The following is a 115,343-nucleotide window of genomic DNA, read 5'->3' on the forward strand; positions in this document are numbered from 1 at the left end:
AATTTTGACATTGAAATTAGTTCAAAGTGTTTTTAATGGGATATTTTACATTTTTTCATATTTTAATCATTGTTATTATGTTAGTTTCTACAGGTTTAACTTGGGTTTTACTTTACTTAAAAGTTCAAAATAAAAAATATATGATTATTTTTTGCATAGTGAGTTTTATACTAGCATCGATTTTGACCATTTCATTACTATTAACTATAGATCAATATACCAAAAAAGCAAGTTTGAGCAATTTTTCAACCTACAGACGCTTAGCAACAGAAAGTATTATTGTAAAAGGTAGAGTAACTAATGATACTAATTTTAAAATTTCTGAATGCTTTTTAGAGCTTAGGATAATTGATGATAACAAAAAACACGAGGTAAGCGGTGAAATCTTTAATCAACAAAATTTTGATAGTATAAAAAGAGCAAATCAAGAACAAAGAGATGCTTCATATAATATCAATATTGCAAAAAACTTACCAGGACATACTTATAAAGATTTTTCATTTGAAGTGGGATTGCCACCTCATTTTCAAAGCTATAAAGTATTTAAACAATTAAAATGCAGATAAGGATTATTTAATAAAATAATCCCCATCAAAACTAATTAAAGAGTATTTTCTTTCATCGCCTATACTTGAAACTAGTTCATTGATATTCAAAAAAGTCAAGCTATCTGCACCTGTATATTCTCTAACCTCTTCAACACTTTTATTAGCTGAAATTAATTCTTCAAAAGTAGGCGTATCTATACCATAAATATCAGGAAATTTGATTTCTGGACATGCTATAGCCAAATGGATTTTTCTTGCGCCTGCTTGTTTTAAAAGTGCAATGATTTTTTTAGAAGTTGTTCCTCTTACCACACTATCATCAATCACCACTATATCTTTGTCTTCTAAGACTTTTTTCATAGGATTGAGTTTTAATTTTACCTTCAAATTTCTCATTTCTTGAGTTGGTTCTATAAAGGTTCTGCCTACATAGTGATTTCTCACTATTGCCATTTCAAGTGGGATTTTTAAATATTGTGCAAAACCTATAGCAGCACTTACGCCACTATCTGGAACTGGCACTACAAAATCCACTTTTTCTTTAAATTTTTTAGCCAAGGCTTCACCCATTTTTTTACGCACTTCATATACGCTTTTACCTTCTATAATACTATCAGGTCTAGCAAAATAAATATACTCAAATGCACAAATTCTTGGATCTGTCTTATCAAATACTTGAATGCTTTCAAACTCATCACTACCCTGAGTAAAAATTAACATCTCGCCTGGTTTTACATCGCGGATAAATTCAGCCTCTATCAAATCAAAAGCGCAAGTTTCACTCGCTACAATATACCCACCATCTTTTAATCTACCTAAAGATAAAGGTCTGACCCCATAAGGGTCTCTTACTACAAAAAGTTGATTTTTACTAGCAAGCATAAAACAATACGCTCCCTTGCTTTGAGTCAAGCTTTCTATAAATCTATCTTTTAAAGTTTCTTTTTTACTTTTTGCTATTAAATGTACTACATTTTCTGTGTCCATATTAGAATGAAAAATAGCCCCATTGTTAATCAGTTCTTTTCTAACTTCTTCTTTATTAATCAAATTTCCATTATGCACTAAAGAAATATCACCCAAAGAACAAGTAGCTGCAACAGGCTGGGCATCATGCAAAGAAGAATTTCCTGCAGTGGAATAACGATTATGTCCTATAGCTATCTCGCCTTTTAATCCTGCTAGAATTTGCGTATTAAAAATTTGTCCTACTTCGCCTTTAGCTTTGTGTGTTTTGATATTCAAACCATCACTTACACTAATCCCGCTTGCTTCTTGTCCGCGATGCTGCATAGCAAATAAAGCATAATAAGCCACCGTACTTGCATTTTTTGAATTAATTACTCCAACTACTGCACACATTTAAATTCCTAAACAATCATCTATATCATATAAGCCATTTTCTTGAGATACCAACCATTTTGCACATTTTATCGCACCTTTTGCAAAAGTAGCTCTTGAAGTAGCTGTATGATTTAATTCTATAAATTCACCTTCATTGTAAAAACCAACCCTATGTGAACCTACTATATCACCACCTCTTAAACTCATCACTGCAATTTCATCTTTACCTCTTTGCCCAATAATCCCATCTCTACCGCTTACTCTGACCTTTTCTAAGTCTAAATTTCTAGCCTTAGCAACATTTTGCGCTAAAGTCATTGCGGTACCACTTGGAGCATCTTTTTTCTTATTATGGTGCATTTCAAGTATTTCTATATCAAAATCTCTCAAAACCTCACTAGCTAAATGAGAAAGCTTTTTTAAAATCGCCACACCTAAAGACATATTGGTTGCATAAAGAATAGGCATAGTAATACTTGCGCTTTGCATTAACTCATTTTGCTTAGCATCTAAACCTGTAGTACCTATCACCAAAGGCTTGGGATTACTTCTAGCATATAAAAGCAAATCCTCACAACCCTTTGGAGTAGAAAAATCAATAATTACATCGCATTTATTAAAAAAATCTTCATAATTTGATCCTTGATCAAAAAACACACTAGCCTTTGCCTGCTCATCATCTTCTAGGCAAAGTCTTATTTGGGTACCCATACGCCCATTACTTCCATGGATTCCAATATTAATCATTTTAAATCTGCCTTTTTAGAATTTGGAAAATTGTAGCGTTTATTTATTTAAAAGCAAATAACGCTTTTAATTAATCATCCCATTTTTGCCCTAAAAAATTTCCATTTCTATCAAAAAACATTTCCATATTATTACTTAGTTTAATTTCATATCCAAATTCCTCCCAATCCACATCTACAATAAAAGCTCCAGGAAAAGAACTTTGAATTTTATCTATAATAGGTTTAGAAAGCCCATAATAATTTTGCGCATAAGGATTATGCTGAGGCATATGAGGCATATTTTGTTGATATAAATTAGTATTTTGTTGTATAATATTTGCACTAGCCATTAGTACTAAAGTTGTACTTAGAATTAGTATTTTTTTCATTTTAGATTCTCCTTAATTTTTTATAGGAGAATCTTAATTAATTTTTGTGAAATTTATGTGAAGATTAATGCAAGTTTTCAATATATGCTAAAGCACTAAGTGCTGCAACTGCCCCATCGCCTGCTGCACATATTACTTGTTTTGGAGCATCTTTTCTTAAATCACCTGCTGCAAATAATCCTGCTATGTTAGTTTGCATTTTAAGATCAACACTCACTTGACCACCTTCTTCCATGGCACATAAAAATTCACCATTTTCTTGTTTTAAGATTTCATTTCTCACATTCAATCCAACAAAGGTAAAAATTCCAGGCACATCAAGATCTCTTTTAGATCCATCATTAAATGCTATTTTTACCTTATTAACACCCATATTATCACCACAAACCTCATCAACTACTGCATTTGTGATTAATTCTATTTTATCGTTATTTCTTACTTTTTCTACTGTTGAAGGCGCTGCTCTAAACTCATCTCTTCTATGAATTAAATATACTTTTGAGCAAATATTAGCTAGATACAATGCCTCTTCTAAGGCTGTATCTCCCCCACCTAAAACAGCTACTTCTTTATTTTTATAAAAGAATCCATCGCAAGTTGCACAAGTGCTTACACCTTTGCCAAAAAATTCATCCTCGCCTTTAAAACCTGCACGACGTGGAGTAGAACCTGTGCAAACAATAACAGCCTTTGCTTGCTCGACTTTACCATTTTCTAATTTGATATTAAAACTACCATCAGTATTTTTACTAATTTGTTCTACACCTATCATTTCATGTTTTAAACCAAAACGCATACATTGTTCATTCCATGGAGCCATAAAAGAAATTCCATCTAAAACTTGTGCAACTCCAGGATAATTTTCAATTTCTGAGCTTGAAGTTATTTGCCCACCTGGCGTACCTTTTTCAAACATTACAACATTTTTTAATCCGCCTCTAGTAGCATACAATCCCGCACTTAAACCAGCAGGACCACCGCCTATAATAGCTAAATCTAACATCATTATTTTCCTTGTGATTTATTTCAGAGATATTATACAAATTTTTCTTTAATTATAAATAATAAAAATTATTAAATAGTAAAAAATATGAAGAAAAGCCACTAAAAGTGGCTTGAGATTATAAAAGTGAGTTTAGTTTATCTGCTAAAACTTGTTTTGATTGAGCACCAACTAATTGATCAACCACTTCACCATCTTTAAAGAAAAAGATAGTTGGAATAGATCTTACGCCAAATTGCGCAGCTAAATCACCTTGCTCTTCTGTATTTACTTTGCAAATTTTAGCCTTACCGTCAAAATCATTTGCAAGCTCATCAATTACCGGCGCAAGCATTCTACAAGGTCCGCACCATGGAGCCCAAAAATCTACTAGAGCTACACCTTCTTTTGCTTGTGCAAAATTTTCTGTAGTTAAATCAATATATTTTCCCATGTTATCTCCTTTAATTTTTTAAGATTTTATTAGATTAAAATAAACATTCTCTTAATAACTAATGTTTTCTAAAAGTTTTATATCATCTTTATACACACAAAGTAAATCTAATTGAAAATTTTCATTGCTTTTGTGTTTCATAAAGTAATACTCTATGGTTTTAATAATTTTGTTATATTTTTTACCATCTAGTCTATAGGCTACTTCATAATTTCCTTGTGTACTTTTAACTTCAATAAAATGTAAAATTTTATCTTTTTTAGCAATAATATCAATTTCACCAAATTTAGAATGAAAATTTCTTTCTAAAATTTCAAAATCTTTATTTTTAAGATATTCGCATGCTATGTCTTCACCTTTTATACCAAAAAGATACTGTGATAAAGCCATTTAATCTTCTATTCTGATCATAAAAACATCATCTTTAACAAATTCTTGTTCTTTAAGTTTTTGAGTTAAAATTTGTATATTTTTTTCATAAGTTTGATGAGTGATAAAAAATAAAGTACTACAATCTTGTTTTTCTTTTTTTGGCTTTTGTAAAAAAGTATCAATTGAAATTTGATGTTCGCTCATTAATTGTGTAATTTTTGATAAAACCCCTATTTTATCCAATACTTTTAATCTTAGATAATATCTTGTATAAATTTCATCCTTATTTAAAAGCTTATAAGAAGTATCATTTAAATATCCAAAAATAGCACTATTTTTTTCTTTTCTTGCTATATCAATTAAATCTGCTACAACAGCACTTGCAGTTGCCTTGCCACCTGCTCCTGGACCATAGTATAAACTTTCACCCAAAATATCCCCATCTATACTGATAGCATTCATCACTCCATCAACTTTTGCTAACATTTTATCTTTATTTAACATAACAGAATGAACTCTTAGTTCTATTTTTTCATCTTTTATTTTAGCAATACCTAAATGTTTTATGGTGTACTCAAATTCCTTTGCAAAATAAATATCCTCATCACTTACCTTACTAATACCCTCAATCAAAATATCCTCAGGTTTTACTCTTAGTCCATAAGCAATATTTGCTAAAATTAAAAGCTTATGCGCGGCATCAAATCCTTCTATATCAAAAGTAGGATCAGCTTCAGCATACCCTAAATCTTGGGCTTTTTTTAATACTTCTTGAAATTTAGCATTATCTTCTGCCATCTTGCTTAAAATATAATTACTTGTGCCATTTAAAATACCTTTAATGGAAACAATATTGTTAGCACTCAAACCCTCTTTTAAAATTTTAATTATAGGAATTCCACCCGCCACGCTTGCCTCATAACCAAAAGCTGTATCTTGTGCTAATTTTTCAAGCTCATAACGATGATAAGCAAGCAAAGCTTTATTAGCAGTTACTACTGATTTTTTTCTTTTTAAAATTTTTGAAATTATCTCAAAAGGCAAATCAATACCACCCATTAACTCCACAAATACATCAATATCTTCACGCTCTAAAACATCATCAATATCATTAACCACAGAAATCAATGCATTTGGTTTTGGATTTCTTGCTAAAGCAATTACTGGAATAATTTCTTCATCACATCTTGCTTTAATTAAATCTTGATTTTTTAACAAAGTTTCTACAACAGCACTTCCTACCGTGCCATAGCCTAAAATTGCTATTTTCATTTTATTCTCTTAAGTATTTTTTGATATTTCTTGCTGCTTGACGAATGCGATTTTCATTTTCTATTAAAGCTATTCTAACATACTCATTGCCCGCTTCACCAAAGCCCACTCCAGGACTTACTGCTACATTTGCTTTTTGTAAAAGCTGCTTAGAAAATTCCATACTACCAAGATGAGCCTTACTTTGAGGGAGTTTTGCCCAAACAAACATACTTGCATTAGGCTTTTTTAACTCCCATCCTGCTTGGCAAAATGATTCTAGCAAGACTTCTAATCTTTTTGCATAAGTTGCCTTAATCTCTTCAACACAAGTTTGATCTCCATCTAAAGCTACAGTAGCAGCAACTTGTATAGGCGTATACATACCATAATCAAACCAAGATTTGATCTTTTTCAAAGCCGCAATTAAGCGTTTATTACCCACCACAAAACCCACGCGCCAACCTGCCATGTTGTAAGATTTTGAAAGTGTATAAGTTTCTACTGCTACATCTTTAGCACCTTCAATTTCAAAAATCGAAGGAGTTTTGTAAGAACCAAAAGTTAAGTCCGCATAAGCGATATCAGAAATAATATAAAATCTTTCTTTTTTTGCCATAGCAACCAATCTCTCATAAAAACTTTTTTCCACTGTAACTGTTGTAGGATTATGCGGAAAATTTACTACTACATATTTTGGACGAGGGATGCTTTCATGTAGTGTTTTTTGTAAATTTTCAAAAAAAGTATTTTCGTTTAATTCATAATTTTCATTAAAATCAAAATTCATAGTTGCTACACTACCACCTGCTATGATAAAAGCTTGAGTATGTATAGGATAAGCAGGTGTAGGCACAATAGCTACATCCCCTGGGTTAATAACAGCTCTTGCTAAATTTACAAAGCCTTCTTTAGAGCCCATTGTTGCAACTACTTCACTTTCAGGATCTAAATCAACATCATATTTTCTTTTATACCAATTACAAATTGCAAGTCTTAGTTTATAAATTCCACTCGAAGCAGAATAACCAGAAGTTTTGTCTTTATTTGCACTTTCACAAAGCTTGTCTATAATATGCTGAGGAGTTTTACCATCAGGATTTCCCATAGAAAAATCTATTATATCCTCTCCTGCTCTTCTTGCTGCCATTTTAATCGCATTAACTTCAGCAAAAACATAATTTGGAAGTCTTTCTATGGTATTAAAATGAATTTCTTCAAACATTATCCATCCTTTTTAGCGTCTTAAGTAAATTTTTAAACCCCTTTTTATATTATCAAGGCTAAACATATCCCCTATAATAGCATATTTTGCGCCCAATGGTATATTTACATTTACTTCATTTTGCTTATGTGTATTTTCTACACCTTGTATAAAATTCAAGTTTTTATCTAAAAATTGGATTTTGCAAAACCAAGAATCAAGATTGTGCGCACTAAGTTCCATACTTTTTGCACCTTGCAAATCAATAATATATTCTCTTAAAGGTTTGTTTAATTGAGTAATAATATTTAATGGAATTTGAGTATTGACTTTAGGTTTTGCTTTTGAAAAATCTAGCTCATATTCATAATTTAACTCTGAAATTTTGTAAATATCTTTAATAAAAACAGAACTACCCAGCAAAGCCTTATAAAAAACTCCTGGATCAAGCATGTACTGAGAATCTACAGCTAATTTATAAGTGATATAGTTTTCCCTTAAAGTTAATTCAGTTGGTATAAAATAAATATAACCTAGTTCATTTAAAGTATCATTAATTGTTTTAAAAAATAAAACAGAATCGGCTTGAGCTTTAAAACTAAAAATTAAAGTTTTTGGCTCATTTAATATAAAATTTGCCAAAGAATTGGTTTTTAAAATTTGAGAAATAGTATAAATATCTACATTTCCACGCTCATCTTTATAATCATTTCTTGCAAACAAAAGTTCCAATTGTGCGTCTTTAGAATTATCATTAACAATATGCTTAGCAACTTCTAAAGCACTTAGCGCAAAAGCATTAAGAGTAAAAAAAATGGAAAATATTAAAATTCTTACCATAATTTTCCTCTATTTTCTTTTATAAACTCAGCTTTTGTAATTTGCTTGATTTTACCATCTTTAATCATTAAAAACTTAGACACACCATTTTTAAACTCTAAAGTATTATTATTCTCATCATTCAAACTAAAAGCAGCATGACCTGTAGTAATAAGCATATCTTTATCTAAAGATAAAGTATAATCATTTTTAATAGTCAAAGAACTTTTTCTAAAAGTTTTTAAATCCACCATACCAAGCCAAAGCTCTGCACTTGGTTTTATAACACTTTCTTTAAGCAAAACCATATTTTCTTCAGGCATATTTAAACTAGTATTACCCTCTAATGTTTCTTCTGTAGTATTATTACTTTCATCTATTGATTCTAAAATAGCACTTGTGTTTGTTTCATTGTTTTCTGTGGTTTCATCAGCAAAAAAATTAAGAACTGGAACTTCATTCTCATCAACTTTTTCTTCTAAGATAATTTGTTCTTGATTTAGCACATTAGTAGTATTTTCATCTAGTGTAGAACTTTGGAAAAATCTTGAAACACCCCAGGCTAAAGCCACTATCAAAAGCACTACTACTATAATCACAATATACCATACACTTGAGCTTTCTTTGGTATATGAGTTCATTCTAGGAGCAATATGCACATGATTTTTTTTCTCAATACCATTTTCCTCTAAATAAGCATTATATTCTTCTAAAAAGCTAGAAAAATCAAGCTCATATTCTCTTTGTAAAATTTTAATAAAGCCATTTATATTAAAACGAGATAAAGACTTAAAATCTTTTTTAATGATATATTCAAGACAAGCTATTTCTATTTGTGTTCTTTTTTGAACTTCTAATAAATTTAAATCTTCTAATTTTTTCCAACTATCCATTTTTCATCCTATCGCAAAGTATTGCAAATGCCGCACTAACATTTAAACTATCAAAATCATTGTACATTTTTATACCTACACACTCATCGCATTTTTTAAGCACCTTTGGTGCTATACCAAAACCCTCACTTCCCATAATCAAAACTTTTTTATCTTTGGCCTTGATAGTATGTATATCACTACCTCCGCTTGCACCAGCATAGATATAAAAACCTTTTTGTTTTAATTCATTTATCATGCTTAAAATATCATCATTTAAAACTATTTTCATATCTAAAGCTGCGCCACTACTTGCGCGAATAACTCCATCCATAGCCACGCTTTTAGCTACCAAAATAATCCCATCAGCGCCCAAAGCATAAGCACTACGCACGATAGCGCCTATATTTCCAACATCGCTAATATTATATAAAATAACTATAAAATCTTTTTCTTTTAAACCCTCAAAAGAGCTAAATTCAAACTCATCAATTTCCATTAAAAAACCTTGATGATTTCCACCTCTTGCCAAACTTTGCGCGGCCTTAAAATCAAGTTTTTTAATTTTTTTTGATGCCTTTACTATTTTTGAAAAATCAGCTTTTTCACATTCTTTTGCTAAATAAATTTCCTTAATTTTTTCTTTGTGTTTTTCTAAGATATAAAAAAACACTTGCTTACCATAAACTATCATTTTTAAATAATAACCAAATTCAACTTAAAAGCAGTTTTTGATAATTTTCTTTTGGAGATTTTGCATTGATTTTTGAAAGAAGCTTTGCCTTTGTTTTTAAAGGTAAATCAAGTTCATAAATATCTTGTTCACGCAAGGTATTTTGGTGAAATTGCTTTTCTTTAGCACTTACGACTACACACCATTCACCACGCAAGTCCATTGTTTTTAATTTTTCTAAAGTTTCTAAGGCATTTGCTCTAAATTTGGCTTCAAATTTCTTTGTTGCTTCTTTTATGATAAAAATTTCTCTTAAAGGATCAATTTTACTAATTTCTTCTACTAAATTAAGTATTCTAGTGGGTGCTTCATAGACTATACTAGGATAAGGATTAAACATTAATTTTTCAATATCTTTTTGTCTTTGAGGATTTTTATTAGCCAAAAAACCCATAAAAATAAATTCTTTTTTACAAAACGCACTTGAAACTAATGCAAGCAAAGCGGCATTTGACCCTGCCAAGACTTCATAATCAATATTATTTTTAATGGCATATTCAATTAAAAATTGCCCCGGATCGCTAACACCCGGCATACCTGCATCACTCAAATATGCAATATCTTGTTCAAAAAAATCACCATCTATTTTTGCTAAAAAATCTTTTTCATTATGAGTGTGCAAGGCTAGATATTTATCAGGTTTTATTTTTAAATTAAATTTTTCATTAAGGAGATGAATTAAGGATTTGCAAACTCTAGTATCTTCGCATAAAAAGAGTTTGCATTTTTTTAAAATTTCTAAAGAATGAAAAGAAATATCGTTTAAATTTCCTATGGGCGTAGGAATAAAATATAACATTATTGCATTGCGTATTTTTTCTTAAATTTCTCTACACGACCCGCAGCATCTACGATTTTTTCACTACCTGTAAAAAATGGATGGCAGTTTGAACAAATATCAACTTTAATTTCTGGTTTATTTGACTTAGTAGTAAAAGAATTTCCACAAGCGCAACTAACTTTGCATTCTACATATTCTGGGTGAATTTCTTTTTTCATTGTTTATCCTTTTTCAAAACATTAAGGCATAATTATATAAATTTTTATATAAAAAATAGCTAAATTTAAGCGTGTTTTTAAATTATGAATTTTGAAGCAACCCCTATTAAAGCTGTTTGTGCTTTAAGTATAAAATCAGCCTGTAATTTTGCTTTTTTTACACTCTCCTCTCTTTCTTTTTGCGAAAATCCACCTTCAGCTCCAATTAAAAATACATGCTTATTAGGTTCAAAACTCATCAAATCTTCACCTTCAAAGTCTATTAAAACAATATTTTCATAAACTTGCTGAAATTTTTTAAAATCATCAAAGCTTTCAAGCTCCATTAAAGAAGCACGACCGCATTGTTGGGATGATTCAATAAGAATCTTTTCCATTCTTTTAAAATCTAATTTAAAATTCTTTTGTGAATAATCCATATACACAAAAGAAAGCTTAGCTACTCCAAGTTCATTTAAAAAAGGTAAGGTTTTTTCTATAATCTTTGGATCAATCACCGCTAAAGCCAAATGTAAATGCATTTTTAATTCTTGTTTTTCGTCTTTTTTATCCAGTAAATTTAATACACATGAGCGTCTAGAAAACTCTATGCATTCATAAGTGTAAGCAAAAAAATCCTTTAAATTTTTTAATATAATTTTATCGCCTACTTTAACTCTTCTAGCTTTTAAATGTAAAAAAGCTTCATTTTCTAACTCTAAATTTAAAGCACCGCTTTGTGGGTGATACAAAAATCGCATTAAAAATAAAACCTTTGAAGCAAATAAGGCACAAAAAGTAAAAATATACCCGAACACAAAATAAAAAAGCTTAAAAATCTAAATTTAGCATAACGTTTAAACAATCTTGCTTTTTTAAATAAAACAAATTGATAAATAGCCAAAGCAAAAATAAAAATCCAACAAAACCACATGGAAAGCATGTATAAATTTAACTCAAAATGCTTTAAAGCCCAAAGCAAACTTCCTGTAAAAAGTGTAATTGCTAAAAATAAATAATAAATTGGCAAAAATAGGCGAATTCTTTTTATAAAAATAAACTCTTGCGAAAAACTACTTTGAGTTAAATACAAATAAAATAACATTAAAAAGCCATTTGCGTATAAACTATATACATGCAATGCTAAAAAAAACTCATAACTTTGATCCATCACTGTCCTTGTGTGTTATTTTCATCTTTGATATCATCATCTACAGGTATAGGAAGCGTGTCATCATCTATAATAACATTAGAATCGCTTTGCTCAATTTGAACTTGTTCAGTCTGCACCTCTTTTTTTACGCTTGTATCTTCTTGGCTTGAGCAAGCAATAAAAAACAATAATGGCACGATCAATAAAATCTTTTTCATTACACCTCCTTTTGATTAATAAAAACAAAATTTGTATCTTGAAGTTTTTTAAAAAAATCTTTATCTTTCCATTCATCACTTATAGCTTGTGAAAATTCAATATCTGCCAAATTTATCTTTGGTAAAAACTCACTATAAGCATCTTCTCTAAAACCTTGTGCATAGCCTGTTCTTGTTTCATGCACAATAATACTTTTCAAACTAACACCTTGCTCGCCATTGACCATCTTAGTCTTTAAAAGCAAGGTATCTATCAACACAAAAAATATGCGTACAAAATTTTCCGCACTTACATTCACAGGTAAACTTACCCATCTTTGTGAGTGCTTTTTCATATCTTCTAAATAAACTTTATCATCATCTTTAAAAAGTGTAATAGCATGATCGAAACTATCAATAATTTGTTTTATTTCATCTTTTAACAAACCAAAATCATACACCATTCCCGCATTGTCAAGGTATTTACTCTCAAGTAAAATTTCTACCTTATAAGAGTGGCCATGTATGCTTGTTTTGCATCGTTTGGAGCTACAAAATCTAACAATATGAGCATTTTCAAATTCAAACATTTTTCTAATAATCATACGCCTTCTTTATCTCCCCAAATTCTAATATGCAATCTATCGGAGTAATTATATCCATTTTTTATACAAAATTCAGCAACACTTAAGGCATTTTTAGAAATTTCTTCTTCACTTGACCCCATAGGCATGCAAAACACCTCATTTTCACAAATTTGTAAAATTTCATTGATTTCGTTTAAGGCTTTACTTTCTTGTAAAAAATCCTTATCTAAAACAAATTTATAAAAACTATCTTTAGCATAATGTTTAAAAGCTTTCAAGGCTTTTTCATTAATCCTTTTTTCTTTTTTTACACCACTATTGCTAAGCTTTACACCCAAAGCAAAATAACATTTTTTATACAAAGGATATTTTTCAAAATCAATTTCAATGCTTGCATTTGTTTCAAAATGCACTTTAAAGTCATTTTCTAAAAGCAAATTAACAAAACACAAAAAATCTTTATTTTGATAATTTAACAAAGGCTCTCCACCCGTAATGACAACTATAGCTTTGTGTGAATCTGCTAGTTTTAAAACCTCATCAAAAAGCTTTGCTGAAGTATAGGTTTTATAACAAGCTTTAAATTCTTTGGTAAAAACGGCTCTTATAGTATCACAGCCCAAAAGTATTTTAGAATCTTTTTCTTTTTTTACTCCAAAGCCTACGCAATTAAAATTACATCCAACAAACCTTACAAATATAGCTAAATTTCCACTATATTTTCCCTCACCCTGCAAGCTTAAAAAAGTTTCAACAACTTCCATTATCCACCTGTTTGATAAAAGGCTCTTGTGGAGCTTTGGTTGGCTTCATTTCCTGCCCATCTATTTTTTTCTGATTTGTTTTTTATCACGGTTTTTAAAACTTCACAAGCACCTGCTATGTCTTTATTGCGTATGGCCTTTTTAATGCTTAAAGCCTCATCATAATATAAACAAGGTATTAAAAACCCTTCGGCTGAAAGTCTTATACGGTTACAACTATCGCAAAAATCATGGCTATGTGGATCAATAATACCAAACTTATACCCATCTTCAAGTTCATAAATAGTTGCAGGTGCATTTGGACTTTTTTGTCCTTGTTTAAAAGAATACTTTTGAGCAATAATATTTAAAATTTCTGCTGATTTTAAGCCTTTCAAATCCCCGTAAGCATGGTAATTTTCCATAAATTCTATAAAGCGAATTTGGCTTTTGCGCGCTTTGGCAAATTCTAAAAGATCGATAAATTCACTATCATTAATCCCTTTAAGAGCTACGGTGTTAAATTTAATATTAAAGCCTAATTCTAAAGCCTCATTAATACCATTTAACACATCCTTAAGTATGTTTTTTTGGGCTAATTTAAAAGCTACTTCTTCTTTTAAGGTATCTAAAGAGATATTAATTCTTTTTAAACCTGCTTGTCTTAAATCTTTTGCTTGTTGTTTTAATAAAGAAGCATTAGTAGTAAGTGCTAAGTCTATATCCTGTTTATACTCACTAATCATAGCAATAAATTTATGTAAATCTTTTCTTACTAAAGGCTCGCCACCTGTAATACGAATTTTTTTAACCCCTTCATCAATACAAACTTTAACAAACATAAAAAGTTCTTCAAATGATAAAAGATTTTCCTTAGCACTCCATTCAAATGGAGTTTTTGGCATACAATAAAGGCAACGAAAATTACATCTTTGTGTTACTGAAATTCTTAAATAATCTATTACTCTTCCATAGCTATCTACTAACATCAAAGGCCTTTACAATAATTTATTAAATTTCAAAATAAGCTCAACTCTACCCATACCTATACGCAAATCTTTAGCAATTTGCTCAATGGATTTTTTTTGATTAAAAAGCTCTATTACCTTTTGTTCTTCATTATCATAGCTTGGGCTTAATTTTGTAATACTTTGGGTTTTTTGTTCTAAATTTAATAAACGATTTTTTTGCTCACTTTGAAATTCTTCAATCACCTCTTCTACTTCTTTTAAAGCGCTTAAAATAGGAATAATATTTTGATTAATTTTTTGTTCTAATACTTGCAAAAGCTCTTCTTTTAATTCTTCTTTAATGGCTTCAGTATCTATTTCTTTTTTTTCTTGCTCTTGCTCATCTAAACTTTCTTTTTTTAAATAATGATATTGCTTATTTAAATCTTCTATCATCTTACCAAGCTCATTAATCTTAGCAATACTTTCTTTTTCTTTTATCATCATATAAGCAAACATAGCAAAAATTAATAAAGCTACCACAAGCCACAATAATATATCACTACCCATTTTCTTGCTCCTTTAAAATCTTAATCATCGCTCTTTGCATATTTGCTACAAAATTATCATACGCAAGCTCATCTTCTGCTTTTATTTGTGTGATTTTTGCCTCATTTTCATTTAAGGCTTTAAAAAAAATACTAATTTTTTGACCATTTAATTCAAATCTTGCATAATATTCCTCATCTTGAGTCAAACACTTATCTTTAAACCGAATGTGTGCAAAATTTACACCCACCGCAAAGGCTTTATATTTTAAATCTGTAAATAATTTTGTTTTATTGATATCATTTTTTATCAAATACAATTCTTGCTTTATATCCATAAGCAAATCAAAAATAATTTGCTCACCTTCGCTAAATTCCACTCTTGAAGCAAGCTTTTTCCATTTGCTTAAATTAACATAATTATTACTTGAAAGATATTCTTGCAAAAACTCTTCATATCTTTCTTTACTCTCTTCAAACTCAAGCTCTAACGAACTTTTAAAAAAATTTATCTCCATAAAAGATCAACCCAAATAAATATAAAAAACACTATACTTAAATACCCATTTAAAGTAAAAAATGCTTTATCGATTTTTGCAAAATTCTTTCTAACAATGCGGTGCTCAAAAAATAAAATAATCGCACTAATTATCACGCCCAAAAAGGCAATATTTCCCGTTGGAGCCACCCAAACAAATAAAAGCCAAAAAAGTACTGCTAAAACATGACAAAACGCTGAGATAAATAAGGTTGCATCAAGCCCAAATTTAGCAGGTATAGAGTGCAAGCCTGTTTTTTTATCATATTCCATATCTTGCAAAGCATAAAGCAAATCAAACCCAGCCGTCCAAAAAGTAACACCCAAACACAAAATCACACTATAAATTTCAATACTTCCCAAAACTACAATGCTACCTGCAATAGGAGCAAGTCCTAAGCAAAATCCTAATACTAAATGCGCTAAGGATGAAAATCTTTTAAAAGCTGAATAAATAGCTAAAATAAACAATACCGGTAAAGAAAGAGCAAAGGCTAGCTTATTAATAAAATAACTTGCCAAAACAAAAATAATAGCATTTAAAATAATAAAAAGTAAAATACTAGTTTTGCCTATACGCCCATCGATATTAGGTCTATTTGCGCATCTTGGATTATTTTTATCAATATCCTCATCCATCAAACGATTAATCGCCATTGCAAAATTTCTTGCACTCACTGCACAAATAACACCCAAAAACAAAGCCTTAAAACCAAACCAAGTACTATCATTTAAAATAACAGAAGCCACAATCATTGAAGTGAATAAAAAGGGTAAAGCAAAAATAGAATGCTTAAAAACTATCAAGTCTAAAATATCTTTCAATTTTTCTTTTAATATAGGCATTTTTTCTCTTTATAATATATTTTTGTTATGATTTTACTAAAATAATTTTAAATTTAGGATATTTTTACGATGTTTTTTGAATTTGCACTCATTGGAACCACTGCAAGTGGCAAAACAGAACTTGCTAATAAACTAGCTTATGAATTTAACGCAAGTATTTTAAGCCTTGATAGTCTTTGTGTGTATAAACAAATCAACATCGCTTCGGCAAAAACAGAGCAAAAAACCCTAGATGAGCTTGATTATTTTGGTATAAATTTGTTAAATGTCAATGAGCATTTTAACATTGCTTTGTTTTTTGAAGAATACAAAAAAGCAAAAGCCTTTGCTCAAAAAAACAATCAAATGCTTATCATCACAGGCGGAACTAGTTTTTATCTAAAAGCCTTAATGGATGGTTTGAGTGAAAATTTTAAAGAGAGCCAAAGCACGCTAAGTAATGATGAAATTTATCATTTAATGATAAAAATTGATCCACAAGCAAAAATAGAAAAAAACGATACTTATCGTTTGAAAAAATGGCTTGGAATTTATGAGCAAACTAATAAAGTTCCAAGTGAAGTTTTAAAAGAAACCAAACAAGAGGCTTTGATTAAAAAACTTGATATTTTTGAAATTTCTTGGCAGAAAGATCTTTTAGAAAAACGCATTATCAAGCGCACTAAAAATATGCTAAATGAGGGCTTAATAGAGGAAGCTAAAATGTTATTTGATAATTATGATCATCATTTAAAAGCACTAAATTCTATAGGCTTAAAAGAATGTAAAGAGTTTTTAGATAAAAAAATAAATTTAAATGAGCTTGAAGAGCTCATCATCATCCACACAAGACAACTTGCCAAAAGACAAAGAACTTTTAATAAAAAATTCAATAAAGAAATTTTAGATTTTCAAAGTGCTTATGAGAATTTAAAAGCTTATATTTTAAAAAAATATCAAGGCTGAGTATTTAAAATATTTAATTTATCTTTACATAAATTTTGCCAATTGCTCGTTGCGTTAATATCTATACAATTTTGTAAACTTTGTTTTTGATTTTGCACATCTTTTAAATCTTCATAAATATTACTTTGCACATAAAAAACTCTTGCGCGCTCATCATCTTTTAAAGGATTAGCAAGTAAATCTTTAAACAAAGTTAAGGCTTTTTGAGCTTGATTGCTTTGTTTTAAAGCTTTGATATAGATGAATTCTAAATCAGGACTAAAAAGATTTACCCCCTTTAAGTTTTGATAATCAATAGCCTTTGGAGCATAGTTTAAAATACTTGTTAGAAAATTATTTTTTTCACAATAACGCAAAAATTCATAATATAATTCCACCATACGATAATTCATAGGAAATTGCTCCAGTTTTTGTAAAGTTCTTATCATGGCATTATAATCTTGCAATCTAAGCTCAGCAAAAAACTTAATATAATTTGCTTCAAATTTTTCATTATCACTAATAATCGTTCTTGTGTCTAAAATATCGTTAATTGTTTTTATAACAAAATTATAACGTTTATCTTTAAGAGCTAAATCAGCACTTTGAAGCTTATAAAAAATAATATCATCGTTTTCATTTTCCACTATGTATTTTTTAGCTTCTTCTATGCGCGTTGTGCGTTTAAAACACTCAAGCATTTGCTTTTTATTTTGTATTTTACCTCCTATATTATAGGCTTTAAAATCACCATATATTTTAATAGCAGCCAAACACTCATCATTTTTTAATCTTTGCTCTAAAACCAAAATAGCAGCTTGCTCTAAAAGATTTTTTACTTCTTTATTGGAGTATTTTTCAATATCTTTTTGATAACTTATAACCTTTTCATAATTCTTTTCTTGAAAATATAATTTGACATTATCAAACAGCGCCTTACTAGAAATTTCTCCAGCGTATTTTTTCATAATTTCTTCATATTTTTGATGCAAAAAGCTTGCATTAGCATCTTTTAAATATAAAAAGTTTTTATCTTGTGCTTCTTTAATTAAACTCACATATTCACCCAAAGGAAAATCTTCTGTATAAAGATCTAAATATTTTTGAGCTTTAATATGTTCATTTGCATTTAATAAAGACAAAGCAAGATCTTTTAACACTCTTTCATATTCTTTATCTACCTTGGTTAAATGCGTAAAAATATACCCATAAATTTTAGAACTCAAATCATAAACCCTATTATTAGAAAAAGCTTTAGCTAATAATAAAGAATTTTCCAAATCGCTCATGAAAAATTCAGGGTTTGATTCTAAAATTTTATTTGCTAATTCTTTGGCTTCTTTTATATTTTGTGTCTCTAGATGATTTTTTGATAAAAATAAAGCAGCTCTACTAGCCAAATCTGCATTGGGAGTAGAATAATACACATCTTGATAAATATTATTTGCGGTATTTTTTTTACCCAAGTGATATAAATAATCTGCATAATCAAGTAAAGCCATTATAGTATATTTATCACCTTTGTGTTCAGTATTTAAAGTATCTATAATATATTCAACATTAGATCTTTGCGATAAACCCATATAAACTCTCATCATAATATACATCACTTCTGTATAATCTTTATCGTTAATATAAGTTCTCACCCATCTTTTAGCATCATCTAACATTTGTTCTAAAATTAGTTGGTCTTTATCAAATTCATAAGTATATAGTTTATTTTGAGCTCTTAGTTTATAAAGTTCAAATTCATTCATAAATACACTACCCTGGTAACGCTTAATAGCGCTAGTTGCATCCCTTAAAACCTGATCATATTTTTTTGCTTCATATTCTTGTTTTATACTAAAATAAGCATTAAAATCTGCACTTTTTGAAGTTTCCATAGGATTAGAATTTAAATCTAATGCTCCAATATAAGGCATTAATACATCATCAAAATAAATATCAAAATCAAGCCCATCGCTAGGTTTATAATACCTTAAATCTTTAGTAAAAATAAATACAAAATGCTTAGAAGCATCTTCACTCTGACTTTGAATTTCTTTAGCATTAAAAATATCTTGAGAATAATTAAACATCTTAGCTAAAATTTTAGGATAAATTTTGATTGTCAAAAAAGTTTGGTGCTTTTCAAAATAAATCGTAAAATCATCAAATTCTTTATTTTGAAACTGCATATTGCTAACACCTAAAACATTGCACTCAAAATGGGTTTTTTCAAATTCAAAAACACTTTTGCAAGTAAAATCCTTATCATCTTTTAAATGCAAAAGCGTAAAAGGACGTTTATGTTCCTCCCCTTTGTTAACAATAATTTCAAAAGAAAATGTATAAGTTATACTTAATAAAAATAAAAATAAAACCCTTATCATAAGCGTGATTATAGCAATATTATTTTACAAAAGCAAAAACACGCAAGAAATACTTCCAATCAAACACAAGCATAAAATAATCTTTTGTTTTACATCTAAGTTTGCACTTTCTATAATTTGAGCCTTTTTAAAAAAAACATAAATTAAAATTTTTAAATAAGCATAAAGCATAATCATAGAACTTAAAGCTATAGCAAATACAAGTACATAATAGCCTGAGTTTAAAATAGAAGCTAAAATTAAAATTTTACCCCAAAAAATACCAAAAGGCGGAATACCTGCTATACACAAAATAAATATAGCTAGCATTATAGACAATACTGGTCTTTGATCAAACAAACCTGAAAAACTCTCAAATGAGCTTTTTTGAAATAAACTCAATATTAAAAAAATTCCATAATTTGCAAAAGCAAAAGATATCCAATACACAAACAAAGCAAAAATTGAAAGCAAATAAGAAGTCCCATCTCCTTGAGAACTCACACTCATACTAGAAACAATAACTGCTAATATAAAAGAAGAATGGGTAATAGAACTATATGCTAGCATTTTTTTCACATCTTTTTGGATTAAAGCTACTATACTTACAGCAAGCATAGAAAAAATTGCTAGCAATGCTACTATGTATTCAAATTTTACTCCACCACCCAAAGCAGAAAAAATTCTTAAAACTACTATTATCATAGCTATTTTTGGTACTATAGATATAAATGCAATAAAATTTGTATGTACACCACAATACACATCTTTTAACCAAAAATGAAAAGGTGCAATAGAAAGTTTTACTCCAACAATGACTAAAAACATTACTCCAGCACAAAGCAGGATAGGGTCTGAAATATATTCAGAATGCAATAGATTATCTAAATCCAAAGACTTTGTTTTTAAATATACAAAAGCACAAGCAAAGACAAAAAACCCAGCGCCCACCGCAGCTAAAGTAAAGTACTTTATACTAGAGCTAATAGCATTATGAGTTCCTCTTAGTGCTATTAATGTATAAAGAGCCAAAGAAGAACCTTCTAAGGCTAGGAAAATTACAATTAAATTAGTACTTGATATCATTAATATCAAAGAAGCAATCATAAATAAAAACAAGGAAAAAAACTCTGCCTTTTGCTCATCTTTATCCATTAATAAATAAAGCATTGAAAAAACTAAAATAACTATTTGAGCAAAAATTGCATAATTATCACTTACAAATAAACCAAAAAAAGCATGAGAATTATCTAAAACAAAACCATTATAAATCAATAAAAAACACAAAGCACTAAATAAGGCTATAACACTTGCTCCTATATAAAAATTTCTAGAAAGCTTTTTAAATGCATCCAATAAAAGCAAAACAATGGCCCAAAAAAGCAATGATAACACAGGAAATAATAATACAAAATTGAATTTTTCTAAACTAAAGCCACTCATTAAAAACCTCTTATATCATCTATGATTTTTTGATTTTCTATTGCAATATTTCTTGTTTGCATAACTTCAAGAATGCTATTTACATTCAAAGCAATTTCATCAAGCATAGCACTTGGAGCTACCCCTAAATAAATTACCAAGGCACTTAAAATACTCAAAACAAAAATTTCACCTTTTTTTAATACTAATCTCTCCATTTTTTCTTCACTAGTGGCAAAAAACATATTTCTATAAATATTTAACATATAAATAGCCCCTAAAATAATCACACCACCTGCAAATAACGCATACCACAAATTCACACTTGCTATGCCTTGTAAAATTAAAAACTCACCTACAAAAGAAATAGTCAAAGGTAGTGAAATAGATGAAAATAATAACACCGCAAAGAAAAAGCTAAATAACGGAGCTGTTTTAGCTAAATTTTTATAAAAGTCTAAATCAAAAGTATGATATCTTTTATAAAGTATATAAGCAGCCAAAAACAAACCTCCCGTTACTATACCATGTGCAAACATGTAAAATACAGAGCCGCTTAGCCCATTATAAGTAAAAGTCACAATACCCAAAATCACCACACCTAAATGCGAAATTGAGCTATAAGCGATTAATTCTTTTAAATCTTTGGCTTTAAAAGCAATTAAAGCTGCATATAAAATTCCAACTATACATAAAATTGCAAGTAAAGAATAATAATGATTTAAAGTATCAGGTGTTAAAGGCAATATAAATCTTAAAAATCCAAAAGGAGCCATTTTAAAACTAACAAGCATTACAGATACTAAAGTTGGACTTTTTGCATAAACTTTTGGCGCCCAAGTGTGGAAAGGAAACAAAGGACTTTTAATCGCAAAAGCGATAAAAAATCCTATAAAGATTAAATTTTGTACACTTTCAGGTATGAAAAAATCACTCTTATACCAAGCAAGTAAATCAAAACTCCAATACCCAAAACTTTGATAATACAAAAATCCTACATAAATAATCGCTAAAAGCATGAGCATAGAACCACAAAATGCATAAATGAAAAATTTAATCCCTGCTTTATAATTATCTGAATATCTGCCTATTAAATAAATAAGTGGTATAAGAGAAAACTCCCAAAATACATAAAACAATAAAGCATCTAATGAAGCAAAAAGTCCTATAATACAAAATTGCAATAAAAATATACTTACAACAACACTTTTATCTTGAATATCCAAACATATAAAAGATAAAAAAATCATAATAGAACAAAGCAACATCAAGTATAGCGCTATAGCATCTACACCGATATGAAAATTAACTATTAAAGAATTTAAACTAAACTCATAAGCTATACCACCATGATAATTAAACAATAAAAAAACATTAAAAACTAAAATCAAGAAGCTAACTAAAATAGCAAAAGACTTACTATCTTCTTTTTGCAAAAATAAAGCTATAAAAGCTGCAAAAAATGGAAATAACATTAACAAACTAAGCATTCTACACCGCCAACGCTAAACAAAATAAACATACAAAAGCCAACACTGTAATTCTTAAAACCAAAGAATAATCCTTACCTATGCTAAGAGTCCTAGCAAAAGTTTTAAGGAAAAATGCAACACTATCTACCAAAGTATCTAAAATTTCTTTATCGCTTTTTCTTAAAAATTCACAAAATAAAGCATATTTGCTAACAATAAATTGATGATAAAACCTTGGTATATAGTATTCATTAAACAAAAGCTTATAAATACTTGTTTTAGAAAGTGATGGTTTAAACCAATTTTTCCAATAAGCCATGATAGCTAAAAGTACTCCAAGCACTGCAGCAGTACTTGCAAGCATCATAACTAAAGAATTTTGCCCATCAATAAAAGCTAAATTTTTACTTACAAACTCCATAAAGCTATGCTCAAAAAACCCTGCAACAATAGCAAGTAAAGCCAAAGGACTCATCGCAAGTAAAGCTATTTTACTAGCTTCATGAGGATGTTCTTCATGTCTTTTCGGAGTAAAAAATACAAGCATTAAAAGTCTAAAACTATAAAAAGCTGTCATAAAAGCTGCTATTAAAAGTACCAAGAAAATTCCATGATGATGACTTATAAAAGAAAATCCTAAAATTAAATCTTTAGAGAAAAATCCTGCAAAAGGATAAATTCCTGCCAAAGCCAAAGAGCCTATAAGCATTAAAATAGCACTAAAACGCATACTTTTATAAAGTCCACCCATCTTGCTAATATCAAGCTTATCATTCATCGCATGCATAACATTACCTGCACCTAAGAATAGTAAAGATTTAAAAAATGCATGAGTTGCTAGATGAAATAAAGCTATAGCATAAGCCCCAAGACCTGCTGCTACAAACATATATCCAAGTTGAGAAAGCGTTGAATAAGCAATAATTCTTTTTAAATCTTTAGCCACCATAGCCATAGAAGCAGCAAAAAGTGCTACAAAAGATCCAAGTATAGCGATAAAATACCCTACTTCAGGGACTTGCAAATAAAGTTCTCCAGCACGAATCACCAAATAAACTCCCGCAGTAACCATAGTCGCAGCATGGATTAGCGCTGAAACTGGTGTAGGTCCTGCCATAGCATCAGCAAGCCAAGTATGGAAAGGAAATTGTGCTGATTTACCCATAGCGCCCACAAAAAGTAAAAGTGCTATTAAAATCAAAATCATATCATTTTCATGCCCTAAAGATAAAAGGGTAAAAAACTCATCATATTTTAAAGAATTGAACTCTATATAAATTAAGAAAATTCCTAAAAGCAAAGCCAAATCTGCAATTCTATTCATGATAAATGCTTCATTAGCAGCAAAGGTATATTTTTCATTATGATACCAAAAACCTATCAAAAGCCATGAGCAAAGTCCAACGCCCTCCCAACCTATGAAAAGTCCTAAGAAATTATCACTCATAATCAAAAACATCATAGAAAAAACAAAAAGTCCTAAATAGCTAAAATAGCGATTAAACCCTTCATCATGCTCCATATAAAATATACTATATAAATGTACAAAAGTAGCAACTATACTTACTACATTCATCATAATTAAAGTAATAGAGTCTATTTTAAAACCAAAACTAACATCTACCAAAGATATCCAAGTGCCAAGTTCAAAATTAAAATGCACTCCATTGCTTAATAAAATAATTGAAGCAAGTGCTGAAAAAGCTATAAGCAAAGAAGCTATATAGCCTAAAATAATTTTCTTAGCACTAAAAGCAAAAATACCTAAAACAATAGCTGAAACTAAAGGAGAAAAAAGTACAATTAAAGCTAAATTTTGCATTTTAACTCTCCTTTTTCAGCTAAAGAGCTAAGCTCTAGTGTTCCTGTTTTTCTATACCATAAAACACAAAGTGCTATCCCAACAGCTACTTCACAAGCTGCAACCCCCATTACAAATAAAGCAAAAATTTGCCCTTCTATGTCTTTGTGAGAAGCTCCTGCTGTAACTAAAGCTAAATTAGCAGCGTTTAATAAAATTTCACTTGAAATAAAAAGCATAATTAAATTTTGGCGTTTTATAATACCTATTAGACCAATGATAAACATCAAAATAGCCACAATGTAGTATTTTTCTAACATCATTGCTCATCCTTTTTTATATTTTTTTGAGTAAGTGCTATAGCACAAATTAAAGCTATTAAGAGTAAAATTGCCATAAATTCAAAAGCAAGCATGTATTTTGTAAATAAAGTAAAACCTATTTGCTGAGTTGAATCAAGATCATAAACTTCACTAGTTTCATTTAAACCAAAGTTATAGCCCATAATAATACTAATTAACAAAATAGCACTAAAAATCACAGCAAAAATAAATACTCTTTTACCTTTTAGATTTTCCTTTACTTTTATTGAAGCATCAAAAAACATCATAGCAAAACTATAAAGACCTAAAATAGCCCCACTATAAACGATAATTTGAATTGCTCCAATAAATTCAGCATTAAGTAAAAAATAAAATCCGCTTAAAAAAATCATAGCCGCAGCCAAAGAACTAATAGCATAAAGTACACTAGTACTTAAAACGCTAATTAGAAAAAATCCCAATACCAAAACACTTAACAAACAAAAAGCTATCGTTTCAAACATTTTCTTCCTTTGAGGTATCTTGCTGTCTTTGCAAATCTATCTCATAATAATTTGGAGTTTTCTTTACTAAATCATCAGCATCTTTTCTTAAACTACCACTTCCTTCAAATACTACTTGATTTTTAAGCTCATCAATAGGAGTTAAAAAATCTTCCTTTTGACCAAAATACGATCTTTGCTCTGCTGCATTTTCATACTCTTTACCATGTACAATGGCAAGCTCAGGACAAACATCGGCACAAAAGCCACAATAAATACAACGCCCTAAATTGATACTATAATTTTCAACCTTTTTACGTCCGTCTTCGCTTAAACTTGTTTCCATTCTTATGCAATTACTAATACAAATTTTTTCGCACAAACCACAGCCAATACAACATTCATTTTCACTTTCAATAAAACGCATCAAACGATGTACCGCACGGTAGCGATTATCTAAAGCAACTTTTTCCATAGGATATTTAATCGTTGCACTATTATTTTTTTTAAACATTTCTCTTAATACGACAAACAAACCTACAAAAAGTTCTGTATTTAAAGAACGCTTGATTACTTGTATGAATTTTTCATAAGCATTTTGAGGATTTTTACGCTCAAAATCTACTTTAAAATAACCTTTTTTCATTGTTTTTCCTATACCACAAGCACTAAAGCACTAATTAATAAATTTAAAACCGCTAAAGGAATTAAAATCAAATAACACATTCTCATTACTTGATCAGGACGCAGTTGCGGAAAAGCCCCTCTAGCCCAAAAATACCAAAAGAACACAAAAGAAACTTTCAAAAGCATCATAATAGCTCCTGGTATAATCCAAAAATCATTAAATCCACCCAAAAATAAAAGCGATATCATAATCGCTCCGGTAATCATGGCTGTATATTCACCAATAAAAAACATACCCCATCTAAGCCCACTATATTCAGTGCCATAACCTGAAACAAGTTCAGTTTCGTTTTCACTTAAACAAAGCGGAGTTCTATTAGTTTCTATAAAAATGGCTATTACAAATAAAATAAAAGCCAAAGGTTGTTTAAAAATAAGCCAAGAAAGTATGCCTTCACTTTGATAATTATTAATATCTACCAAAGACAAAGAACCAACAAGCATTACAACACATACCAAAGAAAGACCTGCAACACTCTCATAAGAAATGATAGAAACAAGCCCTCTTGCCCCACCCAACAATGACCATTTATTATTACTAGCCAAGCCTCCTAAAAAAATCGCATAAAAACTAACTCCACCCATACCTATGACAAATAGTAAGGCCACATTGATATCAGCAATAATAGGGCGAATCACTCTACCAAATAAAGTAAATTCAGGAAAAATGGGAATAGCTGCAATTGCCACAAAAGCACAAATTGCTGCAATCAATGGAGCGATTAAAAACACCACTTTTTGAGCATAAGTTGGCACTATATCTTCTTTAGTAAAAAGCTTAATCATATCAGCAACTACTTGAAGTAATCCAAAAGGACCTACCATATCAGGCCCCAAACGACGATGAAATAAAGCCAAAGCCTTTCTTTCAAGATAAGTTGCCAAACCTGCTAAAGTAGCAAAAATAGCTATAACAAGCACACATTTAATAATTGTTTCTATAATAAAAAAAGTAATATCACTCATATTTTAGCTCCTGCTTTTTCAAGCCAAACTTTTGCATATCGAGCATTATTAAATAAAGATTTATAATCAATCTTACTATCATAATCCCCTAAATACGCACCATTTTCTAAAGATTCATCACATTTTACACTTATAGCAATTTGAGTTTTTTCATTTTTTAAAATAACACTATCATCTTGGTTTAAATCAAATTTTTGCATTATATCAACTGATAAAAATAAAGCTCCAACCTCATTAAAAGCTCTATTGCTAAGCTTTGAAAACTGATGAATACTATTTGCATAATATAGGGTTAAATTTCCTTCATTTTGCTTTTTGACTTCTTGGGTATTTAATGTTTTTTCAAACTCAAAATGAGAAAAATCAAGCTCATAGCCTCTATGATTTACCCCACCATTATCATAATGATTTTCTAACTCATCAAAATCAATTGCCCTAAAGCCTTTATTTTGTGGTAAAAATTTAGTATAGTTGATTGTAAATTCTTCATCAAAACCTAAAGCATTTGCTAAATCATTTAAAAAATAACCTTTAAATTCTAAAGCTGCATTTGTAGGAACTAATCTTTTATCATAATTTACAAAGCTACCTTCTTGCTGATTTAAGCTAGAACTTGCAAGATCAAAATGCCCATCATAAGAAAAAGTAAAATCGCCTTTTTCGTTATAACCTAGTATTTTTCCCACTTGAAAATCTTGACTTAAATCACAAATTAAACTCACACCCAAAGTATTAGTGCAAGTTGGATTTAAAAAGATTTTAAAATCGGTATATTTTTGTACCAAAGCACAAAGTTTTGCTAGTTTTACACTTTGCTCATCATAGTAAAAATCACTTCCTACAATAAGTGTAAATTTTTGCTTTTTTGCGAGCAAAGTTTCTAAAATATCCTCATCTATGCCAAGATTTTTCGCATAATTTGATCTTTGTACCTCTATGCTTTTTTTAATTTTTTTAGGCACAAGTTTTTTAACTTCTTCTATAATAGTTTCGCCATTTTCATTTTGTTTTTCTATCTTTTCAATAATTTCTTCATTAATAGTTTCTTCGATTTCTTTAGTGCCTTGATAATACGCATTTTCTAATATATTTTTAAAATCTTGTGGAAACTCTTTAGCAAATTTTTGCAAGATAAATAATAAAATATTTTCATTATCTTTAATATCATGATTAATCTGCAAGAAATTTTTAGAATATTTATCCACACCTTTATCTTTTATAGGGTGAAAATATAGCCCCGCACCTTTATTCATTACCAAAGCGTTATTAACTTTATATCCTAGCGTTGGCGCATCATAGCGTAAAAATGAACCTACGATGATTAAAAAATCACTTTGAGTAATATCATCTGTATTTGCATTATATATTGCATTTGCATTTTGATAAAAACAAGCTAGAAAATCTTGGAATTTTTTAGCTTCATGATTTATAAGGTTAAGGTTAAATTTTTTACTTAAATTTTGCAAGATTAAAGCTTCTTCGTTAGTAATAAAACTATTAAATAAAATATTTTTTATTTCATCGTTTTTCATCATATTTACTAGTTTTTCAAAAGCTTTTTCGTCTTTACCTTGAACTTCATTTTGGGTATTAAAACCATATCTTGCAGCTTTATTTAGCGTAGCAAAAGCAAAATCATTACTCACTCTATAAATTTTTTCTTTTTGATTATTAATACTAGTTTGTTTAATATCATAATACATCAACTCACAATCACTAGAATGTGGATTACTAGCTGGAATTTTCTTTAGCTCCCAAGCATTAGATGTATATTGAAAAGTCGAACCTACCAAGGCTCCTGTAGGACATACACTTGTACATTCTCCACAAAAAGAACAATCAAGCATATCACCACTACTTGGCGCAATTAAACTCTTTTGAAATTTAGTCCAAATCGCTAGCGCGTCTTTGCTCATACTTTCTTTAAAGCTGGCATCTGGTGCATTTGCTCCTCTTGGAGTAGTTTTTAAAGCACTTTCACCTATTTTATCTTTGCAAACTGTGATACATCTTTCACACACTATACATAAAGCTGGATCATAATTAATCTCGCCCCATTTTTTATGCTCTTTATGGGTATCTTTAATCCAATAATTTTGCACATTTACTCTTGCTTTGTGTGTAAAGTTTTGAAGCTCACACTCACCAGATTTATCACATACCCCACATTGTAAAGGGTGGTTGATACAATATGCTTGCATGATAGCATTGCGCTCATCCCACAAATTTGGCAAATCACTCTCTACCACCATACCTTCTTTAACTTTAGTATTGCAAGAATAAACCTTTTTACCATCAGCTTCTACCATACACATACGACAAGCAAGTGTTGGAGAACAACCATTTAAATAACAAATCGCCGGAATGAAAATATCATTTTTTCTTGCGACATTTAAGATATACTCACCCTCATTTGCCTCACATTCTATACCATTAATGATAACTTTCATTTTATAACCTTAACTTGAGCTTTTGAAAAAGCAAAACCAGCGCTTTCATAATCAAACAAAGCCACCGTGCCTTTTAAGTCATGATTGATTTTTACTATAGTTGTAAATTCTTGAGTGTTTATTTTTAAATTAATTTTATCCTCATCCTTAACCTTAGCAATCAAAGCAAAAGATGAAGAACAATGCAATTTTTTGTCTTCTAAAGGTGTTTGCATGATGATAGTTCCATCAAAATTATCAAGTTCTAAAAGTTCATTAAAAGAATTTTGTATTGACAAATTTTCTTCATTTTCATTAGAGCAAATCAGCAAAAGATTAAATTTATGACAAAGTTTTTCTAAAAAATACTTAATATTTTCAAAATCTTTATGTTGGTATAAATTTTCATCAAAAATAATACACTTTGCTTCTTTTAAAAAATCCAAAATCTCTAAAGCTTCTTCTTCGCCAAAGCAAGATTCAGCACTTAAATAACCCTCATCAAACTCGTTAAATTCAGTCTCCAAACTCATCTTACAAAGTAATGCAAGCACAAAAGGCACGCTTGCAATCTCACATTTATAAAAGCTTGCTTTTAAATTTTTATCTTCTATACAGGAAATATTATAATTTTTACTTTTGTTAAGCTTAGCACAAAGTGAAGGATTTTTTAAAGAAAGTAAATCCACAAAACACAAAGCATTTAAGCCTTCTTGATATTTTGCTAATTTCATTGTCCTACCTTTTTAAAAACTATAGTCCAATCTACTTGATTAAATTTTAAAGAATTTAAAAGTTCACAATTTTGCTCTTTTATGAAAGCAAAACTTTTTTCTACATTAGAAAAATCTCCTATTTCAAACAAAACCACTAAAACTTCACCCATGTAAGCATTTTGAATGATTTGTTCTAAATCTTTAAACAAATCTTGACTTTTTCTTAAATCCACACGTCTCATCGATCTATCTCACCTAAAACTATATTAATACTTCCTAAAATTGCCACCGCATCAGCCAAATATGACCCTACAAGCATTTCTTCTAAAAACGCACAGTGAAAAAAACTTGGGGTTCTAGCTCTTAATCTATATGGCCTACCGCTACCATCTGAGTGGATAAAAAATCCAAGTTCGCCTTTTGGACTTTCAGTTGGCACATACACCTCTCCTTTTGGTGGTTTTAAGCCTTGGGTTACTAGGACAAAATGTTGCATAAGTGAATAATTTTGTGTCATAATTTGCTCTTTTGAAGCACTTACATATTCAGGATGATTGCATAAAATCTCAGGCGGAGTATCTTGATAGAGCTTAGCACATTGAACTAAAATTTTCAAACTTTCTCTAAATTCTTGCATATAAACTTTATATCTTGCATAAGAATCACCCATTTTAGCCACAGGCACGCCAAAATCTACCTCATCATAAAGTAAATAAGGCTCTTCTTTTCTAACATCATAAGCAATCCCGCTTCCTCTTAGCATAACCCCGCTACAACCCCAACTTAGCGCTTGTTCTTTGTTTACCACTCCTACATTTTCAGTTCTTGCACGCCAAATTCTATTATCATCAAGCAAGGCTTCATAATCTTTTATATCATTTGGAAATTTATTGCAAAATGCTAAAAGTTCATCTAAAAAACCCTCAGGTAAATCAAGCATTACCCCGCCTATTCTCATAGATGAATGTGTAAGTCTTGCCCCGCAATATTTTTCTATTAGATCAAGCACATATTCACGCTCTCTAAAGCAGTATAAAAATACTGTCATCGCACCAATATCAAGCGCATGTGTAGCAAGCCATAACAAATGCGAAGCAATGCGGTTTAACTCAAGCAAAATCATCCTTATCACACTTGCTCTGCGCGGAATTTCTAAGCCACAAAGTTTTTCCACAGCAGCTACATAGGCATAATTATTTGCACTAGCTGCGATATAATCCATTCTATCAGTAGTTGGGATAAACTCTTGATAGATCATATTTTCAGCCATTTTTTCCATACCACGATGCATATAGCCTATACAAGGAGCAGCCTTGGTGATTTCTTCTCCATCAAGTTCTAAAATAAGGCGTAAATTTCCATGAGCGCTAGGGTGTTGGGGACCAAGATTTACTATCATAGTACCATCTTCACGCTCAAAGCTTATATTTTCATAATAAGGTTTTAATTTAGTAGAAATTTGCATTTTATCTTCTCTTGTCTAAAATTTTTACTTGCGTTCTTTTGGCTTTTTTCACAAAAGGTACGCCACCTTCTTCTTGATATTCTTGTAGATATTTATCTTCTCTTGGAACTTCGCCTTTACCAACCTCATGATAAATTCTACTAAAGTTTAACGTGTCTTTTTCATCTACAAAACCTGGATCTCTATTTTCCTCGCCTACAACCTCGCGGTATTCTTTTCCAAAAATTTTATCTATCTCGTACCATTTAGCAAATTCATCACCATGCAAAGGATAGCTTTTTAAATAAGGGTGTCCATACCAATCATCAGGCATTAAAAGTCTTTTTAAATTCGGGTGATAGATAATGAAAATTCCAAACATATCATATATTTCTCTCTCACACCAATTAGCACCCTTAAAAACACTCATAACACTTTGAAGTCTTTCTTTTAAACCAACGAAAGTCTTTACTCTCACTCTTAAATTTTTCTCCATATTTAAAAGCTGATAATATACTTCAAAACCTTGCTTTTGAGCGACAAAATCAATCGCACTTGCATCAGTAAAACAGCTATAACCTAAATTCTTAAGCTTATCAAGAATAGCAACATTATCATCTTTGTTTATCTCAATCACCCAAAAATCAAGCTCTATAAAAGAATTTTTTAACTTAAATTCTTGGCTTAAAATTTGATGATCACCCTCAAAAGCACTACCCTCTGTGCTTAGTTTTTTAGTTGTAGGTGCATGGTAAAATCTATCTTCATAATAATTTTTTAGCTGAGCATTTTTCTTATCGCTATATTTTCTCATCATATAAGCCTTTTTGGAGCTATTTTTCTGCTTGCTTTTTCTTTACGAATTCTTTTTTGCAAAATCATCAAAGCAAATTGAAAAGTTTCAGGGCGTGGGGCGCAACCTGGTACATAAATATCTACCGGTATAATCCTATCCACCCCTTGAACAGTAGAATAGGTATTAAACATACCACCAGTATTTGCACAAGAACCCATAGAAATAACCCATTTAGGATCAGGCATTTGATCATAAAGTCTTCTTGTAAATTCAGCGTGTTTCTTGCTTAAAGTACCCGCTATAATCATTACTTCAGATTGTCTTGGACTTGCCCTAAAAATCGTTCCAAATCTATCAAAATCATATCTTGCACCACCTGCTGCCATCATTTCAATAGCACAACAGGCAAGCCCATAAGATAACGCCCATAAAGAATTACTTCTACCCCATTGCACTAATTTATCAACCGTAGTTAAAACAACTGGCGCATTGCTCATTTTTTGATACTCTGCCATGCGAATGCTCCTTTTTTATAAGCGTATAAAAAACCTATTGCAAGCAATAAAACAAAAATAAACACTTCTATTAAGGCAAATAAAGATAGGCCATAATTTGAAAGCTCTGCGGTTAAATCTTTAAAAATTACCGCCCAAGGAAATAAAAACACTACTTCAATATCAAGCAAAATAAAAATCAAAGCAAAAACAAAAAATTGAGAATTGATTTTATTTGCTTGCTTAGAAGCCATAGGCCCACACTCATAAATTCCTAGTCCAAGTTTTTTTCTATTATGAGAAGCGAGTTTGGAGCCTATTTTAGAAGAAATATACACCAAAGTAAAAAATATAACACTTGCAATAACAAGCATTGCAAAGATGCCAAAGTATTGATGCTCTATAGTTGCGTGCGTCATAATAAACCTTTTATTCAAGCATAATTAAAATTTATTTTACTTTAACTTAGCTATATAAAAACTTATTATCAAAAAAATAAATTTTATGATATTTCAAAATGAAACAATTTTTATCTTTATTATAAAAATACTTTTTTATGGCATATATCTTGCAAGATTTTTTCTTGATGAGAAATAAATATATAAGCAATATCGTGTGTTTTTTGAAAAGTGTGTAAATAGTTTAAAATTTTATAAGCAGTCACCACATCAAGCGCTGCTGTGATTTCATCTAAAATAAGCAATTTTGGCCTTAAAAGCAAAGCTCTAATCAAACCTAATCTTTGACTTTGACCACCACTTAGCTTAGAGGGTTTTAAATTTAAAATATCTTTTTGAAGTTCAAAAACATCAAAAAGCTTAAAAAGCTCTTCAAAATCAGGCTTAAGTTTAAAATTTTCATATACATCAAGCAAAAGTCTTTTAGTGTTTTTATAAGGATTTAAAGCTAGCTTTTGATCTTGGAAAACATATTGAATTTTTTGGCGTAATTTTCTTTGAGTATTAAAATCTAAATTTAATATATTTTTATTTTCAAACACAACCTCTCCAGTATTTGCACATTCAAGCATACAAAGAATTTTAGCTAGAGTGCTTTTGCCACTACCACTTTCCCCACAAAGCAATAAATTTTCATTTTGATTTAAAGAAAAACTCACATCTTTAAAAACATAATTTTCTTCTTCTTTTAAATACCAGTGTTTTTTAATTTTATAAGATTTACTTAAATTTTTAACTTCTAAAAACATTTTCATTCTCAAAATAATTTAACAACTCTTTAGCAAAAACACCTTTTGGATTACTTAAAAATTCTTTCACGGGCATTTGATAAAGCAAAGTTTTATCTTCTATGATGGCTACCTCATCGCAAAGTTCTTTGGCTAAATTTATATCATGGGTGATAAAAATGAGATTTTTAAATTGCACTTTTAACTCTTTTAAAATAGCGATGATTTTTTCTTCATTAGTTCTATCAAGTGAACTTATAATCTCATCACACAATAAATACTTAGCCCCACTTAATAAAGCTAGAGCTATTTGAACGCGTCTTGCCATACCACCACTTAGTTGATATATAAAAGAATGCCACAAAAGATCATGATTTTTAAGGCCTAAACACTCAAAATAATAAAAGGCCTTTTCTTTAATCTCTTTTGTACTTAAATTAGTATGAGTTTTTAAAACTATATTAAAATAACTCCCTATATCAACAAGAGGGTAAAAGCTCCCATAAACATCTTGAAAAAGTAAATTTACCTTAGCTCTTAAGGTATTTAGTTCTTTTTCTTTTAAATTTAAAATATCTTTTTGATCTATCTGAAATTTTTGTGCATTGAGTTTATAATGCTTATCAAAAAGCTTAATCATGCTTTTTAAAAGCAAGCTTTTTCCTGCTCCACTTTTGCCCATGATAGCCAAAGCTTTACCATCTTCTAAATTAAGATTTATATCTTTTAATAAGATTTTATCTTTAAAGTTAAGATTTAAATTTGCAATTTCTATCATGCTTTAATCTCTTCTTGTAAATCATTACCCAAAGCAAGCAAGGGTAAAATAAGCATAAGTATAAAAGCTACCGGAAAAACTATCATCCACCAAAATCCTAAAAACACAGCTTTGCTTGCTTCATTTAGCATATTTCCTAAACTTGGAGTCCAAAGCTCTACACCCAAGCCAAAAAAACTCAAAGTGGCTTCACTTGTAATAGCATGAGCAATATTTAAAACAAAAAGCACAAAAAGCAAATTCCAACAAGCGGGCAAAAGCTCACTAAATAAAGCTTTCATCTTACTAGAACCTAGAATGATAGCATTTTGATAAAACTCAAGTTTTTGAAATTTATTCAGTTGGGTATCAAGCACTTTTGCCACAAAAGCAAAATGTCCCAAAGCGATAATAAAAATCATACTCCACAAAGATCCTGCCAAAAAGCTTTGAAAAAACATAATCACAAGCAAAGAAGGTAACGCTAAAAGCATATCAAGCACCCTAGCAAAAAAAGCATAAGCAAAAAATCTTGTTAAAAACACATAAACACAAGCAAAAAGCACACTAAAAAATGCTGCCATTACCCCTACAAACAAAGAAACACGCAAGGCATATAAAATACGCGTAAAAACATCTCTACCAAGTAAATCTGTACCAAAAATATGACTTAAATTTGGGGCTATTTTAGCCTTACTTAAATCCACTAAATTAGGATCATAAGAACTTATTAAAGGTGCAAAAAGTGCTAAAATAAAACTTAGCAAAATCATCATCACGCAAAATTTACGCATTAGCAAACCTTGGATTAATCATCTTGCAAATTATCTCTACGATCAAATTTACAAGCACTACCACTAAAATACTAAAAATTACCACAGCTAGCACCACAGGATAGTCTTTAAACAATATGCTTTTAATCACCAAATTTCCCACGCCCTCATAAGAAAATACGCTTTCTACTATATAAGTTCCCATTAAAAAACTCACAAAAGAAGCACCAAAATACGCAAGTATAGAACCAAGGGCATCTTTTAACACAAAGTGCAAATAAATTCTTGTTTTACTAAGCCCTCTTGCAAAAGCACTTTCTATAAAACTTTGATTTAAACTATCAATCAAACTTGTCCTTATAAAACGCACAAAAACAGCCAAATGTGAAAGCACTAAAGCGCATACTGGTAAAAACAAATGCCACAAGCGATTAAACACATCATCTTCAAAGCCAATATCTGCAATAGCAGAACTTGGAAAAATCTTAAAAAATACAGCAAAAACCAAAATAAGCATTAGTGATAAAGAAAAAGCAGGCAATGCAAAAAAACTCATCGTTGAAAAAGTGATAAATTTATCTAAAAAACTATCTTTATAAAGAACACAAAAAAGTGCCAAAACCAAAGATAGCGCAAAAAGTACAAAAAAAGCCAAACTACCTAGTATGATGGTATAGGGAAGCTTTTCTTTCAAAATCTCACTAACTTTTTCTCCACTGATTAAAGAGTAGGAAAAGTCGCCTTTCATGGCATTAAAAAGCCAATTTTCATACTGCTCTAACAAGGGCTTATCTAAATTTAAATTACGCTCGATTTGCTCTTTTATTTTAAGGCTAGTTCCTTGAGGCACACTAGCAAAAACCACGCTCCCTTTAGCATGATATATCATCACAAAGCATAAGAAACTTGCAAAAATCATCAAAAAAAATGCCCATAAAAGGCGTTTAAAAATGAGTTTTAGCACTAATTTTTGCTCCACTCATAAGCATTCCAAGTAAAACCTACTCCATGATGACCTAAAATGTGAGGTTTTATACCTTGGATATTTTTAGCAAAAACTAAAGGATAATCAATATAAGCTATAAATAAAAACGCAGGATCTTTATATAAAGCATCAATAAATTCTTTATAGTGTTTTTTTCTTTCATTTATATCAAGTGAATTTCTAGCTTTTATCAGAGCTTCATCAACTTTAGTATTTTGATAATGGCCAAAATTCCATCCGCTCGAGTTTAAAGCACTATCTTGAGAGCTTGCAAAAACTCTAAAGGTATGAAAATCAGGATCATAAGGACTACCCCAACCTACTAAAAAGCTATCAATTTTCGTATAATCAAAGCTTCCACTTGGCTTAGCTACCGCTTTTGCTTTTATGCCAAGCTTTAAAAACTCACTTTGCAAGATATTTACCAAAGCCACTCTTAGTGGATCTTCACTCATAGCATACATTTCAAAGCTAAATTCTTTGCCATCTTTTTCTAAAATGCCATTTTTATTTTTTACAAAACCTGCTTTTGCCAAAAGATCATTTGCTTTTTTTACATCATAAGTATAACTTGCAAATTCTTTAGGATTTGCCCATGATTTTTCTAAAGGATGATTTGCTACCTTTCCAAAAGAATGTAAAAGTGAATTTATAATAGCTTGTTTATCGATAGCATAATTTAGCGCTAAACGCACATTTTGATCTTTTAAAAACTCATGATTAAGATTAAACATCAAAGCACGATAATCAGCCGAAGGCTCTATAAGCATTTTAAAGCTTTTATCATTTGCGAAATTTGAAGCTAGAGCAAAATCAACCAAAGCCACGTCAATAGAACCATTTTTAAGCTCAATGGCACTAATACTTGGATCTTTAATGTGTTTTAGTATGAGTTTTGGTGTTTTCACCTTAGCTAAATGATGGTTTTCATTTGCCTCTAAGATCATGTATTGACCTTTTTTCCATTGTTTTAGCTTATATGGTCCTGTTCCTATGGGCATTTGATTAAATTTAGTGGTGTTTAAATTTTCTTTTTCAAGCAAGTGTTTTGGTAAAATCCCTACACTCAAAGCATCTAAAAATGCAGGAAAAGGCTTTGAAAGTGCGATAGACAAATGATAATCATCGATGATTTTTACCTCTTTAACTGCGTCAAAATTTACTTTTGAAGGCGAATTTAATTTCTCATCTTTTAAAGCATTTATACTAAATTCCACATCTTTAGCACTAAATTTAGTCCCATCATGCCACAATACATCATCTCTTAAAGTAAATTCATAAACAAGCCCATCTTTACTAACTTTCCAAGAACTAGCAAGATCAGGTGCTAGATTCATATTTTCATCAAAGCGTGTAAGTCCTGAAAACACAAGAGCAATTGCCACATCATGATCTTCACTAAAAAGTGGATTTACACGCTCTGGTTCATTTTCCACTGCGATGATGATAGTATCTTTTGGTGTGGCGGCAAAAAGATTTAAAGCACAAAAAAGCATGATAAAAAATCTCAACATAAAAGGCCTTTCTTATAAGAATAAAGTGTAATTATAACGCTTTTTAATCATAAGCTTTGGTAAAAATTTCATTTTTATCATCAAATAAAAGTTGCAAATACCTCTCATACTGCTTTAGTATATCTACGATGATTTCTTGTTCGTTTAAATACTCTATATTATAACCATTACGCGAATCAGCAAAGAAAGTTTGTGGCTCAAAAATAAATTCTTTAGAGTAAGTTGGCATAAATTTATCATCGATTATGCTTTGGCTTGCTTGTTTTTTTACTACTTGTACCCCATAGATAAAGTCTTTTGCAAATTCTTTTTTTATAATCAAACTTATACTTGATTTTTCTTGAACAATTTGTGTTTTTAAGCCGTAATTTTTTAGACTTTGGCTGAGTGATTCCATAGCATTTTTGACTTTAGTATTTAAGAAATTTTGTATGTCTTGTTCTTTGCTTTGTTTTAAAATTCTAGCTAGTCTTTCTTGCCAAAATTCCCCTGAAAAATACACACTGCTTTGACTAAGTTTAGTTAAAGAGTAATTTACATCTACAATTAAACCTTTAAGCAGTGAAAAACACATCAAACAAAGTAAAAAGGCAAAAGGCAAAGCCACTATCATAGTGATACTTAAAATCGCTCCCAAACCACCTGAATACAGCAAAGAAGTAGCCAAAAGTGTAAGCACAAAACCCCAAAGGATATTTTGCCACTTATGTGGCTCATGAGCACCACCACTACTTAAAGAATTTAACACAAATATCCCACTATCTGCTGAAGTGATGAAAAACAAAGCCAAAACCAAAAGTGCAAGCAAAGAGCTAAAATAAGAAAAAGAAAAATTTTGTAAAAAATAAAAAAGCAAGCTTTCAGGTGCTGAAGTAAAAGGACTTAAAATATCATTGAAATTTAAAGCACTATTGCCAAAAATGCTAAACCAAAGTATATTAAAACTAGTAGGCACTACAAGCACACCAAAGATAAATTCCCTTATCGTTCTACCGCGAGAAATTTTAGCGATGAAAAAGCCCACAAAAGGCGACCAACTAAGCCACCAAGCCCAATAATAAATAGTCCAGTTATTAAACCACTCTATATGTTCTTTTTCATAATAATAAGTCTTAAAACTCAAAGAAATTAAATTTTGCAAATAATTGCCAATATTAGAGCTAAATTGTGAGAGAATTTGAATGGTGTTGGTTGAAAAAAGTACAAAAAGCATTAAACACACCGCAAAAACCAAATTTGTCTCACTTAAAATTTTTAAGCCCTTTGTCAAACCGCTAATCGATGAAAGCGTAGCTAAAGAAATGATGATGATTATAATCACGCTTTGTTCTAAAAAGCTTTGCTCGTTTAAAATGCCTAAATTTAAAAAGCCAGCATTAAGCTGAGAAGCACTATAACCAAGCGTAGTGCTAATACCAAAAACCGTGACAATCAAAGCTAGTATATCAACTAAATTTCCCCAAAAGCCATAAATTTTGTCTTTAAGCAAAGGGTAAAAAGCGCTACGCAAGCTAAGAGGCATTTTATATCTAAAACCAAAATACGCCATAGCCAAAGCACACACCCCATAAATAGCCCATGGGTGAATTCCCCAGTGAAAGATAGTATGTAGCATAGCTTCTTCATCGCTTGTTTGTAAGGCTTTTTTATGTATGAGAGGTTCAGCCACACCAAAATACATAAGCCCCACACCCATACCCGTAGCAAAAAGCATAGCAAGCCATGAGGTGAATTTAAAATGAGGTTTTTCATCATCATCGCCGAGCTTGATATCGCCAAATTTTGAAAGTGCGAGTGCTAGCATAAAACACACAAAAAAACTCACGCTTAGTATATAAAACCATGAAAAATTTGTAAAAATTCCACTTTTGATATGATTGATAAAATCATTTGTAAGTTTAGGTAAGAAAATACAACTAAGACTTAAGATAATTATAATACTAATGCTTGGGATAAAAACTGATTTTTTAAAACTTGTCTTTAGCATGGTACTCCTTTTTTTGGATGATTTTCATTATACCATAAGCTAAAAACGAGATGAAAACCTATTTACAATAACTATTATAATGCTTTATAAGAAAATCTTTCAAAGGTTTAAGCGCTATGTGATTAAAATCAAAAATTTCAGCATAAGAATTTTTTCTTGCTTTTTTAGCTTTTTCATCATTTGATGGAAAAAAACCTAATGCTTCGAAATAAGCAAATCTAGCTGATTTTTTATGGATATTTTTACTATATTGCGGATTAAGCTTTTCTATGCATTTTTTATAATTTTCAAAGCACTGACAAATTTGTGCTTCTTTGGCTATGGCAAACAAAAGGGTTTCTAGTTCCCCATTTTCAAAATTATTTGGAAAAAGAAAGATATTTTCATCTTGTAGTAAATCTTTACTTTCTTTTTTAATCCTTTCTAATGTTGAGTTAAAATTTTTATCTGTATCAAAAATAAGTAAAATTTTTTCATTATTATCTTTTGCTTCTTCCATTTTAGATATAGCATCTTCATCAAGATGATTTTTTCCACATGGTATTATATTTGCATTTGGAAGTTTTAAAAAATTTAAATATTGTTCTAAAAATTCTTTATCATGCTTTCCTTCTACAAAAATATTAATTTTCATTATTTTCTCCTCTAGGGTCTATCCTATCAAGAGTGAAATAAGCTTCGCCATTTTGAGAATACGAATAAGTCTTAATGCCTTTTTCTGTTAAAGCTACTTTAAATATTTTACTCTCATCATTTAAAATTTTTCTTGCTATGTCTAAAAATTCAAGACTATGAGTGGTAAAAAAGAATTGAAAATCTAATTTTTTTGATAATTTTAAAATACTTTTTAAAAGTTTTTGCGTGCTAGAAAAATGCAGACCATTTTCAATCTCATCTATACAAACGCAAAAACGCGTATGCCATTGATTTGCTGCTAGCATTAAAGCAAGTATGCAAGTGTATTTTTTAAACCCTTCACCTAAAAAATTAATATCAATCAATTTTTCTATGTTTTTAAGATTAACCAAAACACTATTTGCTTGTGTTTCTATATCAATAATTCTCTCATCAAAAAGTCTTAAATACTCCAAAAGCTCATCTCTTTTTTTTTCTTTTCTTACAATATCAATAAAATACTTCAAACCCCACTGCTCTATATCACTTGGAAGATATAGAGCTAAAAGCGGAAGTTGCTCATCACTTTTGGTAGAATCTTGTATATCGCCATTAAATTGAACACTAAAATGAGAGGTAAATTCTTTTTTTCCGTGTATTCTTGTGAAATTTAAACCATTGATATTTTGCTCTAGCATAGAACTTTGTTTAAATTTTTCTTGAGAAATGCTTTCACTTTCAGTTTTTGGCTGAATTTGAACTTGAATGTTTTTTTTGTCATAACTTGAGTGTATTTCAACTGGTGTTAAAAAATCAAAATTATAAAAAATACTAGAAAGATTAGTAGGTATTACCATAGTGCGACGAAAATTTTGAATTCTTATCAAAGAATTTGCCTCTTCTTGACTATAACACATAAAAATAGCTTCTAAGATACTCGTTTTACCACAACTATTTTTTCCGACAAAGACATTAAAGCGTTTAAAGTCTTTGATTTCTAAATCTTTCAAGCCTCTAAAATTTGTAATTTTTATAGTTTTAATCATTTAAATTCCTAATAAAATTTGATTTAATACTAGATTATTTTTGATTTTTATTATATATCTTTCAAGCTAAATTTTTACAATAACACAAAATAAAAAAAGCCAAGCTTTAGCTTGGCACTATGGAGTTTTTGCGTGCAGTTTTTTGGAGTGAGAATATCACTAAAGCTACAAGTATAAAATACACTACCGATAAACTAAGCAGTAAAGGATAAGTAGCATTAGTGTCTTTTTCCAAAAAGCTTCCAAACACAGGAAGCATTAAACTAGGTTTTGCAAGTAGTGCAAAAATGCAAACTATATAAGAAACACCTACAAAAAGAAATCTTTCAGGCTTGCTGTCAAAAACCATTATAAATACAAAAGTACATGCAAATAGCACTATAATCATAAAATGAGTAATAATCGACATAGGAAATCCTATGCAATAAACCACCCCTACAAAAAAAGGCAAAAGCAAAAGCCATAAGTATTTTTTATTCAACAATGCAACAAAAGTCACTAGCAATACAAAACCGAGAGAAAAATAAATCTCAGTTTTAGATAATAAATTATCCAAGTTTTTAAATTCTTGCTCTATATTCAAGGATAAAAAATTATAAGTCGTTTTATTATGTTCTTTAAAGATATAACTTTCGTTAGTATCTACTTGAACAATGTGATATTTTGCATGATTTTCTATGCTAGGTTGTTTAAATTTATCAAGCGCAAAAGAAAAAACGCTAAAAAGCATGATGATGATAAGTAGATTATGAAACACCTTTAGCAAGTCTGTATGATGATCACAAAGTTTACGGTAGAAAAAGAGTTGCCATTTATCTACTATATCTTTAAGAGTCTTGCCTTTTTTATTTTTTAGTTCTATCTCTTTACAATAAAGCTCGTATTTATGAAATTTTGAAGCGTCTAAGAGATTATTATCTTTTATCAAAGCACTTTTAAAATTCCTGAAAGAATCTCTAAAATCATTTGCAATTTCATAATTATACTTACCTTTTCCTTGTAAAGACATTAGCTGTATTTTTTTATCTACCCTAGTAAAACCAAAATTTAAATTCGAATTTATAACATTTATATTGCTCTTAAATAAAGCTTGAGAAAAATTTGGAGTTTCATCAAATTTTACTCCATAAAAACAAGCAGTTTTTTCAAATTCACACTCGTGAAAATCAACTTCCTTTTTAAACCAAGAATTATTAAAATACACGCTTTCTTTAAATGTGCAAGTATTGAAAGCAACTTCATTGAAAGTATAATCCTTAAAATTCATATCTTGCAAAAAGATGCATCTTTCAAAATTTACACTCTTTACAAAAAGTTCTTTTGGTATATATAATTTTCCAAAAGTAATATCTTTAAAATTTATATTTTGTGTGAGTGTAAAATTATTTATAGATAAACTTATTTCTCCTTTAAAAGTTGAATTATTTAAAGATATGTTATTAGCTGAAAGAAAAGACAAATCAGTATTTTTTTCTATGGTGGAATTTATAATTTCTATATTGTGTCCTGTGGAGTTATTTAAAGTTAAATCTTTCAATATTTCACTATCAATAATATTTAATAAATCAAATGTTACACCTAGAATCAAATTATTTTCAAAATTTGATTCTATAATAGTTATATTCTTTCCAATAGCTCCAATAAAAGCAACTTTATCTTTACATTCTATGTAAAAATTAGCTTTATCACACTTAAATTTAGCCCTATTAAATTTCAATTCTTTTTGAAAATAACCTTTATAAAAATCTATATTACTACTAAAAATAGCCTCAGAAAAAACAACTTCATTTAAAAAAGTAACATTGGAAAAACTTATCTCTTTTTTATTTTCTGTATTTCCAAAAACAGCACCTAAAAAAGATACTTGTTTTTCAAAAGTAACACGAGAGCAAATAAAATTTTCAAAATTTGCTTGTTGAAAATTTACTTCTTCTTTAAAAGTACAACCTGAAAAAACTAATTCGCCTATAAAATTAGAGCTAGTTTTGATTTCATTTATAAAAGTTACACCTGAAAAAGACATATCTAGTGAAATATCTTTTACAAAGATAATATTTTTAATTTTTTTTGATTTTATATCAAGGCATTTTATGTCTTTTTCTTGTAAAATCTTAATGTCTATAGTTTCTATTTCTGCATTGCCAAATACACTTATTCTATCTTTTCCTATTGATTTTTGAGCATTTTTTGCCAAAATTCCATATTGTGCTAATGTTTGATCAAATTCGCTCATTACTTACCCTCAATGATTTTTATTTCTTCTTCGTTTAGGTTGTAAAGTTTGTAAATGATAGAGTTTATTTTGTCTTCTTGGGTTTTGGTGTTTGCGTTTTTGTCTTGTTCTTTTAAATTTAAAATCTCATCAACTAAGCTTATAAGCTCGTTTGCTAATTTTTCATTTTTAGAATTTATCTTTGGCAATGGTAAATTTTCTAAGGCATGTTTATTGTATTGATAACCTTTTATTCCTAGTTTACAACCTTGAGAAAAATTTTTATAATAATATGTAATTAAATTTGATGATAATAGTCCTAATAAATATTTCAAATTTTCACAGACTATAAAAAAAGCTGTTTTTTCTAAGAAAATTCCTTTATTATCATAGACAAAATATGCCCCTTGAGTTGTTTCAGGATACACTATCTTTTCTTTTTCAAATTCCTCCAAATAAGCACAATTTCTAAGGTTATAAGGTGTTTTTCCTTTGTCAGTTCTTTTTTCTAAAGTTTTATAATACGGCTTTAAATGCTGTTTTAAGCTAGGGTACTCATCTATGTTTATCGCTTCCACCTTTTCTCCGCTTTTGCTTTTATAGCCATTGTGAGTGTTGATCACCCAAAGCCCCGCCCACTCATAACTATATCTTTTTATATCTCTACCGCGTAGCATTTTACGTATGAGTTTGGCGGTGCGTTCTTTTTCGGCTTCATCTTTGCATTTAGCTAGAATTTCATCTCTTTTTTCAGTAGTGATGATAAAGGCTTCATTATAGCCCGTTTTTATGCCATAGTTTATATTAAGCCTATGCCAGTCTTTAAGTGGGGTGCCGTGCTTTTCTATCTTTGCTTTTAGTGCGTTTGTATTTTCATCGTTAAAAGTAAAGCTTTCTTTGCTTAAAAAATTTTGTGCGATTTTGTTAAAATTTAAAATGCTTTCTATGTTAAAGTCATTTTCTTTTAAAAGCTCGGTGTTTGGGGCTAAGTACTTAAAGCTATTATCTTTAGTTTTTGCTTTTTCAAAGCTTAGTATAGAAGTATCCACCGTAGCGCTTTCAAAAACTTTTATACCATTTAGATCGATGTATTCTAAAAGTGTGGTATTTTTAAGCAAAAATTCACGCAAAGGCTCTCCATAACCTGCTCTTGTGTATTTGTTTGAAGTGATGAAAGACAAAACACCATTTTGTTTTAGCACATTAAACCCAAGCTCATAAAAGTAGGTATAAATGTCGCTTGTGCCTTTATATACTTTATAGTTTTTAGCTAAATTTGGCTTTAGTTCTTTGATGTCTTCTTGTCTGATGTAAGGTGGGTTACCGATGATGAGATCAAATCCTTGAAAACTCCCGCCCTCATCAAGCACTTCGCTAAATTCAAAACGCCATTCAAAAGGATTTGCACTTTCTAAGTCAAATATACTCTCATAAAGCTTTTTAAGCTTTTTAAATTCTTTCTTAGCTGCACTTTCATCAAAGTCAAATTCAAACATATTTTTAGAAAAAAATGCTCTAAAATTCTCATCTTTTTCATCTTGCGCTAAAAAATCGCCGTATTTTTTAGAGTATTCATTAGCCCCGTTAGTAAGTTGCTTGATCTCTTTGGCAAATTTGTCTTTTAAGCAGAAATTTTTAAAAGATTCTTTGAGGTTTTTGATCTCTTTTGCGATGAGAGTTTTGTCGGTGTAAAAGCCTTCTTTGTAGTCTTTGACTATGCGTTTGTATTTATCCATGCGTTCTTTGATGTTTGGGTAGTGAGAAAGGCTTTTGTGAATTTCAAAATAACTTATAAGCGAATTCCCGCATTTTATGTTGATGTCGATGTTTGGCAAGGTTTTAAGATCATGATAGTTTGTATCATCAAAACTTTCATAAAAGCTGTGTTTTAAAAGCTCTATCCAAAGCCTTAGTTTAGTGATCTCACATGAGTTTGGGTTGATATCTACTCCAAAAAGGTTGTTTTCTATGATGTCTTTTTTACGCTCGAAAAGTTCTTTTTGACAAAGGTGGGTTTTGTCTTTGTCAAAATCAGGGCGTTTATACTCTAAAAACTGGCCTTTGTGATTTTGCACTAAAATTTCATCATTTTGCACGCTTAGGTAAAAGTCCTCTTCAAACAAACCAAGCTCATAATGCACCATAAGCATGGCATTTAAAGCTGAAACTAAAAAATGCCCACTTCCCACCGCAGGATCGCAAATGCGTATGGAATTTAGCAAGGCTAGTTTTTGTTCTTGAGGGATTTTTTCTTGGCGTAGCTGGATTCTTAGCTCGCTTAGCTTGGTGGCATTTAGCTTAAAAGTATGGTTAAACTTATCAAGCACAACTTTTTCTATACTGACTTTACACATATATGAAGTGATAAAACTTGGAGTATAAAAACTACCTTCTTTGTAGCCATTTAGCTTTTCAAAGACATTTCCCAAAACGCTTGAGTTGATGAGTTCTTTTTGTTTGATGAGTTCTTCGCTTTGTTCATCTGCTCCAAAATCAAAGCTGTCTAAAAACTCAAACAAATACTTAAGCAAACCTACTTTGCCCTTTTTGCTTTTACCTTTGTCATCTTTTAACTGCGTGTGCGGGTGATACTCTAGCAAAGCGTCATTTTCTAAAGTAGCGATTTCTAATGTGGTTTTTTCGATGGCTTGTTTTTCAAAAAGCGATGAATTTAAATAAGGCAAATAGCTAAATTTACTCTGCGCTCTTGTGTGCTTTTCTTTAGCTAAGATATCAAAGAAAAGGTGTGAAAGGGTAGTAAAATTTGGAATTTTTTCATAGTTTAGAAATTTAAGGGTTTTATCATCGTTAAATCTAACCAAATTAGACTCTATAAGCTTTAAAAATAAAATGCGATTTAACCAAAGTATGATGAATTTTAACACCTCTTCAAAATCATGCTTTGGGAGTTTGCTCGCTATGAGATGATAAAGCGTGCCTTGAGCTTGTTTGCTTTGCTCACTTTGTGTGATGATGAATTTAGAAAGCTGTTTGCTCTCGCTTAAACCTAAGATGTATAAAAGCTCTTTATAAAATGCGTTGTTTAGTGAGTTTGCGTCATTTGGACTAAATTCATTTAGCAAAAAGTCTCTATGAAAGGTTTTAAAAATGCTTGCTAGGTTTTTGAAATTTGACTTTTGCTTGTCTTTTAAAAATGCCAAGTCGATGAAAAAGCCTTTTAAGCTTTCTTTGGAATTTTCTATGAGTTTGCTTGCTTCTTTATAAAATTCATCGGTGTTGCCTTTAAAAAGTGAATTTGGGCTTTGAAATTCTTCAAAAAGTTTTTTAAAGCTTGTGTTTTTATAAAAAAGCTCTTCAAACTCACTAGCTTTGAAAATGTAAAATTTATAAAAGTCTGTGATGATGATAAATTTCAAACTAAAGCTATGTTCTCTATTTCTAAAATAATACAAAATAGCCTCATGCAAGGCTTTAGAATTTGGCTTTTCGTGGGTGATGAATTCTTTTGAGTTGGGCTTTTTAGCTTCGATGAGAACTTCTAAGTCTTTACTAAGCTCATCTTTAGCGATGGCCAAATCAATCTCGCTTTTGCCTTTTTGTTTGGTTTTGATGTGGGTTTTGAAATTTAGCATGGTTAAAAATGGACTAAGTGCGTTAGCTACAAGATAGTCTTCATTTTCACTTTGTGAGCTTTCAAGCCTTTCTATATACTGCGTTAAAGCCTTGCAAAAAGTGTCAAATTCATTTTGTGTGATTTGCTTTTTGCGGTAGTAAGGGTTGAAAAAATCTTTTTCATTTAACAAAGTAAAGTACATTTTTAACCTTTATAAAGAATATTTTATATTTTACTAAAATTTACTTTAAAGGATTAAGAAAAAAATAGTTGAATAATTATAATTTATACTATTTCAACACTACAATCATACATATCTTAAATATAGCCACAACCAACCCACCAAATAAGCCATTAAAACAATTCAATAACCAGCAACACAAAAAAACCATAACAAACAGCTAAAACAACCAAATATTTAATTCTTGATAAATATTTTATCTAACCATATGCTAACATAAATACAACTACCCAACCACCCAAAAACCAAAAGTTAAGTCATTAAAACCCATAAAAATAAAAAAACTATAAATAATTAAGAGCGATAAGAAAGAAATATAAGAAATATAAGAAATATAAGAAATATAAGAAATATAAGAAATATAAGAAATATAAGAAATATAAGAAATATAAGAAATATAAGAAATATAAGAAATATAAGAAATATAAGAAATATAAGAAATATAAGAAATATAAGAAATATAATCTAAAACCATAAAAATTTAAAAATAAAAAAATATGAATTAAATTATATATAAAGTAAGAATAATAAGTAGAATTAACAAGTCCGCAATGAGCTACTTTCCCCCTGCCAGTAAGGCGTAGTATCATCACCCACGATGTGCTTAGCTTCTTGGTTCGGGATGGAGCAAGGCGTCTCCACATCTGTATAATCACGGACATTGTTATTTAAATATTCTATTTAATATAGCATAATAAAAACTAGATTTAAAATCATTTTTAGCTTTCATCTTATTCTTATATTTAGATATTTTACTAAACTAATCACTTTATTGTTTTAGAATACTTAAAAAACAATGTTAAGAGCAAGTTCTAATATAAACTTTACTTGTAAGATTTTATAAGCTAATATAGTTTTCATATAAAAACGTTCAAAGCTTTATTAAAAACCTTAACAAGGAAGTGATGCTTAAATAAGATAAGCCAAACGCTCTATTAGTACTGGTCAGCTAAAGGACTTTCATCCATTACACACCCAGCCTATCAAACTAGTAGTCTTCTAGAGAGCTTAGAGAAGATTCATCTTAGAGTTGGCTTCACGCTTAGATGCTTTCAGCGTTTATCCGTTCCAAACTTAGCTACGCTGCGATGCTCTTGGCAGAACAACAGCTACACCAGTGGTTTGTTCAACCCGGTCCTCTCGTACTAGGGTCAAATCTCTTCAATCTTCTTACGCCCACGGCAGATAGGGACCGAACTGTCTCACGACGTTCTGAACCCAGCTCGCGTACCGCTTTAAATGGCGAACAGCCATACCCTTGGGACCTGCTCCAGCCCCAGGATGCGATGAGCCGACATCGAGGTGCCAAACCTCCCCGTCGATGTGAGCTCTTGGGGGAGATCAGCCTGTTATCCCCGGGGTACCTTTTATCCTTTGAGCGATGGCCCTTCCACACAGAACCACCGGATCACTAAGACCGACTTTCGTCTCTGCTTGACTTGTATGTCTTGCAGTTAAGCTGGCTTATACCTTTATACTCTACGAACGATTTCCAACCGTTCTGAGCCAACCTTTGTAAGCCTCCGTTATTATTTGGGAGGCGACCGCCCCAGTCAAACTACCCACCAGACATTGTCCCACTTGAGGATAACTCAAGCTGGTTAGCTACCCAAATAAGAAAGAGTGGTATCTCAACAACGGCTCATATACAACTGGCGTCATATACTCAAAGCCTCCCACCTATCCTGCACATTCTTATCCAAATAGCAGTGTCAAGCTGTAGTAAAGGTCCACGGGGTCTTTCCGTCTTGCCGCGGGTAGGAGGAATTTTCACCTCCACTACAATTTCACTGGATCCCTCTTTGAGACAGCTCCCATCTCGTTACGCCATTCATGCAGGTCGGTATTTAACCGACAAGGAATTTCGCTACCTTAGGACCGTTATAGTTACGGCCGCCGTTTACTCGGGCTTCGATCAAGAGCTTCGCTAATGCTAACCCCATCAATTAACCTTCGAGCACCGGGCAGGCGTCACACCCTATACATCCTCTTACGAGTTAGCAGAGTGCTGTGTTTTTGGTAAACAGTCGGGAGGGACTCTTTGTTGTAAGTTTCTTCGCTTTCGGAGTAAATCCTAATACGAAGCGAACCACACCTTATACCGAAGATACGGTGCTATTTTGCAGAGTTCCTTAAAGAGAGTTCTTCCACGCGCCTTAGAATACTCATCCCACCCACCTGTGTCGGTTTACGGTACGGGCAACATTAGCTAAACTTAGAAACTTTTCTTGGCTCGACGGCATCAGCAATTCTCCTCGCTGTCCGAAGACTTTGAAGAGCCTTTCAGTTCTCAGAGTATTGTTATACGGATTTGCCTATATAACCTCCTACGACCTTAGACTAGCACTTCCATCCGCTAGCTTGCTTAGCCCTAAGCGTCCTTCCATCGCACACTAATGTTGGTATTGGAATATTAACCAATTTGCCATCGTCTACCCCTTTCGGACTCGACTTAGGACCCGACTAACCCTACGATGACGAGCATCGCGTAGGAAACCTTGGGTTTACGGCGTTAATGATTCTCACATTAATTATCGCTACTCATGCCTGCATGCTCACTTCTATTCGCTCCAGCACTCCTTACCGGTATACCTTCGGCGCAAATAGAACGCTCTCCTACCACTTGATAAAATCAAGTCTACAGCTTCGGTACTTACTTTAGCCCCGTTATATTTTCCGCGCAAAATCACTAGACCAGTGAGCTATTACGCTTTCTTTAAAGGATGGCTGCTTCTAAGCCAACCTCCTGGTTGTTTAAGTAACTTCACATCGTTTTCCACTTAAGTAAGATTTAGGGACCTTAGCTGGTAGTCTGGGTTGTTTCCCTCTTGACGACGGATTTTATCACTCGCCGCCTGACTGCTGTGATTACATATAAGGTATTCGGAGTTTGATAGGGTTTGGTACATTGGTGTATGCCCTAGCCCATTCAGTGCTCTACCCCCTTATACTACGACACAACGCTATACCTAAATATATTTCGGAGAGAACCAGCTATCACGAAGTTTGATTGGCCTTTCACCCCTATCCACAAGTCATCCGGGGGCTTTTCAACGCCTATCGGTTCAGTCCTCCACTAGTTCTTACACTAGCTTCAACTTGCTCATGGATAGATCACTTCGTTTCGGGTCTGCAGCATCTGACTTAAGCGCCCTATTCAGACTCGCTTTCGCTACGGCTTCGCGTGTGCTTAACCTTGCCAGACACCACAACTCGCAGGCTCATTATGCAAAAGGCAGTCCATCACACTGTATTGCTACATAGTGCTCTGAATGATTGTAAGCAAATGGTTTCAGGTTCTATTTCACTCTGATCACCTCAGTTCTTTTCACCTTTCCCTCACGGTACTTGTGCACTATCGGTCTGGTAGTAGTATTTAGGGTTGGATCGTGGTCGACCCAGCTTCAGACAGGATTCCTCGTGTCCCGCCCTACTCAGGATACTGCTAGCTAAGGTTTGGTTTTCGTATACGGGACTATCACCCTCTATGGCTACACTTTCCAGAGTGTTCTACTAACCTCACCTATTGCACATTGCAGTCCTACAACCCCAGTGCAAGCACTGGGTTTGCCCTCTTGCGCTTTCGCTCGCCGCTACTGACGCAATCTCTATTGATTTCTTTTCCTGTAGGTACTAAGATGTTTCAATTCCCTACGTTCGCTCCATTATGGTAGTATATATCTCTATATACTGGGTTGCCCCATTCGGAAATCTACGGATCAAAGCTTCTTGACAGCTCCCCGTAGCTTATCGCAGTCTAGTACGTCCTTCATCGCCTTTACCAGCCAAGGCATCCACCATTCGCTCTTAATAGCTTACCTTTTAAATTCATTCTAAAACGCATCACTTCCTTGTTAAAGTTTTTATGATAAGACTTTGCTATCTTAAGACGGAAAGCATTTAAACACTTAATAAAACTAAACAAATTAGTCTCACTAAGCTGTGAGTTTAAAACTTGTCTTTAACTAAAAGCTAAAGAAAAGATAGTTAGGTTTTATCCTTTAACAAGTCCTGTAAAATTGTTTTTATTAAAACTTGCTTGTGACTCTTAACAATGATAATTCAAATAACATTAAATAACTAATCTAATATATAAAATATTCTATTATTTATTTAGCTTAGGTCTTAAAACCTAAAGGAAGTATATATAAAGAGTTTAAATAATTTAAAAACATAAACAATAAAGTATTTTACTTTAATTGCTGCTTTATTATTAGTTATATACTTGCTTTAAGTTTTAAAACTTTATTATATAATTGATAAACAAATCTTTTTATGGTGGGCCTAACAAGACTTGAACTTGTGACCTCACCCTTATCAGGGGTGCACTCTAACCAGCTGAGCTATAGGCCCTTAATAAATGGTGGAGAATAGCGGGATCGAACCGCTGACCTCCTGCGTGCAAAGCAGGCGCTCTCCCAGCTGAGCTAATTCCCCAAAATTAGCTTTTCATCAATCTTTGAAATCTAAACAAGGATGATTGAGTCTATATGTGAACTGATAGTTGTGAGACTTATCAGTTTGTACTCTAGAAAGGAGGTGATCCAACCGCAGGTTCTCCTACGGTTACCTTGTTACGACTTCACCCCAGTCGCTGATTCCACTGTGGACGGTAACTAGTTTAGTATTCCGGCTTCGAGTGAAATCAACTCCCATGGTGTGACGGGCGGTGAGTACAAGACCCGGGAACGTATTCACCGTAGCATGGCTGATCTACGATTACTAGCGATTCCGGCTTCATGCTCTCGAGTTGCAGAGAACAATCCGAACTGGGACATATTTTATAGATTTGCTCCACCTCGCGGTATTGCGTCTCATTGTATATGCCATTGTAGCACGTGTGTCGCCCTGGGCATAAGGGCCATGATGACTTGACGTCGTCCACACCTTCCTCCTCCTTACGAAGGCAGTCTATTTAGAGTGCTCGGCCGAACCGTTAGCAACTAAATACGTGGGTTGCGCTCGTTGCGGGACTTAACCCAACATCTCACGACACGAGCTGACGACAGCCGTGCAGCACCTGTCTCTAAGTTCTAGCAAGCTAGCACCCTCTTATCTCTAAAAGGTTCTTAGGATATCAAGCCCAGGTAAGGTTCTTCGCGTATCTTCGAATTAAACCACATGCTCCACCGCTTGTGCGGGTCCCCGTCTATTCCTTTGAGTTTTAATCTTGCGACCGTACTCCCCAGGCGGTACACTTAATGCGTTAGCTGCATTACTGAGATGACTAGCACCCCAACAACTAGTGTACATCGTTTAGGGCGTGGACTACCAGGGTATCTAATCCTGTTTGCTCCCCACGCTTTCGCGCCTTAGCGTCAGTTAAGTTCCAGCAGATCGCCTTCGCAATGGGTATTCTTGGTGATATCTACGGATTTTACCCCTACACCACCAATTCCATCTGCCTCTCCCTCACTCTAGACTACCAGTTTCCCAAGCAGTTCAACGGTTAAGCCGTTGGATTTCACAAGAGACTTGATAATCCGCCTACGCGCCCTTTACGCCCAGTGATTCCGAGTAACGCTTGCACCCTCCGTATTACCGCGGCTGCTGGCACGGAGTTAGCCGGTGCTTATTCCTTAGGTACCGTCAGAATTCTTCCCTAAGAAAAGGAGTTTACGCTCCGAAAAGTGTCATCCTCCACGCGGCGTTGCTGCGTCAGGGTTTCCCCCATTGCGCAATATTCCCTACTGCTGCCTCCCGTAGGAGTCTGGACCGTGTCTCAGTTCCAGTGTGACTGATCATCCTCTCAGACCAGTTAAGCGTCATAGCCTTGGTGAGCCATTACCTCACCAACTAGCTGATACTATATAGTCTCATCCTACACCGAAAAAACTTTCCCTACTCAACTTGTGTTAAGCAGGAGTATAGAGTATTAGCAGTCGTTTCCAACTGTTGTCCTCTTGTGTAGGGCAGATTAACTATACCTTACTCACCCGTGCGCCACTAATCCACTTCTAGCAAGCTAAAAGCTTCATCGTTCGACTTGCATGTATTAGGCACGCCGCCAGCGTTCACTCTGAGCCAGGATCAAACTCTCCATAAAAAAATAATTGGAAAAGTTTAATCTTTTTCTTCAAAGAAAAAGTTGATTGTTAAGATTTAAAAATAAATCTTTCTGGCTCAATCGATCACTTATTTAGATTTCAAAGATTGACTATAAGATTTGATTAACAATATTAATAATTTAAAGAACAAATACTAAAAAATTAAGACAAAAAGTCTTATCTTTTTAAAACCCTTTCGTTTAAAAAGGAAATGAAATTATAGCAATAAAAGCTTAAAGTTTTATTAAATATATTATAGATGCGGAGGAATTATTTTAGGGGAGATAGTGGAAGGAATATAGAATAATAAAACATGAGATGTAAGAGGATAAAAAACTCCAAGATTTTAGTAAGGCTTTTAAATATTTTACATAAAACATATTTAATTATAAAGTTAAAACGCTTGTTTTTCCAAAATAATATATGATTTTAACCAAATAATTCCATAGCGTCTTTGTATGCACTAACTAACGAAGCTAAAGCAACAAAACCACCGATAATTAAAAAAATCATTTCGATTTTTTTCTTTTATTCTCTTTTATTTTTTCCTTTTTATATTCTTCTTGATTTTGTTCAATATGCAAAATATCAACAAGATTTTTATCTGGATTTTAAGCTCTTGATGTTGTTCTAAAATATCGTAATATTGAAATATAATTTTCCATATTGCATGTTATTGTTGGTAGCTATAGTGCACTGGATTACTAAAAGATACTTTAGATTAAAAACATAAAAATCTTTTTTAATATCAATAACATCATGATAATTTTCTTTATCTATAATACTTGAAGTTAAATTCAAATAATACTCCATTTTCTCACGATAAACCAAAGAAAGCGCAAACATAGTTATTGTATCATTAAATTTACTTTCATAATTATTAAATCTAACCTGAAATAAAAAGCCTTTTTCTGAAAACACAACTTTAATATCTGGATTATCATAACAATTTGATTTATCTATTTTTAATGTAGAACTGCCTCTTAATAGTTACGATATTTTACCATCATTCATATTTTCATCAGTATATACAACTATATGATCTATTACACCTTTTTTAAATTGACAATACTCTTGACTTACCGAGACTCCATCTTTTATACATAGTAATACATATATCAAAAATTTTATATATTAATATTGTATTTTCGGCATACTTTTGATCTTCTATATTGGTGTAAATTTCTAAATTTTTAGCCAAAAAAGTATGAAAAAATCTTTTGTTCTCATATCTTCTTTAAATTTATCCTTGCAAAAATTTTCAATAATTTTAACTTGATACATATTTACCATAGCATCTTCCTAATTTTGCAATATTATAAATTTAACTTATTGTTATAAATACGATTAAGATGAATTGTGAAACTTAAATACTTAAAAGAATTATAAATTAGTGGTGCGGATGAAAGGACTTGAACCTTCACGCATTGCTGCACCAGATCCTAAGTCTGGCGTGTCTGCCAATTTCACCACATCCGCAAAAGTGGTACGCTCAAGAGGATTCGAACCTCTGACCTACGGCTTAGAAGGCCGTTGCTCTATCCAGCTGAGCTATGAGCGCATAAAAATAAAAGTAACAATAGGCTTATGGTGCGCCCGATAGGAATCGAACCCATAACCTACAGATCCGAAGTCTGTCGCTCTATCCAGTTGAGCTACGAGCGCTGATGGGGTGAGTGATGGGAATCGAACCCACGACCCTCAGGACCACAATCTGATGCTCTAACCGACTGAGCTACACTCACCATTTATAAAAATGGTCGGGGTGAAAGGATTCGAACCTTCGGCCCCTTGGTCCCAAACCAAGTGCGCTAACCAGACTGCGCTACACCCCGATGTACAAAAATAAAGCGTTATTCTACATAAAAAAATATTAAAAGTCAAGATAAAAAAATATTTAGCATAAAAAATGCTAAATATTTTAAGAATTATTTGTTTGTTTTTTTTGTGAAATGATGTTTAAAATTTCAACTATCAAAGAAAAAGCCATAGCTGTATAAATATATACTTTATCTATATGGATATCAAAACTTTCACATACTAAAACAAAGCCTATCATTACTAAAAATGCCAAAGCTAAGATTTTAATACTTGGATATTTTTCCACAAAATCTGCAATTGGTTTAGAAGCAAAAAGCATAACTAAAACTGCAACAATAACAGCAATAATCATAATCTCTATATCTTGAGCAATGCCCACAGCAGTAATAACACTATCAAGAGAAAATACTATGTCTATCACGGCTATTTCAGCTACTACAACCCAAAGTTTATTGCTAATTTTTATATTGCTTTGACTTTCCTCTTGGTGCATTATACTTTCTTTAATTTCCTTAATTGACTTAACTATTAAAAACAACCCTCCAAGTAAAAGCACCAAATCCCTACCTGAAATTTCATTGCCTAATATGCTAAATAAAGGTGTGACAAGTTTCATCACCCAAAATAAAGACAATAACAATAAAATTCTAGTAATCATCGCAAAAGCAAGACCTAAAATTCTACCCTTATCTCTATGTTCTGGTGGTAATTTAGAAACTAAAATCGCTAGAAAAATGATATTGTCAATCCCTAACACAATCTCCAAAGCTGTAAGAGTAAGTAATACCACCCAAGCATCTACACTAAAAATCCATTCAAACATTTACTTTCCTTAAACAAAAGCGTAATTATAATGATTAAAAATTAATCATTTTCAAAAATTTTTACAATAGTTTCAGGTAAAAGCATATGTTCGAGCTGGTGAATTTTATCTTCAAACTCTTCAAAGTTTAACTTAGCCTTCTCAAAAGCTTTTTGAGCAATGATTTTACCACCATCAAGTTCTTCATTAACCCAATGCACACTAATGCCTGCAACTTTCATATCGCTTTCATAGCTTTCTTTGATAGCATGAGCACCTTTGAATAAAGGGAGCAAAGAAGGATGAAGATTAATAGCCTTTATATTTTGAGTGAAAACAGGACTTAAAATTCGCATAAATCCTGCTAGGATAGTCAAATCCGCTTGACTTTCTTTTATAATTTTTACTAATTCTGCGTCAAATTCTTCTCTTGAAATAAATTTTTCATGTTCTATGATCTTGGTATCAAGACCATATTTTAAAGCTCTTTGTATACCATAAGCTTCTTTTTTATTACATACACATAAAACTACTTCAAAGGTATTTTTACCAAAAGTTTTTTTATGTAATTTTTCTAAAATATTTTCCAAATTACTTCCATTACCACTAAATAAAACTGCTAATTTTATAAGCATTTTAACCCCTTTATTAATTTTAAAGCATCAAAACTAATTTTATTTTTCTTATAATTTTTAGCCACCAAAGCATGAGCTAATACTGCATTTTTTGCAGCTTCTAAAGCATTAAATTTAGCTCCAAGCAAAGCTGCTATCATGCCACTTAGCACATCCCCGCTTCCACCTTTTGCCAAAGCTTCATTGCCACAATTTACTACAAAAAGTTTTTCTTTTTGAGTGATGATGGGATTAGCCCCTTTTAATACCAAAACACATTGAAATTTAGAGCTAAATTTTCTTGCATAAAAAAAGCGATTATTTTGAATTTCTTCTACATTTACATCCTCATTAAAACAAAGTTTTAAAAGCATAGAAAACTCTTTAGGATGAGGGGTTAAAACAACATCTTCTCTATTAAGATAAGAAAGTAAATTTTCACTTTGAAAGCAATTTGCATCTAAGACTAAAGGAATGTTTTTTAATCTTTCATCTTTTAAAATACTTAAATCATCAAGTCCCATACCTATAGCAGCTGCATTTATTTTGCTTTCAATATTATCTTTTAGCATAATCAAAGGCGAAAAACTTTCTTTAGCTACTAAAGATACAAGCCCTGCTCCAAACTCTAAAGCACCAAGTCCAGCTAGAGTACCTGCACTTTTATTGGCAAAAATATAAACATGGCCAAAATCACCTTTATTTGAATTAGCTTTTTTTGCAATGAGCTTTAAATCTTTTTTTTCTAGTAAAAAACTTGAAGTATTTTGTATATAGGATTTTAAACCCAAATTCGCAATTTTAATTTTACCTACAAATTCTTTTGCAAAATCTTCTAGTAAAATTTCTTTAATCACTCCCATACAAAGAGTGTAATCAGTCTTAAAACATAGCTCTTGTCCAAGACCACTAGGAATATCACAAGCTATTTTTAAAGTTTTGCTTTTAGTAATTTTTTTAAAAATTCTTTGTAAATTTTCATCTAAAGGTTTATTTAAACCACTTCCAAAAACACAATCAACTATAATGTCAAAATCTTTAAATTTAGGTTCTTTTTTTAAGAAATTAAAACCTATATTTTTTAAAATTTGCTCTTGCTTGATAAACATTGTACTTTTTTTATATGGCATAACATAGGCAAAAGCTTTTTTTAAATGCCTTATAGCCACAAGCCCATCGGCTCCATTTCCACCAGTACCAAGTAAAAATAAAATTTTGGGATTTTTTAGCTTTTTACTTTTTTTCTTAATCAAATTTGCAAGCTCTATGCCTGCATTTTCCATCATTAAAAATTCATCCAAACCTTTTTCAATCAACTCTTTTTCATAAGAAATATTATCTTTAAATACTGCTTTCATCACTCATCTCACATTTTATAAGCTTTTGGGTTTTTGCACCTAGCTCTTTAAGCTTTATCACTCTTGAAGCGATATTCCCGCTTCCATGAGTCAGCTTCGTTTGCATATTATCTACATTTGTGTTTAATCTTTTAATGTTTTCTTTGATTTTTTCAAAATCATCTAAAACACCTGCAAATTTATCATGAAATTTGCCAAGCTCATCAAAAGCTTTTAGGATATTTTCATTACTTTGTATATTTTTCCATGAAATATTTATCGTATTTAGTGCCATAAAAAGAGTATTTGGCGTAGTTAAATAAACCTTTTTTTTATAAGCATATTGATAAATTTCAAGATCTACATTTAAAATCAAATCCAGGATATTTTGATAAGGTATAAAAAGCAAAACAAACTCATAAGTGTGTTTATTATACTGCATATAAGGTTTTTTGGCTAACTCATCAATCCTTGATTTTAGATTATAAGCTAAATCAAGACAGGTATTTTGACTAATATCTTCAAAAGTAAAATCACTTGGCAAAGAAAATTTTGCATCAATGATTATACTTTTTTGTTTATCTAAAAACACAACCGCATCAGGAATATAGGTTTTACCCTCATCTTGAAATCTCTCTTGCAATTTATACTGCACGCCCTCTACTAGGCCACTATTTTCTAAAACTGATTTTAGTTGCAATTCTGCAAAATTACCACGAATTTTTTTATCACCCTTTAAAATTTTAGCTAACCTATCTGCATTTTCTGTCATATTTTGGCTAAATTTAAACATATTATCAATATGAGTTTTAAGACTAACTTCATTTGAATTTAGTCTTTCATTGTATTCTTTAACACTTTTTTTCACAGGCAAGAAAATTTCTTCTAAGATTTTTTTTGTATCTTCATTAAGCATAAGTTTGTTTTGGCTTAAAATATTAGCATTTTGTTTTTGTAAATTTTGTTCTAATTCTTGTTTTAATTCTACTAAACCTTGTTTGTATTTTTCTTCTAGTTTTATTAAAGTTTGAGTATATTCTTCTTTTAAATTCGCACGCTCTTTTAAATGTATATTTAAAAGTTCTTGCTGAGTTTGTTCTTTTTGAGCTAATTTTGCTTCTAAAGCCTCATTTTTAGATAAATATAATATTTTTTCATCTAAAAGTTTGGAATTTTTTTCCATGAGTGTAGTTTTTTCAAGCTCTAAATTAGTAAGTTGATTTTGCAAGGCTATATTACTTTGGTTTAAAAACTCCAATTTTGCTTTTTCTTTTTGGCTTTTAAACACATACCATATGAAAGCTAAAATTACAACAACTAAAAAGGCTATCAAGATATTTTCCATTTTTAAGCCTTTATTTTTTCAATAAGAAAATAAATATTTTTTTCATTACCTTCTTTAAATTGCTTCATTTGCGGTAAAAACTCTTTTACTAAAGCTCTAAAATTTTTAAAACCAAAATTTTGAGGGATAAAATTTGCGTGCTTTCTATTCATATTGGTGCGAATTTGAGCATATTCAGCACGGCCTTTTTCTTCTATCAAGGTTTCTGTGATATTGATTAAATCTTTAATATATTCTTTAGTGCTTAATATTTTTTCTTTAGATTCATCTTGATCTAAATAAAAAAATTCACTAAAAGAATTCACATAAGATTTTACAGCTTGTTTTAAACCCATACCTATAACTTGCTTTTTGCCCTCTTTAAGCCTTTGGATTAAACTAGTATAATCACTATCACTTGAAACAATGACAAAAATATCAATATCTTTTTCATAAAAAAAACTCATAATCTCAGTGATTAAATACATATCACTTGAGTTTTTATTAGCTATAAAATTAAATTGTTGCATAGCGATGATAGAATATTGTGCGATTTGTTCTTTCCAGTTTTGTATATTTTTTTGTGTCCAATCTCCATAAATTCGTTTTATAACAATTTCTCCATAATCAGAAGCGATATCAAAAATAGATTTTGCATATTTTGAAGGAATATTTTCTGCATCAATAAAGATTGCCACACTTTTGTTATCCATTTTTTCTCCTATGTAGTTCTCATTCTAAAACTTAATGCTTTTAAAATATGAGTTTTTAAGATCAACTCACTTTGCTCTAAATCTGCAATGGTTCTTGCCACTTTTATGGTTTTATTTACCCCTCTTTGAGAAAGATTATATGAATTTATAGCCTTTTGTAAAATTTCATTCGCAGTAGAATCTAAAATACAAAATTGTTTCAGCTGTTCATCATTTAATTTAGCATTAAATTCTTCTTGTTTTCTTTGCTTTTGAAATAAAAATCCTTTAAAAACCATTTCACCCATCTGTTCAGAGCTTAAACTTGTTTTATCTTCATGCGAAATCTCATCCATAGCTACATAAAGATCAATTCTGTCTAAAATAGGAGATGAAATTTTATTTTTATATTTTTTAATTTCTATCTCTTGGCAACGACATACAAGACTTTTAGAAAATAAATTTCCACAAGGACAAGGATTTTGTGCACAAGCAAATAAAAATTTAGTTTCATAAATCACTTTAGTATTAACTCTTGAAATAAGAATTTTAAAATCCTCTAGCGGCTCTCTTAAACTTTCTATGATTTGTTTTGAAAAATGGGGAAACTCATCAAAAAACAAAACTCCTCCATTTGCAAGTGCTATTTCTCCTATCTTGGCATTTTTGGTTCCTCCACCAAAAATACTAGCCCTAGTACTTGTATGATGAGGACTTCTAAAAACCCTACTAGCACTAAAATCATCGTCTAAAGAATTTAATGATTTATAGGCATTTTGAGCTAAAATTTCTTTCAAACTTTGCGGTGGCATGATGAAAGGAAGTCTTTTAGCACACATACTTTTACCACTACCTGGACTACCTTCAAATAAAATATTATGCATACCCAAAGCTGCTATTATACAAGCAAATTTAGCATTTTCTTGACCCTTAACTTCTTTAAAATCATAAGGGTAAATAGAATTTTTTATATATTTTTGATTATTAATTTCTATGGCATTTTCAAACAAAGGATGAGCATTATTTATATGATAATTCTCATAATTTTTTTCTTTAAAAAAATCCATAGCTTGAGCTAAATTTTCCAAAGCATAGATTGTTAAGTTAGGTATCATCGAAGCTTTTTGTGCAATAGCTTTTGGTACTACTACTTTGGCATTTTGTACTTTTGCACTTAAAAAAAGCAAGATAGAAAATAAACTAGCAGTACTTTTAATACTCCCATCTAAACCAAGTTCTCCAAAAACAAAAAAGTCATCTAAATTTTCTTTTTGAAATAAAATCAAAATCGCAATAGCCAAATCAAAATGAGAGCCATTTTTAGGGATATCTGATGGACTAAGATTGATAGTGATTTTTTGTGCTGGGAAATTGAAATTTTGACTTAGTAAAGTTGCCTTAACTCTTTCTGTACTTTCTTTAATGGTAGAATTTGCAAGACCCACTATACTAAAACCTGGCAAACCTCTTGTGAAAGTTGATTCTACATCGATAATATCAAGCTCTGTAGAAAAACTTGCACATTTTAGTTTTTTCATTTGTTCTTTTTGGATTTTTTCTTAAAGTCTTTATCAAATTTTTGGCGTTTTAAAAAAGAAAGTTTTTCTATAAACAAATGTCCATCAAGATGATCAACTTCATGTTGAATAGCCACTGCTAAAAAATCATGCGCTTGCAAACTTTGTGGCTTTCCAAACCTATCTTGATAATCAAGTTGTATATTTTTATAACGCATTACATCTTCATAAAAACCTGGTATGCTTAAACAACCTTCATTGCAAGAAATTTTTTCATCATCTAAAGGTGTTATAATAGGATTAATAATTTCTAAAAGAGTTTGCTTGTCTTCTTTTTGCTCACCTTCTTCATCACCAATATCTACAAGCAAAGCTCTAATTGGCATATCAACTTGAATAGCAGCCAAGCCTACACCCTTATTAGCTATCATTGTCTCATACATATCATCTAAAAGTATATGCAAATCTTTATCAAAATTTTCTACTTTTTTTGACTCTAAAAATAATCTTGGATTAGGATAGGTAATTATCTTTCTTATCATTTTTCTTTTTCCACTATTATAAAGGGTTCTAAATTTTTTCCTGAATCTTTTAAAGCTTCAATGCATTTTTCTATTAATTCTTCACTCTTGCTATCTTGATTAACAGCACTTATAGCCACTTCAACATCTACATCTATTTCTTTATCTGCTAGGAAAAAATTTGAATTTCCTAAAGATTCTAAAATTTTATTACATATTTCTTGTGCTTTTTCTAAATTTGTATGAGAAATCATCATAGCAAAAATATTGTTTCCACAATGGGCTACTATATCGCTTGAAGAGACATTTTTACTAAAAATTCTACACACACCTTTTAAAAAAGCATTTTTTTCTTTTTGAGTATAAGTTTGCTCAAGAATTTCTTCTTTTGCTCTAAAAAATATTAAGGAAGTATGGTAATTATATTTTGCATTACTTTCAATGCTTTTTTCTAAATTTTCTAAAAAATATTTTTTGTTATAAACTCCAAATTTAGAGTCAAAATCACTTTGCTCTTCTATATGTTTATAAGTTTGTCTAACCTCATCAAAACTTTCTTTAATCTCATCTGAATATTTATCTAAAATACTAGAAAACCTTGAAAGATCTGCTTCAAGAGCGTGAATTACATTAGAAACAGCCAAATTTCCTGTACTAATAGCAAGTTCTGAATTACGTCTTCTTAACATATCTTTAACTGTTTCAAGATGTCTATAAATCATAGCAATGTATTGCAATAATGCCGAAGTAGAACTAAAACTTTTTTTGATTTCTTGTTCTATATTTGCACGTTTGATACCATCATCATTTTGTTCAAATTCCATAATCTCGCTAACTTTTTTCTTAAAAACTACCGGACGTTCTTCAAGCATTTTTTGAAAATAAACTCCATAATTAGTCGGTGTTGGAGGTACATTATCTTTTACAAGCTCAGTCAAAATAGACTTTGCAAATTTTTCAAATTCACCTCCACTAATTTTTTGAATTTTTGAAGCTTCTTTGGCTGGAGTTGGATCACTACTTAAATTTAAATCAGCAAATAAATCATCATCTAACATTGCTATGCTTTTCCTTATTTAAAACTTTTTTCCAAAACCTTATCAATTAAGCCATATTCCTTAGCTTCTACAGCACTCATAAAAAAGTCTCTATCAGTGTCTTTTTCTATTTTAGAGAGTTTTTGTTTGGTATTTTTAGCCAAAATATCATTTAAAATCGCTTTTAATCTTAGAATTTCTTTTGCTTGAATTTCTATATCAGTTGCTTGCCCTCTTGCTCCACCTAGTGGTTGATGGATCATAATTCTTGAATTTGGTAAAGCAAATCTTTTCCCTGGAGCACCGCAACTAAGCAAAAATGCACCCATTGATGCAGCTTGACCAATACAAATAGTACTTACATCAGCTTTAATATAATTCATCGTATCATAAATACTAAATCCACTGGTTACAACCCCACCTGGTGAGTTAATATAAAGATAAATATCTTTTTGAGGATCTTCAGCTTCTAAAAACAAAAGCTGAGCTACAATAGAAGCAGCAAGATCATCATTAATCTCGCCACTTAGCATGATAATTCTATCTTTTAAAAGTCTTGAATAAATATCATAACTTCTTTCGCCTCTGCTTGTTTTTTCAACCACATAAGGTATGTATGAGCTCATTATTTTTCACTTTCTTTTTCAGTTTTTTTCTTGTCATTTTTTTTGAAAATATCAGCAAAAAGTTTTTCTTCGATTAAAGACATTTTAATGGCAGGCAATGCACCTTGTTTTTTGTAATTATCTAGATGTTCTTGTGGATTAAAACCATATCTATAAGCTTCAAAATAAATCGCTTGGATTAATTCTTGATCACTTACTGTAACATTTCTAAGTTTTGCTAGCTCATCTATAATGAAAGTTAATTTTACGCTTTTTTGCGCATCTTCTTTAAAACTTTCTCTTTTTTCTTTATATTTAGCTTCATCTTTAAATTCTTTTAATTCTTCTTCGCTTAAATTTCTTAAAGAACTTCTAAATTGCATATCCGTTTCTTGTTCTACTATATTTTTTGGTAAAACAAAGTCAAATTTAGCTACCAAAGCTTCTGCAAATTGATTTTTAAGCTCATCGTTGATAAGTTTAAAGATTTTTTCATTTTTTAATTGCTCTTTTAATTTTGCTTCTAATTTTTCAACACTTGGCTCTTTTTCTTCAGGCAACAAGCTTTTTAAAAGCTCTTCATTTAATTCAGGTAGTTTAAGTTCTTGAATTTCATGTAATTTTACTTTAAATACCGCATCTTTACCTGCTAAGTGTGTTGCACCATATTCTTTTGGAAAAGTTACATTAATATCTTTTTCCTCACCTATTTTTAAACCAATCATACCTTCTTCAAATCCAGGTATAAATTGTTTTGAGCCAATTTCTAAAACATAATTTTGAGCTTTTCCACCATCAAAAGCTTTACCATCAACAAAGCCTTCAAAATCAAATTTTGCAAAATCACCTTCTTTTAAGGCTCTATCTTCTTTGATAGCTTCAGGAGTAGCAAATCTTTTTAATAATTCTTCTTTTTTTGCATCAATTTCTTTTTGAGTTACTTTTGGTGTATTATAAGTTGGAACTAGCTCTTCATATCCATCTAATTTTACTTCTGGTCTAAAAGATAATACCATTTGAGCCTCAATAGCACCATCTTTTCTATCAAATTTTTCAAAATATGGCTCACCTACTAAATCTTTTGCGTCTTTCTTAACTTCTTTTAAAGCACCATCTACAGCATTTCTTAAAAGATCTTGCTCCGCATCTCTTGTAAGCTCTTTTTCATATCTTTTAAGTATAGCAGCAACAGGAACTTTTCCTGCTCTAAAACCATCCATTTTCATAGTTTTAGACGCTTTTTTAGCTAATTTTTCAACTTCTGCTTTAATAGCTCCTTGAGCAATTTTCACAGTAGCATTTGCATTTGCAAAATCAATTAGTTTTGCTGTAACTTCCATAATATTTTCCCTTTTTAAATAAAATTTTTTGATAATATACCAAAATTTTCCTTATCACTTTATATAAAAATAAAAATATGTTAAAATTTTAATTTTTGATGGAGAAAAAATGCAAGAAAAATTTGAACAATCAGTAAAAAATATGTTAGAGATTATCGGGGAAAATCCACAAAGAGAAGGGCTTTTAAAAACTCCTACTAGAGTTTTTAAGGCTTTTGAATTTTTAAATAGTGGTTATAAACAAGATCCAAAACAAATACTAAATGATGCCTTATTTGAAAGTTCAAACAATGAAATGGTTTTAGTAAGAGATATAGAATTTTATAGTCTTTGTGAGCATCATCTTTTACCTTTTTTTGGGCGCGTGCATGTTGCGTATATACCAGATAAAAAAGTCGTAGGACTTAGTAAAATCCCACGTCTTGTAGAAGTTTTTGCAAGACGCTTACAAATTCAAGAACAACTCACAGAACAAATCGCAGAAGCATTAATGGAACATGTAGGTGCAAAAGGTGTTGGGGTGGTTATTGAAGCAAGACATATGTGTGTTGAAATGCGTGGGGTGCAAAAGGCAAATTCTACTACTAGCACTTCAGCACTAAGGGGTAGCTTTTTAAAAAGTGAAAAAACAAGAAAAGAATTTTTTACCTTAATTAACTCAGCAAAACAGGTTAGATTTTAATGGGTTTAGAAAAACTTCGTAGTAAAATTGCTTCACAAAATCTTACCAGTGTTTTTGGACAAATTACTAAAATTTCAAGCACTAGCATAGAAATAAATGGTTTAAAAACTAGCATAGGAGATATCATTAAAATAGTCTCTAGCGAGGATGAGAGTAAAGAAGCTATGGCTATGGTGGTAGAAGTAGATGAGAATTTAAGCTATTTGAGTCCTTTTGGCTTTGTGGAAGGTTTTAAAATAGGTGATCGTGCTTTTATTAATGATGCGGGCATGCAAATAGGAGTTAGTGATGAACTTTTAGGAAGAGTGGTTGATCCTTTTATGCGACCAAAAGATGGCAAAGGACCTATTGAGGCAAGTAAATTTATGCCTATTATGCGCGCACCTATTGATGCAATGAAACGAGGTTTGATAGAGGAAGTTTTTCCAGTAGGTGTTAAAACAATAGATGCACTTTTAACTTGTGGGGTAGGACAAAAGCTTGGGATTTTTGCAGGAAGTGGGGTTGGCAAATCAACCCTTATGGGCATGATAGTAAAAAATTCCAAAGCTCCCATTAAAGTCATAGCTTTAATCGGTGAGCGTGGTAGAGAAATTCCCGAATTTATACAAAAAAATCTTGGTGGTAAACTTGATGATACTGTCATCATCGTTGCAACAAGTGATGATAGTGCTTTGATGAGAAAATACGGAGCATTTTGCGCTATGAGTGTGGCTGAGTATTTTAAAGAACAAGGTAAAGATGTATTATTTATCATGGATAGTGTAACGCGTTTTGCTATGGCTCAAAGAGAAATAGGTCTAGCTCTAGGTGAGCCTCCTACAACAAAAGGTTATCCACCAAGTGTTTTAAGTCTTTTACCTCAGCTTATGGAACGTGCAGGAAAAGAAGAAGGCAAAGGCACCATAACAGCATTTTTTACCGTTTTAGTTGATGGAGATGATATGAGTGATCCAATAGCTGATCAAAGTAGATCAATACTTGATGGCCATATAGTGCTTAGTCGCGAACTTACTGACTTTGGAATTTATCCACCTATAAATATACAAAATTCAGCCTCAAGGGTTATGGGTGATATTATTAGTGATGAACATAAGCTAGCTGCTAGAAAATTCAAACGTTTAAATTCTTTGCTTAAAGAAAATGAGGTTTTACTTAGAATTGGTGCTTACCAAAAAGGCACTGATAAAGAACTTGATCAGGCTATCGCTAAAAAAGACTTTATGCAACAGTTTCTTAGTCAAAATCCTGAAGAAAGTTTTGAATTTGAAGATACTATCAATATGCTAAAGATGATTGATACGCAATAATTGGAATGATTTTTGCTTTTTTTACGATAAAAAGTCATGAAAAAAGGATGGATCATGTCAAATATAGCTTTTTTAGATCATCAACAAAGCTTAGGTTTAAAATACACTGATATTTGTCAAAATATCTTTGAAAGAGAAATTTTTACACATATGTTTTTAGAGTGTATAAGTTATCTTTTATTAGAAAATAAAGCTAAATTAAAATACTTAAAAATTATTAATTCAAAAGAAGAATTTATCGTTGAATTTAAAATCAACAATCAAAAAAAATCATTTATTATCAATGATAAAAAAATACTAAATGCAGAATTTAGTGCAAAAAGAATAACTCAAGATGAGTATGAAAGAGAAATCGCTAGAATTTATCAAATAGAAAGATATTTAAAAACACAAAGCAATCTTCAAAATTTTTCTAGCGAAATTAACGCTACCATGAAAAATCTTTTTAAAGATATGGATAAGTTTAAAAACTATATCGATATGCTTGAAGCAAAAGAAAACACTCACAATCACTACTTATCAAAAATTTATAATATAGCTTAATATTAATCAAACTTTGCCGATAATACTACCAATCCAAACAAAAGGAGTATGTTATGGGCGAAGTTATTAACAACCAAGCAAGTTTAATGCTTAACATTGCAACTACTATGATGAAAAAAACCATAGAAGCCAATGAAAATGCAGTAATGCAAGTACTTGAAGGCGTAAATGCAAACCCTGCTCCAACTACTACTCCTAGCACTAGTTCAGGATTGCTTGACATTTACGCTTAATTTTTCTCTTCGATTCAAAAATTTTGGCATAGCTTTTGCTTTTTTAAAGCTAAGCAATATTTTTGAAGAGAAGAGTTATGTTTGTAAATTCTAATGTCAATCCGTATCAGAATTTTGCAAATTATCCTTTTGCAAAGACTGGACACGCGGAAGAAAAAAAAGAAAATACTAATATTAAAAGTGATTTACTTGATATAAAAGGTTCTAATTTAGACTATGAAGTAAGTTATGCAAGCGAGTTTGGTTTTAGAATCAATGAGCAAGGTTTTTTTGAAAAAGATCTTAATAAAACAGCTGCTTTGCCTCTTGATTATGATATTAATATAAAAAGTATAAGAGAAATTTCAAAACAACTTATAAAGCTTGATGAAAATTTAAACTATAACAAAATAGACTTACCAAGACTTTTAAACACCTATCATAATACGCTAAAAACCATCAATCATGAATTTCAAAAAAATGATAATAATTTTTTAAGTAAAGCACAAATTTCAGAATTAAATCAAGGTTATAGCTATACTTATGAAGGAAAAATTTTAAAAGTTTATGAAAATGCCAAAAGTTTACAAAATGCAAAAGAAACAAATAAAAACCTAAATACCTTAATGCTTGATAATAAAATAGGAGACTTTGCATTCAATGCAAGCATTGAAAACACAGCTAGTAATCCTATCATAAGACCTTATCTAAACCGACAAGGCGAAGTTTCTAAAAGTGGATTATTGCTTAATTATATTTATCATGATTTAAAAGAACAAAATAATCAAAAGGCTAATTTCTTTTTAACTCCTATTGAGTTAGATATATCTTCTAATGTAAATTTTGAAAAACTCATGAAGGGTCAAATGAGTATGCAAGATTATCTAAGTGAAAGCAATAAAGAAAAAATGAGTTTTGATTTATATTTATATATCAATGGAGTAGATAAAAACAACACCACAGAAGATAAACTTTCAGTTTTCTTTCAACAATACATTAACTATCAACACAGTATTAACATGCAAGAATTTGCTAATTCAAGTTCTATTTATAGTCTTTATAGCGAACAAATTAGCAAAGATTTTGAAGCTTTAAAAAAAGAGTTTAATCAAAATGATTCTAATATCGATCTTGAAAAAATTAATACTCAAAAAGAACTTTTAGATACTCAATTTTTAGAAAATCGCAAAAGACAAGCAAGCATTAATAAAATTTTACACTCATATTTAAATGCAATGGCTTAACTTGTGCTAAAATAATAAAAAATTTTACATAAGTTAAATCCATTTGATTTAATGTTAAATTTAACATTTTAGTGTATATTAACAAAAAAGATAAAAATTATCCTAATTAAAGGAGTGTAATTTTGAAAGTATATTTAGATAATAATGCAACAACACAACTTGCACCAGAAGCTTATGAGCTTATGAAACCTTTTTTAAAAGAACATTATGGCAATCCAAACAGCCTTCATCAATGGGGTAGTGCAACCCACCCTGCTTTAAAAGAAGCTATGGATAAACTTTATGCGGGACTTGGGGCAAGTGATTTAGATGATATCATAATCACTTCCTGTGCCACAGAGAGTATTAATTGGGTATTAAAAGGTGTGTATTTTGATAGAATTTTAAATAGCGATAGAAATGAAGTAATTATTTCTAGTGTAGAACATCCTGCAGTAGCAGCTAGTGCTATGTTTTTAAAATCTTTAGGAGTAAAAGTCATAGAACTTGGCGTTGATCATGAGGGTGTTTCTAGTGTAAAAGATCTAAAAGAGGCTATTTCAGATAAAACTGCCCTAGTAAGCATTATGTGGGCAAATAATGAAACTGGTATGATTTTTCCCATAGAAGAAATGGCTCAAATTACTCATGAATATGGAGCATTATTTCATACTGATGCAACTCAAGCTGTTGGGAAAATCAAGGTAAATTTTGCAAAAGCTGGGGTTGATTTTGCTTCATTTTCTGCACATAAATTCCATGGTCCAAAAGGTGTAGGTGGACTTTATATTAAAAAGGATATAGAATTAACTCCGCTTTTACATGGTGGTGAGCATATGGGTGGTAGAAGAAGTGGAACTTTAAATGTGCCATATATTATAGCAATGGCAGAAGCTTTAAGAATTGCAAATACTATGCTTGATTTTGAAAACTCACACATTAGAAGATTAAGAGATAAATTAGAAGATTTAATTTTAGCTATGCCTGATACAAGCGTAGTTGGAGATAGATCAAGAAGGGTTCCTAATACCATCTTGGCAAGCATTAAAGGTGTAGAAGGCGAGGCTATGCTTTGGGATTTAAACAAAAATGGTATAGCAGCAAGCACTGGTTCAGCCTGTGCTAGCGAAGCACTTGAGAGTAATCCTATCATGGAAGCAATTGGTGCTGAAAATGATTTAGCTCATACTGCTTTAAGACTTTCTTTATCAAGATTTAACACAGAAGATGAAATTGATTATGCAGCAGAGCAAATAAAAAAAGCAACACAAAGACTTAGAGCAATCTCAAGTACTTATGCATATAAGCCTGAAAATATTTAAAGGATAAAAAATGGCAAAGAATAATTTAATTGGCGGATCAATTTGGGATGAGTATTCTCAAAAAGTACAAGATAGAATGAATAACCCTCAACATATGGGCGAATTCACACAAGAAGATGCACAAAAAGCAAATGCAAAACTTATTGTTGCGGATTTTGGAGCTGAAAGCTGTGGTGATGCGGTTAGGCTTTATTGGTTAGTAGATGAAAAAACTGATAAAATCATTGATGCTAAATTTAAAAGCTTTGGCTGTGGTACAGCAATAGCAAGTAGTGATACTATGGTTGATCTTTGTATAGGTAAAACCGTAGATGAGGCTGTAAAAATTACAAATTTAGATGTTGAATTTGCTATGAGAGATAACCCTGAAACTCCTGCAGTTCCACCGCAAAAAATGCACTGTTCAGTTATGGCTTATGATGTTATCAAACAAGCTGCAGCGCATTATAAAGGTGTTAATCCTGAGGATTTTGAAGATCAAATCATAGTTTGTGAGTGTGCTAGGGTAAGCCTTGGAACCATCAAAGAAGTAATTAAACTAAATGATTTACATACAGTAGAAGAAATAACGCAATTTACTAAAGCAGGTGCTTTTTGCAAATCTTGTGTTAAGCCTGGAGGACATGAGAAAAAAGATTATTATCTTGTAGATATTTTAGCTGAAACTAGGGCTGAAATGGAAAGAGAAAAGTTAAAAGATCAAAGCAAAACAGATATTGCTTTTGATGATATGACCATGGTTAAGCAACTAAAAGCAGTAGAGGCTGTTTTAGATAACGATGTGCGTCCTATGCTACATGGTGATGGTGGAGATTTAGAAGTAATTGATATTCAAAAAAGTGACAATAAAAATATAGATATATACATACGTTATCTTGGAGCATGTAGCGGCTGCTCAAGCGGGAGTGGTGCAACTTTATATGCTATAGAAAATATCTTACAAGAAGAACTTAGTCCAAATATACGCGTTATACCTGTTTAAGCAGTTTTTCTGCTTAAACTTTAAATTTCAAGCCTTTTTATGTTAAAATAACACCGTTAATAAAAATTTAAAAAGGCTATTTATGCAAAGACTTCAAACCTTTGTTAAAAGTGAAACTTTCCCCGGTGTTTTACTAATATTTTTTACCGCACTTGCACTAATTTTACAAAATAGTTCTTTAACGGATCAATATACCAACTTTTTAAATATTCCTTTTGGCTTTCAAGCTGGAAGTTTAGAAATTTTCAAACCTTTACTTTTATGGATTAATGATGGTCTTATTGCAATCTTTTTCTTTGCAATAGGACTTGAATTAAAATATGAAGTAACAAGAGGGCAACTCAATAGTATAAAGGCTATGTCTTTACCTGTATTTGCTGCACTTGGCGGTATGATAATACCTGCTTTGATTTTCGCGTTTTTTAACTATAAAGATCCTTTTGCTTTGCAAGGTTGGGCTATACCAACGGCTACTGATGTAGCTTTTGCTGTTGGTATTTTAATGCTTTTAGGCAAAAGAGTGCCTACTTCTTTAAAATTATTCTTACTTTCTTTAGCTATTTTTGATGATTTAGGCGCGATTATTGTAATTGCTTTATTTTATACAAGCGAACTTTCAGTTTTTGCTATGATTGCTGCTTTAGTATGTATTCTAGCGCTTTATTTGTTAAATCACTTCCATGTTACTAAAAAATCTTTTTATATCATCATAGCTATAGTATTTTGGATAAGCATGTTAAAAAGTGGGGTGCATGCAACTTTGGCAGGTGTGATTACTGCTTTATTTATACCACTTCAAACAAAAAGTGGTGAGTCTTTTTTAAAAGAAATAGAACATGACTTAGCACCTTGGGTGAGTTATTTCATCTTGCCTATTTTTGCTTTTGCCAATGCAGGTGTTGATTTAAAAGATATGGATCCAAGCTTTATGTTTTCTTCGGTTAGCTTAGGTATTATTTTAGGATTATTTTTAGGAAAACAAATTGGAGTATTTTTATTTTCATATATTAGTATAAAACTAGGACTAGCAAAACTTCCACAAAATGTTAATTTCAAACAACTTTACGGGGTTTGTATACTCACAGGTATAGGTTTTACTATGAGCTTTTTTATAGATGGCCTAGCTTATCAAAATAGTGATATTTTTGCATATTCAGACAAACTTGCAATTTTAGTAGCTTCATTATTAAGCGCTATAGTTGGATATGCTTACTTAAAACTTATTTATAGTTTTAAAAAATGAAATTGAAAAGTTTCCAAAACTTTTTATCATTTGAAATTTTAGGAGGATTGTTGCTTTTATTAGCAACGATCTTTGCCTTGCTACTTAAAAATAGTCCTTATGGACAACACTATATGGATTTTTTAAGTGTAGAAATGGGTGTAAAAGTGGGTGCTTGGGAACTTTTTAAGCCTTCTTTATTGTGGATCAATGATGGCCTTATTGCAATCTTTTTCTTTGCCATAGGACTTGAATTAAAAAAAGAATTTGTTCAAGGAGAGTTTAAAACTCTTAGTAATATCACCCTACCCTTAATGGCTGCTATAGGCGGTATAGTTGTGCCTGCTTTGATATTTTGCGCTATCAATTTTAACGATGCTTATGTTTTAAAAGGTTGGGCTATACCTACTGCAACTGATACTGCATTTGCTCTAGTTATACTTGCAATGCTAAAACAACGCATACCAAGTTCTTTAAAAATATTTTTAGTATCTTTAGCGATTTTTGATGATGTAGGAGCTATTTTAATCATTGCTATTTTTTATACAGGAGAGCTTTCTACTTTAGCTTTTTTTGTTGCCTTTTGCTGTATTGTAGGTTTGTTTTTACTCAATCGCTTGGGCAATGAAAGAAAATCATTTTATTATATACTTGGAGCATTGCTTTGGCTTAGTGTGTTAAAAAGTGGAGTACATGCAACTTTAGCGGGTATCATCACAGCTTTATTTATACCTGTATTTACAAAAAACAACCATGCTTTATTAGAAGAAATCGAGCATGGTTTAAAATTTTGGATAGCTTTTATAATACTACCACTTTTTGCTTTTGCCAATGCAGGGGTTGATCTTTCAAAAATTGAAGCACATATGCTATTTAGTGGTGTAAGTGTAGGGATTTTCTTAGGCTTGTTTATTGGAAAACAACTAGGTGTATTTGGCTTTGCCTACATGGCAATTAAATTTAAATTTGCAAAACTACCAAAAGATGCTAATTTTAAACAACTCTATGGAGTTTGTATACTCACAGGTATAGGTTTTACTATGAGCTTTTTTATAGATGCTCTTGCTTATGAGGTAAGTGATATATTTAATTTTGTGGATAATTTTGCTATTTTGCTAGCTTCCTTAGCTTCAGGTGTATTTGGTTATTTTTATCTGCGCTTTGTAAAATAATTAAGTTTTTTTTAAATTAAATAAGATATAATTTCATTTCTTATTTAATGTTTGGCCCATTCGTCTAGCGGTTAGGACATCGCCCTTTCACGGCGGTAACACGAGTTCGAGTCTCGTATGGGTCACCACTTTTAAACTTCTAATTACAAAAACATTATAAATAGCAATTTTTCACAACTAAGCTTAATTTATACCAATCATCAAATAAATATTCTAAAAGTAAAAAATATAAATAAATTTTTACCTACTGACAAGATTGTAATATTTTATGAAAATATCATAGATAATAAGGCTTATCCTTTAAGAGTTTATAAGATAAAATTTCAACTTTCTTTGTTTTCTCCATCCTTAAAAGAAAATATAGGCAAACTTAAACCATAATATATAGCCAAAAGTCTTGCTATGGTTCCTACAATCAATGAAGCAAGAATCACCCACAACTCATCTACACCTAAAATATACAATATATAATACAAAGCACCTGTTAATATAGCAACACCTGCATAAATTTCTTTTTGAAATACAAGTGGTATTCTAGCACACAATATATCTCTTAATATCCCACCAAATACACCAGTAATCACAGCTGAACTCACAGCTACTATAAAACCATACCCCATTTGTATTGCAATTTGTGCACCTAAAACACTAAAAACAACCAAACCTATAGCATCTAAAATCAAAAAAAGTTTTTCAAGCCTTATAACATATTTGGCAATTTTTGTTGTAATCATAGCTGCAACACAAATTAAAATCACATATTCAGGAGTTTTAATCCAAGTTAGCGGATGATGATCAAGTAAAATATCTCTAATAGAACCTCCGCCAATAGCTGTTACTAAAGCTATAAATATTACTCCAAAAAGATCCATTTTATGCCTTCCTGCAGCAATAGCTCCTGTCATCGCATCAACAGTAATTCCGATAATATAAAGTATAGTTAAAAGCATAATGAGCTTTAAAAAAACCCTTGTTAAAACAAGGGTTAATTTTTACTTACAATACTAATGATATTTTGAGCTACTTTTTTAGCAATAGGCTCAACAAATTCAGCAGGAGAAGTAAATCCTACACAAGAGCAATTAATCTCACCTAAAACATATTTATCTTTACCATTTTCATCTGTATCTAAGATAAAATCTGCTGTCCAAATCAAAGGAATATCATAATTTCCAAGTTTTGAACGAATTTCAGGTAAGGTTGCTAAAAACCAATCTACCAATTCTTGCCAATCTTTTGGCTCATCATATCTATATTTTGCACCTGAGAAAAGCGTAGCAGAGAATGCATCAGCACCTTCTGCAGGCTTTTTATGCACTACATAAATTGGAGTATGATAAAGCATTAAAATTCTAATTTCACCTTCTTTAATACGCGGCAAGAAAGTCATATCTACAAGCATACCATTATCACCTATAATGTATTGCTCACAAAAATCCATAAACTCACCAAGTTCTCTTTCTTCTGTGTGATTATCTTTTGCTTCTGTGCATTTGATTTTTGTACTCAATGGTACGCTCACAGTTCCTGCTGGTAGCTCATCTATCAATCTCACACGCCAAATTCCCTCACCTGTTGAGCCACGATTTTGTTTTAAAACCCTCTCACCCTTTGCTAAAGTTTTTGGGAAACTTTCTTTAAAAGTTTTAATATCATAATATGCATAAGTATCTTCAGGTACTAAAGCTGTTTTATTAAGCTTAGTAAGTGCATCTTTAGCGCCATATCCTATCATCGCATCAGGATGAGGCATACCTATAACTCCATTTGCACAAAGTTTTCTGAGCATATCAAAATACTCATTTTCTTCTTTTAAATTTCCTGGGTTGATTCTAGAAACATAAGCATCAGCATTGTTTTTTACATATTCATAAATTTCATCTTTTTTCTCTACTTCAAAAAAGATAACTTCAGCATTCCAACCTTGTCCTTTTAAAGCATTTACCATAGGCATAGTATCTTTTCTATGGCCATCCTCACCTTTATCGCTACCACCTCTAACTTCAAAAAACACAATATTTTTTTTCATATTTCTCCCTTTTTAAAGATATTTTATCATCATATCTAAATAAGTATTAAATTTTTATTTATTTTTTACATAAACTCGTTGTAAATTTTGCAAATTTGAACTTGTATTTAAAAGCAAAGCATCAGCCATGCAAATTGCCACCATAGCATTTACTACAACACTACCTCTTATACCCACACAAGGATCATGTCTACCTTTTAACTCATGTATAATATTTTCCCCTTGAATATTTTGTGTTTGTTGGGGTAAAAATATAGAAGGGGTTGGTTTAAAATATGTTTTTATATCGATAAAGTCCCCATTAGAAATTCCGCCTAAGATCCCACCGCTATGATTGCTTAAAAACATCCCATCTTTTAGCTCATCATTATTTTCGCTTCCATATATATAGCTACTTTGAATGCCACTTCCTATTTCTATAGCTTTAACCGCATTTACCCCCATAATTGCATGAACAAGTTTAGAATCAAGCTTATCATACAAAGGCTCGCCTAAACCTATGATAGGATTTTTTACTCTAGTAAAAACTCTAGCACCTATGCTATTTTTAGCCTTTTTAGCTTTTAAAATTTCATCTTTAAAACTTTGCTCTAAATTTTTATCTAAAGCATAAACTTCACTATTTTTAGCATAACCAAAATCAAACTCACCATTGCTGAGTTTACTATCAATACTTCCTACTCCAAAAACTCCGCTCATTATCTCTATGTCAAATTCTTTTAAAAGCATTTGTGCCACAGCTCCTGCTGCTACTCTTGCTACACTTTCTCTAGCACTAGCTCTTCCACCGCCTCTATAATCTCTAATGCCATATTTGTGATAATAAGTAAAATCAGCATGCGCGGGACGAAATACATCTTTTTCATAATCTTTTGAGCGTGTGTTTTCATTATACACCAAAACACTTATAGGGGTTCCTGTTGTATAACCCTCAAAAACCCCACTTAAAACTTGAGCTTTGTCTTCTTCTTTTCTAGGAGTGCTAAATTTATTTTGACCTGGTTTTCTTTTATCTAGCATTTCTTGTAAAAAATCAAAATCAAACTTCACTCCTGCTGGCATACCATCTATCACACAACCTATAGCTTGACCATGAGATTCGCCAAAGCTTGTAAATTTAAATCTTACTCCAAAATTATTCATAGTTTTCCTAATTTCTCAAGTGCAATTTTAGCACATTGTTGCTGGGCTTCTTTTTTACTACCTGCTGTAGATCTTGCTACTTCTATACCTTGAATTTTTACTGCGATTTCAAATTGCTTTTTATGATCAGGCCCAAAAGCTTTCACCACTACATACTCAGGTGTGCCTGCCATATTTGCCTGCGTGATTTCTTGAAGTCTTGTTTTATAGTCTTTAAATAAACTTTGTGTGTCAATATGTGGATAAACCTCATTAAGTAAATTTAATGCTATATTTTTGGTTTTTTCAAAACCTATTTCTAAATACAAAGCCCCCATTAGTGCTTCAAAAGCATCAGAAAGTATAGAAGGCTTATTGCGTCCATCGTTATTTTCTTCTGCAATAGACATAAAAATACATGCTCCAAGATCAAGTTTTTGCGCTAAGGTTGCAAAAGATTTTTCATTTACCAAAGCTGCTCTAAGCTTAGAAAGATTTCCTTCTGAGTCTTTTTGAAATTTAAAAAACAAAAACTCTCCTACCACTAAATCCATTACAGCATCACCCAAAAACTCTAATCTTTCGTTATTGTAAGGCTTTTTGTAACTTTTATGCGTCAAAGCTTCGATGAGTAATTGCTCATTTTCAAAATGATAATTTAGTCTTTCTTGAAGTTTTTTAAGCATTTATCGACCTTTCTTCTTGGAGCTTTAAGGCTGCATTTCTTGCTAATTCATCACAACGTTCATTTAACTCATGACCATCGTGCGCTTTGATCCAAAAAGCAGTTATTTTATGATCTTTAGCTACATTTAAATACTCTTTCCAAAGATCAATATTTTTTTTACCTTTAAAGTCTTTTTTTACCCAACCTTCAAGCCATTCATTAATACTTTGAACCATTAAATTTGAATCTGTGTATAATTTCACATCGCATGGTTCTTTTAAAGCTTTTAAAGCTTCTATAATGGCCATTAACTCCATGCGGTTATTTGTTGTATTCTCACATGCTCCACTTTGTTCTTTTTGATAATTTTTATAAGTTAAAACATAAGCCCACCCTCCAAAACCAGGGTTATTTAAACAAGAACCATCAGTATAAATTTCAATATTTTTCAAGCTTTTACCTCATAATAAATCTCACATTTTCCAAATTCATAACAAAATGGACAATGATAAAAAAACAAAAGACTTTGATTTTTACAATTATTACACACATAAGTAAAGCTAAGATTTGCATTTAGTTTATTATCGTTTAAAATTTTTAAAATTTTTAGTTTATGATTTTTGATAGGAATAGCTTTTGTACTTAAATTTTTTGCATAAAAAAACTCATGGTATTTTTCATCTTCAAGATTAAGCGGATTTTTACATTCATTAAGCAAATCAATGACATTTTCAAATTGAGGCATTTGAGTAAGTTTATCTTTATAATGCAAAAAGCAAAGTCTTAAAATATACTCATTATCTTTACTCAAAACTAAAATTTCTTTTAGTTTTTGTTCTTGCTCTTTAGAACTTGCTTGAATTTTTAAAGCTTTTATCAAGGCTTTTTCTGCGTATATATTTTCTCCTAGCTCAAACAAACACTCTAAAACATCCAAAACCTTATCATAATCTTTGAGTTTTAAATAAACAATTTTTAAAAGTTTTAGGCTTTCTTTGTTGCGTGCTTTGATTTTTAAAGCATTCAATAAAGCTTCTACGCTACGCTCCAAAAATCCTGCTTTTAAATAAACTTGTGCTAGTGAAAAAAAGATAAATTCTTTTTGGCTTGCCTCACTTACTTTTTGCAAAGCTATGAGATAAATCCCCACAGCTTTTTCAAATTCACCACTTTTAGTAAAAATTTGAGCTAAGAAATTTAAATTTTCTATGCTTAAATTAGCATTTTTTAAAATTTGTTGATGTGTAGAATTAATTTCAAATTTTTTTACAAAACGATCAAGTTTACTTTTTTGGTCTTTACTTGCAAAAATACGCCATATATAATGTGAGCTAGCTATGATAAAAATCAAAGCAGTTAAAACAATAAGACCAAATAAAGGATCGCGATATTCTACAAAGAAAAAATCCATAACCTTGCAACTTAATTTTCAAATTTATAACAATTATAGCTAAATGCTTATATAATTTTCTTTAAGGTTTAAAGATGATAGAACAAGCAAGTATAGAACAACTTTTACAAAAAACAGATATTGTTGATATTATAGCTCATTATGTTGAAGTGAAAAAACAAGGCTCAAGCTATGTTTGCGTTTGTCCTTTTCATGATGATAAAAATCCTAGTATGCATATTAATTCCATTAAAGGATTTTATCATTGTTTTGCATGCAAGGCTGGGGGTAATGTTTTTAGATTTGTAATGGATTATGAGAAATTAAACTTTGTTGAAGCGGTGGAAAAAGTTGCTTCATGGAGTAATTTTTCGCTTACTTATACCTCACAAAAACAAGATAATAAAAAATCCATCATTCATATCTTGCCTACCCTTAATGCTTTTTATAAACAAAACTTAGCTAAAAACAAAGAGGCTTTAGCTTATCTTTATAAAAGAGGCTTAAATGATGAGGATATTAGAACTTTTGAGCTAGGCTTTGCACCAAGTTCTAATGAAACACTAAGACTTTTACAAAATGAGCAAATCACTCAAGAAGAAGCTCTAGAGGTAGGTGCGATAAAACAAAATGAAAATGGTACTTATGCAAGTTTTATCAACCGCATTACTTTTAGCATTTATGATCATAAAAATTTACTCATAGGCTTTGGTGGTAGAACTTTAGATGAAAACAATATGGCAAAATACGTTAATTCTCCCCAAAGTAAACTTTTTGATAAATCACGCGTTTTTTATGCGCTCAATTTAGCAAAAGATGCTATTTATAAACAAAAAGAAATGATAATTTGCGAAGGTTACATGGATGCTATAGCCTTTCATAAAGCAGGATTTAAAAATGCTGTAGCGATTTTAGGAACAGCTTTAGGCGAAAATCACATACCTTTAATAAAAAGATTACAAGCCAGAGTGATCTTATGTTTTGATAATGATAATGCTGGGCTTAATGCTGCTGTGCGTTCAGCACATTTACTAAGTTTAGCAAAAATTGATGGAAAAGCGGTCTTAATAGAAGGTGGGAAAGATCCGGCTGAACTCGTAGCAAGCCATCAAGAAAAATTACTTTTTAATATTTTAGAAAAAGGTATAGAGTTTGGAGAATTTTATATAAGAAGTTTGATTGCAAGTTGTGATTTAAACTCAGTACTTAGCAAACAAAAAGCCTTAGAAGAGGTGCAAAAATACACTTTTAATCTTGAACCTTTAGTAGCGAATTCTTACACTGCTTTAGTAGCAAATCTTTTGGGTGTAAATACTAATGATATTAAGCTTTCTAAAAATACAAGAAAAATAAACTTCACTAATCCTATCAAACAAAGTAAAATTAACAGTATAAGCGAGCTAGAGCTTTTGAAATTTTTATATGAAAATAATGAAACCATAGGACTTTTTAAACTTTTAAGTGCAAAAGAATATTTTTTACACCAAGATATCACTAAAGCTATTTTAGAACAAAAAAACTTTGAAGATCCTAACATAAGAGAGCTTTATGAGTTTGAAAATATCCAAAATTTAAGCAATTTAGAAGAATTTTTATATGCCATTTGCAAGATCAACCTTGCTTATTTTAATAAATTAAAAAATTTAAATTTAAAACAAGCCTTTAAAAAACAAATTTATAATTTACTTAATCAAAATTTAGAAAAAATCAAAAAAAACTATCAGAATGATGAAATTTTTTTAAACCACTTAATAGAAGTTTTAAAAAGTGTGCATTTTTTAGATGATGAGGAAAGTTTGGAATTATTTTTAAATAGATTGCAAAAAAATATCAAAGATAAAAAAATAATTCATTATGACTTTGAAGAAGAAGTTTTTTAAATAAAAACTTGTACAAAAATTAAAAAATATTCATTACAATATGTCGAAAAATTTCGAAAGGAAAAAATGAAAGCATTAGCACTTTTTAGTGGTGGACTTGACTCTATGCTTGCTATAAAACTCATAAGCTCTCAAGGCATAGAAGTAAAAGCCTTAAACATAAATATAGGCTTTGGTGGTACAAGTGATAAAAGCGAACTCATGGCAAAACGCGCTGCTATAGCAGGAGCTAGTTTTGAAATGATAGATGTAAAAAATGCATATTTGCAAGAAGTTTTATTTAACCCTCAATATGGATACGGAAAACACTTTAACCCTTGTATAGATTGTCACGCTTTTATGTTTAAAACCGCTCTTTCTATGTTAAAAGATGAAAACGCAAGCTTTATCATCACAGGGGAGGTAGTTGGTCAGCGTCCCATGAGCCAAAGAAATGATGCTATGGTTAAGGTAAAAAAACTGGCTCTTGATGAAGAAGATTTGATCTTACGTCCAATGTGTGCTAAAAATTTGCCTTTAACCAAACCTGAACGTGAGGGTTGGGTTGATAGAGAAAAGTTAGAAAACATAAGCGGAAGAAGCAGAAAAAGACAACTTGAACTTGCCGCTCAATTTGGTTTTGAAGATTTTGAAAGTCCAGGTGGTGGATGTTTGCTCACACTTGAGAGTTTTTCAAATAAAATCAAAGATTTTATTAAATTTGATAAAAATATGCAAGTTAATGATGCGCAACTTTTAAAATATGGACGCCATTTAAGACTTCCAAATGGATCTAAAATGATAGTAGGTAGAAATGAACTAGAAAATCAATTTTTAAAAGAATTAAAAACTCAAAAATACGAAGAATTAAAACTTTTTGATTTAATAGGTGCTTATTCTTTGGTGGATGAGAACATCAATCCACAAGATCTTGAACTTGCTCTAAGCATAGCACTAACTTATGCTAAAACTCAAAATAATACAAAATACAAAATAGGCTTTAAAGATAAAATTTTCCAAAGTATGGCTTTTGAAGATAAAAATAAAATTCAAGAATATTTTATAAATTAAACTACCCTTTAAAGGGTAGTTTTTTAAAATTTCTTTCTTCTAACCTCTGCTACAATATCAGCTGACATAGAATCAACTTCATTAGCTACAGAATTAGTCGCATGAGCAATTTGTGAGTTTTCTTTAGTTAAACCATCAATTACTGAAACAGATTGATTAATTTGTGAAATTCCTAAAGCTTGTTCTTTAATACTCTCACCCATTTCATTAATAGATTGAACTAAGATATTAGTATTAGCTTCTATTTCACCTAAAGACTTTTGAGTTCTTTCTGCTAGGTTTCTAACTTCATCAGCAACAACAGCAAAGCCACGTCCATGTTCACCTGCACGTGCTGCTTCAATAGCTGCATTTAATGCAAGTAGATTAATTTGATCTGCTATATCTCTAATAACATCGGTTACATCTTTAATATCACTACTTTGTTTAATAACCTCTTCAGTTCTTGCTGCTACTGCATTCATAGAAGCACTCATTTCTTCAACCGCAGCTGCACTTTCTTGTAAAGAATCAGCTTGTTTTTGCGCACCATCATTAAGTTTTAAAACACTCTCTTTTAAAGAATCGGCCTTAGTTTGAAGCATTTCACCTTGTTTTAATGAAGCTTGAAGCATTTTTCTAATCTCTGCACCTACTGCATTAAGTGATTTTTCTATCTCACCTTCTGCATTTTCAAGTTTATCTGAAAAATCAAGATTTTGAAAACTTGCAAATACTCTTTCTATTTCATTTAAATCTTTACCAATTTTCATCTGCATATCATCAAGCATTTTATTCAACACTTCTTTTAAATCTATAAGTTTTGGATTTATAGGATTTGATTCTATTCTTTGAGAAAAATATCCTTTTTCTATCTCGCGAGAAACTTCTAAAATATTTTGTACAGTAATATCATCTTTTTCTAAGCATGCACGAATATATTGAACATTATCATTAATCACACCAGCCATTTTGCCAATTTCATCATTATATCTAGGCTTCACAACCTCGACTGTTGAGATTTCATGGTTTAAATATTTAAAGAATTTCATCATATGCTCTTGCAATCTTGCAATCCTATTTGTTATTATAGTTTTCATACTAATTCCAAGAACTAACACTATAACAACTATAGCTATTAGCCCGCTTATCAATATAGCATTTCTTAATTCAGAAATAGGGGCATCTATAACTTTTTGTGGTGCAACAGCAAGCATTGACCACAAAATTCCTGTATTAGGCCATACTTCAAAAACCCTTATTGCACCATGATATTTAGAACCATCATCTGCGATATAATCAATACTTGTAACTTGTGGTTTTTGAATTATTTCAATAATATTACTAGCATTTTTATTTACATCAGTTATTTTTTTTGTAACAAAATCTGCATTTGGATGTGTAGCTATAACACCACCATTAGATAATAATATTCTTCTATCACCTTCATATATAGATCTAGAAAAATCATTAAAATCGTTAGCTAATATTTTCATATCAAATATCATACCTAGCACACCTAATACTTTACCGTTTTTATCTACAAGCGGTGTAGCAATATTTGAACCAAATATTTTTTCACCATTAATATTAAACCATCTTGGTTCTCCAAAATATAATTTATCGCCACTCATAATATGTTTAATACCCCTTAAAGATGATAAATCTTCACTTGCTTGTATAGTTTTTACACCCCCAGGTTTTAAAATATCAAAATCCTTCATCAATACCATAAATTCATTATTACTTGTAAAATATTTATTATTATTTAATCCAATATTTTTATAAGTTGATCCATCTTTTAAATAATAATACCCATAAGCAATAGTAGAACTAGCGTCTATAGTCTCACCTAGAATATTTTCTATTCTTTTTTCTGAAATGGTACCCTCTTCAAGCAAAGTATTAAATATTTTTTGTGCTCCAATAGTAGAGATAAAAAATGATTTTATAGCAGCCTCAGCTGAATTTGTATAACGAAAAACTGAAGTAATAAGTGTTTTATTAATCTGTTGAGACAGGGTATTTGTAGATTTTTGTACAATTAAAAAAGATAAACTAGCCAAAATCAAAATAACAGTCGACACTACAATAACAATAACTTTAGTACTAAGTTTTAATTGCTTCCACATTAGACACTCCTTAAGTATAGATAAATAATTTTTGTAATTATAAAAACTTATTATTAAATTAACATAAAAAATTTATTTATTTTTATAAAAATATTAAATAATTATATACATACCAATAAAATACTTATAAATATAATATATTATGGGATACACAAGTAATAAAATTTATTACTTGTATTTAAAATATATTAAAGTTAATAAAATCACTTTGCCCATTTTCACTAATAATGTTAAGAGTATATTTACCTTTTTTTAAATTTAAGGCTAAAGATTCTTCTTTACTTTCAAAGATTAACTCTTGATTTAAATACCAAAAAAGCTTTTCTTTTCTAGGATTTGTAAGCTTTATTAATAGTTTTTGTGAACCCTTTAAATCTTTTGGCAAAATAATATTGAGATTATTTAATGGATAAATAATTTTTAAATTTTGATTAGAACTTTGTAAATTTTGTTTTTCTTTTGCAAAAAATGCTTGTGCATTAGATGGTAAATTTAATACAATCTTTTTCTTTGCGTGGATGAAATTTTCATCTAAAGAATTAACTTCTTTGTTTTTATATATAAAAACTTCTTTTAAAAATGGAGAAATTCTTAAAGCATTTGCACTTTGTGGGTAAAGTACCTCTTTAAAATCAAATTTATAATCATATCTATATCCTGTTTGATTTTCAATTTTGATAGTAACTAAATCACTAGGCTGTTCAAATTCTAAATTAACTCCCTCAAGTAAAGCTAAAAGCTCAAAAAACAACTCTCCTGCTATGCTTACTCCGTATAAATTTGCATTTGCTTCGCCATTAAAATTTCCAACCCATACTCCTAAAGTGTATTTTGGAGAAGTTCCTATAGCCCAAGCATCTTTTCTACCATAACTTGTACCTGTTTTCCAAGAAATAACGGTGTTAAAATCATATTGTCTTAAACCTGCTCTATCTAAATCCTTTAAGGTTTGTAAGGTTAAAAAGCTTGCTCCATCACTAATAAGTTTTTTATCTTTTTTAGTAAATGTATTTTCTTCATATAAAAGTTCTTTGAATTTTCCATAATTTCCAAGTCCTAGATATATTTTTACCATATCTTCTAAGCTAAACTCTTTTGTACCTAAAATCAAAGAAAGTCCGTATTTTTTAAAATTTTCATCTTCATAATTTAAAATATCTTTGAGTTTATAAAAAAACTTCTCATACCCATACTCTGCAAGCAAACTTACAAAAGGAATATTGAGAGATTTTTGCAAAGATTCTTTTGCGCTTATAAAGCCATAGTATTTTTTATTTGCATTTTGTGGTACAAAATTAGAAAAAAATGTAGGCACATCAAGCATTAAAGATTCAGGCACTATAAGCCCTTCATCTATGGCTAAAGCAAAAAGCAGAGGTTTTAAAGTTGAACCCACACTACGCTTTGCTACAACTCCATCAACTTGACCAAAGGTTGTAAAATCATAAAAATCATTAGAACCTATATAAGCTAAAACTTTATTTGTTTTGGTATCTGCTAATAATATAGCTAAATTTTTTATACCCTTTTGATCTAATTTATAAGAATATTCTTTGGCTTTTTCTTCAAATTTGATTTGAATTTTTTTATCTATACTAGAAATGATTTTTTCTTTATCTACTAAAAGTCTACGTGCTAAATGTGGAGCTAAGTTTTTCCTTGTTTTAAATTTAGGAAGTTTTTCAGCCTTTGCAAGAGTTAAAATATCTTTAGAAAAATATCCCTTTTCAAAAAGTCTATCAAGCAAAGCATTGCGTTTTTTTAAAAGCTTATCTTTGTTTTTTTCAAGATTAATTAAACCTGGATTATTAGGAAGCACTGCAAGCAAAGCTGCTTCACTCCAAGTAAGATCTTTTAAATCTTTTTCAAAATAAAACAAACCCGCACTTGCAACACCTACTAAATTTCCTCCATAGGGAGCATTGTTTAAATAAAGCCTTAGAATTTCATCTTTTTCACAAGCACTTTCTAAAGCAAAAGCTTTGATGATTTCATTAAATTTATTAAAATATGTGCGTTTGTTTTGCTCTAGAAGTTTGATTGTTTGCATAGAAATTGTACTTGCACCACTTCTTTTACTTGAAAAAATATTATTTTTAAAAGCTCTTATAAGCGCTAAAAAATCTACTCCATAATGAGAATAAAAATTTTTATCTTCATATAAAAGAACTGCATTTTTTAATTTTTGTGGTATAAACTCACTCTCTAAATGCCATTGTTCATTAGCATCTAAAAATACACTAAGAATTTCTTTGTTTTTATCAAGCAAAACTTTACTATAAGTGCCTTTAAATAAATCCTTGCTATCAAAACTAAAATAAACTAAGCCTATGTAAAAACATAGGCTTAAAAAGCATACTACAAGGCTTATTTTGATTTTCACTGCACTACTTTGACTCTTTTACTCTCACTTAAAACTTTATAAGCATTATCATACATTGCTTCAGCATAAGCTCCACTCAAAGTATAAACACCTGGAGTAACAGCACTTAATTTCACAAAAAATTCTCTTGATTCATCAGAATATAAAGGAAAGAAATACATAATCTTATCATCTCTTATATCGACAAAGTCATAATAAGAATTTTTCACAAAATCAGGAGTTTCATCATTTAAAAGATCATGCACTACCTCCCATCCACTTGGTAAAATTTGAGTTAAAGCTATATTAGAAGCACCTGGATAATTTTTATTTGATATTTTTAATTTCATATAAAAAATTTGAGAACTTTTTATAGTGCTTTCATCTATTTCATTTCCATTTTCATCATAAAAACTTCTTTCTATATACATACGCTGTGCAAAAGGCTCGGCAATACCTTTTTTAATACCCTCTACTCCAAAATGCACATAAGTATCTTCTTTAGCTTCTATCAAAGCGCTACCTTGATTAAACTCAAATTTAGAAAAACTTGTATTGAGCTTTTTACTCTCACCATTAATTTTTAGGTTTACATTAATAGCTTTAGGGTTTTCATCGCTAAAGCTATTTGCCAAAGCATATAAAGCATAGCCTGTGCTTTGAGTACTAAGCCAAGCTTGGCTTTCTAGAGTTTTTTTAATATCATCTAATAATTCATCATTATCTTTACCATAAACTATTTTATACGCATTTGCAATAATAGCCTCATCTCTTAAAAAAGATCCGTAAGTATGAGTATAATTAGCTTTTTCATCAGGCTTTGTGCTTAAATTTTTAGCTATATTTAAAGCTGCCTCATCAAAACCTGCTAATTTATAAGCTGCGCTAAGTTGCCAAAGACTTGCATTATTTAAGCTTTGCAAATAAGCACTATCTTCATAAATAGCATTCATTATGCTTAAATTTGGGTCTTTTGCCAAAGCTAAAAGATATAAAGAATTTATTCTTATTTCTTTATCTGCTTGAGCTTTTAAAATATAGCGTTTTTGATAATCAAGCCATGCTTTAAACATTCCCTCACTCACATAATAGCCTCTTTCTTTAGCCAAAATCATAAACATACCCGCATAATTACTTCCCCAAGCATCAGAATCTTTAAGTCCTTGCCAATAAGCAAAGCCACCGTCAGCGGTTTGAAAATTTGCGTATTTGCTTAACAATACATTGATATTGTTAATATTTTTTTGTTCATTTGCCCCTTGATCAAGTTTTTGTAAAAAAAGTTGTGGTAAAACTGCTGAAGTACTTTGCTCTATACATCCATAAGGATAATTTTGCAAGTATTTTAGTCTATGATTTATGTTTAAAATAGGCTTAGAACTCACACTTAAAAACGCCACTGGATTAATATAATCTTGTGTGATTTTAAACTCCATAGAAGTATTTGCAGGAATTTTAAAAGATTTACCTTCATAAGTAATGGTATTTAATGCCTTTATATCAATTTGTGCATTTTGAGTATAGGTGTAATCTTTTGCATTTAAACTTAACTCTATTTCTTCTACTCCGAGCTTGTTTGAATTTACTTTTGCATTAACATAAATATCTTTTGTTTTTTCATTACCAAAGTCAATTAAAATTTCATCGTTTTCAAAATTTATGAGTGAATTTTTTGTTTTTAGCTTAAGTTTTGCATTTTTTACATCATCATCTACTTTAAATACTTGCACCAAAAGCTTAAACTCATCATCAAGTCTTAAAGCTCTTGGCAAGGTTTCAAGCATCACAGCAGGCGCGCTAACTTGGACATCTTTAGAAATACTGCCAAAACCTGCTAAGTTATTTGCTACCACCATAACTCTAACCGAACCTAAGTATGATGGCATATTAAATTTTAATTTTGCATAACCATTTTCATCACTTTGCACTGGCTTTTGAAACAATACAATAGGCTTAAAGCGTCTTGCTTTTTCATCATTTTTGCTTTTATTTGCTCTACTTTCTAAGAAAACATCACCACCTGTAGTTAATACCTTAGAAGTATTAGAAATATTTTTAGCAATGATTTTATCATAGGTATCATATATGCTCATGTTAAAGCGAATTTTTTGATAAAAATATCCCCAAATATCTGGAGTTTTAAAAGCATTCACATCAAGCAAGCCCTCATCTACAATAGCGACGGTATAAGTATAATTTTGCTTGTTTTTACTTTGAATTTCTACTTCAAAATCTTGTTTTGGCATGATTTTATCTGGCACTTTTAAATCAAGCTCAATTTTACTTTGCTCATCTACTACATTCAAAGGTACTACACCAAAAAGTCTTAAGGCTCTATCATTAGCATATTGATCATAATCTTGAAGTAAAATCACGCTCACATAAACATTTGGCATATATTCTTTAAGAATAGGAATTTCAACTTTTGTAATATCTTCATATGTATTTATCACAAAGCGCTTTAAAACCTTTACATTATTATTTAAAGTAACGATGGCTTTTGCGCCTTTAATACTTTCAAATTCTATAAAAGCTGTTTCATTTGGCTTATATTCTTTTTTATTACTTTTTATTTTTAAAGAACTCACTATATCAGCATTACTTGGCGCACCAAAACTACTAATATAAAAAAACTCTCCTGCGCTTGTTTTACTTTGTACATCTTCAAGCTCTATGAACATTTCACCATGGTATTCTTTTGGATCAAACTCTATTTTAACTGGTCTATCTTTACTTAAAATACTTCCTTGAGTAATGATTTGTGTGTTTTTATCTTTTTTGAGTGATTTTAAAAAATCATCATAATTATCATAATCCCACCACCAAGAATAATCATTCGCATAAATAGTATATTTAATTTCTCTATTTGTTATCAAATTCTCATCTAAATCACTCACAATAGCTTCAAAATTAATTGTAGAACCCGAGCTTAAATAGTGATTTTTTAAACGCTTAATACCCACAAAATACTCATGCAATATTACTTGTGAATTTGCCAGTGCTTCAACCGATCTTGAACCTTTTTCAAAAACCCTAGCCCTTATATTAGCTTCTAAATTATATGGAGTATTTTTTAAAAAGTCATTTAAAGTAAACTCTTGCTTTGTAAAGCCATTTTCATCTAACATACCTTTTAAATTATATTGATATTTTTGCACTAAAACACTAGGGTTTGAAAAAATATATTCTGGATATTTTGAATTTTTATATTCTTTTTTACTTACAAATAAATCAGCTTGATATTGCAAATTACTTGCTGGTGTTCCAAAAAGATATTTTGAGCTAATATTAAAATCTAATTTTTCATTTTCTTTTATACTTTTTGGAGCTTGCATGGATACTTTTATACGATTTGGCACTATATTTTGCACTAAAATTTCTTTATCAAAAATAGCATTTGCAAATTCTACTCTAGCTAAATACACTCCACTTAAAGCTTGTTGATCAAGTGAAATTTTTTTATAAAAAGTTCCATTACTCAAAGGTTCAAGCTTAATTTTGTCCAAAAGCTTTTTATTGCGTGGGTCAAAAAAACTTAAAAATATAGGATGATTAACAGCCCCTTTATCATTTCTTGCAACCATAGTTAAATGGATATCATCACCTGGTCTATAAACCCCTCTTTCTGTGTAAATAAATACTTTATTTTGAGAAGTTAAATCAAAACCATCTACATCAAAACCATCATATAACAAAGGTGAACTTAAACGCAAGATAGAAGCTTGTTTATCTTTTGAAGCAATGATAAATAAAGCTTTTGACTCATCAATATCATCAAAAATAGCCAAACCATTATCATCACTCATTCTAGAAGCTAAAACTTGATTGCTTTTGCTAATAACATCAACCTTAACCCCACCTAAAGCCTTTTGTGTAGTAAAATCTCTCACATCTACAAAAAGCTTTTTATTTAAATTTTGAGCAATTAAAGCTATATCTGAAAAAATTAAGTTCTTGCTTACTTTTGCTTTTTGGTTAAAAAATCTATATTTTTTCCAACTCTCCATTCCCTCATCAAAAACATAATCAACATCCTCTTCTTTAAAATAAAGCTTGACTATAAATACACCGCTTAAATCTTTTAAACCATCTAACACTATCTCGTTTTCTTGCCATTGATTTTTAATATTTTTAATATCAAAGTCTTTTTTTAATACTACTTCACTAGTATAATCACTCTCTGAAAAAATATCACTATCATAATCGCTTAAATTTTTAGCACCTTGAAGATTTTTATATCTTAAATATTCACTTAAATTATTTGAAAATACTTGATAAACTTCCAAATGAACTTTTTTAACATTCATACTCTTAAAAGCTATTTTTTTACTCGCCTTGCTAGATAAAAATACCCCTTGATTTGTAAAACTTATAGCAGGCTCATAGTCTTTTAAGCTTACTTGAGTTTTATAATTTTCTTTTGTACTAATTCCATCAGCACTTTTAATCCCTTGAGCAAGTTGAATTTCATAAGTTTTATTTGGGGAAAAATTACCTGTGAGCTTGATTTTATTTCCAAAAGCTAATGCCTTAAAATCAACTTCTGGGGTAATAAAAATCAATTCTTTTAAATTCTGATCTTGTGAAATATTTTGAGAAAAAAGTAATTCTATGTTTTTATCAACTATATTTGCATTTTGAAAAACAAATTCACTCTTTGCAAGTAAAATATACTCTAAATCTATATTGTTTTCTAAGCCTAAAATATCTTTATCAAAAACTACTTTCACATTAGTATTAGTATTTTTGATACTCAGTACTTTAGAATATATACTTGCTATATCACCTTGGATGATGATTTTATCTATTTGAATTTCTTTTTCTTGTGTAGTAATTTTAATAGCTTTTAACAATTCATCTTTATTAAGAGTATAAAAACTTTGAATATTTAAAAGCAATACGCTCTCATCATTTGAAATATTTTGAAAATATCCTTTAATATCTAGTTTTTCAAAAGGAGTTTGGACTTTTAATTGCACTTTTTCATTTGCTAACATATCATTTAAATCTATAAAAATATCATATGCTTGATTTGCTTTTAAAGCTGTAAAAATATTTAATCTTGTGGGTGTTTCAAGCTCATATTTTACTTTTGTCTTTTGATTATTAACAATAATCTCTCTTTCTTTTATAACACCTATTTCTTGATTGATAATATTAGTATTAAACTCTATAAAAATACTTTGCGTGTTTTCATTAAAACCATAAGCTCTTATAGTAGAACTTTTATCTTCATTTTTAGAACAAGCAAACAATAAACTTGCAAGCAAAAAAGTAAAAAAACAATGTAAAAACCCTCTCATAAACACCTCATTTTAGTAAATTTTTTAAATTATATCTAAATTCACTCTTGCTTCACTCAAAAAATTATATAATTCTTGCATAAAAAATAAAGGAGAAAAAATGAAAAAGAAAATCACTGCATTATTAACAGTTTTAGGTCTTTCAAGTCTTGCTTATGCAGATGGAATTTATGGTGTGATAGTAGATGTAAATGATGGTGCAAAAACTATCTTAATTGACACTACTTACGGTCAAAAAATGAATGTAAAAATTCTACCAAACACTGAAATTGATATGGATGATTGTGGTATTTTTGGTATGGATAAATACGGTACTTTTAAAGATTTAAAAGTAGGAACTTTTATAGAAGCTGAAGTTTTCCATGGCTATGCTCAAACAACACCAAATCCACAAACACCAAACCAAGTTCAAAATATAACTGCCAAAGAAATCAAAATCGAATGCAAAAAAAGAGCTTATTAAATAAAATAACTCCTAAAAAGGAGTTATTTTAATGCGTTTTTTTCTTACACTAGTTTGCATTAGCACTTTTGCATTTGCTTATAAAGTTCAAGGCATCTTAAAAAACACCACAGCTCACACAATAAGCATTCAAACAAGTTTTGACAATAATCTAATCATCACAATTTTACCCCAAACACGTATTTATATTTATGGTTGTGGAATTTTTGGAAGCAATAAAAAACAAGCCAATGTGCAAGATTTAAAAAAAGGAAGCCTTGTTAAAATTAAAGGTAGTAAAAATGGAAGTATTATCATCGCTGAAAAAATTATAGTTGAATGCGATGATCAAAGAAGAGCTTATTAAGATAATAGCTCTTCTTTGTCTTCTTTATTGATTTTTTCTATATAAAGACTTTGCGAAGGAAAAGCAAAGCTAAGTTTATTTCTTTCAACAATTTTCATTAACTCAAGCAAAATACTTTGTCTTGCCTCTCTAAAACCACCTGCATCTACTGCTTTGGTATAAAAATACACTTCTATATCAATAGAACTTGCACCAAAACCACTCACAGCTACATAAGTGTTATTTTTATACCCTTCTAAGTCATTTACTGAAACTAAATTTTGTCTGTATCTAGCACGCGTTCCGCCATGATTTAACGCACTATCATCAACTTGGGCTATCAAAGGACTAGTAGCTAATAAATATCTTATATCTTCTACGCATTGTTCAAGTTGCTCAGGTCTTGCATCATAAGTGACACCGATAAATAATTTTACATGGCGTCCTATTTTTCTTTTGCTCCAATTTTTTATATTTGTTCCCATGATGGTTGAGTTTGGTAAAAATACTAAAGAATTATCAAAAGTTCTGATGGTTGTTTTTCTAAGTCCAATTTCTACTATAGTTCCTTCTATGCCTGAAATTTCCACCCAATCACCTTGATTAAAACTATTATCAAAAAGCAAAAGCACAGAAGCAAAGAAATTTGCGATAATATCTTTAGCTGCTAATGCCACAGCCAAACCACCAATACCTAAAGATGCAATCAATGCTGAAATATTAAATCCTAAGTGCGACAAAACAAATAAAGCAGCTATTACTATAATGATAAAATATAAAATTTTAATGATTAAATTAACCACTTCGCGTTTGCCACTTTTTTCAGCAAGCTTTGCAACAACCACCATGCCATAACTATCAAAGATATTTATCACAAGCCAAGCAGTTAAAATAACATAAGCAATAGATAAAATATTGCTAATTCTTATATCTACAGGTGCAGGATAGTAAAAAATAGTAAAACAAATTCCTATAGCATAAGCAAATAAAAACCAACCCACTGGCCTTTGAAGTTTTTCTAGAAAATGAGTTTTTATCTCCATATTAGTTGAATTTTTTCCAAATAAACGTATAAGTATAAAATATAAAATCTTTGCCAGATAAAATTTCAAAGAATAAAAAAAGATAATTACAATAATAGAAATAGTTACTTTTCCAACATTTACACTACCAATAGAAGCTCGCTCATTAATATAATTAATCGCATTTTGTAGACCCAAACCTGTAAATAAAAAATTAGTTTCAAGCAAGCTAGCATTGTTTCTTAGATAAACTAGAATTTCATTATAAGATTTAATAGTGTTTCTTAGATTATTTTCATTGACTTCTAAGGTTCTAAGCTGAATAATATCATTAATTTTTTCTTTATCTAAAGTAAAATTAAACACTATATCTTCTTTAAGCGAATCAATACTTTTGTCGATAATACTTCTTATAGTCTGACTTTGAGCTCCTTTGATAAAAACTTTTTCCAATTCAAACATACACAAGTAAAAATGTTCAGCAGAGGTTAAATTTAAAAGTTTAATTTTATTATCCACATAATCATAATATCTTTTTTTAGCTTGAGCATTTTCAACATTTTTTTGCAAAGCATTTTTAGTTTGTAAAAAATCTCTTGCTTCCTTATCATCAATTTTTTGAGATACCATTTTTAAAGGCAAAGTAGTTAAAATTGTAGCTTTTTGTTTTTCTATTTCTTTTATATTGTCTTGAAATTCACTGCTGTTTGTATCACTATTTTTAAAGCTTTCCAAAAGCAAATTCAGCTCTATGTAATTTTGCACTAGGGCAAAAATGCTATTTTTATCCTCTAAAGCGTTTTTTTCTTGTGCATATAAAGCATTAACAAATAAAAAAAGCAAAATAATACTAAAAATCTTTTTCATGACTTTCTCACCCTCTCTTGAATTAAAACAAAATTTTCAAAATTAAAATCATATTCATAAATTTCACCTGTTTCTATGATGTAATACCAAGCATGGAGTTCAATTTCTTTTTTATTTAAAGCTTTTTCTATACCTGGATAAGTTAATAAATTTTGCAAAGAATTTACCAAATTCATTTTTTCAGTCATCCAAGCACGCATAGCTAAATCACTACCTGCAATTTTTAAAACCTTATTTTTTATAGGCTCAAGCAAGGTGAGCCATTTTTTAACATTAGGCATATTTTTTAAATCATTTTCATTTGCATATAAAGCCGCACAGCCTCCGCAATTACTATGACCACAAACTATAATATTTTTTATATGTAAAGAATTAAAAGCATATTCAATAGCTGAAGTAGTTGCTAAAAAATCATCCCCTACTCTATAAGGCGGAACGATATTGCCTATATTTCTTACGACAAAAAGCTCACCTGGACCTGTATTAGTAATTAAATTGGGTATCACTCTTGAATCAGCACAACCTATAAAAAGCGTATGAGGATTTTGCTTGTTTTTTAAACTTTCAAAAAGCTCTGCATGCTCTTTGAAATCTTCTTGCATAAATTTTAAAGCACCATCAATCAAGTCTTTCAAAAATAGTCCTTTTTTATATTTTGACAAGACATTATACTAAAATTATTTCTACTTAAACCAAATCAATAAATTTATTTTTTGTTATATTTTTATGTAGTTTTAATCTTTCATTTATCTTTTTTTTGTAAATTTTGTTTTTAAAAATTATTGGAGGATTTTAATGAGTCTTTATGATAGAGATTATTCTAACTCTAAAACTCAAGAATTTGAAGGTTATGCTAGAAGTGATTTAAGCATTTTTATAAAACAAACTTATCAGCTTTTTGCTGCTTCATTATTAGCTGCAACAGCGGGTGCTTACATAGGAATTTTTGCCCTAGCACATTTATTTGCACAATCTCAAGCAACTTTTTGGATTTTATTTATCGTTGAAATTGGTTTATTGTTTGCATTACAATGGAAAAAAAGAGAAGCTCCACTTAATTTAATTTTACTTTTTGCCTTTACTTTTGTTTCAGGGCTTACTTTAACACCACTTTTATATTCAGTTTTAGCACTTCCTGCAGGGGCTAGTATCATCGCTCAAGCTTTTGCTTTAACAACAGTATCTTTTGGTGCTTTAAGCGTATTTGCTATGAATACAAAAAGAGATTTTACTATGATGGGAAAAATGCTTTTTATAGCTTTAATTGTTATCGTAGTAGCTTCTTTAATTAATCTATTTTTCCAAAGCTCACTTGTAAGCTTAGCTATTTCTGGTATTGGTGCGATTTTATTTTCTTTTTACATTCTTTATGATACTCAAAACATCATTAGAGGAAATTATGAAACACCAATCGAAGGTGCAGTTGCACTTTATCTTGATTTTATCAACCTTTTCATCTCTCTTCTTAATATTTTAAGAAGCTTTAATAGTAGATAAAAATTTGCGAGTTTTTTTCTCGCAAATTTTCTTTACTTCTTTCAAGTTTTTATCAAACTTTTTAAGTTAAAATACTCGTTTTATTTTCAATAAGGAAAATTCATGACTACTCTTTTAATTATTTTGCAATTTGCAATTGTTGTGATTATTTGTATTGCGGTTTTATTACAAAAAAGTTCAAGCATAGGACTTGGAGCCTATAGCGGAAGTAATGAAAGTTTGTTTGGAGCAAAGGGTCCTGCGGGATTTTTAGCTAAATTTACTTTTGTAATGGGTGTTTTGCTTATTGCTAATACAATTGCTCTTAGCTATATGTATAATAATGCTAATTCTAACTCACTTGCTGAAAAAGCAGAACAAATTTTACCAAAAGCACCTGAAACAAACACAACTAACATTCCAGTTGCACCAAGCGCCCCAATTAGCGAAAGCAACACTAGCAAATAAAAAGGATAACCATGCTAAATGAAATTTATACCAAGCAAAAACAACAATCAGATAAAAGCTTAGAGGCTTTAAAAAAAGATTTTACCACCATAAGAACTGGTAAAGTAAATATTAACATACTTGATCATATTCATGTTGATTATTATGGTAGTGCAACCCCACTTAATCAAGTAGCAACAGTTTTAGCAACCGATGCTTCAACTATTAGCATTACTCCTTGGGAAAAATCAATGTTAAAAACTATAGAAAGTGCTATAGCTGCAGCAAACATAGGAGTAAATCCAAATAATGATGGTGAAAGTGTAAAATTATTCTTTCCACCTATGACAAGAGAACAAAGAGAAGAAAATGCTAAAAATGCCAAAGCTATGGGAGAAAAAGCTAAAGTAGCCATTAGAAATATTAGAAAAGACGCAAATGATGCGGTTAAAAAGTTAGAAAAAGATAAAGCAATTTCAGAAGATGAAGCTAAAAAAGCTTATGATGAGGTTCAAAAACAAACTGATAATTACACAGCAAAAGTAGATGAATTAGTTAAAAATAAAGAAGCAGAACTTTTAAAGGTTTGATAATGAACTTAGAACAAATTTATAAAGATTGTGGGGCATACCTACAAGGGCATTTCTTGCTTAGCTCAGGGAAACACTCTGAGTTTTACCTTCAAAGTGCTAAAGTTTTAGAAAATCCAAAACTAGCAGGTGAGCTTTGCGAAGAGCTTGCAAAAGTTATTGCTAGTTTTAACATTGAATTTGATAGCATTTGTTCTCCTGCTTTGGGTGGAATTTTAGCAGGTTATGAGCTTGCTAGAGCTTGCAACAAACGCTTTATTTTCACTGAGCGCGTAGAAGGAATGATGAATCTTAGACGTGGTTTTGAAGTAAAAAAAGGTGAAAAATTTATCGTTTGCGAAGATATTATTACAACAGGTGGTTCTGCGCTTGAGAGTGCAAAAATCATCGAGAGCTTAGGTGGAGAAGTAGTAGGCTTTGCAGCTTTAGCAAATCGTGGGTTTTGTGCGGTAAAAAATTTAAACAATCCAAGAAAAGAAAATGCAAAACTGCCTGAAAATTTACCACTTTTTGCACTAGGAAATTTCGAATTTGACATTTATGAAGCAAATGCTTGTCCACTTTGTGAAAAAGGCACCAAAGCTATCAAACCTGGTAGTCGTGGAAACTAATGAAAACTAAAGCAAAAATAGCTACTCGCTTTTTAAGATTTAAAGCTTTTTTGATTGATCTGTTTTTGCTTTATGTGCCTATTTTGTATTTATTTTATTTTACACTTGGCTCTAAAGAAGCTTTTTTAAACAATCAATTTATAATTTTTTTATGTCCTTTAATTTTTGGGCTTTTACAAGCCTTATTTTTATCAAAAAAAGCTCAAAGTCCTGGGCTTAAAGCTTATGATTTATATTTAATTGATCTTAAAAATGGTCAAAAACTTAATTTTTTTAGAATACTCTTGCGCTATATGATTTTTATCGTAAGTTTTGGTTTATTGATTGGGTTTTTGGTAAGTTTTTTAAGAAAAGATACTTTGGCTTTGCATGATATTTTAAGCCAAAGCGTTATTGTAACAAAGGTAGAAAAATGAATAGAAAAAGAATTTACAATCCAAAATCAAATGAAACTTTAAATGATAGAAAAGTATTTAATGGTAATCCTCATGGTATTTTAAATTTTACTAAAGCAAAATACACTTGGGCTTTAAAGCTTTGGGATTTAATGGAGGCAAATACTTGGTTTCCAAAAGAAGTAGATACAACCAAAGATGCACTTGATTATCGCTGCAATCTAACCGTGGCAGAAAAAAGAATGTATGATTTAGTTTGGTCTCAACTTATCTCAATGGATAGTTTTCAAACAAATAATCTTGCTGACAATATCAATCCTTATATCACAGCACCTGAAATCAATGCTGTTTTAGCAAGACAAGCTTATGAAGAAGCAAATCACTCAAAATCTTATGCAGTAATGGTTGAAGCAATCTGTGAAAATACAGACTTAATTTATGAAATGGAAAAACATGATGAAACTTTAAGAGAAAAAAATGATTTCATTTCAAGCATTTATGAAGAATTAGCTGGTGAAGTAGATGATAATAAACTCTTACTTGCAATGGTAGCAAATCAAATCTTAGAAGGGGTGTATTTTTACAGTGGTTTTACTGCTATTTATGCTTTAGCACGCGCAGGGAAAATGCTAGGATCAGCACAAATGATACGCTTTATACAAAGAGATGAGATTACACATTTGCTATTATTTCAAAATATGATTAATTCTGTGCGCAAAGAAAGACCCGATTTGTTTAGTGATACCAATGTAAGTAAAATCTATGATATGTTTAAAAAAGCAGGTGAACTTGAAATTAAATGGGGTAAATACATCACTCAAAATCAAATCATGGGCTTTACAGATGATATTATAGAAGAATACATTCATTATCTTGTTGATCAAAGACTAGTTGCTATCAATCTTGATAAAATATACAATGCAAAACATCCTATTAAATGGGTGGATGATTTTTCTAAATTTAATGATCAAAAGAGTAATTTCTTTGAAAGCAAGGTTACAAATTACTCCAAAGGAAGCTTAAGTTTTGATGACTTCTAAGTCTCAAAACTACTCGTTTTTTTATACTTTTTAAATCAAATCTCTTTTTTAGTTTAATATTTTATTTTTATTTATTCTAATATAGTAAAATCGGCGGTTTTTATTTTATTTCAAAGGGGAAATGATGGAGTTTTTAGAACTTTTGTTAATCTTTATCGCCATAGTCCTCATGATAGTTAAACCAGAAAAAGAAAAATTAGCTTTTTCTATACTTGTAATTTCATGGGCTATTATGGTATTTGACTATTTAGGTCGTAAATCAGGCGCAATCTTAGGCCTAATGAATCTATAAGGTGGCAAATATGTGTGATATTAACAAAACTAAATTCTTTTACTTTTTAATGTGCTTAGCAGGCTTTTTGGTTATTTTATTGCCTGTTGGAATTGCAAATTTAATCTTTGGCTATATGCTAGGTGATAGCCCTTGTACTTCTTGCTGGGGTCAAAGAGAATCAATGATTTTCATCGGTGTAGCAGCTTTATTTGTTGTACGCTATGGTATGAAAGGTAAATTTTTAGCTTTCCTTTTAATCGCAACAGCTTTTGGTTTATGGCAATCATTTAATCATATAAGTGGCCATGCACACCGTGATCTTGATCAAGGTTTTGGCTTGCCTATTTTTGGTTTACATACTTATTTTTGGGCTGAAGTGGTATTTTGGGCAGTAGTTTTACTACTTGGTGTTATTTTTACCTTTGCTCCAAAATTTGGTTCTTTTGAAAAAGAAATGGAAGGAGCTAGCTTTAGAAAATTAACTAAATTTAATCTAGCTGCTATGGTTATTGTTGCTTTTATCGTAGCTTCAAATGTATTTCAAGCTTTCGTAAGCACTGGTCCTGTTCCATATAGTGGACAAGGCGATCCGGTTCGTTTTAGTTTAAATCCAAAATACATCATTTGGGATGATTCGGGTTGGAGCAAAAGCTGGAAAAGCTTTTCTTTCTTAGGAAAACGCGATGTTAAAGAACCTGACTTTGCTTTTGCGCCTGCTAGTGAAAAACTAGGTGTTCAATTTGATAATAATATTAGCAATGCTCCATTTGCAAGTATTGATGAGAATCTAAATATAACAAACGAAACAAAAATTGATTTTCCTAAAGCTATCAATACGCTTGATTATATCAATGGAGAATATGTTGCAAGTTCAAAATGGGAAGTATTTTTCCTAGATAATAATTTTAGCACTAAAGTTGATTTTGTTTTAGATCCATATTTTTCAGCTACAATCAACCCTATCGTAGGAATTATCCCTTATCTAGATAATAAATATATCTTAATGGGTTCTAATAAAACTTTCTTAAGATTTGCTCAAAATCCTAATGCAGATGAGACTTTACAATATGCTGATTTTATGAAAGGGGCAAATAATTTCGAAGGTCAAGGCAAAGATCTTGGTCGTGGTAGAATTGATACAGTTAGAGCTAAATTCCATCATATCTTAAGCGCAACTACTGATGGAAAATATATGTACACAGCAACCGTTCCAAATAATAAAGACGCTAAAACTTTTGTAATTTCTAAAATTTCTTTAGCAGATAGAGTTCTTTCAGCTGAATTTACTCCTAAAGCTGATCTAAAAGAAGGGAAAACTTTAGGTGATCTTTATGTAACTTCAATGGCATTTAAAGATGGTAAAATTTATGCATTAAGCAAAAAGCATAATGTTATTGCTGTAATTGATCTAGATAAAGAAGAAGTTGTAAAAACCATTTCTTATCCAGAAAATATAACTAATGCAAGAAGCTTATTCTTTAAAGATGGCAAAATGCATATCTTATCTTATCAAGATGGATCAAACATCCTTTATACACTTGATTAATCTTAAGGCGTTTTACGCCTTAAGGATTTTAAAGCTAGATAAATAAAATTTAAGATAAAATAACACTTTTTATCAAGGGGTGCTTATTGATTCATATATTTGAACAAAAACAATGTCAAACCATGGCAGAGGAAATTCGTAAAAATACTTTCATCAATGAAGAATTATTTGAAGCTTTTTGTTCCACTCCAAGAGAAATTTTTTCACCTTTAAAAATGCATGCTTATAGACTTGATGCGCTTCCTTTAATGGGTAACCAATGGATAAGCTCGCCTTTAACCGTAGCCAAAATGACTATGGCACTTGATTTTAAAGATGCTGATAGTGTTTTAGAAATAGGTTGTGGTAGCGGGTATCAAGCTGCAATTTTAAGCAAACTCATTAGAAGAGTTTTTACCATAGAGCGCATTGAAAAACTTGCAATTAGTGCTATAGAAAAATTTAAAAAACTAAACTATACCAATATCCATGTAAAATTTGATGATGGACAAAATGGTTGGAAAAATTATGCACCTTATGATAGAATTTTACTCTCAGCTTATATAGAGCATATTCCAAATGTATTATTTGATCAACTTGAAAACAATGGAATTTTAGTAGCTCCTTTACTCATAGGAAATCAACAATTTATCACTAAATTTACCAAAAAAGATGGCGAGATTAGTAAAGAAGTTTTAGATGAATGTCTTTTTGTGCCCATCAAAGACGGTAAAGAATAATCCTACTAATTTTTAGGATAAATATTTAATTTTAATATAATTATTTTTAAACATAAGCTTTTTATAGGGGATATTTTTTTATAATTATATTAAAAAGGAATATTATGAGCTTTAAAAAAATACTTTTTGGTTTATTTACCACTAGCATGCTTTTTGCCTACGAGCAAATACCTCAAAATACCTCGCATGGAAATTTTATAGACAAAGATAAATGGAAAAATTTAGATAAAAACTGGATTTATTGTGAAAGTGGATTAAATCAAGATTTTATTAATATAAACAGCAAAAAAGCTACAAGCAAAAATCATCCTTTAGAATTTAACTATTCAAATGACTCTTTTGGTTTAATGAATGATGGTTATACTATAAAAATGCATTTTGCAAGTAATGGAAGCCATATCATACTAGATAATACAGCTTATAATTTATCTCATTTTCACTTTCATAGCCCATCAAAAATTTCTATTAATAAAAAATCTTATCCTTTAGAAATTCATTTTAGCCATGTAAGTCAAAAAGGTGATATAACAGTGGTTGTGCTGTTTTTACAAGAAGGTGTGGAAAATCCTTTTATTAAAAAAATCATCCGTGCTTTTCCTAGAAAAGAAGGCGATAAACTTTATGTTCAAGGCTTAAGCGCCAATGAGTTATTACCAAATAATCTTCAATCTTTTTATATCTTTAAAAATAAACTCAACAAGCCTTGTAATCAAAAAATCACTTGGATAGTTTTAAAAGATATAAGCTATGCCTCTAAAGAGCAAATCCAAATCATACAAAATTTAATGGGAAAAAATGAGAATTTAAAAATACAAGAAATTAATAATCTAGAACAAAATGATTAAGCATAGCTTGCTTAATCATGTATAAAAACTTGAATTTTTTCTAAATTAGCTCTAAAAAGTTTAAAATTTAACTCACAAGATATTTTTAAATCAGCAAAAAAAGGATTTTTCAGGCTAGCTATGAGTAAATAATCATCTTTTTTTAAAACTCTTTGTGTGGAAAATTCTTTATTCTTTACTTTCTCAAAAATACTTTCACTTGAGTTAATATCTTCTTTTAATTTCTTGCTATAAAGCAAAATTCCGCAAAAGAAATTCCCAAATTCATCTTTAAATTTCACATCATAAAGAATAAAATCATCAAAAACAAAAGAATTTTGAGAATGATAAGTTTTTAAAGAAAAATCAAAAGCAATTTTTTCAAAATCTTTTTGATCAAAACCTTGTTTATCAAATTTAGCATTATTTTGTTTTAAAAATTCCTCACACATTTTAAACACAAGCTCATTGCGTCCCCACATAAGCTTTCTTCCTAAAATTCTAAAAAACAAAACTCCCGCTAAAACAGCAAAAAACAAAGCTATAATCACGTCTTTACTAAATTGAAAAGCAAGAAAAAATATAACCAAAGCTTCAACAAATGCTAAAATTTGCAAAGCTTTGAGTCTTTTATTTAAAGCTTGTCTTATGGCTTCAAAATCCATTAAGACTTAGCCTTTTCCATTCTTTTTCTTTGAGTAGGATCAAGATATCTTTTTCTAACTCTAATATTTTGCGGAGTAACCTCTACAAGCTCATCTTCTTCTATCCACTCTAACGCTCTTTCAAGGCTTAATTTTCTAGGTGGTACAAGCTTAATTGCATCATCGCTACCACTTGCTCTAACATTAGTTAAATTTTTTCCCTTAATAGGATTAACATCTAAATCATTTGGACGAGAATGCTCGCCTATAATCATACCTGTATATACTTTTGTTTGAGGATCAATAAACAATACCCCTCTATCTTGCAAATTAAATAAAGAATACCCTAGTGCAACACCATTTTCCATAGAGATTAACGCGCCATTATTTCTTTTTTCAACTGCTCCGCTAAATGGACGAAACTCTAAAAAGCTGTGGTTCATCACACCCTCGCCTTTAGTATCTGTTAAAAATTGTGATCTAAATCCTATAAGCCCACGCGCAGGAATTTCAAACTCAAGCCTTGTTTGACCATCTCCAGTTGGTGTCATAGTTTTCATTTCAGCTTTTCTTTTACCTAATTTTTCAATCACAACCCCAGTAAAATCATCAGGTACATCAATTACTAAATGCTCAAATGGTTCTGTTTTAACTCCATCTTCTACCTTAACGATAACTTCAGGTCTTCCCATGCAAAACTCAAAACCTTCTCTACGCATATTTTCAGCCAAGATAGTTATTTGAAGTTCACCTCTTCCGCTTACTTTAAATTTACCCTCGCCTGTGCTTTCATATTTCATGGCAATATTAGTTTTCATCTCAGCTTCTAGACGTTCTGCGATTTTATTTGAAGTTACATGCTTGCCTTCAGTACCTGCTAAGGGACCATCGTTTACTGAAAATACTATGCTTAAAGTTGGTTCTTCTATATGTAAAGGATCAAGCGGCATAGGGTTGTTTGGGTCTACCACACTATCTCCTACATCTAAAGCTTCAAAACCTGCAATTGCTACAATATCACCTGTTCCTGCCTCATCGATGTCCATTTTTTCAAGACCCATAAAACCAATAAGTTTTGAAATTCTTCCATTGATTTTAGAACCATCTGCCTTAGCAAGCATTACATTTTGATTTTTCTTTACTTTACCATTAAAAATTCTTGCAATTCCTATTTTACCAACGAAATTATCATAACCTAGAGTAAAAACTTGAAGCTGTAAAGGGTTTTCATCACTACCGCTTGGAGCAGGTACGCGCTCAAGTATAGTCTTAAACAATGGCTCCATATTAGCACTTTCATCTTCAAGTGCAAGTTTTGCGTAACCATTTTTAGCAGCTGCATAAACTACAGCAAAATCAAGTTGTTCATCATTTGCTTCTAAAGCCACAAAAAGATCAAAAATTTCATTAATTACTCTTTCAGGATCGGCAGCTGGTTTGTCGATTTTATTAATAACAACAATAGGTTTAAGCCCTAAAGATAAAGCTTTTTTTACCACAAATTTAGTTTGAGGCATAACACCTTCTTGCGCATCAACCAAAAGCAAAACTCCATCAACCATTTTTAACACACGCTCAACCTCACCGCCAAAATCAGCATGACCTGGAGTGTCTATGATATTTATTTTGGTGCCTTTATAATTAATAGCAGTATTTTTAGAAAGTATAGTAATACCTCTTTCTTTTTCTATATCATTACTATCCATCACACGCTCTGCTATTTGCTCGCGTTCACTAAAGGTTCCTGATTGTTTTAAAAGCTCATCTACCATTGTTGTTTTTCCATGGTCAACGTGAGCTATAACAGCTATATTTCTAATATTGTCCAAGTTTTTCTCCAAAGTCTTAAATTTAAAATCTAATATTATATAAAAAAATTGCTTAAAAATTAAGATTGCCAAATTGGAACACTTGTTGCTTTTATTTTGGCTAAGAATTATTTTTAAGGAGAAAAATATGTCAAACCTAGGAACTCAAATCTTTAAAGCTAACTTAGAAAAACAAGGAACTTCAGTTTTAAATAGTAAGCATTTTATGGAACTTTTAAATTATTTAGAAGTTGTAAATTCAAACGAAGAAAAAGAACTAAACTATGCAAAACTTTCAAGCAAAGTAAGTGAAATTTTAGATGATGCTCATAATGAAAATGCGGTTTTAAATGCTAAAAATATAGAAGAATTGCTAGTAATATTTAAAAACTTTAATCTTTCTCATGAAAATTTAAAAATTGATTGTGCAGCACAATTGCAAAATTTATTTCCAAATTTAGCAAAAAATAATTTTTTGGTAGGTTAATTAATGTCAAATATCCAAGCTAGCGATGCTTTAAACTTACTAAGCATCGCTCCACAAAATGAAAATCCTAGTAAAGAAAGTACTAATTCAAATAGTAATGGAGAAGAATTTTTACATTCACTATTGCAAGCTATAGATGAAAAAGATGGAAGTTTACCAAAAGACTTTAAAGCACCACAAAAAGAAAATAAAAACGAAAGCTTAAAAGAAACCATTGATGATAAAGCTCAACTAGACGAAAAGGATGCTCTAAAGCTTTTTGAAGGTGCAAATTTTATGCAAATTCTTTCTTTACTAGAAGTTTTACAAAGTGATAGCAAGGATATAAAATTAAACAAATTTATCCAAGATAATACTGCTATTTTAGCTCTTGAAAAAAACCTACACAAGTTAAAAAATATAAAAAATATCAATGAACTTTTTAATATAGCAAAAGAACTTGGATTAAATATAAAAAATATAAAATTTGAACAAATCAAAGATTTAAAAGAAGCTTTTCCAAATCTTGATAAAAAAGGTTTTTTTGAAAATACAAAACAAAACAATACTAATGTTTTTCAAGATTTAATCAATCAAAAAATTACCAAGCTTTTAAAAGAAAAACCAAATACCAATAAAAATATAAAAAGCAAAGAAAACGAAGGTGTTTCTTTACTTTCTTCTGCTTTAAAAAACATAGAGCTTCCAAAAAAAGATGTAAAAGTAAAAGAAAATATTCAAAATATAGATTTTAAAGAAAAATTTATAGAAAAAAATCAAGATAACAAAGAAACAAAAAATATAAAAAATATTAATAAAAATGATAAATTAAATGATATTGAACTCATCAATTTAACTCAAAATTCAAACTTAAAAAAAGAAATTAAAGATAAAGAAAAAATAGATTTTAAAGAAATATTAAAAAATGAAAAACTAACTACTAGTGAAGATAGTTTTAATAAAAAAATAAGTTCTGTTTTAGAAAATTCAAAAGACTTAAAAGCTGAGTTAACAAATACAAAAAATACTCAAAATTTACAAAATCAAGATTTAAAAATTAATTTAGAAAATTTATTAAATCCTCAAGAAAAACAATTAAAAACAGAAAAAAACACTCAGAACACAGATGTTTTTAACGATATTTTCAAAAACACTAAAGAATCTACAAAAGATGATAGTGATCATAATGAAGAAAATTTAAATTCTTACATAAAAGAGATGAATAGAGTTTCTAGTAATTTTGTGAAAAATCAAAATATTCCTATAAAAGAAACTTTCAACGATTTTGCCCAAGAATTTAAGGACAAACTAGAAAGTTATAAAGCACCTATAACTCGCTTTAGTATAACTTTAAATCCACACAATCTTGGAGAAGTAGAAGTTACCTTAGTCCAAAGAGGATCTAATCTAAACATCAGCTTTAATTCCAATCAAAATACTTTAAATCTTTTCATACAACATCAAGCTGAGTTTAAAAACGCTCTTGTAAACATGGGATTTACAAATTTAGAAATGAATTTTAATAATCAAGAAAGAAAAGAACAAAATAATCAACAAAAACAAAAAAACAATAATAAAGAAAATAAGGTGAATTTAGAAAAAGAAATTCAAGAAAAGCCGAGCTTAGAAATGGTTTTAGCAAAATATTTTTAAATGGAATATTTTTTGCTTTAAGCCTTAAAAACATATAAAAAGGATTTTTATGTCAAATATAAATACACAAACTCTTCAAGGTCCTTTAGCAACACTCAATACTAAAGATATGCCAAATGCAAAAGGAAACACTAGAGCCGGAGAAAGTAGCGAAGATAATGGATTGGTTTATAATCCTGGAGCAGAACTTGACAAGGATGCGTTTTTAAAGCTTCTTTTGATAGAACTTCAACACCAAGATCCAACTGATCCTATGGATACTGAAAAAATGCTTACCCAAACAGCACAACTTTCAGCACTTGAAATGCAAGATAACACCAATAAAACTATGACTCAACTAGTAGATGCGATGGCTAAATTGCAAAATTCTATTGCAGCAAGTACTGGTATGAGTGCATTAGCTGCGGTTGGGAAACTTGCAACAGTTAAAGATGACTATCTTGTAGTAGCAGATGATGATATACAATTTCAAATTAATATGTATTTACCAAAAGAACCACAAAAAGGTAAAAAGACTGATATTGACACTGAAGGTTTTGAACTTAAGAAAAATGGCGAAGATAAACTAGACATTACAGGTAAGGTAGATAAAGAAATAGCAGGCCCTGGGGAAACTGTATATGTAAAATTAGTTGATGATAAAGGCCAAGAAGAAACTGTTAAAGCAGTAGTTGGTGAGGATCAAACCTTTAAAATAATAGGACATACCCCAAGTGTTGATATCAAGACAGCCAAGATTGATTCAGCTTATAAATCAGATAGCGAGCCTGTAACATTTACTATTTATAATGAAGCAGGTGATCCTGTAAGAACAATGAAAGTTAAAGATATGACTGCAGGTATGAAACAGATTGTTTGGGATAGAACAGATGACAGCGGAAACCCTGTGCCATCTGGCAAATACTATGTAAGAGCAAGTTACATAGGTGAAGATGGAACAACAGTTAACTCAACTTATGGTGCCTACCCTATCACTGGTGTTAAATTTGAAGATGGTGAAGCTCTAGTTGGTATGGGCGGTAGCTGGGTTAAATGGGAAGATATTAAAGAAATTACAGGATAAAATCATGTTTACAGCATTTTACAATGGAGTAAATGGGGTAAAATCCCAAAGTTATGGTATAGACAATACTGCTCATAATATAAGTAATGTCAATACGGTTGGTTTTAAATACTCCGATGTAGCATTTAAAGATGTATTTTACAGCACTGTTACAACCCAATCATACAACAAAGGTCAAACTGGTTATGGTAGTGTAGCAGGAGCTACAAATGATGTTTTTGAACAAGGACCACTAGTTTCTACTGATAATGAATTTGATGTGGCTATTGCCGGAAAGGGCTTTTTTGGTGTAAGTAATGCCAATGGAGTTTATTATACTAGAAATGGTGCTTTTAAACCTGATGCAAACGGATTTTTAGTAGATTCAAATGGTAATTATGTGCTTGGGACTATGAATCCATCATTAAAAGAAATTCAGCTAAGCGATAGGGTTTCTAATATGTTTGGTCAAGTTATGGGACAAAAAGTTACCACAGCTTGGAGTGGAACACCTGGGGAAAATTTCCAAATAGGTGGAATTAATACCCAAGGACCTATTTCTGTGCCTAAAAATCTTTATTTACCACCTCAACCAACACAAAATATCACTTGGAGTGGGAATTTAGACACAAGCACCAAAACAGAAGCAGTGAATATAGATGTAGATGCTTCTAAATTTGATTTTAGCAAAAATGAAGATGGTAGTGTAAAAATTTCAGGTAGTGTAAAAGATGAGCAAATTTTTGGTTTAAAGCCTGGTGATACTATATATTTTAAAATTACTGATGAAAAAGGTGCTAGTCAAACATTACAAGCTACTTTAGATGAAAATTTGGCTTTTAGTATTGACAATCAAAAACTAGATAAAGTAGATTTAGAAACAGCTAAGTTAGAATCATCTCATTTAAGTGTAGAAAAAGAAGTAGCTGATAGCACAGAACTTTCTGCAAAATTAATTAATCCTGATGGTTCTACTAGTTGGGTTAAGGTTAAATTAGATAGAGTTTTACCGCAAAATGGCACAGATTTAGAATACAAAGCGGTTGCTCAAGTATATGATAATGATGGCAATAAAATAGGTGGAACTACCGAAGGTTTAATCACCTTTAATGAAGCTGGAGCTTTGGTATCTAGCACTCTAAACTCGGTTGATAATAATGGGACAAAAGTCAATATAAACCTTGGTTCTTATTATGATCCAAACATACCAAATTCAGGTTATGATGGACTTCATGCTTTAAAAAATAAACAGCCTTCAGTACACACACAAACAGATGGCAAAGGTGAAGGGTTTTTAAATAATTATTCTATCAACACAGATGGTACTATCATCGCCACTTTTACCAATGGTGATCAAATAGCTATGGCAAAACTTGCTTTGTTTAATTTTACCAATGAACAAGGTTTAGAAAAGCTAGGAGAAAATCTTTATGGACAAACAGGAAATAGCGGTAATCCAACCTTTTTACTTGATAATAATGGAAATTTCAGCACAGCAACCTTTAAAGGCTCTTATTTAGAGCAATCAAATGTAGATTTATCCGTAGCCTTTACAAACTTAATCACTTTGCAAAAAGCTTATGATTCAAGTAGTAAAAGTATCACAACAGCTGATCAAATGATACAAAAAGCAATCAACATGAAACGCTAATTTTAGCCTTTCATGATGGTTCTTTTGAATTTTTTTCCAAAATATATTTTATTTCTTGCTCAAAAAACTCATACACCCTAAGTTGCACTAAAGCTTCTTCTTCATTTTTATCCATCAAACGCTCAAGTCTATGAAAATTAATCTTTTTTGCATATCTTGGATTTTTCTTTAAAAGTGAAGCAATATTTTTAAGCAAAGTATCCAAACTAAGCTCATTTTTTAAAACTCTATCCACATATTCTTTAGAAGTTTGCACTAAAATAGCCTGCCTACTTTTATCATTTGGATAAACTTCACTTGCAATATCAGCCAAAACTTGCCAAATTTCTGTTTTTATAGTTTTATTTGCCACAATAATAGCAGCAAAAGATTTTGCTCTAAATTCTAAAGACAAATGACTAGGAACAAAAAATTCTCTAAATTTAGATAAAAAGTTTGCAAATATATTCAACATACTTCACCTCAATGTTTTTTAAGATATTTTAAGATATTATTTCAACTGCCTTCTCTTAGACCTGTGCAATGCTATTTTTAAGCACCGCTTCAGGGTGGGAACACAGCAGAGCACTTAAACTTAGTGTGTGCCGCAGTCATCTGGGGGAGGGTTTTTAAAATTTAAAATACCCTTTAATATCCTCACAAATTCTAAAGAAATTTACCCCATTAATAGTCGGATTTGTTTTAAAATACTCATACATTCCCACAAAACCGCTTTCAAGCTCTTTAGACTTTACTCCATAACTAATTGATAAAGCCGCTTCTATAAAAGCTGCTAATTTATCACAATGCTTCAAAGCCTTTCCATCAATAGCCTTATAACGATCCTCATTGACCGCATCCAAACTACCGCTATAAACGCTTGGCTTGTTATTAAAAATACGATTTTCAAATTCATTTTTTACAAAGGCGCTTTCTTCAGTTTGCCCCTCTCTAATACCAAGTATATAGCTAAATTCTTCTCTAAAAGATAGTGGTATAAAAGGTAAAATTTTCTCATTAATAAGCTTCATTTCATACTCATTGATGATCTCATTTAAACCATCTATACCATATTTTACCGGAGAGATGATATCTCTAGTTAAACTTTCAGGTAAATCATGGAACAAAGCACAATAAAAATTACTTTCTATCCTACCATCACATGCTTTTACTTCTAAAGAATAAAAATAAGATAAAATAGCCACAACAAGCATATGTCCCAAAACCGCAGTTTCTGGAATCCTTGGAGTTTGCGCCCATCTTTTTTGAAAACGCAAACGCCCACTTAAATCAATTATTTTAGAAATTTTTTGATTAAGGGCTATTTTTCTTGCGCCAATTAATTCATAATAATCTTCTAATTCTTCTTCAACTTTAGCTTTAATCTCATCGATATCACTTAAAAATGAGCTAGTTTGATAAACTATATTAAACTCCCACCTTGTCGCAAAATACGAAGCGGCTTTTAAAATAAGCCTTTCTTTTGCATAATCTTTACCTTGCAAAAAAAGCTCATAGCGTTTTAAAAATGCACCATTTTCAATATCTTGAATCATCGGTGCGATTTTACTTAACACCCAAGCACTTACTTGCTCATTTTTTGCACGTGTTATTTCATGGTACACATCAGGGCGTATATCAGTCACTACTACCCTGCTTAAAAACTCAAAAATCCCCGCTTCTATGATAAAACGCATATTAACATCTTTTTCCATTTTAGCAATGAAATAAGCAATGATGAATTTATGCGCTTGTTTATCAAGCTCAACTAAATTTGTCATTCTAGGATAATCATTCCACCTTGATATAGAAGCGGCCTTAAAAATATGCTCTATTAATTCTACACTAATCATTTATTTCCTTTTTTTGCTGTGATTTTACTTTATTTTATAATCTTTAGCAAATTTTATTTTGATATTGTGATTTGATATTTTATTGTAAAATAATCTTTAAAACTTATCATCAACATAAATACGAGGTTCTACCATGATTAAATTAAACAACGAACAAGGTTTTGTAAATATAAATGGTAAAAAAATGATGTGGCCGATTTTTGATGAAGTTTTGTTTTTTTTACAATGATATAGCAACAGTAAAACTCAATGGCAAGTGGGGCTTAATAAATAAAAATGGAGATTTTATAATAAGCCCAATATATGACTATATTAGTCACCTTAATGAAAATTTTATAACTATTCAAATAGGTAATAAGTATGGTTTCTCTGACAAAAACGGAAAAATTATAACTGAACCAAAATTTGACGATACGAATGGTTTTTACGAAAATTTGATATCGGTTTTAATAAATGACAAATGGGGTTTTATTGACACAAATGGAGAATTTATAATAAAGCCTAAATTTGATTATGCGGGAAATTTTAACGAAGGACTTGCAGATATAAAACTAAATGAAAAATGGGGGTTTATAAACAATAAAGGGGAAATTGTTATAAATCCTATATTTGATGAAGTAGAGAGTTTTTATAATAAAGCCGCAATAGTTCAGTTAAATGGAAAATGGGGTTTTGTAGATACTAGTGGAAACATTATAAAATAGCAAATATAAATTTGATATTATTCCAATTACTAGAACTTTTATTTTCGCATACTCATTATAATTTTAGCAAATTAAAAACTTTCTATATCACTTAACTTAAGATAAATTTCATCATTTTTACTAAGTTCTTTATGATGATAAATGCTAAAAATATGTCCTTCCAAACTTACACTTATCTCATAAAAATCCCCATAAAACACGCATTCTAAAACACTGGCTTTTAAAGAGGTTTGTGTTACTGAAATTTGTATATCATTAGGGCGTAAAATACCATTTTTACTTTGCAAATATGCTTTGAATTTCTCATCTAAAATTGTATTTGGATCTATAAAAAATGCTTCCCCCAAAAAGCAAGCGCTATCTATATTTTTAGGCTTATAAAAAAGCTCTTTAGCACTTCCATAGTCTAAAATTTTCTCATCCTTAATCAAAGCGATATTATCTGATAAATAAAAAGCATCGTCTTTATCATGTGTGACAAAAATAGCACTAAGCTTATGCTCTTTTAAGATATTTTTGATTTCTTTGCGCATTTTAACGCTTAAAGTGTGATTTAAATTTGAAAAAGGCTCATCAAAAAGTATGATTTTTGGCCTTGCGACTATGGTTCTTGCTAATGCTACTCTTTGGGCTTGCCCACCGCTTAGCTCATTTGGGTAGCGTTTTAAAAGTGTATTTAAATTTAAAATTTCTAAAACCTGATCAAGCCTTTGTTTTTGCTCGTTTTTACTTAAAAAACTTATACCAAAGCATATATTTTCTTCTACATTTAAGTGCGGAAACAAAGCATAATCTTGAAACAAAACCCCCACATCACGCTCTTGAGGGGCTAAATACACACTCTTAGAAGCAACTAGTTTATCCCCTATATAAATATTACCATCATTGATTTCAAAAAAACCTGCTATACAACCAAGCAAAGAGCTCTTACCACAACCACTTTCTCCCAAAATACTGATAATCTCACCTTCTTTTAAACTCAAAGAAATTCCTTTTAGAACTTCTGTTTTTCCAAAAGATTTGTAAAGATTGTCAATTTTTAAGATTTCCATTATTGTCCTTTTTGGTTGTTTTTATTTTGCAAATAATGCATTAAAAATGTGGGGATAATCCCAAATAACACTATAATCAAAGATGGTAAAGAAACATTATAAATTAATTCATTTTCACTATAAGCAAATACAAGTGATGAAAGTGTTTGAAAACCTGAAGGTGAAAGTATAGTTGAAATAGGCAATTCTTTTAAAATATCTACACAAATAATCACTATAGCCAAAGCCAAGTAATGCTTCATCAAAGGAAAATGAATTTGAGTAAAAATTTTAAATGGTTTTGATTTTAAGGTTAAATTTGCATAGTCTATATTTTTAGAAATTCGCTCATAGCCTGATTGTGTAGCAAAAATTCCAGAAGCTAAAAATCTTACAAAATATCCAAAAAACAGTACTAAAAATCCACCACCTATGGCATATTCAAAAGACAAAAGATCAAAAATATAATTTAACACACCCAAAATCACTAAAATTCCCACAGCTACCACAGCCCCAGGTAAAGAATACCCCAAAGTAGTAAGCCAAAGGGTGATTTTAGAAGCTTTTGTGTCATTTAAACGCACTACAAAACACAAATAAAATGCCACCCCTACAATGGCAAAAGAACTCACCAAAGCCACACTAAGACTATAAAATGCAGGTATTAAGACATTACTTAAATTTTGCATAAAATCAAACCCAGCCCAATAAACAAGCCACATAATAGGCACGACAAAGGCAAAAAATGCTACCAAAAAACACCATAAAAAGGCTAAAAACGCCTTAATGCCTTTTAACTCATCTTTTGGAGTAGGTAAAAATACATTTTGATTAAAGCCTTTTTTGCCTCTTTGCATTTTTTCTAAAAGCATTAAAAGTGCAATAAATACAAGCAAAGCCACGCTCAAAGCCACAGCACTGACTTCATCACCACCACTTCCCCATGTTCTAAAAATTCCTGCGCTAAAAGTATCTACACCAAAATACGCCACCAAGCCATAATCACTCAAAACCTCCATAGCCACCAATAGTAAAGCACCCACTATACCCACACGGCAAAATGGTAAAATCACTTTAAAAAATGTTTTTAAATTAGAAGCCTTAAGTGTTTTAGCACTTAAAATGATATTTCCAAGTCCATAAGCAAAAGTATTTTTAGCAAAAAAATACACATAAGGATAAAGTGCAAAAGATAAAATCACAATCACACCATATGCATTCATGATATCTATACGCCTATCAACCCCTAAAAGCGTGGGAATTAAACCTTGAAATTCAAATAAATCAATCCAAACAAAACCCATCACATAAGAAGGTATAGCCAAAGGTAAAATCAAAAACCATTCAAAAAATTTCGAGCCAAAAAATTTATAAAAAGCTATCAAATAGGCACTAACTAAACCTATAATCAAACACAATACTAAAGTACCAAACAATATAAAAGCACTACCAAAAATATAACGCGGCAAGACATTTTTACTCAAATGTTTTAAGGTGTTAATATCTATAAAAGGAAGGTGTAAGATGATAGCAAGTATAGGCAGTATAATTAAACTGCAGAAAAAAAAGGTGGCAAAAGACCACCTTAGACTTAAAAATTTCAAATTTTATTTTTCCTTAACTATTTCCATTGAACTTCATCAAAAATCATTAAAGCTTCTTTAGCATTACCCCAGTAAGCTTCAAAATTTGGTTTTTCGATTTTAAACTCACCCCATGATTGTAAAATTTTAGCAGGTTTTACTTCTTTGTTTACTGGATACTCATAATTTTGATTTGTTAAAATTTCTTGTGCTTCTTTTGAAAGCATAAACTCGATAAATTTAACCGCAGCTTCTTTATTTTTAGAAGTTTTTAAAACACCTATACCACTTACATTAATATGCGTTCCTCTGCTATCTTGGTTTGGAAAAATCACTTTTACTGAATTTGCAGCTTCAACATCTTTAGGATTTTTTGAATTTGCTAAGTGTCCTAGATAATAACTATTTGATATAGCTACATCACCTTCTTTTGCATAGATTGCACGAATTTGATCACGATCCCCACCTTTTGGAGTACGTGCAAGATTATTTGCTATGCCTTGCGCCCATTCTTTTGCTTTTTCTTTGCCTAAAGTATCGATCATAGCACTTAGCAAAGAGATATTATAAACATTATTTGAACTTCTTACTAAAACTTTACCTTTAAATTTAGGATCAGTTAAATCCTCATAAGTTTTAATCTCTCCATCTTTAA

General features: G+C 30.5%; 107 protein-coding genes, 8 tRNA genes, 3 rRNA genes, 1 other RNA gene and 2 pseudogenes (2 of these 121 running past the window's edge). 33 read left to right on the top strand and 88 right to left on the bottom strand.

What is annotated here, in order from left to right; all coding sequences use genetic code 11:
- Together CLCT_RS06815 and CLCT_RS06820 are read left to right on the top strand one after the other, a co-directional pair.
- Positions 1 to 36 carry the final stretch of a DUF2393 family protein gene (locus CLCT_RS06815; protein WP_149062680.1) on the top strand. 501 nt of this gene lie to the left of the window's left edge, so 36 of the gene's 537 nt are visible here — the last part of the coding sequence; its start codon lies beyond the left edge, outside the window; its stop codon occupies positions 34 to 36.
- On the top strand, positions 36 to 566 hold the full coding sequence (locus CLCT_RS06820) for a DUF2393 domain-containing membrane protein (RefSeq protein WP_039668867.1): 531 nt from the start codon (positions 36 to 38) through the stop codon (positions 564 to 566). The genes CLCT_RS06815 and CLCT_RS06820 overlap by 1 nt, the downstream gene beginning before the upstream one ends.
- Positions 567 to 569: 3 nt before the next feature.
- On the opposite strand, the gene purF is transcribed toward CLCT_RS06820, so the two are convergent.
- The 22 genes from purF to mqnP form a co-directional block, all read right to left on the bottom strand.
- Positions 570 to 1,910: an amidophosphoribosyltransferase gene (purF, locus tag CLCT_RS06825; RefSeq protein ID WP_149062681.1), complete on the bottom strand. Its 1,341-nt coding sequence runs from the start codon at positions 1,908 to 1,910 to the stop codon at positions 570 to 572.
- Positions 1,911 to 2,639 (bottom strand): 4-hydroxy-tetrahydrodipicolinate reductase, encoded by a 729-nt coding sequence (dapB, locus tag CLCT_RS06830; protein ID WP_149062682.1) that lies wholly within the window; start codon positions 2,637 to 2,639, stop codon positions 1,911 to 1,913. It lies immediately after the preceding gene.
- 70 nt (positions 2,640 to 2,709) lie between these two features.
- A complete protein-coding gene (locus tag CLCT_RS06835) occupies positions 2,710 to 3,009 on the bottom strand; it encodes a DUF2874 domain-containing protein (protein WP_039668870.1) in 300 nt (99 codons plus the stop codon).
- 64 nt (positions 3,010 to 3,073) lie between these two features.
- Positions 3,074 to 4,012 (bottom strand): thioredoxin-disulfide reductase, encoded by a 939-nt coding sequence (trxB, locus tag CLCT_RS06840; RefSeq protein WP_149062791.1) that lies wholly within the window; start codon positions 4,010 to 4,012, stop codon positions 3,074 to 3,076.
- 118 nt (positions 4,013 to 4,130) lie between these two features.
- Complete coding sequence (gene trxA, locus CLCT_RS06845) at positions 4,131 to 4,445, bottom strand: thioredoxin (protein WP_039668871.1); 315 nt, start codon at positions 4,443 to 4,445, stop codon at positions 4,131 to 4,133.
- Positions 4,446 to 4,496: 51 nt separating this feature from the next.
- A complete protein-coding gene (locus CLCT_RS06850) occupies positions 4,497 to 4,835 on the bottom strand; it encodes a YraN family protein (RefSeq protein ID WP_012662111.1) in 339 nt (112 codons plus the stop codon).
- On the bottom strand, positions 4,836 to 6,089 hold the full coding sequence (locus CLCT_RS06855) for a homoserine dehydrogenase (protein ID WP_149062683.1): 1,254 nt from the start codon (positions 6,087 to 6,089) through the stop codon (positions 4,836 to 4,838). It abuts the gene before it with no gap.
- Between the two features lies 1 nt (position 6,090).
- On the bottom strand, positions 6,091 to 7,293 hold the full coding sequence (locus CLCT_RS06860) for an LL-diaminopimelate aminotransferase (protein WP_039668874.1): 1,203 nt from the start codon (positions 7,291 to 7,293) through the stop codon (positions 6,091 to 6,093).
- Positions 7,294 to 7,305: 12 nt separating this feature from the next.
- Positions 7,306 to 8,112 (bottom strand): hypothetical protein, encoded by an 807-nt coding sequence (locus tag CLCT_RS06865; RefSeq protein WP_149062684.1) that lies wholly within the window; start codon positions 8,110 to 8,112, stop codon positions 7,306 to 7,308.
- Positions 8,106 to 8,984 carry a hypothetical protein gene (locus tag CLCT_RS06870; protein WP_149062685.1) on the bottom strand — a complete coding sequence of 293 codons (879 nt, stop codon included), beginning with the start codon at positions 8,982 to 8,984 and terminating at the stop codon, positions 8,106 to 8,108. Before CLCT_RS06870 ends, CLCT_RS06865 begins: the two co-directional genes overlap by 7 nt.
- A complete protein-coding gene (rlmB, locus tag CLCT_RS06875; protein ID WP_039668877.1) occupies positions 8,977 to 9,657 on the bottom strand; it encodes a 23S rRNA (guanosine(2251)-2'-O)-methyltransferase RlmB in 681 nt (226 codons plus the stop codon). The genes CLCT_RS06870 and rlmB overlap by 8 nt, the downstream gene beginning before the upstream one ends.
- 19 nt (positions 9,658 to 9,676) lie before the next feature.
- Positions 9,677 to 10,495: a 16S rRNA (cytidine(1402)-2'-O)-methyltransferase gene (gene rsmI / locus CLCT_RS06880; RefSeq protein WP_149062686.1), complete on the bottom strand. Its 819-nt coding sequence runs from the start codon at positions 10,493 to 10,495 to the stop codon at positions 9,677 to 9,679.
- A complete protein-coding gene (rpmE, locus tag CLCT_RS06885) occupies positions 10,495 to 10,695 on the bottom strand; it encodes a 50S ribosomal protein L31 (RefSeq protein ID WP_039668879.1) in 201 nt (66 codons plus the stop codon). The genes rsmI and rpmE overlap by 1 nt, the downstream gene beginning before the upstream one ends.
- Positions 10,696 to 10,772: 77 nt before the next feature.
- A complete protein-coding gene (locus CLCT_RS06890) occupies positions 10,773 to 11,435 on the bottom strand; it encodes a 16S rRNA (uracil(1498)-N(3))-methyltransferase (RefSeq protein WP_149062687.1) in 663 nt (220 codons plus the stop codon).
- A complete protein-coding gene (locus CLCT_RS06895; RefSeq protein ID WP_039668881.1) occupies positions 11,435 to 11,845 on the bottom strand; it encodes a hypothetical protein in 411 nt (136 codons plus the stop codon). Before CLCT_RS06895 ends, CLCT_RS06890 begins: the two co-directional genes overlap by 1 nt.
- Entirely contained in the window at positions 11,845 to 12,045 is a 201-nt protein-coding gene (locus CLCT_RS06900; RefSeq protein WP_039668882.1) for a hypothetical protein, read from the bottom strand. Before CLCT_RS06900 ends, CLCT_RS06895 begins: the two co-directional genes overlap by 1 nt.
- Complete coding sequence (locus CLCT_RS06905; protein ID WP_039668883.1) at positions 12,045 to 12,629, bottom strand: 6-pyruvoyl trahydropterin synthase family protein; 585 nt, start codon at positions 12,627 to 12,629, stop codon at positions 12,045 to 12,047. The genes CLCT_RS06900 and CLCT_RS06905 overlap by 1 nt, the downstream gene beginning before the upstream one ends.
- Entirely contained in the window at positions 12,626 to 13,375 is a 750-nt protein-coding gene (locus CLCT_RS06910) for a 7-carboxy-7-deazaguanine synthase QueE (protein WP_039668884.1), read from the bottom strand. The genes CLCT_RS06905 and CLCT_RS06910 overlap by 4 nt, the downstream gene beginning before the upstream one ends.
- Positions 13,375 to 14,343, bottom strand: coding sequence for a GTP 3',8-cyclase MoaA (gene moaA, locus CLCT_RS06915; RefSeq protein WP_039668885.1), 969 nt, complete (start codon positions 14,341 to 14,343; stop codon positions 13,375 to 13,377). The genes CLCT_RS06910 and moaA overlap by 1 nt, the downstream gene beginning before the upstream one ends.
- A 9-nt stretch (positions 14,344 to 14,352) precedes the next feature.
- Positions 14,353 to 14,874, bottom strand: coding sequence for a DUF6115 domain-containing protein (locus tag CLCT_RS06920; RefSeq protein WP_149062688.1), 522 nt, complete (start codon positions 14,872 to 14,874; stop codon positions 14,353 to 14,355).
- Positions 14,867 to 15,370 (bottom strand): hypothetical protein, encoded by a 504-nt coding sequence (locus CLCT_RS06925; protein ID WP_039668887.1) that lies wholly within the window; start codon positions 15,368 to 15,370, stop codon positions 14,867 to 14,869. Before CLCT_RS06925 ends, CLCT_RS06920 begins: the two co-directional genes overlap by 8 nt.
- Positions 15,361 to 16,236: a menaquinone biosynthesis prenyltransferase MqnP gene (gene mqnP / locus CLCT_RS06930; RefSeq protein WP_149062689.1), complete on the bottom strand. Its 876-nt coding sequence runs from the start codon at positions 16,234 to 16,236 to the stop codon at positions 15,361 to 15,363. Before mqnP ends, CLCT_RS06925 begins: the two co-directional genes overlap by 10 nt.
- A 69-nt stretch (positions 16,237 to 16,305) precedes the next feature.
- Here mqnP and miaA point away from each other — a divergent pair, with 69 nt between their 5' ends.
- Entirely contained in the window at positions 16,306 to 17,181 is an 876-nt protein-coding gene (gene miaA, locus CLCT_RS06935) for a tRNA (adenosine(37)-N6)-dimethylallyltransferase MiaA (RefSeq protein ID WP_149062690.1), read from the top strand.
- Here miaA and CLCT_RS06940 read toward each other — a convergent pair.
- The 47 genes from CLCT_RS06940 to tig all read right to left on the bottom strand — a co-directional run bounded on the left by CLCT_RS06940 (position 17,172) and on the right by tig (position 65,093).
- Complete coding sequence (locus tag CLCT_RS06940) at positions 17,172 to 19,535, bottom strand: tetratricopeptide repeat protein (protein ID WP_149062691.1); 2,364 nt, start codon at positions 19,533 to 19,535, stop codon at positions 17,172 to 17,174. The two genes, miaA and CLCT_RS06940, sit on opposite strands and share 10 nt — an antisense overlap.
- Before the next feature lie 24 nt (positions 19,536 to 19,559).
- Positions 19,560 to 20,957, bottom strand: a complete 1,398-nt coding sequence (locus CLCT_RS06945) for an NADH-quinone oxidoreductase subunit N (RefSeq protein WP_149062692.1) — start codon at positions 20,955 to 20,957, stop codon at positions 19,560 to 19,562.
- Complete coding sequence (locus CLCT_RS06950; RefSeq protein WP_039668891.1) at positions 20,957 to 22,426, bottom strand: complex I subunit 4 family protein; 1,470 nt, start codon at positions 22,424 to 22,426, stop codon at positions 20,957 to 20,959. The genes CLCT_RS06945 and CLCT_RS06950 overlap by 1 nt, the downstream gene beginning before the upstream one ends.
- Position 22,427: 1 nt before the next feature.
- Positions 22,428 to 24,230, bottom strand: coding sequence for an NADH-quinone oxidoreductase subunit L (nuoL, locus tag CLCT_RS06955; RefSeq protein WP_149062693.1), 1,803 nt, complete (start codon positions 24,228 to 24,230; stop codon positions 22,428 to 22,430).
- Positions 24,218 to 24,529: an NADH-quinone oxidoreductase subunit NuoK gene (gene nuoK / locus CLCT_RS06960; RefSeq protein ID WP_039667768.1), complete on the bottom strand. Its 312-nt coding sequence runs from the start codon at positions 24,527 to 24,529 to the stop codon at positions 24,218 to 24,220. The genes nuoL and nuoK overlap by 13 nt, the downstream gene beginning before the upstream one ends.
- A complete protein-coding gene (locus tag CLCT_RS06965) occupies positions 24,529 to 25,035 on the bottom strand; it encodes an NADH-quinone oxidoreductase subunit J (RefSeq protein WP_149062694.1) in 507 nt (168 codons plus the stop codon). Before CLCT_RS06965 ends, nuoK begins: the two co-directional genes overlap by 1 nt.
- Positions 25,028 to 25,660: an NADH-quinone oxidoreductase subunit NuoI gene (nuoI, locus tag CLCT_RS06970; protein ID WP_149062695.1), complete on the bottom strand. Its 633-nt coding sequence runs from the start codon at positions 25,658 to 25,660 to the stop codon at positions 25,028 to 25,030. The genes CLCT_RS06965 and nuoI overlap by 8 nt, the downstream gene beginning before the upstream one ends.
- An 8-nt stretch (positions 25,661 to 25,668) precedes the next feature.
- Complete coding sequence (gene nuoH, locus CLCT_RS06975) at positions 25,669 to 26,667, bottom strand: NADH-quinone oxidoreductase subunit NuoH (RefSeq protein ID WP_039668895.1); 999 nt, start codon at positions 26,665 to 26,667, stop codon at positions 25,669 to 25,671.
- Positions 26,664 to 29,117, bottom strand: coding sequence for an NADH-quinone oxidoreductase subunit G (locus CLCT_RS06980; RefSeq protein WP_149062696.1), 2,454 nt, complete (start codon positions 29,115 to 29,117; stop codon positions 26,664 to 26,666). The genes nuoH and CLCT_RS06980 overlap by 4 nt, the downstream gene beginning before the upstream one ends.
- On the bottom strand, positions 29,114 to 29,830 hold the full coding sequence (locus CLCT_RS06985; RefSeq protein ID WP_149062697.1) for a hypothetical protein: 717 nt from the start codon (positions 29,828 to 29,830) through the stop codon (positions 29,114 to 29,116). The genes CLCT_RS06980 and CLCT_RS06985 overlap by 4 nt, the downstream gene beginning before the upstream one ends.
- The gene (locus tag CLCT_RS06990) at positions 29,827 to 30,054 is read right to left on the bottom strand and encodes an NADH-ubiquinone oxidoreductase subunit E family protein (protein WP_039642382.1); all 228 of its coding nucleotides are present in this window, start codon (positions 30,052 to 30,054) and stop codon (positions 29,827 to 29,829) included. Before CLCT_RS06990 ends, CLCT_RS06985 begins: the two co-directional genes overlap by 4 nt.
- Complete coding sequence (gene nuoD / locus CLCT_RS06995; protein WP_149062698.1) at positions 30,051 to 31,277, bottom strand: NADH dehydrogenase (quinone) subunit D; 1,227 nt, start codon at positions 31,275 to 31,277, stop codon at positions 30,051 to 30,053. The genes CLCT_RS06990 and nuoD overlap by 4 nt, the downstream gene beginning before the upstream one ends.
- A gap of 1 nt (position 31,278) precedes the next feature.
- Entirely contained in the window at positions 31,279 to 32,073 is a 795-nt protein-coding gene (locus CLCT_RS07000; protein WP_371819853.1) for an NADH-quinone oxidoreductase subunit C, read from the bottom strand.
- Positions 32,070 to 32,567 (bottom strand): NuoB/complex I 20 kDa subunit family protein, encoded by a 498-nt coding sequence (locus tag CLCT_RS07005; RefSeq protein ID WP_039619352.1) that lies wholly within the window; start codon positions 32,565 to 32,567, stop codon positions 32,070 to 32,072. Before CLCT_RS07005 ends, CLCT_RS07000 begins: the two co-directional genes overlap by 4 nt.
- Positions 32,546 to 32,965, bottom strand: a complete 420-nt coding sequence (locus CLCT_RS07010; protein ID WP_039668899.1) for an NAD(P)H-quinone oxidoreductase subunit 3 — start codon at positions 32,963 to 32,965, stop codon at positions 32,546 to 32,548. The genes CLCT_RS07005 and CLCT_RS07010 overlap by 22 nt, the downstream gene beginning before the upstream one ends.
- 119 nt (positions 32,966 to 33,084) lie before the next feature.
- Positions 33,085 to 33,753, bottom strand: coding sequence for an ATP-binding cassette domain-containing protein (locus CLCT_RS07015; protein ID WP_039669089.1), 669 nt, complete (start codon positions 33,751 to 33,753; stop codon positions 33,085 to 33,087).
- Entirely contained in the window at positions 33,737 to 34,510 is a 774-nt protein-coding gene (locus CLCT_RS07020) for an ATP-binding cassette domain-containing protein (RefSeq protein WP_149062700.1), read from the bottom strand. Before CLCT_RS07020 ends, CLCT_RS07015 begins: the two co-directional genes overlap by 17 nt.
- Positions 34,507 to 35,283 carry an ABC transporter permease gene (locus tag CLCT_RS07025; RefSeq protein ID WP_039668901.1) on the bottom strand — a complete coding sequence of 259 codons (777 nt, stop codon included), beginning with the start codon at positions 35,281 to 35,283 and terminating at the stop codon, positions 34,507 to 34,509. The genes CLCT_RS07020 and CLCT_RS07025 overlap by 4 nt, the downstream gene beginning before the upstream one ends.
- Entirely contained in the window at positions 35,276 to 36,214 is a 939-nt protein-coding gene (locus tag CLCT_RS07030; RefSeq protein WP_039669090.1) for an ABC transporter permease, read from the bottom strand. The genes CLCT_RS07025 and CLCT_RS07030 overlap by 8 nt, the downstream gene beginning before the upstream one ends.
- Positions 36,215 to 36,225: 11 nt before the next feature.
- Positions 36,226 to 37,761 (bottom strand): ABC transporter substrate-binding protein, encoded by a 1,536-nt coding sequence (locus CLCT_RS07035; RefSeq protein WP_149062701.1) that lies wholly within the window; start codon positions 37,759 to 37,761, stop codon positions 36,226 to 36,228.
- Positions 37,762 to 37,804: 43 nt separating this feature from the next.
- Complete coding sequence (locus CLCT_RS07040) at positions 37,805 to 39,748, bottom strand: BCCT family transporter (RefSeq protein WP_149062702.1); 1,944 nt, start codon at positions 39,746 to 39,748, stop codon at positions 37,805 to 37,807.
- A 58-nt stretch (positions 39,749 to 39,806) separates the two neighbouring features.
- Complete coding sequence (locus CLCT_RS07045) at positions 39,807 to 40,382, bottom strand: DUF3226 domain-containing protein (RefSeq protein ID WP_149062703.1); 576 nt, start codon at positions 40,380 to 40,382, stop codon at positions 39,807 to 39,809.
- Positions 40,372 to 41,409, bottom strand: coding sequence for an AAA family ATPase (locus CLCT_RS07050; RefSeq protein ID WP_149062704.1), 1,038 nt, complete (start codon positions 41,407 to 41,409; stop codon positions 40,372 to 40,374). Before CLCT_RS07050 ends, CLCT_RS07045 begins: the two co-directional genes overlap by 11 nt.
- 106 nt (positions 41,410 to 41,515) lie before the next feature.
- A complete protein-coding gene (locus tag CLCT_RS07055; RefSeq protein ID WP_149062705.1) occupies positions 41,516 to 43,642 on the bottom strand; it encodes a pentapeptide repeat-containing protein in 2,127 nt (708 codons plus the stop codon).
- Positions 43,642 to 47,397, bottom strand: a complete 3,756-nt coding sequence (locus tag CLCT_RS07060; protein WP_149062706.1) for a type IIG restriction enzyme/methyltransferase — start codon at positions 47,395 to 47,397, stop codon at positions 43,642 to 43,644. The genes CLCT_RS07055 and CLCT_RS07060 overlap by 1 nt, the downstream gene beginning before the upstream one ends.
- A gap of 265 nt (positions 47,398 to 47,662) precedes the next feature.
- Positions 47,663 to 47,911, bottom strand: coding sequence for a hypothetical protein (locus CLCT_RS07065; RefSeq protein ID WP_149062164.1), 249 nt, complete (start codon positions 47,909 to 47,911; stop codon positions 47,663 to 47,665).
- 68 nt (positions 47,912 to 47,979) lie between these two features.
- Positions 47,980 to 48,096, bottom strand: a 5S ribosomal RNA gene (rrf, locus tag CLCT_RS07070).
- Between the two features lie 254 nt (positions 48,097 to 48,350).
- Positions 48,351 to 51,257 (bottom strand): 23S ribosomal RNA (locus CLCT_RS07075).
- A gap of 455 nt (positions 51,258 to 51,712) precedes the next feature.
- A tRNA-Ile gene (locus CLCT_RS07080) sits at positions 51,713 to 51,789 on the bottom strand.
- An 8-nt stretch (positions 51,790 to 51,797) separates the two neighbouring features.
- Positions 51,798 to 51,873: transfer RNA gene (locus CLCT_RS07085), tRNA-Ala, on the bottom strand.
- A 95-nt stretch (positions 51,874 to 51,968) separates the two neighbouring features.
- A 16S ribosomal RNA gene (locus CLCT_RS07090) occupies positions 51,969 to 53,482 on the bottom strand.
- Together the 16S, 23S and 5S rRNA genes with 2 tRNA genes alongside form the textbook arrangement of a ribosomal RNA operon.
- Before the next feature lie 631 nt (positions 53,483 to 54,113).
- On the bottom strand, positions 54,114 to 54,404 hold the full coding sequence (locus CLCT_RS07095) for a hypothetical protein (RefSeq protein ID WP_149062707.1): 291 nt from the start codon (positions 54,402 to 54,404) through the stop codon (positions 54,114 to 54,116).
- Positions 54,405 to 54,877: 473 nt separating this feature from the next.
- Positions 54,878 to 54,962, bottom strand: a tRNA-Leu gene (locus tag CLCT_RS07100).
- 5 nt (positions 54,963 to 54,967) lie between these two features.
- Positions 54,968 to 55,044 (bottom strand) — tRNA-Arg (locus CLCT_RS07105).
- A 27-nt stretch (positions 55,045 to 55,071) separates the two neighbouring features.
- Positions 55,072 to 55,148 (bottom strand) — tRNA-Arg (locus tag CLCT_RS07110).
- Between the two features lie 3 nt (positions 55,149 to 55,151).
- Positions 55,152 to 55,228: transfer RNA gene (locus tag CLCT_RS07115), tRNA-His, on the bottom strand.
- A 12-nt stretch (positions 55,229 to 55,240) separates the two neighbouring features.
- Positions 55,241 to 55,318, bottom strand: a tRNA-Pro gene (locus CLCT_RS07120).
- Between the two features lie 86 nt (positions 55,319 to 55,404).
- A complete protein-coding gene (locus CLCT_RS07125; RefSeq protein WP_149062708.1) occupies positions 55,405 to 56,127 on the bottom strand; it encodes a TerC family protein in 723 nt (240 codons plus the stop codon).
- A gap of 41 nt (positions 56,128 to 56,168) precedes the next feature.
- Positions 56,169 to 56,741 (bottom strand): phosphoribosylglycinamide formyltransferase, encoded by a 573-nt coding sequence (purN, locus tag CLCT_RS07130; RefSeq protein ID WP_149062709.1) that lies wholly within the window; start codon positions 56,739 to 56,741, stop codon positions 56,169 to 56,171.
- Entirely contained in the window at positions 56,732 to 58,078 is a 1,347-nt protein-coding gene (locus tag CLCT_RS07135) for a bifunctional ADP-dependent NAD(P)H-hydrate dehydratase/NAD(P)H-hydrate epimerase (protein WP_070257293.1), read from the bottom strand. Before CLCT_RS07135 ends, purN begins: the two co-directional genes overlap by 10 nt.
- Complete coding sequence (locus CLCT_RS07140) at positions 58,062 to 59,402, bottom strand: DNA recombination protein RmuC (RefSeq protein ID WP_149062710.1); 1,341 nt, start codon at positions 59,400 to 59,402, stop codon at positions 58,062 to 58,064. Before CLCT_RS07140 ends, CLCT_RS07135 begins: the two co-directional genes overlap by 17 nt.
- Positions 59,403 to 59,404: 2 nt before the next feature.
- Positions 59,405 to 60,094 (bottom strand): NYN domain-containing protein, encoded by a 690-nt coding sequence (locus CLCT_RS07145; protein ID WP_149062711.1) that lies wholly within the window; start codon positions 60,092 to 60,094, stop codon positions 59,405 to 59,407.
- Between the two features lie 8 nt (positions 60,095 to 60,102).
- Positions 60,103 to 61,611, bottom strand: coding sequence for a YifB family Mg chelatase-like AAA ATPase (locus CLCT_RS07150; protein WP_149062712.1), 1,509 nt, complete (start codon positions 61,609 to 61,611; stop codon positions 60,103 to 60,105).
- Positions 61,608 to 62,132 (bottom strand): peptide deformylase, encoded by a 525-nt coding sequence (def, locus tag CLCT_RS07155; protein WP_039668916.1) that lies wholly within the window; start codon positions 62,130 to 62,132, stop codon positions 61,608 to 61,610. The genes CLCT_RS07150 and def overlap by 4 nt, the downstream gene beginning before the upstream one ends.
- Positions 62,129 to 63,169 (bottom strand): GGDEF domain-containing protein, encoded by a 1,041-nt coding sequence (locus CLCT_RS07160; RefSeq protein ID WP_149062713.1) that lies wholly within the window; start codon positions 63,167 to 63,169, stop codon positions 62,129 to 62,131. Before CLCT_RS07160 ends, def begins: the two co-directional genes overlap by 4 nt.
- A gap of 14 nt (positions 63,170 to 63,183) precedes the next feature.
- The gene (gene clpP / locus CLCT_RS07165) at positions 63,184 to 63,774 is read right to left on the bottom strand and encodes an ATP-dependent Clp endopeptidase proteolytic subunit ClpP (protein ID WP_087699173.1); all 591 of its coding nucleotides are present in this window, start codon (positions 63,772 to 63,774) and stop codon (positions 63,184 to 63,186) included.
- Complete coding sequence (gene tig, locus CLCT_RS07170; protein ID WP_012662168.1) at positions 63,774 to 65,093, bottom strand: trigger factor; 1,320 nt, start codon at positions 65,091 to 65,093, stop codon at positions 63,774 to 63,776. The genes clpP and tig overlap by 1 nt, the downstream gene beginning before the upstream one ends.
- 109 nt (positions 65,094 to 65,202) lie before the next feature.
- Between tig and folE the strand changes: the two genes are divergently transcribed.
- The 10 genes from folE to CLCT_RS07220 all read left to right on the top strand — a co-directional run bounded on the left by folE (position 65,203) and on the right by CLCT_RS07220 (position 73,889).
- Entirely contained in the window at positions 65,203 to 65,775 is a 573-nt protein-coding gene (folE, locus tag CLCT_RS07175; protein WP_012662169.1) for a GTP cyclohydrolase I FolE, read from the top strand.
- Positions 65,775 to 67,085, top strand: a complete 1,311-nt coding sequence (fliI, locus tag CLCT_RS07180; RefSeq protein WP_149062714.1) for a flagellar protein export ATPase FliI — start codon at positions 65,775 to 65,777, stop codon at positions 67,083 to 67,085. The genes folE and fliI overlap by 1 nt, the downstream gene beginning before the upstream one ends.
- Before the next feature lie 54 nt (positions 67,086 to 67,139).
- Positions 67,140 to 67,628: a hypothetical protein gene (locus CLCT_RS07185; protein WP_039668921.1), complete on the top strand. Its 489-nt coding sequence runs from the start codon at positions 67,140 to 67,142 to the stop codon at positions 67,626 to 67,628.
- 53 nt (positions 67,629 to 67,681) lie between these two features.
- Positions 67,682 to 67,861, top strand: coding sequence for a putative motility protein (locus tag CLCT_RS07190; RefSeq protein ID WP_149062715.1), 180 nt, complete (start codon positions 67,682 to 67,684; stop codon positions 67,859 to 67,861).
- Positions 67,862 to 67,938: 77 nt separating this feature from the next.
- Positions 67,939 to 69,084, top strand: a complete 1,146-nt coding sequence (locus CLCT_RS07195) for a Cj0814-related protein (RefSeq protein ID WP_149062792.1) — start codon at positions 67,939 to 67,941, stop codon at positions 69,082 to 69,084.
- 122 nt (positions 69,085 to 69,206) lie between these two features.
- Entirely contained in the window at positions 69,207 to 70,385 is a 1,179-nt protein-coding gene (locus CLCT_RS07200) for a NifS family cysteine desulfurase (protein ID WP_149062716.1), read from the top strand.
- Between the two features lie 10 nt (positions 70,386 to 70,395).
- Positions 70,396 to 71,367 (top strand): Fe-S cluster assembly scaffold protein IscU, encoded by a 972-nt coding sequence (locus tag CLCT_RS07205; RefSeq protein WP_039668924.1) that lies wholly within the window; start codon positions 70,396 to 70,398, stop codon positions 71,365 to 71,367.
- A gap of 82 nt (positions 71,368 to 71,449) precedes the next feature.
- Complete coding sequence (nhaA, locus tag CLCT_RS07210) at positions 71,450 to 72,610, top strand: Na+/H+ antiporter NhaA (RefSeq protein ID WP_039668925.1); 1,161 nt, start codon at positions 71,450 to 71,452, stop codon at positions 72,608 to 72,610.
- Positions 72,607 to 73,761 (top strand): Na+/H+ antiporter NhaA, encoded by a 1,155-nt coding sequence (nhaA, locus tag CLCT_RS07215; protein WP_039668926.1) that lies wholly within the window; start codon positions 72,607 to 72,609, stop codon positions 73,759 to 73,761. The genes nhaA (CLCT_RS07210) and nhaA (CLCT_RS07215) overlap by 4 nt, the downstream gene beginning before the upstream one ends.
- A 53-nt stretch (positions 73,762 to 73,814) precedes the next feature.
- Positions 73,815 to 73,889, top strand: a tRNA-Glu gene (locus tag CLCT_RS07220).
- 195 nt (positions 73,890 to 74,084) lie between these two features.
- On the opposite strand, the gene CLCT_RS07225 is transcribed toward CLCT_RS07220, so the two are convergent.
- Genes CLCT_RS07225 through CLCT_RS07250 form a run of 6 tightly spaced genes read right to left on the bottom strand, consistent with a single transcriptional unit; the run spans position 74,085 to position 78,990 of the window.
- Positions 74,085 to 74,711, bottom strand: coding sequence for a trimeric intracellular cation channel family protein (locus CLCT_RS07225; protein ID WP_039629140.1), 627 nt, complete (start codon positions 74,709 to 74,711; stop codon positions 74,085 to 74,087).
- Positions 74,712 to 74,746: 35 nt separating this feature from the next.
- On the bottom strand, positions 74,747 to 75,790 hold the full coding sequence (locus CLCT_RS07230) for a Cj0069 family protein (protein ID WP_149062717.1): 1,044 nt from the start codon (positions 75,788 to 75,790) through the stop codon (positions 74,747 to 74,749).
- A 54-nt stretch (positions 75,791 to 75,844) separates the two neighbouring features.
- Positions 75,845 to 76,933 carry a chorismate synthase gene (gene aroC, locus CLCT_RS07235; protein WP_149062718.1) on the bottom strand — a complete coding sequence of 363 codons (1,089 nt, stop codon included), beginning with the start codon at positions 76,931 to 76,933 and terminating at the stop codon, positions 75,845 to 75,847.
- A complete protein-coding gene (gene rnc, locus CLCT_RS07240) occupies positions 76,930 to 77,598 on the bottom strand; it encodes a ribonuclease III (protein ID WP_149062719.1) in 669 nt (222 codons plus the stop codon). Before rnc ends, aroC begins: the two co-directional genes overlap by 4 nt.
- Positions 77,591 to 78,031 (bottom strand): ribonuclease HI, encoded by a 441-nt coding sequence (gene rnhA, locus CLCT_RS07245; RefSeq protein ID WP_149062720.1) that lies wholly within the window; start codon positions 78,029 to 78,031, stop codon positions 77,591 to 77,593. The genes rnc and rnhA overlap by 8 nt, the downstream gene beginning before the upstream one ends.
- A complete protein-coding gene (locus CLCT_RS07250) occupies positions 78,028 to 78,990 on the bottom strand; it encodes a hypothetical protein (protein WP_149062721.1) in 963 nt (320 codons plus the stop codon). Before CLCT_RS07250 ends, rnhA begins: the two co-directional genes overlap by 4 nt.
- Before the next feature lie 74 nt (positions 78,991 to 79,064).
- Here CLCT_RS07250 and dnaG point away from each other — a divergent pair, with 74 nt between their 5' ends.
- The gene (gene dnaG, locus CLCT_RS07255) at positions 79,065 to 80,849 is read left to right on the top strand and encodes a DNA primase (RefSeq protein WP_149062722.1); all 1,785 of its coding nucleotides are present in this window, start codon (positions 79,065 to 79,067) and stop codon (positions 80,847 to 80,849) included.
- A 66-nt stretch (positions 80,850 to 80,915) separates the two neighbouring features.
- Positions 80,916 to 81,899: an argininosuccinate synthase gene (locus tag CLCT_RS07260; protein ID WP_039668933.1), complete on the top strand. Its 984-nt coding sequence runs from the start codon at positions 80,916 to 80,918 to the stop codon at positions 81,897 to 81,899.
- A gap of 23 nt (positions 81,900 to 81,922) precedes the next feature.
- Here CLCT_RS07260 and CLCT_RS07870 read toward each other — a convergent pair.
- From CLCT_RS07870 to CLCT_RS07275, 4 genes and pseudogenes are all read right to left on the bottom strand, one after another.
- Positions 81,923 to 82,303: pseudogene (locus tag CLCT_RS07870) on the bottom strand (methyl-accepting chemotaxis protein); the annotation flags it as partial.
- 1,068 nt (positions 82,304 to 83,371) lie between these two features.
- Positions 83,372 to 84,010: pseudogene (locus CLCT_RS07875) on the bottom strand (PDC sensor domain-containing protein); the annotation flags it as partial.
- Positions 84,011 to 84,188: 178 nt separating this feature from the next.
- The gene (gene pbpC / locus CLCT_RS07270) at positions 84,189 to 86,393 is read right to left on the bottom strand and encodes a penicillin-binding protein 1C (RefSeq protein ID WP_149062723.1); all 2,205 of its coding nucleotides are present in this window, start codon (positions 86,391 to 86,393) and stop codon (positions 84,189 to 84,191) included.
- Positions 86,390 to 91,675: an alpha-2-macroglobulin family protein gene (locus tag CLCT_RS07275; RefSeq protein ID WP_149062724.1), complete on the bottom strand. Its 5,286-nt coding sequence runs from the start codon at positions 91,673 to 91,675 to the stop codon at positions 86,390 to 86,392. Before CLCT_RS07275 ends, pbpC begins: the two co-directional genes overlap by 4 nt.
- A gap of 100 nt (positions 91,676 to 91,775) precedes the next feature.
- Here CLCT_RS07275 and CLCT_RS07280 point away from each other — a divergent pair, with 100 nt between their 5' ends.
- Both CLCT_RS07280 and CLCT_RS07285 read left to right on the top strand, forming a co-directional pair.
- On the top strand, positions 91,776 to 92,138 hold the full coding sequence (locus CLCT_RS07280; RefSeq protein WP_149062725.1) for a hypothetical protein: 363 nt from the start codon (positions 91,776 to 91,778) through the stop codon (positions 92,136 to 92,138).
- A gap of 31 nt (positions 92,139 to 92,169) precedes the next feature.
- The gene (locus CLCT_RS07285; RefSeq protein WP_149062726.1) at positions 92,170 to 92,484 is read left to right on the top strand and encodes a hypothetical protein; all 315 of its coding nucleotides are present in this window, start codon (positions 92,170 to 92,172) and stop codon (positions 92,482 to 92,484) included.
- Here the strand turns inward: CLCT_RS07285 and CLCT_RS07290 are convergent.
- Both CLCT_RS07290 and CLCT_RS07295 read right to left on the bottom strand, forming a co-directional pair.
- Positions 92,481 to 94,352, bottom strand: coding sequence for a mechanosensitive ion channel family protein (locus CLCT_RS07290; protein WP_149062727.1), 1,872 nt, complete (start codon positions 94,350 to 94,352; stop codon positions 92,481 to 92,483). The two genes, CLCT_RS07285 and CLCT_RS07290, sit on opposite strands and share 4 nt — an antisense overlap.
- Positions 94,349 to 94,987, bottom strand: a complete 639-nt coding sequence (locus CLCT_RS07295) for a carbonic anhydrase beta (RefSeq protein ID WP_039668939.1) — start codon at positions 94,985 to 94,987, stop codon at positions 94,349 to 94,351. Before CLCT_RS07295 ends, CLCT_RS07290 begins: the two co-directional genes overlap by 4 nt.
- Before the next feature lie 160 nt (positions 94,988 to 95,147).
- On the opposite strand from CLCT_RS07295, the gene CLCT_RS07300 reads away from it, so the two are divergent.
- From CLCT_RS07300 to CLCT_RS07345, 10 genes are all read left to right on the top strand, one after another.
- On the top strand, positions 95,148 to 95,849 hold the full coding sequence (locus CLCT_RS07300) for a Bax inhibitor-1/YccA family protein (RefSeq protein WP_039668940.1): 702 nt from the start codon (positions 95,148 to 95,150) through the stop codon (positions 95,847 to 95,849).
- A 102-nt stretch (positions 95,850 to 95,951) separates the two neighbouring features.
- Positions 95,952 to 96,296 (top strand): preprotein translocase subunit SecG, encoded by a 345-nt coding sequence (gene secG, locus CLCT_RS07305; protein WP_012662194.1) that lies wholly within the window; start codon positions 95,952 to 95,954, stop codon positions 96,294 to 96,296.
- Between the two features lie 11 nt (positions 96,297 to 96,307).
- Complete coding sequence (frr, locus tag CLCT_RS07310; RefSeq protein ID WP_149062728.1) at positions 96,308 to 96,865, top strand: ribosome recycling factor; 558 nt, start codon at positions 96,308 to 96,310, stop codon at positions 96,863 to 96,865.
- A gap of 2 nt (positions 96,866 to 96,867) precedes the next feature.
- Positions 96,868 to 97,476 (top strand): orotate phosphoribosyltransferase, encoded by a 609-nt coding sequence (pyrE, locus tag CLCT_RS07315; RefSeq protein ID WP_039668942.1) that lies wholly within the window; start codon positions 96,868 to 96,870, stop codon positions 97,474 to 97,476.
- Positions 97,476 to 97,892, top strand: a complete 417-nt coding sequence (locus CLCT_RS07320) for an RDD family protein (protein WP_149062729.1) — start codon at positions 97,476 to 97,478, stop codon at positions 97,890 to 97,892. Before pyrE ends, CLCT_RS07320 begins: the two co-directional genes overlap by 1 nt.
- A complete protein-coding gene (locus CLCT_RS07325) occupies positions 97,889 to 98,911 on the top strand; it encodes an aerobic ribonucleoside-diphosphate reductase Ia, B2 protein subunit NrdB (protein ID WP_039668944.1) in 1,023 nt (340 codons plus the stop codon). Before CLCT_RS07320 ends, CLCT_RS07325 begins: the two co-directional genes overlap by 4 nt.
- Positions 98,912 to 99,035: 124 nt before the next feature.
- Positions 99,036 to 99,203, top strand: coding sequence for a disulfide bond formation protein Dba (dba, locus tag CLCT_RS07330; RefSeq protein WP_039619427.1), 168 nt, complete (start codon positions 99,036 to 99,038; stop codon positions 99,201 to 99,203).
- Between the two features lie 10 nt (positions 99,204 to 99,213).
- Positions 99,214 to 100,731 (top strand): disulfide bond formation protein DsbI, encoded by a 1,518-nt coding sequence (dsbI, locus tag CLCT_RS07335; protein ID WP_149062730.1) that lies wholly within the window; start codon positions 99,214 to 99,216, stop codon positions 100,729 to 100,731.
- A gap of 89 nt (positions 100,732 to 100,820) precedes the next feature.
- Positions 100,821 to 101,450: a protein-L-isoaspartate(D-aspartate) O-methyltransferase gene (locus CLCT_RS07340; protein WP_039669093.1), complete on the top strand. Its 630-nt coding sequence runs from the start codon at positions 100,821 to 100,823 to the stop codon at positions 101,448 to 101,450.
- 104 nt (positions 101,451 to 101,554) lie between these two features.
- Positions 101,555 to 102,295: a carbonic anhydrase alpha gene (locus CLCT_RS07345; protein ID WP_039668946.1), complete on the top strand. Its 741-nt coding sequence runs from the start codon at positions 101,555 to 101,557 to the stop codon at positions 102,293 to 102,295.
- Between the two features lie 11 nt (positions 102,296 to 102,306).
- On the opposite strand, the gene CLCT_RS07350 is transcribed toward CLCT_RS07345, so the two are convergent.
- Both CLCT_RS07350 and typA read right to left on the bottom strand, forming a co-directional pair.
- Positions 102,307 to 102,939 (bottom strand): poly(A) polymerase, encoded by a 633-nt coding sequence (locus tag CLCT_RS07350; protein ID WP_149062731.1) that lies wholly within the window; start codon positions 102,937 to 102,939, stop codon positions 102,307 to 102,309.
- Positions 102,939 to 104,747, bottom strand: a complete 1,809-nt coding sequence (typA, locus tag CLCT_RS07355) for a translational GTPase TypA (RefSeq protein WP_039668948.1) — start codon at positions 104,745 to 104,747, stop codon at positions 102,939 to 102,941. Before typA ends, CLCT_RS07350 begins: the two co-directional genes overlap by 1 nt.
- Before the next feature lie 127 nt (positions 104,748 to 104,874).
- On the opposite strand from typA, the gene CLCT_RS07360 reads away from it, so the two are divergent.
- Genes CLCT_RS07360 through CLCT_RS07375 form a run of 4 tightly spaced genes read left to right on the top strand, consistent with a single transcriptional unit; the run spans position 104,875 to position 109,538 of the window.
- A complete protein-coding gene (locus tag CLCT_RS07360) occupies positions 104,875 to 105,213 on the top strand; it encodes a hypothetical protein (protein WP_149062732.1) in 339 nt (112 codons plus the stop codon).
- Positions 105,214 to 105,216: 3 nt separating this feature from the next.
- A complete protein-coding gene (fliK, locus tag CLCT_RS07365) occupies positions 105,217 to 106,845 on the top strand; it encodes a flagellar hook-length control protein FliK (RefSeq protein ID WP_149062733.1) in 1,629 nt (542 codons plus the stop codon).
- 49 nt (positions 106,846 to 106,894) lie between these two features.
- The gene (locus tag CLCT_RS07880; protein ID WP_170230442.1) at positions 106,895 to 107,908 is read left to right on the top strand and encodes a flagellar hook capping FlgD N-terminal domain-containing protein; all 1,014 of its coding nucleotides are present in this window, start codon (positions 106,895 to 106,897) and stop codon (positions 107,906 to 107,908) included.
- 4 nt (positions 107,909 to 107,912) lie between these two features.
- Complete coding sequence (locus tag CLCT_RS07375; RefSeq protein ID WP_149062734.1) at positions 107,913 to 109,538, top strand: flagellar hook protein FlgE; 1,626 nt, start codon at positions 107,913 to 107,915, stop codon at positions 109,536 to 109,538.
- A gap of 10 nt (positions 109,539 to 109,548) precedes the next feature.
- On the opposite strand, the gene CLCT_RS07380 is transcribed toward CLCT_RS07375, so the two are convergent.
- Positions 109,549 to 109,992, bottom strand: a complete 444-nt coding sequence (locus tag CLCT_RS07380) for a hypothetical protein (RefSeq protein ID WP_039668951.1) — start codon at positions 109,990 to 109,992, stop codon at positions 109,549 to 109,551.
- A 52-nt stretch (positions 109,993 to 110,044) separates the two neighbouring features.
- On the opposite strand from CLCT_RS07380, the gene ffs reads away from it, so the two are divergent.
- An RNA gene (gene ffs / locus CLCT_RS07385) (signal recognition particle sRNA small type) lies at positions 110,045 to 110,142 on the top strand.
- A 4-nt stretch (positions 110,143 to 110,146) separates the two neighbouring features.
- Here ffs and CLCT_RS07390 read toward each other — a convergent pair.
- Positions 110,147 to 111,370 carry an HD domain-containing protein gene (locus CLCT_RS07390; RefSeq protein WP_149062735.1) on the bottom strand — a complete coding sequence of 408 codons (1,224 nt, stop codon included), beginning with the start codon at positions 111,368 to 111,370 and terminating at the stop codon, positions 110,147 to 110,149.
- 203 nt (positions 111,371 to 111,573) lie between these two features.
- Here CLCT_RS07390 and CLCT_RS07395 point away from each other — a divergent pair, with 203 nt between their 5' ends.
- Positions 111,574 to 112,074 carry a WG repeat-containing protein gene (locus CLCT_RS07395; RefSeq protein ID WP_149062736.1) on the top strand — a complete coding sequence of 167 codons (501 nt, stop codon included), beginning with the start codon at positions 111,574 to 111,576 and terminating at the stop codon, positions 112,072 to 112,074.
- 71 nt (positions 112,075 to 112,145) lie between these two features.
- Here CLCT_RS07395 and CLCT_RS07400 read toward each other — a convergent pair whose 3' ends face one another.
- The 3 genes in view from CLCT_RS07400 to CLCT_RS07410 are tightly spaced (at most 17 nt apart) and all read right to left on the bottom strand, a layout consistent with a single transcriptional unit that may run on beyond the window.
- Entirely contained in the window at positions 112,146 to 113,126 is a 981-nt protein-coding gene (locus CLCT_RS07400; protein ID WP_149062737.1) for an ABC transporter ATP-binding protein, read from the bottom strand.
- Positions 113,126 to 114,709: an ABC transporter permease gene (locus CLCT_RS07405; protein WP_149062738.1), complete on the bottom strand. Its 1,584-nt coding sequence runs from the start codon at positions 114,707 to 114,709 to the stop codon at positions 113,126 to 113,128. Before CLCT_RS07405 ends, CLCT_RS07400 begins: the two co-directional genes overlap by 1 nt.
- Positions 114,710 to 114,726: 17 nt before the next feature.
- A protein-coding gene (locus CLCT_RS07410; protein ID WP_149062739.1) for an extracellular solute-binding protein crosses the window boundary here: on the bottom strand, positions 114,727 to 115,343 show its 3' portion. The gene runs 388 nt beyond the window's last position; the window shows 617 of its 1,005 coding nt (coding positions 389–1,005); its start codon lies off the right edge, out of view; its stop codon occupies positions 114,727 to 114,729.

It is taken from the genome of Campylobacter lari subsp. concheus (genome assembly GCF_008245025.1).
Lineage (GTDB): Bacteria > Campylobacterota > Campylobacteria > Campylobacterales > Campylobacteraceae > Campylobacter_D > Campylobacter_D concheus.

Excerpts from the sequence above, each read along its gene's own strand:
- CLCT_RS06820 (WP_039668867.1), top strand. The coding sequence starts at position 36 with ATGGGATATTTTACATTTTTTCATATTTTAATCATTGTTATTATGTTA.
- purF (WP_149062681.1), bottom strand. The coding sequence starts at position 1,910 with ATGTGTGCAGTAGTTGGAGTAATTAATTCAAAAAATGCAAGTACGGTG.
- dapB (WP_149062682.1), bottom strand. The coding sequence starts at position 2,639 with ATGATTAATATTGGAATCCATGGAAGTAATGGGCGTATGGGTACCCAA.
- CLCT_RS06835 (WP_039668870.1), bottom strand. The coding sequence starts at position 3,009 with ATGAAAAAAATACTAATTCTAAGTACAACTTTAGTACTAATGGCTAGT.
- trxB (WP_149062791.1), bottom strand. The coding sequence starts at position 4,012 with ATGTTAGATTTAGCTATTATAGGCGGTGGTCCTGCTGGTTTAAGTGCG.
- trxA (WP_039668871.1), bottom strand. The coding sequence starts at position 4,445 with ATGGGAAAATATATTGATTTAACTACAGAAAATTTTGCACAAGCAAAA.
- CLCT_RS06850 (WP_012662111.1), bottom strand. The coding sequence starts at position 4,835 with ATGGCTTTATCACAGTATCTTTTTGGTATAAAAGGTGAAGACATAGCA.
- CLCT_RS06855 (WP_149062683.1), bottom strand. The coding sequence starts at position 6,089 with ATGAAAATAGCAATTTTAGGCTATGGCACGGTAGGAAGTGCTGTTGTA.
- CLCT_RS06860 (WP_039668874.1), bottom strand. The coding sequence starts at position 7,293 with ATGTTTGAAGAAATTCATTTTAATACCATAGAAAGACTTCCAAATTAT.
- CLCT_RS06865 (WP_149062684.1), bottom strand. The coding sequence starts at position 8,112 with ATGGTAAGAATTTTAATATTTTCCATTTTTTTTACTCTTAATGCTTTT.
- CLCT_RS06870 (WP_149062685.1), bottom strand. The coding sequence starts at position 8,984 with ATGGATAGTTGGAAAAAATTAGAAGATTTAAATTTATTAGAAGTTCAA.
- rlmB (WP_039668877.1), bottom strand. The coding sequence starts at position 9,657 with ATGATAGTTTATGGTAAGCAAGTGTTTTTTTATATCTTAGAAAAACAC.
- rsmI (WP_149062686.1), bottom strand. The coding sequence starts at position 10,495 with ATGTTATATTTTATTCCTACGCCCATAGGAAATTTAAACGATATTTCT.
- rpmE (WP_039668879.1), bottom strand. The coding sequence starts at position 10,695 with ATGAAAAAAGAAATTCACCCAGAATATGTAGAATGCAAAGTTAGTTGC.
- CLCT_RS06890 (WP_149062687.1), bottom strand. The coding sequence starts at position 11,435 with ATGCGATTTTTGTATCACCCACAAAGCGGTGCTTTAAATTTAGAGTTA.
- CLCT_RS06895 (WP_039668881.1), bottom strand. The coding sequence starts at position 11,845 with ATGGATCAAAGTTATGAGTTTTTTTTAGCATTGCATGTATATAGTTTA.
- CLCT_RS06900 (WP_039668882.1), bottom strand. The coding sequence starts at position 12,045 with ATGAAAAAGATTTTATTGATCGTGCCATTATTGTTTTTTATTGCTTGC.
- CLCT_RS06905 (WP_039668883.1), bottom strand. The coding sequence starts at position 12,629 with ATGATTATTAGAAAAATGTTTGAATTTGAAAATGCTCATATTGTTAGA.
- CLCT_RS06910 (WP_039668884.1), bottom strand. The coding sequence starts at position 13,375 with ATGGAAGTTGTTGAAACTTTTTTAAGCTTGCAGGGTGAGGGAAAATAT.
- moaA (WP_039668885.1), bottom strand. The coding sequence starts at position 14,343 with ATGTTAGTAGATAGCTATGGAAGAGTAATAGATTATTTAAGAATTTCA.
- CLCT_RS06920 (WP_149062688.1), bottom strand. The coding sequence starts at position 14,874 with ATGGGTAGTGATATATTATTGTGGCTTGTGGTAGCTTTATTAATTTTT.
- CLCT_RS06925 (WP_039668887.1), bottom strand. The coding sequence starts at position 15,370 with ATGGAGATAAATTTTTTTAAAAGTTCGTTAGAGCTTGAGTTTGAAGAG.
- mqnP (WP_149062689.1), bottom strand. The coding sequence starts at position 16,236 with ATGCCTATATTAAAAGAAAAATTGAAAGATATTTTAGACTTGATAGTT.
- miaA (WP_149062690.1), top strand. The coding sequence starts at position 16,306 with ATGTTTTTTGAATTTGCACTCATTGGAACCACTGCAAGTGGCAAAACA.
- CLCT_RS06940 (WP_149062691.1), bottom strand. The coding sequence starts at position 19,535 with ATGATAAGGGTTTTATTTTTATTTTTATTAAGTATAACTTATACATTT.
- CLCT_RS06945 (WP_149062692.1), bottom strand. The coding sequence starts at position 20,957 with ATGAGTGGCTTTAGTTTAGAAAAATTCAATTTTGTATTATTATTTCCT.
- CLCT_RS06950 (WP_039668891.1), bottom strand. The coding sequence starts at position 22,426 with ATGCTTAGTTTGTTAATGTTATTTCCATTTTTTGCAGCTTTTATAGCT.
- nuoL (WP_149062693.1), bottom strand. The coding sequence starts at position 24,230 with ATGCAAAATTTAGCTTTAATTGTACTTTTTTCTCCTTTAGTTTCAGCT.
- nuoK (WP_039667768.1), bottom strand. The coding sequence starts at position 24,529 with ATGTTAGAAAAATACTACATTGTGGCTATTTTGATGTTTATCATTGGT.
- CLCT_RS06965 (WP_149062694.1), bottom strand. The coding sequence starts at position 25,035 with ATGTTTGAAACGATAGCTTTTTGTTTGTTAAGTGTTTTGGTATTGGGA.
- nuoI (WP_149062695.1), bottom strand. The coding sequence starts at position 25,660 with ATGAAAAAAGGTTATTTTAAAGTAGATTTTGAGCGTAAAAATCCTCAA.
- nuoH (WP_039668895.1), bottom strand. The coding sequence starts at position 26,667 with ATGAGTGATATTACTTTTTTTATTATAGAAACAATTATTAAATGTGTG.
- CLCT_RS06980 (WP_149062696.1), bottom strand. The coding sequence starts at position 29,117 with ATGAAAGTTATCATTAATGGTATAGAATGTGAGGCAAATGAGGGTGAG.
- CLCT_RS06985 (WP_149062697.1), bottom strand. The coding sequence starts at position 29,830 with ATGAAATTAGCAAAATATCAAGAAGGCTTAAATGCTTTGTGTTTTGTG.
- CLCT_RS06990 (WP_039642382.1), bottom strand. The coding sequence starts at position 30,054 with ATGAGACGTGTGGATTTAAGAAAAAGTCAAGATTTGTTTAAAGATTTA.
- nuoD (WP_149062698.1), bottom strand. The coding sequence starts at position 31,277 with ATGCAAATTTCTACTAAATTAAAACCTTATTATGAAAATATAAGCTTT.
- CLCT_RS07000 (WP_371819853.1), bottom strand. The coding sequence starts at position 32,073 with ATGATGAGAAAATATAGCGATAAGAAAAATGCTCAGCTAAAAAATTAT.
- CLCT_RS07005 (WP_039619352.1), bottom strand. The coding sequence starts at position 32,567 with ATGGCAGAGTATCAAAAAATGAGCAATGCGCCAGTTGTTTTAACTACG.
- CLCT_RS07010 (WP_039668899.1), bottom strand. The coding sequence starts at position 32,965 with ATGACGCACGCAACTATAGAGCATCAATACTTTGGCATCTTTGCAATG.
- CLCT_RS07015 (WP_039669089.1), bottom strand. The coding sequence starts at position 33,753 with ATGTTTTTAGAAGTTAAAAATTTAAGTAAATCTTATAAAATTAAAAAA.
- CLCT_RS07020 (WP_149062700.1), bottom strand. The coding sequence starts at position 34,510 with ATGATAGAAATTGCAAATTTAAATCTTAACTTTAAAGATAAAATCTTA.
- CLCT_RS07025 (WP_039668901.1), bottom strand. The coding sequence starts at position 35,283 with ATGCGTAAATTTTGCGTGATGATGATTTTGCTAAGTTTTATTTTAGCA.
- CLCT_RS07035 (WP_149062701.1), bottom strand. The coding sequence starts at position 37,761 with ATGTTGAGATTTTTTATCATGCTTTTTTGTGCTTTAAATCTTTTTGCC.
- CLCT_RS07040 (WP_149062702.1), bottom strand. The coding sequence starts at position 39,748 with ATGCTAAAGACAAGTTTTAAAAAATCAGTTTTTATCCCAAGCATTAGT.
- CLCT_RS07045 (WP_149062703.1), bottom strand. The coding sequence starts at position 40,382 with ATGAAAATTAATATTTTTGTAGAAGGAAAGCATGATAAAGAATTTTTA.
- CLCT_RS07050 (WP_149062704.1), bottom strand. The coding sequence starts at position 41,409 with ATGATTAAAACTATAAAAATTACAAATTTTAGAGGCTTGAAAGATTTA.
- CLCT_RS07055 (WP_149062705.1), bottom strand. The coding sequence starts at position 43,642 with ATGAGCGAATTTGATCAAACATTAGCACAATATGGAATTTTGGCAAAA.
- CLCT_RS07060 (WP_149062706.1), bottom strand. The coding sequence starts at position 47,397 with ATGTACTTTACTTTGTTAAATGAAAAAGATTTTTTCAACCCTTACTAC.
- CLCT_RS07065 (WP_149062164.1), bottom strand. The coding sequence starts at position 47,911 with ATGGTTTTAGATTATATTTCTTATATTTCTTATATTTCTTATATTTCT.
- CLCT_RS07125 (WP_149062708.1), bottom strand. The coding sequence starts at position 56,127 with ATGTTTGAATGGATTTTTAGTGTAGATGCTTGGGTGGTATTACTTACT.
- purN (WP_149062709.1), bottom strand. The coding sequence starts at position 56,741 with ATGCTTATAAAATTAGCAGTTTTATTTAGTGGTAATGGAAGTAATTTG.
- CLCT_RS07135 (WP_070257293.1), bottom strand. The coding sequence starts at position 58,078 with ATGAAAGCAGTATTTAAAGATAATATTTCTTATGAAAAAGAGTTGATT.
- CLCT_RS07140 (WP_149062710.1), bottom strand. The coding sequence starts at position 59,402 with ATGGAAAATATCTTGATAGCCTTTTTAGTTGTTGTAATTTTAGCTTTC.
- CLCT_RS07145 (WP_149062711.1), bottom strand. The coding sequence starts at position 60,094 with ATGGATAACAAAAGTGTGGCAATCTTTATTGATGCAGAAAATATTCCT.
- CLCT_RS07150 (WP_149062712.1), bottom strand. The coding sequence starts at position 61,611 with ATGAAAAAACTAAAATGTGCAAGTTTTTCTACAGAGCTTGATATTATC.
- def (WP_039668916.1), bottom strand. The coding sequence starts at position 62,132 with ATGATAAGAAAGATAATTACCTATCCTAATCCAAGATTATTTTTAGAG.
- CLCT_RS07160 (WP_149062713.1), bottom strand. The coding sequence starts at position 63,169 with ATGTTAGATGATGATTTATTTGCTGATTTAAATTTAAGTAGTGATCCA.
- clpP (WP_087699173.1), bottom strand. The coding sequence starts at position 63,774 with ATGAGCTCATACATACCTTATGTGGTTGAAAAAACAAGCAGAGGCGAA.
- tig (WP_012662168.1), bottom strand. The coding sequence starts at position 65,093 with ATGGAAGTTACAGCAAAACTAATTGATTTTGCAAATGCAAATGCTACT.
- folE (WP_012662169.1), top strand. The coding sequence starts at position 65,203 with ATGCAAGAAAAATTTGAACAATCAGTAAAAAATATGTTAGAGATTATC.
- fliI (WP_149062714.1), top strand. The coding sequence starts at position 65,775 with ATGGGTTTAGAAAAACTTCGTAGTAAAATTGCTTCACAAAATCTTACC.
- CLCT_RS07185 (WP_039668921.1), top strand. The coding sequence starts at position 67,140 with ATGTCAAATATAGCTTTTTTAGATCATCAACAAAGCTTAGGTTTAAAA.
- CLCT_RS07190 (WP_149062715.1), top strand. The coding sequence starts at position 67,682 with ATGGGCGAAGTTATTAACAACCAAGCAAGTTTAATGCTTAACATTGCA.
- CLCT_RS07195 (WP_149062792.1), top strand. The coding sequence starts at position 67,939 with ATGTTTGTAAATTCTAATGTCAATCCGTATCAGAATTTTGCAAATTAT.
- CLCT_RS07205 (WP_039668924.1), top strand. The coding sequence starts at position 70,396 with ATGGCAAAGAATAATTTAATTGGCGGATCAATTTGGGATGAGTATTCT.
- nhaA (WP_039668925.1), top strand. The coding sequence starts at position 71,450 with ATGCAAAGACTTCAAACCTTTGTTAAAAGTGAAACTTTCCCCGGTGTT.
- nhaA (WP_039668926.1), top strand. The coding sequence starts at position 72,607 with ATGAAATTGAAAAGTTTCCAAAACTTTTTATCATTTGAAATTTTAGGA.
- CLCT_RS07225 (WP_039629140.1), bottom strand. The coding sequence starts at position 74,711 with ATGCTTTTAACTATACTTTATATTATCGGAATTACTGTTGATGCGATG.
- CLCT_RS07230 (WP_149062717.1), bottom strand. The coding sequence starts at position 75,790 with ATGAAAAAAAATATTGTGTTTTTTGAAGTTAGAGGTGGTAGCGATAAA.
- aroC (WP_149062718.1), bottom strand. The coding sequence starts at position 76,933 with ATGAATAATTTTGGAGTAAGATTTAAATTTACAAGCTTTGGCGAATCT.
- rnc (WP_149062719.1), bottom strand. The coding sequence starts at position 77,598 with ATGCTTAAAAAACTTCAAGAAAGACTAAATTATCATTTTGAAAATGAG.
- CLCT_RS07250 (WP_149062721.1), bottom strand. The coding sequence starts at position 78,990 with ATGGATTTTTTCTTTGTAGAATATCGCGATCCTTTATTTGGTCTTATT.
- dnaG (WP_149062722.1), top strand. The coding sequence starts at position 79,065 with ATGATAGAACAAGCAAGTATAGAACAACTTTTACAAAAAACAGATATT.
- CLCT_RS07260 (WP_039668933.1), top strand. The coding sequence starts at position 80,916 with ATGAAAGCATTAGCACTTTTTAGTGGTGGACTTGACTCTATGCTTGCT.
- CLCT_RS07275 (WP_149062724.1), bottom strand. The coding sequence starts at position 91,675 with ATGAGAGGGTTTTTACATTGTTTTTTTACTTTTTTGCTTGCAAGTTTA.
- CLCT_RS07280 (WP_149062725.1), top strand. The coding sequence starts at position 91,776 with ATGAAAAAGAAAATCACTGCATTATTAACAGTTTTAGGTCTTTCAAGT.
- CLCT_RS07285 (WP_149062726.1), top strand. The coding sequence starts at position 92,170 with ATGCGTTTTTTTCTTACACTAGTTTGCATTAGCACTTTTGCATTTGCT.
- CLCT_RS07290 (WP_149062727.1), bottom strand. The coding sequence starts at position 94,352 with ATGAAAAAGATTTTTAGTATTATTTTGCTTTTTTTATTTGTTAATGCT.
- CLCT_RS07300 (WP_039668940.1), top strand. The coding sequence starts at position 95,148 with ATGAGTCTTTATGATAGAGATTATTCTAACTCTAAAACTCAAGAATTT.
- secG (WP_012662194.1), top strand. The coding sequence starts at position 95,952 with ATGACTACTCTTTTAATTATTTTGCAATTTGCAATTGTTGTGATTATT.
- frr (WP_149062728.1), top strand. The coding sequence starts at position 96,308 with ATGCTAAATGAAATTTATACCAAGCAAAAACAACAATCAGATAAAAGC.
- pyrE (WP_039668942.1), top strand. The coding sequence starts at position 96,868 with ATGAACTTAGAACAAATTTATAAAGATTGTGGGGCATACCTACAAGGG.
- CLCT_RS07320 (WP_149062729.1), top strand. The coding sequence starts at position 97,476 with ATGAAAACTAAAGCAAAAATAGCTACTCGCTTTTTAAGATTTAAAGCT.
- CLCT_RS07325 (WP_039668944.1), top strand. The coding sequence starts at position 97,889 with ATGAATAGAAAAAGAATTTACAATCCAAAATCAAATGAAACTTTAAAT.
- dba (WP_039619427.1), top strand. The coding sequence starts at position 99,036 with ATGGAGTTTTTAGAACTTTTGTTAATCTTTATCGCCATAGTCCTCATG.
- dsbI (WP_149062730.1), top strand. The coding sequence starts at position 99,214 with ATGTGTGATATTAACAAAACTAAATTCTTTTACTTTTTAATGTGCTTA.
- CLCT_RS07345 (WP_039668946.1), top strand. The coding sequence starts at position 101,555 with ATGAGCTTTAAAAAAATACTTTTTGGTTTATTTACCACTAGCATGCTT.
- CLCT_RS07350 (WP_149062731.1), bottom strand. The coding sequence starts at position 102,939 with ATGGATTTTGAAGCCATAAGACAAGCTTTAAATAAAAGACTCAAAGCT.
- CLCT_RS07360 (WP_149062732.1), top strand. The coding sequence starts at position 104,875 with ATGTCAAACCTAGGAACTCAAATCTTTAAAGCTAACTTAGAAAAACAA.
- fliK (WP_149062733.1), top strand. The coding sequence starts at position 105,217 with ATGTCAAATATCCAAGCTAGCGATGCTTTAAACTTACTAAGCATCGCT.
- CLCT_RS07880 (WP_170230442.1), top strand. The coding sequence starts at position 106,895 with ATGTCAAATATAAATACACAAACTCTTCAAGGTCCTTTAGCAACACTC.
- CLCT_RS07375 (WP_149062734.1), top strand. The coding sequence starts at position 107,913 with ATGTTTACAGCATTTTACAATGGAGTAAATGGGGTAAAATCCCAAAGT.
- CLCT_RS07380 (WP_039668951.1), bottom strand. The coding sequence starts at position 109,992 with ATGTTGAATATATTTGCAAACTTTTTATCTAAATTTAGAGAATTTTTT.
- CLCT_RS07390 (WP_149062735.1), bottom strand. The coding sequence starts at position 111,370 with ATGATTAGTGTAGAATTAATAGAGCATATTTTTAAGGCCGCTTCTATA.
- CLCT_RS07395 (WP_149062736.1), top strand. The coding sequence starts at position 111,574 with ATGAAGTTTTGTTTTTTTTACAATGATATAGCAACAGTAAAACTCAAT.
- CLCT_RS07400 (WP_149062737.1), bottom strand. The coding sequence starts at position 113,126 with ATGGAAATCTTAAAAATTGACAATCTTTACAAATCTTTTGGAAAAACA.